The organism is Streptomyces sp. L500, from assembly GCF_054551825.1.
The window spans coordinates 1-113,545 of sequence record NZ_JBTOLC010000008.1; the positions used below are offsets into that span (position 1 = coordinate 1).

The window sequence follows — 113,545 nt, forward strand, 5'->3', positions numbered from 1 at the left end:
GATCCTCTCCAGCCACTGCTGGTCGGGCTTGCGGCCCGCGATGTCCATGGGGAGCGTGATGTTCTCCAGGGCCGTCAGCGTCGGCAGCAGGTTGAACGCCTGGAAGATGAAGCCGATCCGGTCCCGGCGCAGCCGCGTGAGCTTCTTGTCGTTCAGGCCCGTGATCTCGGAGTCGTCGATGAATATCTGTCCCGACGTCACCGTGTCGAGGCCGGCCAGGCAGTGCATCAGCGTGGACTTGCCGGAGCCCGAGGGGCCCATGATGGCCGTGAACCGGCCACGGTCGATGTCCACGTCCACGTGGTCGAGGGCGACGACCCGGGTCTCCCCGGACCCGTACGCCTTGACGACCTGCCGGGCCCTCGCCGCGACGGCCGCTCGACCTCCGGTGCCCCCGGCCTTGGGAATGGATACAGCGGTTGTCACGGTGCGGTTCTCCTATGAGCTCATGCGGGGGCCCCGGCACGGGGCGCTGTAACGGGTTCAAGGGTGCTGGCCGAGGCGGGCCGGCGGCGATGGTGCCAATCCGTCTTTCGGTGGTGGGGACAACCCCACCCCGGCACTGTGGCCGCCCCTAGAAATCTAGGCACCGGCCGGGCCCCGCTCCTCCTCCTGCGGTACGAACCGGGGGGAGGAGAACGTACGGCGGACCCCCTAGGGGTTGGCGGGGCCGACCCTGACGGAAGCCGGAGATCCGCTACGCACCGAGGCGGAACTGTCCACTCCGGAAGGTCACTTGCGGAGGAAGGGCCGGCGAAGAATCTGTGAAGCCAGTCCCCGGACAAGACAACTGCGGCCACTGGGAATTAGTGTTCGGGTCTATGGCCGAGGGGGGAGACGGGCAACCCCCTTCACACGGCCGCCGGTCTCCCGAGGAAGCAGCCTCCGTGAAGATACTTCGTACCCGCGCTGCGAGCGTCTCCCGCCAGGGACTGTGCACTGCTCTGCTCGTCGCCAGCCTCACGACCGCCGCGGTGGGCGCCAGCCCCGCCAGCGGCGCGTTCGGCGGCGACCCGTCCCCCGGGCCCGACAATCCGCAGCGGAAGCCGCACGGCGTCCCCAACCTCACCCTCCCCGACCTCGTCCCGCGCCCCGGCGCCTCCGGCAAGCCCGGCTCCCCCGCCGGCCGCGGTGACACCCCCGACGGCAGCACGGGCATCCCGGTGACCGCCCTCGCCGCCTACAAGAACGCCGAGAAGCTCGCCGCCGAGCGCTACCCGGGCTGCCACATCCCCTGGCAGCTCGTCGCCGGCATCGGAAAGGTGGAGTCCGAGCACGCCGCCTCCTACGGGCTGCGCTCGGACGGCACGACGGACAGACAGATCCTGGGGCCCCGGCTGACGGGCGGCCAGTTCGCGGAGATCAAGGACACCGACGGCGGCCGCTGGGACGGCGACGCCCAGTACGACCGCGCCGTGGGACCGACCCAGTTCATCCCCTCCACCTGGGAGAGCTACGGCGTCGACGGCAACGGCGACGGCAAGGCCGACCCCAACAACATCTTCGACGCGGCCGCGGGCACCGCCCGCTACCTCTGCGCCGGGAGCAAGGACCTGCGCGACCCCGCCGACCTCGACCGGGCCATCCTCAGCTACAACAACTCCCGCGAGTACGTGAACGCCGTGCTCGCCTGGATGCGCACGTACCAGAGCGGCCAGGTCGGCACCACGCCCGACACCGGCACCGGCACCGGGACGCCCCCCAGGCCGACCCCGCCGTGGAGCGGCCCGAAGCCCACGCCGCTGCCCTCGACCGGCAACAACGGCGGCAGCGGTGGCAACGGCGGTACGAACGGCACCAAGCCCAGCCGGCCCGGCACGCCGTCGACGCCCTCGACCCCGGACAAGCCCAAGCCCAAACCCGACACCCCGAGCAAGCCCGACAACCCGGACAAGCCCGGTGGCGGCGGCGACAAGCCCACCCCGCCCAAGCCGCCCGCCGTCTCCCGCCTCGACCGCGTCGGCGACGAGCAGCTGACGGCCACCGCGGGCGAGACCTTCGCCGACCAGCCCACCGTCCGCGCCCTGACCGCCGACGGAAAGGCCGCCCCGGCGGGCACCCGCGTCACGTTCGAGATCGTCGGACTGAGGACCGAAGCCCGCTTCGAGGACAAGAGCCGCACCGCCACCGTCACCGTCGACAAGGACGGCAAGGCCGTCGCCCCGAAGCTCACCGCGGGCAGGATCGCCGGCGACTTCACCGTGCGCGCCACCGTCGACGGCAAGGGCGGCGCGAAGATCACCACCGACTTCGCCGGCACCGTCAAGGCCGCACCCGCCCCGCGCGCCACCTCCCTGGAGCGCGACGGCAAGGACGACCTGACGGCCGCTCCGAAGAGCTCCTTCAAGGAGCAGGTGACGCTCAAGGCCGTCGACAAGGACAAGGGCAAGGCCGCCGCCGGCGCGATGGTCACCGCCACCATCCTGCAGAGCGACAAGAAGACCCCCGCCACCACCGGCCCGTACTTCCTGAACGGCGGCGACACACCGCAGCGCCGGGTCACCCTCGTCAAGACGGACGAGAACGGCTACGTCACCCTGCCGAAGCTGTTCACGGACGAGCACGCCGGAACGTACATCCTCCACCTGACCACGACCGACGGCGCCATCCTCGACCTGGAACTGACCGTCACGGCCCCCGCGACCGCGACACAGAGCCCGGCCCCGGCCACGCCCTCGGCGACCCCCGCCAAGAAGCAGTAGCGCGAGCACACGCACGACGGCCCCGCCCCCCGTCCAACGGGAGGCGGGGCCGTCCGCCGTTCGCTACTCGTTCGCCCCCACGTCCTCGGCCACCGGCTTGCCCGTCAGGGCCGCCAGACTGTGCCGGACGTGCGCCATGTGCGACTTGAGCTCCTCACGCCGCTCCTCGTGCTCCCGCAGCACCCGCTCGGTGTCCCGCGCGATGCGCTCCTCACGCACCCGCGCCTGCGCGATCACCGCCGCCGCCTGCGCCTCCGCGTCCTCCTGGCCGTGCCGCGCGGCCTCCTCCGTGTCCGCGTACCGGCGCCGCGCGTCACCCAGCGCCGTCCGCGCGTACTCCTCCAGCGCCGCCACCCGGGCGTCCATCGCGGCCTCCCGCTCGGCGATCTCCCGCCCCGCCGCGTCCCACCGCTCGGCGTGCTCCTTCTCCTGCTCCGCCAGGATGTGAGCGCAGCGCTGCCGCATCTCCTTCAGCGCCGCCAGCGACTCCTCACGCCGCTGCGTCGTCTCCTGACGCACCGTGGACCGCAGATCGTCCGCCACCGTCTGCGCGGCGAGCTGCGCCTGCCGCGCCCACTCCTCCGCCTCCCCGCGCACCGCCACCGCGTACTCGTGCGCCGATTCCCGCACCGAACGCGCGTGGGACTCCGCCGCCTCCTGAAGACCCAGCGCCTCGGCCTCGGAACGCTCCCGCAGCCCCGCCGCCTCCAGCTCCGCCGTCGTCACCAGACCCTGCGCACGCGGACCGAGCGTCTCGTACGTCTGCGGCGGAAGCTTCGCGACGACCTGGGCGAGGCGCCGCACCTCGTCCTCCATCTCCCGCGCCAGGACCGTCAGCCGAGCCGCCCGCTCCCAGGCGGAATCCCGCTGGCGAGCGCACTCCGCCACCGCGCGGTCGACCTGCTCGGGCCGGTAACCACGGCCTCGTACGACAGCGAAACCGTCAGGAGACACCGGTGAACTCATCCTTGTAGCCCCTTATATCCGGAAATCCGGTATGCGACAGGTCGGCGTCCATCATTCCCGGACAACCGGAGCGCCCATGACGCGACACTCCGCGACGCCCGGCGCCCGGTCCCGAACCGGGGACCGGGCACACCACGCCCTCCGGGCACGCCTCACCGACCGCTGGACCGGCCGCTAGAAGAGACCGTCCCACATCTGCTCCAGCAGCACCGCCCACCAGTTCTCCGGCGTGGCAAGAGCGGCCGGGTCCAACGCGGCCAGCTGCTCCTGAAAGTCCACGGTCCAGCGCCCGGCCTGCTCCGGCGTCAACCCGTAACGCCACCGCCACATCTTCCCGAGCAGCGCCAAAGAGCGAACGAACTGGGGAAGGCTCGTGTTGACGAACTGCGGCGGCACGGACTGACCGTCCGGCCCCGCCTCAAGGGGCACCGCCACGATGTGCGCCGTACCGTACTGCACACACAGCTGACGGCCGTAGTCCCCGCCCATCACCAGGTACGAACCCGCGTCCGCCGCCGGCCGCACCCCGCGCTCGGCCGCGAGCTCCGCCAGCGTCGGCACGGGCCGGCCCGGCTGCGCCTGCGCCCAGAAGAACGGCCCGAAATCCACCGGCAGCCCCGCCCAGACCAGCGTCTGCGCCACGACCTCCGGCACGCCCTGCCGCGACACGGCCCGCTGGTCGAACCGGAACACACCCTGCGGACCGAACGCCTCCGCCAGCTCCCGCCCGATCACGTCCGGCCCGACCGGCGGCGCCGGCTGGACCCGGCCCGGATGCGGCGCCGGCACCGGATTCGGCGCGGGCCGCGCCGGACCGTCCGCCACCTGGTGCAGCTCACCCTGATGCGCCACCAGATGACGCATGCCCTGCTGGCGGGTGGCGTGGTCACGCCCGTACGGCGCGGTGTGACTGATCCGCACCTGCGGCCACGTCTCCCGGACCATCCGCGCGCAGTACCCGCCCGGCAGATCACAGGACTCCAGCTCCGTGTGGAGCTCCAGCACCTGCTGCGGCGGCACGTTCATCGCCCGCAGCTCGTGCAGGATCTGCCACTCGGGGTGCGGCGTGCCCGGCGCGCTGCGCCGGATGATCTGCTGCTCGGACCCGTCCTGCGCACGGTAGCGGAGCACGGCCATGTAGCCGGGCCCGACGGTGGGCAGCCCGGTGGGGGCGGCGGCCTGCGGGTAGCCGTAGGCGGGGGCGGGCGCCTGGGGCGCGCCGGGTGCCTGCGGCGGCGTGCCGGGTGCCTGCGGCGGCGTGCCGGGTGCCTGCGGCGGCGTGCCGGGGAGGCCGGGGGTGCCGGGGCCGGCGAGCATCGTCGCCGCCGCGTGCACACCGCCACCGGGCGGCTGCGGCGGCGCGGCGGGGGCGCCGGGAGCACCCGGCATCCCGGGCGTGCCCGGGCTCGCCAGCATGGTCGCCGCGTGAGCGACCCCACCGGGACCCTGCGGGGCCCCGGGCTGCACGGGCGCGCCGGGCGGCGCGGGGGGCACGGGCCCGCCGGGGCTCGCCAGCATCGTGGCGGCGGCGTGGGCGTCCCGGCCGGGGGCCTGGGGGGCGGCGGGGGCACCGGGGCCCTGCGGGGCACCGGCCGGGCCGGAGGCAGGGGCGGCAGGGGCCGACGTGCCGGGGGCCTGGGGGGCAGCGGCGGGACCAGCCGCCGGAGCGCCAGGGACCGGCGGCACACCGGGCTGACCAGGGACGCCCGGAACCGGCGCGCCCGGGGCCTGCCCCGGCGCACCCGGCGCCGGGACGGGCGGGACACCCGGCTGAGCCGGGGCACCCTGAACCGGCGGCACGCCAGGCTGACCCGGCATGCCCGGAACCGGCGGCACGCCGGGCTGACCGGGGACACCGGGCGCCTGCGCACCCGGAACCGGCGGCACGCCGGGCTGACCCGGCGCGCCCGGCGCGTCCAGGCCGTCGATCGCCGGGGCGATCGCCGTGCGCGGCAGGGCGCTGCCCTGCGGCAGGAGCTCGGTCTTGGCCTCCGGGCGCGTGCTCGGCGGCGGGGTGTCGTCGAGGTCCGAGCCCGAAAGGGCGGGAGCCAGCACCGTCGCGGGCAGGCCGACGGACAGGTCGTCGTCATCGTCGTCCGGACGGACGTCCGCCCCCGCCCACGGCTCGGCCTCCGCCGAAGCCGACGCCTTGACCAGCCCGACCCCGGGCACGGGCTCAGGCGCGGACACGGGCTCAGGCGCGGACACGGGCTCAGGCGCAGACACAGGTTCCGGCACAGGTTCCGGCTCGGGCTCGCGCTCCGGCTCAGCCTCCGCCTCCGCCTGCGAAGGCACAGGCACCGGCCCCGGCACAGGCACCGACACCTGCGACGACGATCCCGACCCCGACTCCGACCCGGACCCCGACCTCCGGTCCGGAATCCCCATCGCGTCCGCCGCGTCCTGAAGCCACTGCGGCGGACTCAGCAGGAACGACGTCGCCTCCAGGTCGAGCCGCCGCGGCGCGGCGTCACCCGACCCCGCCGCGGGCGGCTCCTCCACCGTCCCGTACTCCTCCTCGTACCGCCGGATCACCTCGCCCACCGGCAGCGCGGGCCACAACGTCGTCTCACCGCTGTCCCGCGCGATGACCAGCCGCACCCGGCCGCCGTCGCCCCGAGGACCGTCCTCACGATCCTCGGCCCAGCAGACAAAGCCCAGATCGAACTCCCGGACCTGCACCTCCCGCTGGAGATAAGCCGGCACATCACCGTTGACCCAGCGCTCCGCGCGCTCCTGCGCCTGCGCGAACGTCACCATTGCGCCGATCGTCCCTCCACCGGGACGGCGTGCGCGAAGCCACCGTCCACCATCAGGTTCGCCACCGTCTCCAGCTCCGGCGGACCACCCGCCAGCCGCGACAGGAACACGTCGAAGTCCTCACCACAAGGCAGCAGCAACCGCTCCACCCTGTCCCGCACCGTCCAGCCGTCACGGTCGCGCGCGTCGTCGTACGGGCAGAACCACACCGAACCGGTCGCCTCGCCCCGGACCTTCACCGCCAGCACACCGCCCTGCACGAAGGCGACGCCCAGATAGTCCTTGGTGAAGTGATCGCGCAGACATTTGTTGACGTACACGAGGTCGTTGACCGCCGCCTCGTCCCGAACCGTGAAGAACGGCTGGTCCAGCAACAGCCCCAGCTCCGCGTCGAGCGCCGCGCCCACCGGCGCGCAGCCGCCCGCCGCCTTCAGGAACGCCCGGTACGCACCGGGCAGCCGGTAGCCGAGATCCTCCTCGACCCCCTGGACCTGCTCCTCCGTCACCGCCAGATCCCGCTGCGGCAGCGCGAAATGCACCGGACGCGTCTCCTGCAGCGGACGCGTCCCCCGCTTCTCCTGGTCGACGGCGGCCGTCGCCAGCCCACCGTGGTGCCGCAGCAACGCCTTGACCTCCACGGGAACCAGCTCCAGCCGACGCGTCCCCACGACGTGGTGCCACGTCCAGCCGTGCGGCGTCACCACCGGCGACAGACTCGCCCACAGCTCATGCCCCTCGGCGTGCTGTGCGGCGTTGGCCGACACGTAGTCGGTCAGCCGCAGCTCGTCGACGCCGAAACCCTCCGGCGGCTCGGCGATCTCCGCGGCCGCCCGCGCGTACGGCGAGAAGTCCGGGAAACCGTCGTCGTCGACGCGCACACCCTTGGGGTGACGGCTGCGACGCACCGGATCCGGGAAGTGCACGACCTGCCCGGCATAGGCCGCGTTCGGTGGCGCGGCCTGCTGCCCGAGCCGACCTGTCGTCATGGCGGAAGCCCCCTGCTGAACTGTCTCCCCCACCGGACCCCGAAGAGCCCCGCGGGACTGCTGAACACCCCGGCCATGCGGCGAACGCCGGGAACACTCGTGCCCGACAGCCTATGCGCTGCCGCAAGAACCACCCCCGCCCGCCGATCCGCACCCGTATGCGAATGCGTACGAACCCCGCGCACCGACGACCGGGACGCGACGACTCGTGACCTCACGGTGACCATTCGACACACCAGACCCGTACAACCCCGACCTGCCTTCCACACCCGCCGCCCCGTTTGGCAGTCTGATCCCCGCAACAGGGGGATTGCACGGGAGGGAAGAACCGCCATGCACACGACTCAGGAACGGCACACCGACGCCAGCGCCCCGGGCGACCCCCGGCTCACCTGGAGCTCCACCGAGGACGCCGAGCGCCCGCCCGCCCTGCTCCACCGCCGCGACGGCTTCCTGCCCGCCGTGGCCGCCGCCCTGTCCGTCCGCGGCGAAACACTCACCTGCACCGCGGCCAAATCCGACCAACCGCCCAGACTCCACCCCCTCGTCCAGGACTTCCTCGACACCCTCACCCACGAACGCCGCGAACGCTTCACCGGCCGCTGCCCCGAAGCCGTACTCCTCACCCGCTACCTCACCGCCCACGAAGCCGGCCGCAGCAAACGCGCCGCCCGCAAACCCCTCACCCACGGCGAAGCACGCCGCGCCCTCAAACAGGCCAAGGTGACCGCCCGCCACATCCGCGAGGACGGCGACCCCCGCCACGGCTGCTACGCCCCGCCCTGCCGCTCCTGCACCGAACTCCTGGCCCACTTCGGCGTACGGGCCGTCGACCCCGCCGCCCCCACCAACGGCAGGAGCTGACCCCCCACCATGCGCGCATTCGACCGCACCGCCACCGACCGCTTCCCCGTCGCCGTCGACGCCGCCCTCCGCGAATCGGGCTGGCAACCGGGCCGCTGGGACATCAAGGCCGCCGAGAACTGGGCCGACGCACTGCGCGCCCACGTCTCCCCCGCCGGACACCGGCACACCGTCTTCCCCGCCGCCGTCGAAGCCTGGGCGGAATTCGGCGGACTGCACATCACCGGCACCGGACCGGGCCGCCACATCGCCCCCACCCCCTTCCACATCGACCCCCTCCACGGCCTCCACCTCGCCCGCACCGTCGCCGACCTCGGCCGCGCCCTCGGCACCGAGGTCTGCCCCCTCGGCCAGGAACTCGACGGCCAGGCCCTCCTCGCCATCGACGCCCACGGCCGCGTCTACAGCCTCGACCACACCGGGGACTGGTACCTCGGTTCCGACATCGACCACGCGATCCGAACGCTCGTGACGGGCGTCAGGCCCTCACGACTGTCGGCGGCCGCACCGCTGTAGCGGGGCCCGGGCCCACCGGCCCGGGCGGGGCAAGCCCCCGCACCCGGAACCCCCTACGCCGCCGCCGTGTCCGGAATGACCGCCGACACCCGGAATCCCCCCGCGTCCGTCGGCCCCGACACGAACACCCCGCCCAGCGCCGTCACCCGCTCCCGCATGCCCACCAGGCCATTGCCACCACTCGGCAGCCCCGCGTCCGTACCCTCACCGTCCGACGGCCCGTTCTCCACCTGCAGCGCCACCTCCGCGTCCCGGTGCGCCAGCCGCACGACCGCCTTCGCACCCGGCGCGTGCTTGTGGACGTTCGTCAGCGCCTCCTGCACCACCCGGTAAGCCGTCCGCTCCACACCGGGCGCGTACGAACGCTCCGCACCCACCACCGACAGCTCCACGGCCATCCCCGCCTCCCGGGACTGACCCACCAGGTCCTCCAGCCCCTCCAGCGTCGGCCCGCCGTCCACCACGGCCACCACCGGAACACCCGGACCACCCGACGCCGCCACCGCACCCGACGCCGCCCGCACCCGCGCCGACGCGGCCACCGCCACCTCCGCCAGCCGCTGCGACTCCGCCGCCCCCGGCCGCTCGGCAGCCGGCGCACCGTCCTGCGACGTCCGCAGCACGCCCAGCATCTCCCGCAGCTCCGTCAGCGCCTGCCGCCCCATGTCACCCACCAGCCCCGCGTTCCGCGAAGCCTTCTCCGGATCCTTCAGAGCCACGGCCTGCAACGCGGCAGCGTGCACCACCATCAACGAGACCCGGTGCGCCACCACGTCGTGCATCTCCCGGGCGATCCGCGTCCGCTCCTCGTTACGGGCCCACACGGCCCGCTCCTCCGCCCGCTCGGCCAGCAGCGACAGCTCCCGCTCCAGACCGTCCGCCCGCTCCCGCAGACTCTCCACCAGCCGGCGTCTCGCCCCCACGTACAACCCCAGCAGCACCGGAGGCGCGGTCAGCCCCAGCGCCAGCAGCACGGAGATCGCGAGCATCGACCACCAGCCGGGGTGGTACCCGTCCTGAGCCATGTCCTGATGGAACCGGGCCACCGCCACGACCAGCGTCCCCAGCAACGACGCCGCCGACAGCACCACGATGATCCGCCGCGGCACCTCGGAGGCCGCCAGCGAATACAGACCGACGATGCCGAGCAGGAAACCCAGCTCCGCCGGAGTCGTCGCTATGGAGAGCAGCACCACGGCGACCGGCCAGCGCCGCCGCACCACCAGAGCGGCCCCCACGGGCACGCCTATGAGCCCCCCGAGCACGGCGGGCATCCCCACCTCGTGCGCGAAGGAGACGCCCTCCAGCAGACACTCCAGAGCCGACACCAGAGCCAGCGCCACATCGAGCACCATGCTCCGCCGCCGAGCCCACCACCACGGCCCGGAGGGCGCGCCCCGCGCGCCCTCTTCCACGATTGCCCCCGTTGCGGTCATACCACCCAGACTACGGGCGGGCGCCATCGGTTTTCCCGTGCGCGCGGGAGCCACGTGGGTGCACGGAGCGGATCCGAACGGGGGCGAAAGCTGCACGTTTCGCCCGAACTGTTGAATCGATCGCGGATTCGATGCGTCTGGTGGGGCCGGGCGCGGAGGCTGGCGTCATGGTTCCACCGAAGACGGACATGCAGACCCGCGCCCGCGAGCTACGGCTGGCCGGGAAGACGTACGACGAGATCGTCGCCGAGCTGGGTGTGGCTAAGAGCTCGGTGTCGCTGTGGGTGCGGGATCTTCCCAAGCCGCAGAAGACGGCGAAGCAGCTACACGAGATGCGGGAGGCCCGCTGGGCCCCGCACAGACGGGCTCAGGCGATCAAGCGGATCGAGACGAAGCTGGAGGCCGCGCACGAGATCGGCCGGATGTCGGAGCGGGAACTCTTCCTGGTCGGAGTCGGGCTCTACTGGTCCGAGGGCGCCAAGAGCAAGCCCCATCGGCTCAGCGAGCGTGCCACCTTCATCAACAGCGACCCCGGGATGATCCGCGTGTATCTGGCGTGGCTGGCGCTGCTCGGCGTGGAACCGGAGAGGATCCAGTACCGCGTGATGATCCACGAGAACGCCGATGTCGCTCGGTCCGAGCACTTCTGGGCGGATCTGGTCGGCATCGATACCGCGGCGCTCAAGAAGACGACCTTGAAGAAACACAACCCGAGGACAGTCCGCAAGAATGTGGGCGAGGACTACCACGGCTGCCTTGTCATCGACGTTCTGAGAAGCGCCGATCTGTACCGTCGCATCGAGGGCTGGTGGTACGGCATAGTAGTGGGGGCCGAGACGGCGATCTAGGAATCGTCCGTTTTGGCCTGCTTTCCGCCGTAGTGTAATTGGCAGCACGGGAGCTTTTGGTGCTCTTCGGTCCGGGTTCGAGTCCTGGCGGCGGAGCTTAAAGTTCGAATCCCTCGGGTCCTGACCTCCCAGGTCAGGACCCGCGCGCGTTTCGACCTTCTAACGCCCCGGTATCCTGCGGATGTCCACCCCCCTCGAAGCCGAAGGGCACACCCGTGAGCGCCAACCGCCCGGCAGCCGTCGTCGTCCTCGCAGCGGGTGAGGGCACCCGCATGAAGTCCGCGACCCCCAAGGTCCTCCACGCGATCTGCGGCCGCTCCCTCGTCGGGCACGTCGTCGCCGCCTCCCGTGAGCTCGACCCCGAGCACCTCGTCGTCATCGTCGGCCACGCCCGTGAGCAGGTCTCCGCACACCTGGCCGAGATCGACCCCGAGGTCCGTACCGCCGTCCAGTACGAGCAGAACGGCACCGGCCACGCCGTGCGCATGGGCCTGGAGGAGCTGTCGAACAGCGGTATCGCCCTCGACGGCACCGTGGTCGTCGTCTGCGGCGACACCCCGCTGCTGACCGGTGAGACCCTGAAGCGCCTGGCGGACACCCACGCCGCCGACGGCAACGCCGTGACCGTGCTCTCCGCCGAGGTGCCGGACTCGACCGGCTACGGCCGCATCGTGCGGGACGAGGCGACCGGCGCCGTGACCGCGATCGTCGAGCACAAGGACGCCACCGACGCGCAGCGCGCCATCCGTGAGATCAACTCCGGGGTGTTCGCGTTCGACGCCCAGCTGCTGACGGACGCGCTCGGCAAGGTGCGGACGGACAACAGCCAGGGCGAGGAGTACCTGACCGACGTCCTGGGGATCCTGCGCGAGGCCGGGCACCGGGTCGGTGCCGCCGTCGCGGGTGATCACCGGGAGATCCTGGGCATCAACAACCGCGTCCAGCTCGCGGAGGCCCGCAAGCTGCTCAACGAGCGGCTGCTGCACGACGCGATGATGAGCGGTGTGACGGTCGTGGACCCGGCGACGACCTGGGTCGACGTCACGGTGACGTTCGAGCCGGACTCGCTGGTGCAGCCGGGCACCCAGCTGCTGGGTGCCACGCATGTGGCCTCCGGTGCCGAGGTCGGCCCGAACACGCGGCTGACGGACACGACGGTGGGCGCGGGCGCCCGGGTGGACAACACCGTGGCGGACTCCGCCGTCATCGGCGAGGGCGCGCTCGTGGGCCCGTACGCGTACCTGCGGCCGGGGACGCGGCTGGGCCGGAAGTCCAAGGCGGGTGCCTACGTCGAGATGAAGAACGCCGAGATCGGCGAGGGGACGAAGGTCCCGCACCTGTCGTATGTGGGCGATGCGACGATCGGCGAGTACACCAACATCGGCGCGGCGAGCGTCTTTGTGAACTACGACGGTGTGGCCAAGCACCACACCACGATCGGCTCGCACTGCCGGACCGGATCGGACAACATGTTTGTGGCTCCGGTCACGATCGGGGACGGCGCGTACACCGCCGCCGGCTCGGTCATCACCAAGGATGTGCCCCCGGGCTCGCTGGCCGTCGCCCGTGGCCAGCAGCGGAATATCGAGGGCTGGGTGGCCCGCAAGCGTCCCGGGAGCGCGGCCGCGCAGGCCGCTTCCGCGGGCCTGCCGGACACCGGCGACGAGCAGTGACCGTGACACCGGCACGCCGCGCGGGGCGTACCGTGATAAGCGCACACAAAGCGACATCCAAGGAGACTGTGCTGTGACCGGGATCAAGACGACCGGCGAGAAGAAGCTGATGCTCTTCTCCGGCCGCGCCCACCCCGAGCTTGCCGAGGAGGTCGCGCACCAGCTGGGCGTCGGCCTGGTCCCGACCAAGGCCTTCGACTTCGCCAATGGCGAGATCTATGTCCGCTTCCAGGAGTCGGCGCGTGGCGCCGACTGCTTCCTGATGCAGAGCCACACGGCTCCCATCAACAAGTGGGTCATGGAGCAGCTGATCATGATCGACGCGCTGAAGCGCGCGTCGGCCCGCAGCATCACGGTGATCCTGCCGTTCTACGGCTATGCCCGTCAGGACAAGAAGCACCGCGGTCGTGAGCCGATCTCGGCCCGTCTGATCGCGGACCTGATGAAGACGGCCGGTGCCGACCGTCTGCTGACGGTCGACCTCCACACCGACCAGATCCAGGGCTTCTTCGACGGTCCGGTGGACCACCTGTTCGCGCTGCCGATCCTGGCGGACTACGTGGGCGCCAAGGTGGATCGCGACAAGCTGACGGTCGTCTCCCCGGACGCCGGCCGTGTGCGGGTCGCCGACCGCTGGTGCGACCGTCTGGGCGCGCCGCTGGCGATCGTCCACAAGCGTCGTGACAAGGACGTCGCCAACCAGGTGACGGTTCACGAGGTCGTGGGTGACGTCAAGGGCCGCGTGTGTGTGCTCGTCGACGACATGATCGACACGGGTGGCACGATCTGCGCCGCTGCCGACGCGCTGTTCGCGCACGGTGCCGAGGACGTCATCGTGACGGCGACGCACGGTGTGCTGTCGGGTCCGGCCGCGGATCGTCTGAAGAACTCGAAGGTGAGCGAGTTCGTGTTCACGAACACGCTGCCGACGCCGAACGAGCTGGAGCTCGACAAGATCACGGTGCTGTCGATCGCGCCGACGATCGCGCGCGCCGTGCGCGAGGTCTTCGAGGACGGTTCGGTGACGAGCCTCTTCGACGAGCTGGGCTGAGTCGGGCCGAGTGCTGTAACGATCATGCAGTCGCGTCGGTGACGCGGTGATCGATTTCTGAGCGGCCTCCCCCGCCGGGTAGACTCCTGGAGTTGCTCGGCGAGGGAGGCCGCACTGCTGTTCGCAGTGTGCGGCGGTCCGTTATCGACGCGCTCTTCGTAGCAGGCCTGTCGTGGGCCGGGTGACCGTCCACAACAGCTGTTACTCGAGGAGTGCACCATGGCTGAGATCAAGCTCGCCGCCACCGTCCGCACCGACTTCGGCAAGGGCGCCGCCCGCCGTATCCGTCGCGCCGACCAGGTTCCCGCCGTCGTCTACGGCCACGGTGCCGAGCCGGTTCACGTGTCCCTGCCGGGTCACGACCTGATGATGGCCCTGAAGAACCCGGGCGTCGTCCTCTCCCTGGACATCGAGGGCCGCAACGAGGTCGTCGTTCCCAAGCAGGTCCAGCGCGACCCGCTGAAGGGCTTCCTGGAGCACGTCGACCTGCTGGTCGTCAAGGCCTGAATCCCGGCCTGAGTCACGCCCCTCGCGGGTTTTCTTTCCGACCGCCGTCCCGTTCCCTCGCCGGAGCTGGGCGGCGGTTGGCGTATGAAGGAGGTATGCGCATGACGGACGACTCCAGCCCCTGGCTGATCGTGGGCCTCGGCAATCCCGGCCCGGAGTACGCGGGCAACCGCCACAACGTGGGGTTCATGGTCGCGGATCTGCTGGCGGAGCGGATGGGCGGCAAGTTCAAGGCGCACAAGGCGCGGGCGCAGGTCGTCGAGGGCCGGGTCGGTCCGCCGGGGCCGGGGAGCCGCCGGGTGGTGATCGCCAAGCCGATGTCGTTCATGAATTTGTCGGGTGGTCCGACGACGGCGCTGCGCGACTTCTACAAGGTGCCGGTGGAGCGGATCGTCGCGGTGCATGACGAGCTGGACATCGATTTCGGGCAGCTGCGGCTGAAGCTCGGTGGGGGTGACAACGGCCACAACGGTCTGAAGTCCATCACCAAGGCGATGGGGCCGGACTACTGCCGGGTGCGGTTCGGGATCGGCCGGCCGCCGGGGCGGATGCAGGTGGCGGATTTCGTGCTGAAGGACTTCTCGTCCACCGAGCGCAAGGAGCTGGCCTTCGAGGTCGACCGTGCGGCGGACGCGGTGGAGACGCTGATCGTGGACGGTCTGGAGCGGGCGCAGAGCACGTACAACTCGTGACCGGGTGCGCCGGGCGGGCCGGGATCGCGACGATCCCGGCCCGTCCGGCGTTTCCGTACGGGGTCAGCCGTAGGGGGTCAGCCCGTGTTGCGGAGGCCCGCGGCGACGCCGTTGACGGTCAGGAGCAGGGCTCGTGCCAGGAGCGGGTCCGCGTCCTGGCCCTGTTCGGCGGCGCGTCGCTGGCGGTCGAGCAGGGTCACCTGGAGGTAGGAGATCGGGTCCAGGTAGGCGTCGCGGATGTGGAAGGTCTGGCGCAGCACGGGGCTGGCGGCGAGGAGCTCGTCCTCGCCGGTGATGCGCAGGACTTCCCGCACGGTCAGCTCGTGCTCCGCCCGGATGGTGTCGAAGACGTGCTTGAGCTCGTCGGGGACGAGGGTGTCGACGTAGTGCTTGGCGATGCGCAGGTCCGTCTTGGCGAGGGTCATCTCGACGTTGGACAGGAAGTTCTGGAAGAAGTGCCAGTGGGTGTGCATTTCGTCCAGGACGGTGTCCAGGCCGGCTTCGCGGGCGGCCTTGAGGCCGGAGCCGACGCCGAACCAGCCGGGGACGATCTGGCGGGACTGGGTCCAGCCGAAGACCCAGGGGATGGCGCGGAGGCCGTCGAGTCCGGCGCCGGAGTCGGGGCGGCGGGAGGGTCGCGAGCCGAGGTGGAGTTCGGCGAGCTGGTCCACGGGTGTGGAGGCGAAGAAGTACGCCGGCAGGTCCTTGTCCTCGACCAGGCGCCGGTAGGCGGCGTGGGCGGCGTCGGAGACGGTGTCCATGGCCGCGTCCCAGCGGGCGAGGGCCTCGTCGGACTGGCGGGGGGCGGTGTGGAGGGCGGAGGCCTGGAGGGTGGCGGCGACCGTCAGTTCCAGGTTCTCGCGGGCGAGGGCCGGGATCAGGTACTTGTCGGAGATGACCTCGCCCTGTTCGGTGACCTTGATCTCGCCTTCGAGGGTGCCCCAGGGCTGGGCGAGGATCGCGTCGTGGGTGGGGCCGCCGCCGCGGCCGACGGTGCCGCCGCGGCCGTGGAAGAGGCGGAGGCGGACGCCGTAGCGGTGGGCGACGTCGCGGAGGCGCCGCTGGGCGCGGTGGATCTCCCACTGGCTGGTGGTGATGCCGCCGAACTTGGAGGAGTCGGAGTAGCCGAGCATGACTTCCTGGACGTCGCCGCGCAGCGAGACCAGGCGTCGGTAGGAGGGGTCGGCGAGCATTTCGTCGAGGAGGCGGTCGGCTTCCTTGAGCTCGTCGGTGGTCTCCAGGAGGGGGACGATGCCGATCTTCGCCCAGCCGGCGTGGAGGTCGACGAGGCCGGCTTCGCGGGCGAGGACGGCGGCGGCGAAGACGTCGTCGGCGCCCTGGCACATGGAGATGATGTAGGACTCGACGACCTCGGGGCCGAACTTCTCCAGGGCTTCGCGGATGGTGCCGAAGACGCCGAGGGTCTTGGCGCCCGCCGCGTCCAGGGGTGCCGGGCTGGGGGCCAGGGGGCGGCGTGAGCGGAGTTCCTTGGCGAGGAGCTTGCGGCGGTAGTCGCGGGGCATGTCGGCGTAGCGCCAGGATTCCTCGCCGAGGCGGTCGAAGAGCTGGCCGAGGGCGTGGTGGTGGGCGTCGGCGTGTTCGCGGACGTCCATGGTGGCGAGGTGGAGGCCGAATGCCGCGAGGGTGCGGAGGGCTCGTTCCAGGCGGCCGTCGGCGATGAGGCCGCCGCGGTGGACGCGGAGGGAGTCCTGGATGAGCTGGAGGTCGGTGAGGAGGTCGGCGGCGCCGAGGTAGTCGCGGCCTTCCTGGTGGGGGGTGCCCTTGGCGAGGCGCTCCCGGGTGTTGACGAGCTTCTGGCGGACGCAGGTGGCCTTGAGGCGGTAGGGCTCCTCGGCGTTCAGCCGCTTGTAGCGGGGGCTGATCTCGGGGAGTGCTTCGAGGTCGCGCTGGAGGGAGGTGAGGAGTTCCTCGGTGGCGCCGCTGTTGCGGATGGAGTTGGAGAGGGCGCCGCGGAGGGCGTCGACGAGTTCGAGGGCGTCGGTGATGCCGTGTTCGTGCTGCAGTATCAGCACGTCCCAGGTGACCTGGGGGGTGACGTTGGGGTTGCCGTCGCGGTCGCCGCCGATCCAGGTGCCGAAGGTCAGCGGGCGGGTGCCGGCGGGGAGGCCGACGCCGACGCGGTCGAGTTCGGCGGCGAGGTCCTCGAGGACGTCGCCGACGGCGTCGGCGTGGAGTTCGTCGAGGTAGTAGATGGCGTTGCGGGCCTCGTCGGTGGGCTCGGGGCGGGCGACGCGCAGTTCGTCGGTCTGCCAGAGCAGGTCGATGTTCTCGGCGAGGCGGAGGTCGGTGCGGCGCTTGTCGCCGGTGCCGGTGGCGGGGGTGTCGAGGAGTTCGGCGATGCGGCGGAGCTTGTTGAGGACGCTGCGGCGGGCGGCTTCGGTGGGGTGGGCGGTGAAGACGGGGCGCACGCCGAGGTTCTCGACGGTCTGGCGGAGGTGCTCGGGGTCGGCTTCCTTGAGCTGGTCGGCGGTGCGGGCGAGGATCGAGCCCTCGGCGTCGCGCCGGGCGCGCAGTTCGCGGCCGCGGTGGACCTGCTCGGTGACGTTGGCCAGGTGGAAGTAGGTGGAGAAGGCGCGGACGAGCTTGGCGGCGGTCTCCGGGTCGGTGCGGGCCAGGAGTGCGGCGGCGGCCTCGCCGTCCGTGCGGGTCAGTGCCCGTACGCGTTCGACGAGGTCGAGGAGCTCTTCACCCTCCTGGCGGACCAGGGTCTCGCCGAGGAGATCACCGAGGCGGCGGATGTCGGCGCGCAGGGCGGCATTGGTCTGGTCGGCACTGCTCACAGGTGCTGCTCCTTGCAGAGTTTCCGGCACTTCTGGAGGGGTGGCGGACCGCGCTGTCCGACGGCAACAGCATAGGTCGCCGCCCGACGCGCGGTTGCCCGTGGCCCTCTTGCTCACGCGCCCGGCCCTGCCATACTTACGAAGCCGTAGGTTACGGAACCGTAGGAACCGTGACCAAGATCCGACCCCCATGAGGGAACCCATGACTGCAAGCCCCGACGTGCTCGAAGACGCGCCGAAGGCCCAGGAGACCCCGCTCCCCTCCGCCACGCTGGGCGGGGAGCAACGCCGGTCGATCGAGCAGCTCACCCTGCTGCTGTTCATCGTCGTTCCGTTCGTCGCCCTGCTCGCCGCCGTCCCGCTGGCCTGGGGCTGGGGGGTGAGCTGGCTGGACCTGGGCCTGCTCGTGGCCATGTACTACATCGGCTGCCACGGCATCACGATCGGCTACCACCGGTATTTCACCCATGGTGCGTTCAAGGCCAAGCGGCCGCTGCGGATCGCGCTGGCGGTCATGGGCTCGCTGGCGGTCGAGGGCCCGGTGGTCCGCTGGGTCGCGGACCACCGCAAGCACCACAAGTTCTCCGACGCGGAGGGTGACCCGCATTCGCCCTGGCGTTACGGCGAGTCCGTGCCGGCCCTGCTGAAGGGGCTGTGGTGGGCCCATGTGGGCTGGATGTTCGACCAGGAGCAGACGCCGCAGCAGAAGTACGCGCCGGATCTGATCAAGGACCCCGCCGTTCGTGCGGTCTCGCGGCAGTTCGTGCTGTGGACGGTGGTCTCGCTGCTGGTGCCCCCGCTGGTGGGCGGGCTGGTGACGTGGTCGTGGTTCGGCGCGGCGACGGCGTTCTTCTGGGGTTCGCTGGTGCGGGTGGCGCTGCTGCACCATGTGACGTGGTCGATCAATTCGATCTGTCACGCGGTCGGCAAGCGTCCGTTCAAGTCGCGGGACCGTTCGGGGAACGTGTGGTGGCTGGCCGTGCTGTCGTGCGGCGAGTCCTGGCACAACCTCCACCACGCCGATCCGACGTCGGCGCGGCACGGTGTGCTGAGGGGGCAGCTGGACTCCAGCGCCCGTATCATCCGCTGGTTCGAGCGGGCGGGCTGGGCGTACGACGTGCGCTGGCCGAACGCCGCCCGGATCGAGTCCCGGCGGGCGGCCGGGGAGAAACGGGATAAGGAGGATGCCGCGCACGCGGCATGATTGACAGCGTGGCGATCGACAGCAACACCAGTGACAAGGACCTGCCCGCTGCCTCCGGGAGCCGGCGCGGCCGGCCCCGCCGTGTGCGGATGACCGGTGCGGAGCGTCGTGAGCAGCTGCTGGACATCGGTCGCACGCTCTTCGCCGAGCGGGGCTTCGAGGGGACGTCGGTGGAGGAGATCGCGGCGAAGGCCGGGGTCTCCAAGCCGGTGGTCTACGAGCACTTCGGCGGCAAGGAGGGGCTGTACGCGGTGGTCGTGGACCGTGAGATGCGGCGGCTCCTCGACATGGTCACGGGCGCGCTGACGGCGGGCCACCCGAGGGAGCTGCTGGAGCAGGCGGCGTTCGCCCTCCTGGACTACATCGAGAAGTCCACGGACGGCTTCCGGATCCTGGTGCGGGATTCGCCGGTGGCGCAGTCGACGGGTACGTTCGCCTCGCTGATCAGCGATATCGCCACGCAGGTCGAGGACATCCTGGGCCTGGAGTTCAAGGCGCGCGGTTTCGACCCGAAGCTGGCGCCGCTGTACGCGCAGGCGCTGGTGGGCATGGTGGCCCTCACGGGCCAGTGGTGGCTGGACGTCCGCAAGCCGCGGAAGGCGGAGGTGGCGGCGCACCTCGTGAACCTGGCCTGGCACGGGCTGGACGGGCTGGAGCCGAAGCCGCGCCTGGTCGGCCACCGCAAGTCCTGACCCGCCCGGGCCGGGTGGCCCCCGGGGGGACGGCGGGGGTGGTTCGGCACCGCCGGGCTCCCCGGTGGGGGTTGCTCGCCGTCGCGGCGGGGTGGGGTGCCCCTGTCCCGCCCTTTCACCGTTTCCCGGGGCTCCGCCCCGGCCCCCGGGCGGGGGTCTGGGGGCTTGCCCCCAGGAAACAGGAAGGGGCGGGGGCGGGGCTCAGGCCTGCGCCCCCAGCCGCGCCACCACGAAGATCCGCCGGAAGGGGAACACCGTTCCCGCCGGGCCCGCCGGGTAGGCGTCCCGCAGGAGCGCCCCGTACTCCGCGAGGAACGCCTCCGTCGCCGCCGGATCGCCGGCGAGGGCGGTCAGGACCGGCCGAAGCCCCGTGCCGCGGATCCAGTCGAGGACGGGGTCCTCGCCCTGGAGGACGTGGAGGTACGTCGTCTCCCACGCGTCCACCCCGCAGCCGAGCGCCGTCAGCTCCTCCAGGTACGCGGCGGGCGGGTGTACGGCGAGGGTGCGGCGGCCCGCCGCGCCCAGGCGGTCGCGCCAGCGCGGGGACGCGCACAGCTCGCGCAGCAGCGCGTGGCTGGGGGCGTCGCTGTTCCCCGGCACCTGGAAGGCGAACGTGCCGCCGGGCGCGAGGCCGGCCAGCCAGGCCGGGAAGGCCCGTACGTGTTCCGGCACCCACTGGAGCGCGGCGTTGGAGACGATCAGGTCGTAGTGGCCGTGCGGCGGCGTCCAGTCCGTCAGGTCGGCGGGGGCGAAGTCGAGGCTGCCGCCGCCGGGTGTCGGGCCGGCGTGGGCGGCGGCCTCGGCGAGCATGGGGGCGGAGTTGTCGTAGCCGGTGATGTGCGCGTCCGGCCAGCGGTCGGCGAGCAGCGCTGTGACGTTGCCGGCGCCGCAGCCGAGGTCGGCGATGCGGGCGGGGTGGCCCGGCGGGTCGGGCGCCCGGGCGAGCAGTTCGTGGAAGGGCCGGGTCCGGTGTCCGGCGTGGCGGAGGTACTGGCCGGGGTCCCAGTCGGGGATGTGGCGCACCATGCGACCTATCTTGACATCAAGAGACTTCATGTCGACAGACCTACTACACTGATCCCATGGAGGACGAGGTCGATCGGCTGGTCGCGGCGTGGCGCCGAGAGCGCCCCGATCTCGACGTGGAACCACTCGAAGTGCTCAGTCGCGTCTCCAGGCTCGCCCGGCACCTGGACCGGGCACGCAGGATCGCCTTCGCCGAGCACGAGCTCGAGCCCTGGGAGTTCGACGTCCTGACCGCCCTGCGCCGCGCCGGAGACCCGTATCAGCTCTCCCCCGGGCAGCTGCTGACCCAGACCCTGGTCACCTCGGGCACCATGACCAACCGCATCGACCGGCTCGCGAAGAAGGGCCTGGTCCAGCGGGAGCCGGACCCCAGCGACCGGCGCGGGGTGCTCGTCCGGCTCACCGCCGAGGGGCGGGACCGCGCGGATCAGGCGCTCGCCGGGCTGCTCGCCCAGGAGCGCGCGATCCTCGGCGAGCTGTCCACCGCTCAGCGCGCGGAACTCGCGGGCCTGCTACGCCAGTTGACCGCCCCGTTCGACAACGTCCCCGGCTAGGTCCACCGGGCCCACCCCGGCCCGCCGGGCCAGCGCGACGGCGGCCAGGGTGGAGTGCACCCCGAGCTTGCCGAGCACGTTCTGCATATGGGTGCGGACGGTGTGCGGGGAGAGGTAGAGCCGCTCGGCAACGGCCTTGCGGCCCAGCCCGGCCACCATGCAGCGCAGCACCTCGCGCTCGCGCGGAGTCAACGACTCCACCAGCCGCTCGCTCTCGGTGCGGTGCTTGCGCGCGGCCGTCAGCTCGCGCAGTACGCCCGTCAGCAGGGCGGGCGGCAGATGCGTCTCGTCCCGCAGCACGCCCCGTATCACCGACAGCAGGCGTGAGAGCGAGCAGTCCTTGGCCACCCAGCCGCCGGCCCCCGCCTGGAGCGCGGCGGCCGCGCGCCGCGGGTCGTCGCGCTCGGCCAGGACGACCGTCCGCACCCCCGGATGGCCCGAGCGGACCCTCGCCACCAGCGAGATGCCGTCCACCGCGCCCTCGCCCGGCCCCGAGCCGTCCTGGCCCGGGCCCCGCGACTGCGCGGGTACGTGCGCGACGTCCGGGCCCACCGTGCCGAGGTCGGCATCGATCAGCAGCACGTCGAACCGCCGCCCTTCGCCCGCCGCGCGCTCCAGCGCGCGCAGCGCCGCCGGCCCGCTGCCGGCCGCCGAGACGTCCACGTCCTGCTCCGCCGCGAGGGCGGCGGCGAGCGACTCGGCGAAGATGCGGTGGTCGTCGACCACCAATACCCGAATACGTGCCACAACCACCCCCATGTCCCGGTAGGCGGAGGCAGTGCGGGTACGGCGCCCGAACCCGGGGCCGCCACGCGCGCACGGCCGCCGCCGTGCCCTGACAACCACCCCGCCCCGGGCGTCGTACCTGCCTGTCTCGCCCCCTGATCAGCGCCGGCCCCCACCGGCACTGTGCATCAGCGTACGGCCGGGGTCGGGCGACGGAAGCCGATTGGCAAAACTGCTTGACCCGGGTGTTTATCGTGAGCTTTATGTTCAGTATTGAGGCGGTGAACGACTCGGAACGACGTGATGTGGTCCTCGCGCGACTCCGCGCGACCAATACCGAACGTTCGTCCGTCATGCGGGCGTTGCGGGGAACATCCGTCGAGCGCGACGTCCCCGTGGAGGTCTACGCGACCGGCCCGGAGGGTGCCCTGGTCGGCGGGCTCGTCGGGCACGTCCAGTGGGGCTGGCTCCACCTCGACCTCCTCTGGGTGGACGAGCGCCACCGCGGCGCGGGGGTCGGCGGCGCGCTGACGGCACGCGCGGAGAACGTGGCGCGCGAGACCCACGGGGCCGTGGGCAGCCAGGTGGAGACCTGGGACTTCCAGGCGCCGGGCTTCTACCGGAAGGTGGGCTACGCGGAGGTGGCGGCGGTCGAGGACTATCCGCCGGGGATGACGAACCACCTGCTGATCAAGCGGTTCCCGCCCGCGCCCGGGGCCTAGAGCTCGCGACGGGCGCCCTCGCTCGCCGTCGTCGGGAAGACGCGCGGCGCGGCGTGCCCGGCGGTCGCGAAGGCGGTCGTCACGGCGCGTTCGACCGCGTCGGCCGCCGGCTCGTCCGTGAGGACGACGGCCGAGCCGCCGAAGCCGCCGCCCGTCATCCGCGCGCCCAGCGCGCCCGCCCCGGTCGCCGCGGTGACCACCAGGTCCAACTCGGGGCAGGAGACGGCGAAGTCGTCCCGCAGGGAGGCGTGCCCGGCCGTCAGGAGGGGGCCCGCGGCGCGGGGGTCGCCCGCGTCGAGCAGCGCGGCCACGGCCCGTACGCGCTCGTTCTCGGAGACGACGTGCCGCACCAGCGCGCCCGCCCCGGGCACGGCCCGCAACTCCCGCACCGCCGCGTCGAGTTCCCCGTACGGGACGTCACGCAGGGCGCGCACCCCCAGTGCGCGCGCCGCCGCCTCGCATCCCGCGCGCCGCCGGGCGTATTCGCCCTCCCCCAGGTCGTGTTTGACACGCGTGTCGACGACCAACAGGCGCATGCCGTGCGCCGTCAGGTCGAAGGGGAGGTGCCGGCGGGTGAGATCGCGGGTGTCCAGATGGAGCGCGTGGCCGGCCTCGCAGCACGCCGCGGCGGTCTGGTCCATGATCCCGCAGGGGACGCCGGCGAAGGCGTTCTCGGCCCGGCGCGCCAGCCGGGCCAGCTCCGGGCGGGCGAGCCCGAGCCCGTACAGCCCGTCGAGGGCGAGCGCGGTGGCGATCTCCAGGGCGGCGGAGGACGAGAGGCCCGCTCCCACCGGCACCTCGCTCTCCACATGCAGGTCCGCACCCGCCACCGCGTGCCCCGCCTCGCGCAGCGCCCACAGGACGCCCGCCGGGTACGCGGCCCAGCCCCGCACCGTCCCCGGCCGCAGCTCGTCCGGTGTCACGGTCACGACGCCGCCCGGCATGTCCGCCGAGTGCAGCCGCAGCCGTCCGTCGGCGCGGGCGCGGGCCGCCACCCGGGTGCGCAGGGGCAGGGCGAGCGGCATCACGAAGCCGTCGTTGACGTCCGTGTACTCGCCGATGAGGTTGACCCGGCCGGGCGCCGCCCAGACGCCCTCGCAGCCGGTGCCGTACACGGCCCGGAAGGCTGCGGCGGCAGCGGCGGCGGTCACGGGCGCTCCCGGGCCGCGCCGTGCCGTGCGAAGTCCCAGGCGTCCTCGACGATCGCGGCCAGGTCGGGGCGGCGCGGCCGCCAGCCGAGCAGCCGGTGCGCCCGTTCGGCGGAGGCGACGAGCACGGCGGGGTCGCCCGGCCGGCGGGGGCCGGCGGTCTCCGGGACGGGGTGCCCGGTGACCTTGCGGACGGTCTCGACGACCTCGCGGACGGAGAAGCCGCGCCCGTTGCCGAGGTTGCAGATCAGGTGCTCGCCGGGGCGGGCGGCGCCGAGGGCCAGGAGGTGGGCGTCGGCGAGGTCGGCGACGTGGATGTAGTCGCGGACGCACGTGCCGTCGGGGGTCGGGTAGTCCTCGCCGTGGACGGAGACCGCCTCGCGCTCCCCCAGGGCGACCTGGAGGACGAGCGGGATCAGGTGTGACTCGGGCGCGTGCCGCTCGCCGTGCCGCCCGTAGGCGCCCGCCACGTTGAAGTAGCGCAGGGAGACGGCGGCCAGGCCGTGGGCCGCGCACTCCCCGGCGATCATGTGGTCGACGGCGAGTTTGGTGGCGCCGTAGGGGTTGGTGGGGGCGGTGGGGGCGTCCTCGGTGACCGGGACGGCGGCGGGTTCGCCGTAGGTGGCGGCGGTGGAGGAGAAGACGAGGGTACGCACGTCCGCGTCCCGCATGGCGGTGAGCAGTTCGAGGGTGCCGCCGACGTTGTTGCGCCAGTACCGGTCGGGGTGGGTCACCGACTCCCCCACCTGCGAGAACGCGGCGAAGTGGAGGACGGCGTCATGGCCGGCGACCAGCTCGTGGGCCGTCTCGTGCACCCGGCCCTCGATGAAGCGGGCCCCTTCGGGGACGGCGTCGCGGTGGCCGGTGGAGAGGTCGTCCAGGACGGTCACCCGGTGGCCGGCGGCCAGCAGATGCGCGGCCACGACGCTGCCGACATAGCCGGCACCGCCCGTGACCAGGTACGTTCCATCGCCTTCGGGGCTCATGCGCTCGCCACCTCGCGTAGTCGGCCGGCCGCGGCCTCCGGCCGCACGTCGTTGATGAACACGTTCATGCCCGCCTCCGAACCCGCGACGAACTTCAGCTTTCCGGGGGCCCGGCGGCTGGTGAAGAGCTCGAGGTGGAGCGCGAATTCACTCCTGTGGGGGTGCCGGAAGGGCGCCTGGTGCCAGCCGGAGACATAGGGCGTCGGCGGCTGCCCGGGGCCGAAGATCCGGTCGAAGCGCCGCAGGAGCTCCAGATAGACCCGGGGGAACTCCGCGCGGGCCGCGTCGCCGAGGGACGGCAGGTCGGGCACCCGGCGGCGGGGGTGGAGCCGGATCTCGTAGGGCCAGCGGGCGGCGTACGGGACGAAGGCCAGCCAGTGTTCGCCGTCGAGGACGATCCGGCGGCCGTCGGCGAGTTCGTCGGCCACGACGTCGTCGAAGAGGTTCCGGCCGCCCGTGCGCTCGCGGTGGGCGGCGGCGGAGTCGAGCATCCGCCCGGTGCGCGGGGTGACGAAGGGGTAGCCGTAGATCTGGCCGTGGGGGTGGCCGAGGGTGACGCCGATCTCGTGGCCGCGGTTCTCGAAGCAGTAGACCTGTTCGACGGCGGGGTGCAGGGCGAGTTCGGCGGTGCGGTCGGTCCAGGCGGCGAGGACGAGCGCGGCGCGGTCCTCGTCGAGGGCGGCGAAGGAGGCGTCGTGGTCGTCGGTGAAGCAGACGACCTCGCAGCGGCCGCTGTCGCCGGAGAGGGCGGGGAAGCGGTTCTCGAAGACGGCCACCTCGTAGGCGGGGGCGGGGATTTCGGTGGGGCGGCCGTCGCGCGAGGGGCACAGCGGGCAGGAGTCGGCGGCGGGGTGGAGGGGGCGGTCCTGGCGCTGGGCGGCGATGGCGACGCCGTCGCCGACGAGCGGGTCGCGGCGGATCTCGCCTGCCGCGTCCGGGGGTTGGAGCGGGCGCCGGTCGGTGGTGTCGCGCACGGCGTCGTCGCGGGAGTCGAAGTAGAGCAGTTCGCGGCCGTCGGCGAGCCGGGTCGCCGTTTTCTTCATCCGACGTCTCCTCACACACCTTCACACATAACCGCACACAAGGAATCATGACCCGACAGCACGGTCAACAGCGCCCCGGCGACCGAGAGGTGAAGCATGCGCTATTCGGCCGAGAGTCTGCGGCTCCCCGTCAACTGGCTCGACTACGTCATCCTCGCGAGCTACTTCGCCGTGGTCCTGGGCATCGGCGTCGCGGCGCGCCGTTCGGTCCGCACCAGCCTGGACTTCTTCCTCTCCGGCCGGTCCCTGCCCGCCTGGATCACCGGGCTCGCGTTCGTCGCCGCCAACCTCGGTGCCACCGAGATCCTGGGCATGGCCGCCAACGGCGCCCAGTACGGCGTGTACACCGTGCACTGGTACTGGATCGGGGCGATACCGGCCATGGTCTTCCTGGGCCTGGTGATGATGCCGTTCTACTACGGGTCGAGGGTCGGCTCGGTGCCCGAGTTCCTGCTGCGGCGCTTCGGGCCCGCCTCGCATCTGCTCTCCTCGGTGATCTTCGCGGTGTCGTCGGTGCTGATCGCGGGCGTCAACCTCTACGCGCTGGCGCTGGTGCTGCGGGCGCTGCTGGGCTGGCCGCAGGGCGTGGCGATCGTCGTCGCGGGTCTCTTCGTCCTGGCGTACATCACGCTCGGCGGGCTGTCCTCCGCGATCTACAACGAGGTCCTCCAGTTCTTCGTCATCCTGGCGGCGCTGGTGCCGCTGACGGCCGTGGGCCTCGCGCGCGTCGGCGGGCCGGGCGGGCTGTGGGACGCGCTCTCCGCCGAGCGGGGCGAGGACTTCCTCAGCGCCTGGGGCGGTACGGGCATCGGCCACGCCAATCCGCTGGGCGCCAACTGGCTGACCATCGTGCTGGGGCTGGGCTTCGTGATGAGCTTCGGGTACTGGACGACGAACTTCGCCGAGGTGCAGCGGGCGCTGTCCGCGAAGGACCTGGGCGCGGCGCGCCGGACGCCGCTGATCGCGGCGTTCCCCAAGCTGCTGGTCCCGCTGGTGGTGGTCGTGCCGGGGCTGATCGCCCTGGTGCTGGAGCCGTCCCTGGGCCGGGCCGGCGGCGGGCTGAGCTACAACGACGCCATCCCCGTGCTGATGCGCGACCTGCTGCCCAACGGCATGCTGGGCGTCGCGGTGACGGGCCTGCTCGCGGCGTTCATGGCGGGCATGGCCGCCAACGTGTCGTCCTTCAACACGGTCTTCACCAGCGACATCTGGCGGGCCTACGTACGGCCGGGCCGCCCCGACGCGTACTACCTGGCGACCGGCCGCGTGGTGACGGCGCTCGGCGTGTTCGCGGGGATGGGCACGGCGTTCATCGCCTCGTCCTTCTCCAACATCATGAACTATCTGCAGACACTGTTCTCGTTCTTCAACGTGCCGCTCTTCGCGGTCTTCGTCATCGGGATGTTCTGGAGGCGGGCCACGGCCGCTGCGGGCTTCTGGGGGCTGCTGTCGGGCACGGCGGCGGCGATGGTCAACTACTTCTGGCTGTACCGGCGGGGCGTCATCGGCATCCCCACGGACCAGGGCGCCAACTTCGTCTCGTCCATCGTGGCGTTCGCCGTCGCGGCCGTCGTGATGCTCGTGGTCTCGCTCGTCACCGAGCCGAGGCCCGCCGGGGCGCTGACGGGGCTGGTGTACGGGACGGCCGCCGCGCCCGTCGAGGGCGGGACGGCCTGGTACCGCAGGCCCGCGCCGCTCGGCTGGGGCGCGGTGCTCCTGGCCGCCCTCTGCTACGTCCCCTTCTCGCTGTAGGACCCCTCTGTCTGTAGAACCCCTCTGTGCGGAACCCCTCTCGATCGAGGAGAACGCTGTGAAGAGCGCCTTCGACATACGGCGGGTCATCGGCGGCCTGTTCACCGGCTACGGGCTGCTGCTCACCGCCGCCGGGCTGGCCGCCTCCGACGCGGACCTGCGCAAGGCCCAGGGGGTGAACGTCAACCTCTGGGCCGGTCTCGGCATGCTCGCGTTCGGCGGTCTCTTCCTCTGGCTCAGCCGCCGCCCTGCTGACCCGGCACCCCCCGGGGAGGGCCCGGGGGACGGGGAGGGCTGACCGGCGCGGGGGCGCTCGCGGCGCCGCCCGTGGCGCGGTCCAGCAGGCCCGTACGGGCGGCCAGGGCGGCCGCCTCCAGCCGCGAGCCCACCCCGAGCTTCATCAGGACGCGCTGGACGTGGGTGCGGGCGGTGCTGGGCGCTATCCCCATGCCCGCGGCGATCAGCCGGGTGTCCTCGCCCTCGGCGACCCGCACCAGGACCTCGACCTCGCGCGGGGTGAGCAGCTGGAGCAGCCGGGCGCCCTCGTCGTCGGGCTGGGTGGCGGGGTTGAGGAGCTCGGTGAAGGCGCCCTGGAGCAGCTGGGGCTCCACGGCGGCCTCGCCCGCGCGGGCCTTCATCATGGCCCGCTCGACGCCTTCGATGCGTTCGTTGTGGCGGACGTAGCCGGAGGCGCCGGCGGCGAAGGCGGCCGCGATGCCCAGGGGGCTCGGCACGGGGCCGAGCACGACGACGGCGACCTGGGGGCGCTCCCGTTTGATCCGGACGACCGGGTCGAAGGCGCCCGGCTCGGCCGGGGACGCCGTGCCCAGCAGGCACACCTCGGGGGCGCGGCTGATCACCAGGTCGGCCGCGCCGGCGCTGGGCGCGGCCGCGGCCAGTACGCGGTGCCCGCGCAACTTCAGTGCCGAGGCGAGGGCCTCGGCCAGCAGACGATGGTCGTCGACGACCATGAGCCGCACGCCCATTGAGCTTCCCCCCTGTCGCCCGCTGCCGCCCACTGCCGCTCGCGCACGTCTCCCCGGCACCCTCTTGCCCGGGAAGCTACACGCTTGTTCGACGTTCCGCGCCCCTTACCGGTGAGAAGTCCCCCGGAATGCCGAAATCCCTGCCAATCACGTGTACTTCGCGACTGAAACGGATCGTTCAGGCATGCACACGCGGTGGGCAGGGATACGGCTGGAGTGCTCGTCAAGCGATCAGTATCAACTACCGCCGAAAATCATCACCAGATACTGCTTCCCGAAACTCACGGAGCTGGGCTTGTTGGCGAAACTGCCGCCCAAGTAGAGGCGTCCCTGGGACCAGAGGGTCGGCTGGATGGTCGGCGAGAGCATGCGCTCGCTCTGCGCCGACGCGGCCGGATTCTTCAGCAGGACATCGGTCTTGAACGACTTCGGATCGATCCGGACCACCTGGCCGCCGGCCTTGTAGGTCGGGTCCTGGTAACCGATGGGGTAGCCGTCCTTGTCGACGCCCAGCGGGGTCAGCGTGGATCCCGGGAGGCCCTCGGCCTTGCCCCGGGACTGGCCGGTGGCCAGGTCGAAGCCGACGATCTCGTTGACGCGGCCGACCTGCTGGGCGTTGCCGCTGGAGTGCTCCTCGGAGGGCAGGAAGAGGGTGTCCTTGGTGACGGCGAGCTTGGTGCAGCCCTCGACGTTCGTCGAGGGGCACTTCGGCGTGAATCCGCCGTTGCCCGTGGAGATCTTGGAGCGCAGCTTGCCGTCGGTGGCGCTGTCGTCGATCGCCAGGAAGTCGGAGGCGCCGCTGCCCTTGTCCCCTCCGGCGTCGACCGCGATGACCAGCGGGTCGGTGGACGCGATGTGCACCCACTGGAGGCCGGCGGGGGCCTTGTAGACGGACTTGGGCGCGCCCGAGGCCGGGTCGAGGGTCTGCACCTGCATCTGGGGGCGCGCGTAGTCGCCACAGCGGCGGACCGCGACGAGCTTGGAGCCGCCGCCGTAGCCGTCGTCCCGGCAGTCGTCGCCCGGCTTGGGCTTCCACAGCTCCTTGCCGCCGTCCAGCGACCAGGCGGCGCCGCCCGCCGTGCCGCCCGCGGCGACGGTGCCGCCGCCGATGGTGACCTCGCTGAAACGGAGGTCCTGGTCGCCGCTCTTGGCGGACTTCTGCCAGAGCTTCTTCCCGTTGTTCAGGTCGAGGGCGACGACCTGGGTGCACTGGGCGGCGGGGGACTTGTCGGCCTTGACGACCAGCGCGGTCTTGCCGTCGGCCGTCGTCTGCTGGGACGGCCAGCAGATCTCGCCGTCGAGCGGGACCTCCCACTGCTTGCCGCCGGAGAGGCCATAGCCGACGATCTTGTAGACGTCGGCCTTGGCGAAGACCTTGTCCGTCGCCCACATGCCCTTGACGCTGATGAGGTCGTCGGCCTTGGGCTGGTCGACGGTGAAGAGCAGCTTGCCGTCGACGGTCTTGGGGGCCTTGCCGCCGCCCTGGGCCTGGCCGCCCTGGGTGCCGGCGCCGGAATTGGCCTCGGTCTTCTTGCCGTCGTCACCGCCGCCGCCCTTGGTGGCGAACCAGATGCCGCCGCCGGCGACGACCAGGACCGCGGCCACCGCGCCGGCGATGATCGCCATCCGCTTCTTGGGGCCGTTGCCGCCCGGGGCGCCGGTGGGCGCGCCGGCGGGGAACTGGGCGGTGGGCCCGTATCCGCCGTACTGCGGCTGCGGCTGACCGGGAACGCCAGGGGCGCCGGGCGCACCGGGGGCGCCGGGGTAGCCGTAACCGCCGGGGGCGGCGGGCGGCGGGGCCTGCGGGGCCGCGCCCGGGGCGGGCGGGACCGCGGGGGCACCCGGCGGGGGGTTCTGGGGGGCGCCCGGCGGCAGGACCGCGGGCGTGCTCAGCATGGTGGGCGGCGGGGCCTGGGGCGGGGTCTGCGGGGCCGCGCCCGGCTGGGGCGGCTGCGGCGGCTGCTGGGGCGCGCCGGCGGGCGGGGGCACGGGCGGGCTGACCATGGTGGGCGGCGGGGCCTGCGGGGCGGCGCCCGGGGGCGGGCCCTGCGGCGGCTGCGGGGCGCCGAAGCCGCCCCGGGGGTCCTGGGGTGCGCCGAAGCCGCCGCCTGGCGGTCCCTGCGGTGGCTGGGGGGGCTGCGGCGGCTGTGACATCAGCTTTCCTCTTTACGCGCGACCGGGGCTTCCTGCACCGCATGAATCCCGCCAGTGTGCGGCAGGCGAGCGGGTGTTCTTTGTACCACCCGGCGCGGACACCCCAAGGGCCGATCTCGGATGTATCCACCACCTGAGACCGGCCCGTGACGAGACTGTTGCGCCTGACGGCGCCTTACGGCCTCAGGCGTCCTCGGCGAGTTCGAGCCAGCGCATCTCCAGCTCGTCGCGCTCGTCGGCCAGTTCCCGCAGCTCGGCGTCGAGCTTGGCCACGGCTTCGAAGTCCGTCGCCTGCTCGGCGATCCTCGCGTGGAGCTTGGCCTCCTGATCGCTGATGCGGTCCAGGCGGCGCTCGATCTTCTGGAGCTCCTTCTTCGCCGCGCGGGCGTCGGCGGCGGGCTTGGCCTTGACGGCGGCGGGCGCGGCAGGGGCGGCCGGCGCGGCGGCCTCGATGACGCGCTGACGGCGCTCCAGGTACTCGTCGAGGCCGCGCGGCAGCATCCGCAGCGCCCGGTCGCCGAGCAGCGCGTAGACGCGGTCCGTGGTGCGCTCGACGAAGTACCGGTCGTGGCTGATGACGACCATCGAGCCGGGCCAGCCGTCGAGGAGGTCCTCGAGCTGGGTGAGGGTCTCGATGTCGAGGTCGTTGGTGGGCTCGTCGAGGAAGAGGACGTTGGGCTCGTCCATCAGCAGCCGCAGGATCTGCAGGCGGCGGCGCTCACCGCCGGAGAGGTCGCCGACGGGCGTCCACTGCTTCTCCTTGGTGAAGCCGAACTTCTCGCAGAGCTGTCCGGCGGTCATCTCCCGGCCCTTGCCGAGGTCGACGCGGTCGCGGATCTGCTGGACGGCCTCCAGGACGCGCTTCGCCGGGTCGAGTTCGGCGACCTCCTGGGAGAGGTAGGCGAGCTTCACGGTCTTGCCGACGACGACCTTGCCGGCCGCCGGCTGCTTCTCGCCCTCGGTGCGGGCGGCCTCGGCGAGGGTGCGCAGCAGCGAGGTCTTGCCGGCGCCGTTGACGCCGACGAGGCCGACGCGGTCGCCGGGGCCCAGCTGCCAGGTGAGGTGCTCGATGAGCGACTTGGAGCCGGCCTGGACGGTGACGTCCTCGAGGTCGAAGACGGTCCTGCCCAGCCGGGAGCTGGCGAACTTCATCAGCTCGGACGTGTCGCGCGGCGGCGGCACGTCGGCGATGAGCTCGTTGGCGGCCTCGATGCGGAAGCGGGGCTTGCTGGTGCGGGCGGGGGCGCCGCGGCGCAGCCAGGCGAGCTCCTTGCGCATCAGGTTCTGCCGCTTGGTCTCCTCGGTGGCGGCGATCCGCTCCCGCTCGGCGCGGGCGAAGACGTAGTCGCTGTAACCGCCCTCGTACTCGTGGACGGTGCCGCGCTGGACGTCCCACATGCGGGTGCAGACCTGGTCGAGGAACCAGCGGTCGTGGGTGACGCACACCAGGGCCGAGCGGCGGGCCTGGAGGTGGCCGGCCAGCCAGGAGATGCCCTCGACGTCGAGGTGGTTGGTGGGCTCGTCCAGGACGATGAGGTCCTGCTCGGAGATGAGCAGCTTGGCCAGCGCGATACGGCGGCGCTCGCCGCCGGAGAGCGGGCCGATGACGGTGTCGAGGCCCTGCGGGAAGGCGGGCAGGTCGAGGCCGCCGAACAGGCCGGTGAGCACGTCGCGGATCTTGGCGTTGCCGGCCCACTCGTGGTCGGCCATGTCACCGAGGACCTCGTGCCGCACGGTCGCGGCCGGGTCGAGGGAGTCGTGCTGGGTGAGGACGCCCATGCGCACGTGGCCGGCGTGGGTGACGCGGCCCTTGTCGGCGTCCTCCAGCTTGGCGAGGATGCGGATGAGCGTGGTCTTGCCGTCGCCGTTGCGGCCGACGACGCCGATCCGGTCGCCCTCGTTCACCCCGAGGGAGATGCCGTCGAGCAGCGCACGCGTGCCGTACACCTTGTCGACGGCTTCCAGATTGACCAGGTTGGCTGCCATGCCGCTGCCGCTCCTTGTTCGATGGGACTGCCTCCAGGATCCCACGGTCGGCCGGAGCCCCCGACCGGGCCCGGGACGGCGCCGCGGACGGCACTCGGCCCGGTCCGCCGCGCGGAAAGATCGCTGGTAGATTCCACCCGGTCCGCGCCGGTATCCGGCGTTTCCGTCCGGCCAGAAAGACACAGAGTGAGCCTTATATCGGAGGCCGTTCCTCAGGCCGGTTCGGCTCCACGCCCTCGGACGACGGCCTCGCGGACACGGCTGGAATCGCTCACCGGTCTGCGGTGGTTCGCGGCGCTGCTCATCTTCTGTTACCACTTTTCCTACGAGCAGTACGGCGCCGGTACCGCGAAACACCTGCGCGCGCTGAAGGACGTCACCTTCGCCGGCCCTTCGGCGGTCTCCTTCTTCTTCATCCTCTCGGGCTTCGTGCTCGCCTGGTCGGCGCGGCCCGGCGACCCGGCCCCCGGTTTCTGGCGGCGGCGTTTCGCCCGCGTCTACCCCAGCCACCTGGTGACCTTCGGCATCGCGGCGCTGATGCTGGTCTGGATGGGGAAGAGGCTGGAGACCGGCCCGGCGCTGAGCAATCTCACCCTGACCCAGTCCTGGGTACCCAACGACGAGGACCGTTGGTTCGCCTACAACGGCGTCTCCTGGTCGCTCTGCTGCGAGTTCTTCTTCTACCTGTGCTTCCCGCTGCTGATCTCCTTGATGCGCAGGCTCCCGCTCGCGGGCCTGTGGGCCGTGGTCGGTCTCGGGAACCTCTTCGTCCTGCTGCACCCCTTCACCACGGGCTTCTTCCTGCGGACGGCGGGCTGGGACCCGAAGTTCACGATGTACATGTTCCCGCCCGTGCGGCTGGCCGAATTCGTCATCGGTATCGCGCTCGCCCTGCTGGTGAGGAAGGGCGCCTGGCGCGGCCCGGGCCTGGTGGCGAGTGTCGCGCTGTCCGTGGGAGCAGTCTTCGCCCTGGCGCACCTCGTGCCGGAGAGATTCCACTGGGTCGCCGTCACGGTGGTGCCCTTCACCCTCACCGTCGCGGCGGCGGCGCGCGCGGACGTACGGGGCGAGGAATCCCCGTTCCGGAACCGGGTCGTGGTGTACCTCGGCGAGGTTTCCTTCGCCTTCTATCTCCTGCACGAAATGGTCATTTTCAGCACGAGCCATTTCCTGCGGCTGCACCACATGACGATCCCGCTGGCCGTGCACGCCGCCGTGGTCATGGCGGTCTCACTGGGCGGTGCCGTCCTCCTGCACGAGTACGTGGAGAAGCCGTGCGTGAAGTGGCTGGGCCCCCGGGCGGAACGGATCCGTCGCTCAGCCCGATGAGTCGCTCAGGCCGATGAGCGGGCGGTCCCGCACACCGTCGCCCCCGGCGCCGGGCCGGAGGTGACGCGGACCGCGCGGCACGTCCCGGAGGACCGCAGTGCCTCGGCCACCTTCTCGGCCTCCGCCTCCCCGGCGGTCAGGAACGCCGTCGTCGGGCCGGAGCCGGAGACCATGGCGGCCAGGGCGCCGGCCTCCTCGCCCGCCGCCAGCGTCGCGGCGAGCGACGGGCGCAGGGAGACGGCGGCCGGCTGGAGGTCGTTGCTCACGGCGGCCGCCAGCGCCGTCGCGTCGCCGGTGCGCAGGGCGGCCAGCAGGGCGGCCGACGGCTCCGGGTCGGGGACGGGCGTGGTGCCGCGCAGCCGGTCGCACTCGGCGTAGACGGCCGGGGTGGACAGGCCGCCGTCGGCGACGGCGAACACCCAGGAGAAGGTGCCGCCCGTCTCCAGCGGGGTCAGCAGCTCGCCCCGGCCCCGGCCGAGGGCCGCGCCGCCGACGAGGCTGAAGGGCACGTCGCTGCCGAGCTCCGCGCAGATCTCCAGGAGCTCCTCGCGGGAGGCTCCGGTGCCCCACAGGGCGTCGCAGGCGAGGAGGGCGCCCGCGCCGTCCGCGCTGCCGCCGGCCATGCCGCCCGCGACGGGGATGTCCTTGTCGATGTGGATGTGGACGTTCGCCTCGCGCCCGTGGCGGGCCGCGAGGGCGAGGGCCGCGCGGGCGGCCAGGTTGGTGCGGTCCAGGGGGACCTGGGCGGCGTCCGGGCCGGAGCAGGTGACGCGCAGCTCGTCGGCGGGGCGGACGGTGACCTCGTCGTACAGGCCGACGGCCAGGAAGACGTTGGCCAGGTCGTGGAAGCCGTCGGGGCGCAGAGGGCCTACGGCGAGCTGGACGTTGACCTTCGCGGGGACGCGGACCGTCACGGACGCGGTGGTCACTGCGCGGCGCCCTTCTTCTCGGCGATGGCGGCGAACTCGTGGACGGTCAGCGCCTCGCCGCGGGCCTGCGGGGAGATCCCGGCGGCGACCAGCGCGGCCTCGGCCGCGGCGGCCGAGCCCGCCCAGCCCGCCAGCGCCGCGCGCAGCGTCTTGCGGCGCTGGGCGAAGGCCGCGTCGACGACGGCGAACACCTCGGCCTTGGTGGCCGTCGTGTCGATGGGCTCGGTGCGCCGGACCAGCGAGACGAGGCCGGAGTCGACGTTCGGCGCGGGCCAGAAGACGTTGCGGCCGATGGCGCCGGCCCGCTTGACCTCGGCGTACCAGTTGGCCTTGACCGAGGGGACGCCGTAGACCTTGTTGCCCGGCTTGGCGGCGAGCCGGTCGGCGACCTCGGCCTGGACCATGACGAGGGTGCGCTCGATGCTGGGGAACCGGTCCAGCATGTGCAGCAGCACGGGCACGGCGACGTTGTAGGGCAGGTTGGCCACGAGGGCGGTGGGCGCCGGGCCGGGCAGCTCCTGCACGTGCATGGCGTCGCTGTGGACGAGCGCGAAGCGGTCGGCGCGCTCGGGCAGCCGCTTGGCGATCGTCCCCGGCAGCGCGGCGGCCAGCACGTCGTCGATCTCGACCGCCGTGACGCGGTCGGCCGCCTCCAGCAGGGCGAGGGTCAGCGACCCGAGGCCGGGCCCGACCTCGACGACGACGTCGTCGGGCCGCACCTCGGCGGTCCGGACGATGCGCCGGACCGTATTGGCGTCGATCACGAAGTTCTGGCCGCGCTGCTTGGTGGGGCGCACCCCGAGGGCGGCGGCCAGTTCGCGGATGTCGGCCGGGCCGAGCAGGGCGCCGGACTCGCCGGACTCGTCTGTGCTGGGGCTGGAGCTCACCCGTGAAGTTTACGGCCGCACACGGGCCAGGGACTCGCCCCCCGGCTGACGTACAGCTTCTTGGCCCGCATGGTCTGCTCCTCGGCCGGGGCGTCCTGGGGGCGGCCGTCGCCGCCGAGGGACTGCCAGGTGTGGGTGTCGAACTGGTACAGGCCGCCGTAGGTGCCGGACGGGTCGACGGCGTCGGGCCGCCCGCCCGCCTCGCACTGCGCGAGCCCGCTCCAGTTGAGCCCCTCCGCGCCCTGCACGGTCGTGGGCCGGGCCTTGGTGCCGACCTTGACGATCTCGGTGCGGGGCTGCCGGACGACCTCGGAGCGGATCTTCTTGGGCTTCTGCTTGACGCCGTTGACGGTCCGCAGGGAGTACGTGACGCGCTCGACGCCCTTCTCGCCGCGCTGGGCGACGACCTCGGTGCCCTTGTAGAGCGAGGGGTCCTCGCGGCGCTCGGTGGAGAAGCCGATGGGCTCCTCCCTGACCTCCTCGTCGGCGGAGATCCGCATGACGGAGATCGTCTGGCCCTCGCGGGGGAAGCTCTCGGGGTCGACGGAGGTGGTGTCCTCGCCGCGCAGCCCGATACCGGCCTGTTCGATGGCCTCGCGGACGGTCGCGGCGTTGGTGCGGACGGTGCGTTCGCGGCCGTCGGCCATGAAGGTGACGGTGCGCTCGGTGCGGACGTCCAGGTCCAGGCCCTTGCGCCCGATGGTCGCGGAGCGGGACGCGGACAGGTAGGCGCCCTCGGCCCGGACGCCGAGCTGGCGCAGGGCGCCGTCGACGGTGCGGGCGGTGGTCCACACCTGACGGCGCTCCCCGTCGAGGGTGAGGGAGACGGGCCGTCCGTAGCGGACGATGACGCGGTCGCCGGAGGCCAGGTCGTGGTGGCGGCCGGGGGCGACGATGTCGTGCTCGCCGACGGCCATGCCCTCGTCGGCCAGCAGCTCCTCGACGTCGCCGGCGAAGGTGTGGAGGGTGCGGGGCCTGCCGTCGACGCTGAGCTGGACGGCCTTGTCCCCGGCGATGAAGGCCGACGTGCCGCCGGCCAGGAACGCCACGACGAGCGCCTGCGGCAGCAGCCGCCGCAGCGGCTCGGCACCCCGCTCGCGGGGCGCCGAACGGCTCCCGGCCCGCTCGCCCGCCCCGGCCCCGGGCCGGGGGGCGGCGCCCCGCCCCGAGCGCTTGCGACCGCCGGCCGCGGCCGCCGCCGCCCGCCGCGAGGCGGCCCGACCACCGGGGGCGGGCACGACGGCGGCGCCGGGGCCGCCGCCGTGCTCCGGCCCGGGGTCGGCATCGGACCCGAGGCCGGTCACGGGCGGCCCCGTCACGGGAAGACTGTCGGCCACGGCGACCCCGGCGGGGGCGGGGGGACCATGGACCCCATGGACGTCATGGGCGCCGTAGGGCCCGGGGCCGTTGGAGGGCCCGGGGCCGTCGGCCGCTCCGGAGGCGCCGGGGCCGCCGTGGGGCGCGACCGCCTGCCGGGGTAGCTGCGCCTGCCCGAAGGGCTCGTACGGGTCGTACGGCTCGTACGGGGTGTGGCCCTCGTGGCCGCCATGGGTGCCGTGGCCCCCGTACGCCGCCGGCCCGAACCGCTCGGGCGAGCCCGGCAGACCATGGGCAGCCTGCTCCCCGTGCGGCCGGTACGGCTCGTACGCCCCGAGCGGGTCGAGGTCCCCGTACGGCTCGTACAGCGGCGGCGGCGCGTACGGCTCGGGCGGCGGCCCGTACGGCTCGCGGGGCGCGTACGGGTCGTACGACGGGGTGCCCGTCGCGGCGCGGGGTGCAGCGTGGGGGCTGCCCGGTGCATGACTCACGACACTCCACAGGTCCGGCTAGGCCCGGGACTGTAGCGGAGCCACCGTCACCCACCAAAGTCGTATCGTCACACGGTGTCGCGCATATCGGTGTCAGTATCCGAAGACGCGTGCGGTATTGGCCGCTACGGCCGTGGCCAGGGCGTCCTCGGCGATGTCCTTCACTTCGGCCATCGCGCGCAATGTGACCGGAATGAGGTAGGGCGCGTTGGGCCGTCCGCGATACGGGGCCGGGGTCAGGAAGGGCGCGTCGGTCTCGACGAGGATCAGGTCGAGGGGCGCGACGGCCAGGGCGTCGCGCAGGTGCTGGGCGTTCTTGAAGGTGACGTTGCCGGCGAAGGACATGTAGTAGCCCGCCTCGGCGCAGACCTTCGCCATGGCGGCGTCGCCGGAGTAGCAGTGGAAGACCACCCGCTCGGGAGCCCCCTCCTCGGCGAGGACGCGCAGCACGTCCTCGTGGGCCTCGCGGTCGTGGATGACCAGGGCCTTGCCCTGCCGCTTGGCGATGTCGATGTGGCGCCGGAAGGAGTACTCCTGGGCGGCCATTCCCTCGGGTCCGGTACGGAAGTAGTCCAGGCCCGTCTCCCCCACGCCGCGTACCTGGGGCAGGGCGGCGAGCCGGTCGATCTCCGCCAGCGCGGCGTCCAGGGCGGGCATGCCGCCGGGTTCGCGGGCGCCCTGGCGGGACCAGCCGTCGGGGTCGCCGAGGACGATGCGGGGCGCCTCGTTGGGGTGGAGGGCCACCGTGGCCCAGACGGCCTCGTGGGCGGCGGCGGTCTCCGCGGCCCAGCGCGACCCGGCCAGGTCGCAGCCCACCTGGATCACCGTGGTGACCCCGACGGAAGCGGCCTTGGCCAGCGCCTCGGCCACGCTTTCACTGGGGGCACCTCCCAGCGGTAGCTGGGGGAGCATGTCGAGGTGGGTGTGGGAGTCGGCTACGGGCACGGCCAACGGTGCCGGGAGCGGCGGGGGGACGTCCTTGGTGTCGTTCTTCCGCTCGCCGCTGACCGGGCCGTTGTTCGATGCCATGGCGTGATTCTAGAGATCGCGCGATCCTGGGGACCGCGCGCGGCCGGGCTCACTTCCGGTGGAAGGGCCGCAGCAGGTCGGAGAGGTGCCAGTGGTGCCCCTCGCGGGGCTCGTGGGTGCCGCCGTCGTGCAGCGGTCCGGCAGCCGCCTGGAGGGTCGCCGGGACGGACGTGCGCTCGTGGAGGTGCAGGGCGTCGGCGACCACGGACACCTGCCCGGACCGCATGATGCGCACCGTGTGCGCACCGCAGTTGACGCAGGTCGGACGGGTGAGCGGCGACGGCACGCGCCGGTCGTCCGCGTAGTAGGTGACGAAGGGCAGGCCCTTCGCGTCCACGTGGTGCCTTATCTCGTACGACTGCTCCCAGCCGCTCCCGCATCGCATGCATACGAAGGAGTACGACTCGTGGGCCGGCTCGAACGCGGCGGCGGTCTGTTCCGTCGCCGTGCGGGTCGCGCGCTGGGCTCCGTTCGAAGCTCCTGCGGTCTCGCTCATGGCAGCTCCTCTTGTCCGCTGGACAAGTCTCTCCGGGACCGGACGTCCCACCACCAGGGAACGCCCATACCGGCGACGGCGCAGCAGCCTGACCCACGAATTGGGACAAACTTGGCGGCTCCATGCCCGAAAGCGTTGGCTGCCATGCCAGGGCTTTGCTTTTCAGGTTAGCCCTTTACCTTACTGTCAATCCCGCTGTGCGGCATTTTTTGCCGCTACGACCGCATCGAACACGTCCCGCTTGGGTAGGCCTGTCTCCGCCGCCACGGCCGCGATCGCCTCCTTGCGGCGTTCGCCCGCCTCCTCCCGGACGCGTACGCGCCGGACGAGCTCGGCGGCGTCCACCTCCTCGGGCCTGTCGGGGGCCCCTTCGACGACGATCGTGATCTCGCCCCGGACGCCCTCGGCCGCCCAGGCCGCCAGCTCGGCCAAGGGGCCGCGCCTGACCTCCTCGTAGGTCTTCGTCAGCTCCCGGCACACGGCGGCGCGGCGGTCCGCGCCGAAGACCTCGGCCATCGCGGCGAGCGTTTCGTCGAGGCGGTGCGGGGCCTCGAAGTAGACGAGCGTGCGGCGCTCGCCGGCCACCTCGCGCAGCCGGCTCAGCCGCTCGCCCGTCTTGCGGGGCGGGAAGCCCTCGAAGCAGAAGCGGTCCACGGGCAGGCCCGAGACCGCCAGCGCGGTGAGCACCGCGGAGGGGCCCGGCACGGCCGTGACCTTGACGCCCTTCTCCACGGCGGCCGCGACGAGCCGGTAGCCGGGGTCGGAGACGGACGGCATCCCCGCGTCGGTGACCAGCAGCACCCGGGCCCCGCCCACGAGGGCCTCGACCAGGTCGGGGGTCCGGGCGGACTCGTTGACCTCGTTGTAGGAGACCACCCGGCCGGTGGTCCGCACCCCCAGCGCCTGGGTCAGCCGGCGCAGCCGGCGGGTGTCCTCGGCGGCGATCACCTCGGCGGCGCCCAGCTCGGCGGCCAGCCGCGGGGGCGCGTCGGTGACGTCGCCGATGGGGGTTCCTGCGAGTACGAGAGTTCCAGTCACGCTCCCATCCTCGCAGCTCGCCGGGGCCCGGGCCTCAGCCCCGGACGGCCCGCACGATCTTGATCTCCCGCTCCGGGAGCACCGCCAGGAACCGCGGCAGCGGAATCCCGCCCCGGTCGCGGCTGATCTGCAGCAGCGTGCCGTCCGCCCGCGCCGGGCCCGGCCGGAGCGACGCCCCGTTCGGGCGGGCCGAGTTGCGCCACCGGTGCCGGGCGCCGTCGCAGACGGCCTTGCTGCCGCCGATGCCCTCGGTGTGGGCGTGCTGCAGGACGTTGCTGGCGACGTAGACGGTGCCGGTGTGCTCGACGACCCTGCAGCGGTAGGTGCCCGTCATGGTGAGGGTGCCGTCGGGGGCGAGGGTGGCGGTGGGGTCGATGGTCATGGCGCCCGTGGACCGGGGGGCGGGCGCGGCGGCCACGGGGGCGGCCACGGCCAGGCCGGCGAGGATTCCCGCCGCGATGCCGTTGTGGATGATGCGGATGCGCATGGGCCAGGGATACCGGAACCATTCGCTCCGGTGTCCGCACCTCACCCGCGCGGCGGCGCGTCACGAGGGCCCGTACGAGCCGTTCGGGTTCGCACGGGTCGCACGAGCCGTCATCCCGCGTGCAGCATCAGTCCGATGCCGACGACCATCAGCCCCGCCGCCGCGATCCTCGGCGCCCCGAACCGCTCCTTCATCACGACCGTGCCGATCGCCGCGCCCACGATGATCGACGACTCGCGCAGCGCCGCGACCGGGGCGAGGGCCGCCCGGGTCTGCGCCCACAGCACCAGCCCGTAGGCGAAGACGGACAGCAGTCCGCCGAGCAGCCCGCGTACGGCGAAGGGGCGGATCTGGGCGAGCAGGGCGCCGCGCCGGGCGGCCACCGCCCAGGCGGGGATCACCAGCCCCTCCAGGATCATCAGCCAGGAGATGTAGCCGAGCGAGGAGCCCGCGGCCCGTACGCCCAGGCCGTCGACGACCGTGTACGAGGCGATGGCGAGCCCGGTGGCGACGGCCGCCCCGATCGCCGCCCACCGGGGCCGGGTGCCCGAGCCCCGGATGCCCCACAGGGCGAGGCCGGTCAGCCCGGCCGAGGCGACGGCGACGCCGGCGAGCTGGCGGCCGCCCGCGACCTCGTGGGCGAAGAGCGCCGCGAGGCCGGTGACCGCCAGCGGGGCGGTGCCCCGGGCGATCGGGTACATCTGGCCGAAGTCGCCGAGGGCGAACGACCGCATGAGCAGGACCTGGTAGACGGTGTGGAGGGCGGCCGAGGCGAGCAGGTACGGCCAGGCCCCGGCGGCGGGCGTCGGTACGAACGGCAGCAGCACCGCCCCGCACAGCGCCCCGCCGCCGCCCACGAGGGTGAAGGCGAGGAGCTGGTCCCTGATGCCGTGGGCGATCGCGTTCCAACTGGCGTGGGTGACGGCGGCGATGAGGACGGCGACGGCGACGAGCGGCGTCACGTGCCACCACCCCCGGCCCGGCGGTCGGATATGCGGGACGGAATGCTCATGACGCCCGACGCTAGCGGCGCCACCGGGGGCGGGCGATGTCGTTTCCGTCACCCGAAGCGTGTGACGTCACCCCGCGCGCAGCACGGCCGCGACGACCGGGCCGGCCGAGTCGCCGCCGTGGCCGCCCTGCGGGACGACGGCGGCCGCCGCCACGTCGTTGCGGTACGCGGCGAACCAGCCGTTGGGCGCGGTCTGCCCGTCGACCTCCGCCGAGCCCGTCTTGGCGCCGATCTCGCCGCCGAGGCCGGCCATCGCCTTGGCGCCCGTGCCGGAGACGGCGGTGAGCCGCATCATCGAGCGCAGGTCGCGGGCGGCGCCGGGGGCCAGGGGGCGGGCGGCGCGGGCGAGTTGCCGGCCGTCCAGGGACGGGTCGACGAAGTACGGCTGGTGGAACGATCCCTCGCGGACGGTCGCCGCTATGGACGCCATGTTGAGGGGGCTCATCTGCACCCGGCCCTGGCCGATGAGGGCCGCGGCCCGGCCCGCGCCGCCGTCGGTGGGCACGCGGCCGTCGAACGTCGGGACGCCCGTCTTCCAGTCCAGGCCGATCCCGAAGACGTCGCGGGCCTCGTCGGCGAGGGCGCTGTCGGAGAGCTGCCCGGCGAAGGAGATGAAGGCGGTGTTGCAGGAGGCGGCGAAGTCCTGGGCGAAGGTGGCCCGGGGGTTCTCGCTGTTCTCGACGTTGTGGAAGGTCATGCCGTAGGTGGCGTTCTTCGGGCACGGCAGGGACTTGGCGGGCGCGGCCTTGCCCTGTTCCAGCAGCAGCGCGGACGTCACGATCTTCATCGTGGAGCCGGGCGCCGTCGTACCGCCCAGGGCGGCGTTGAAGCCGCCCTTCTTGGAGTTGGCGACGGCGAGGATCTCGCCGGTGCTCGCCTTCACGGCCACGACGGAGGCGTCGTCGTACCTGTTCACCGCGGCCTCGGCGGCGCGCTGGACGCCCGCGTCGATGGTGGTGCGCAGCTTGCCGGGCTTGCCCTCGGAGACGACGTGGAGGTTCTTGGGCGCCGTGCCCGCGGGCCCTTCGAGCCGGACGGCGACGGCGGGCTCGCCGCCCGCCTTCTCGCCGTACTTCTTGCGGAGGTCGGGCAGGACGGACGCCAGCGACGGGTGGTCCTTGGGGTCGAGCTCGGCGCCGCCCCGGTCGACGGCGACGACCTTCGGCTCCTCGGTGGCGCCGGTGCGCAGCGTCCGGCCGGCGGTGAGCTCGGGGTGGACGACGGCGGGCCGCCAGCCGACCTTGGCCCGGCCGCCGTCGGCGGTGGCGCGGACGACGTCGAGCGAGGAGTCGTAGGCCCAGGTGGTGCGCTGCTTGCCGTGGACGACCTCGGCGCTGACGGAGAAGGGCACCTTCGTGCCGACGGCCGTACCCTGCTTGAACGTCACCTTCTCGACGTGCGCGGAGTCGCGGTAGGCGGTCAGGGCGGTGGCCGCCGCCTGGACGTCGTCGGTGAGGCCGGCGGCCTTGCCGGTGTTCCCGGCCGCCCACGCGGCGAGGAAGTCGCGCGCGGTCTTCTCGGTCTCGCCGGATGTCGGCGGCCCGGTCCGGGCCGGTGCGGCTTCGGCCCGCAGGCCGCCCGCCCCGTCTCCGGTGACGGCGTCGACGAGGTTGTAGGCCCCCAGCCCGGCCGCGCCCACCACCGTCACGGTGGCGACACCTATCGCGATCTTCGCGCCAGTGCGCATGTTCCCCTGCCCCCTCCTGGTTTTAATCACCTGATTAAAACCTCGGACGGAACTCTACGGGATGGGGGTGACGCACGGTGCGAAACGACCGGAAACAGCCGCTTGGATCCGACGAACCGTCAAACGGCTTTCGGTCAGATCCAGGTGTCGAACCACATCCGGTTGCGCCAGGCGTCCATGGGGATGGCCTGGCCGGTGTAGATCGGGAAGAAGTAGACGAAGTTCCAGACGATGAGCAGGACGAGCACGCCCGCCCCGACGGCGCCCAGCGCGCGGCGCCGTTCGGGGGCTCCGGGCGGGCCGAGGATCGCGCCGACCATCATGGCCACCGCGAGGCAGAGGAAGGGCACGAAGACGACCGCGTAGAAGACGAAGATCGTTCGTTCCTGCCACATGAACCAGGGGAGATATCCGGCCATGACCCCGCACAGCACCGCGCCCGCCCGCCAGTCGCGGCGCAGCGCCCACCGGTAGAGCAGATAGACGACCGCGAAGCAGCCCGCCCACCACAGCAGCGGGGTGCCCAGCGCGAGGACCTCGCGGGCGCACTTGTCGGTCGTGTCGATGGGGCAGCCGCTGTTGCCGGGCCTGGGGGACTCGTAGAAGTACGAGACCGGGCGGGACTGGACCAGCCAGCTCCAGGGGTTGGACTGGTAGGTGTGCGGCGAGGAGAGGGTGGTGTTGAAGTCCCACACCTGCCGCTCGTAGTGCCACAGGCTGCGCAGCGGGTTGAGGACGCCGGCGAGGAAGCCGTCCGGGCTCTGGCCGCCCTCGGTCTCGGCCCAGTGCCGGGCGTAGCCGCTGTGCTGCCAGCCGGCGGTCCTGCTGTACGTGCCGCTGTGGGTGAACCAGCCCGTCCAGGAGGCGACGTACACGCCGACCGCGACCGGCACGGTCGAGACGAACGCCCAGGGCACGTCGCGCCGCAGCGTGGACAGCCAGGGCCGCCGGGCACCGGCGAGGCGGCGGGAGCCGACGTCCCACAGCACGATCATCAGGCCGAACGCGGCGAGGTAGATGCCACCGTTCCATTTGGTGGCGAAGGCCAGCCCGAGGAACACCCCGGCGGCCAGCCGCCAGGGCCGCCACCCCAGCCGCAGCCGGTCGCCGACCCCGGCGTCGGGCAGGGGGGTGCCGTCCTCCCGCTCCGGCAGGGCGGCGGCGAGCCGGGCCCGCGCCTTGTCGCGGTCGACGAGCACACAGCCGAAGGCTGCCAGCACGAAGAACATCAGCACGGTGTCGAGCAGCGCCGTGCGGCTCATGACGAAGTGCAGCCCGTCGACGGCGAGCAGCGCCCCGGCGAGGCACCCCAGGAACGTCGACCGGAACAGCCGCCGCCCGATCCGGCACAGCATCAGCACCGACAGGGTGCCGAGCACGGCGACCATGAACCGCCAGCCGAAGGGGTTCAGGCCGAACATCCACTCGCCGAGCGCGATGACCCACTTGCCGACCGGCGGGTGGACGACGTACCCGGCGGCGTCGGGGACGGCGGCGTGCCCGGCGACGATCTGGTCGTTGACGTCCTTGACGCTGTTCCAGTCGACCTCGTAGCCCCGCTTCAGCAGTGCCCAGGCGTCCTTGGCGTAGTACGTCTCGTCGAATATGACGGCGTTCGGGGAGCCCAGATTCCAGAACCGGAGCAGCCCCGCGAACAGCGCCACGACCAGCGGCCCGGCCCACCCCATGGACCGCGCGAGCATCCGCGCCGCCCCCGGCCCGGCTCCCATCGCCTCCCACACCCGCGTCCCGGGCTCGGGAAACGCGGGCACGAGCCGCTCCCGCACATCCGGCCGCACCACACCCCCCCGATACCCGAACCGGCGGAGTCTGCGCTGCCAAGGAAGCGGCTGCTCGTCCGTCGTCCGGCCCTGCCGGGGATGCGTCGCGGTGTCACTGGTCACCGCGCCATCGTAGGGAACGGACCTGTGAGGACGCGGAGGGCGCGTCGCGGACGGCCCCGCCGGAGCCCGCTAGGGCGCCGCGTGCGCCTCGCGCTGGTGGACGCCCATGCGGGTGGCGGCGTCCCGCATCCCACCGGTGTCCCCCCGCCTCTCCGCCTCGCGCCGGTCGGCTTTGAGGTACGCGCACTGGGCGCACGGCAACGCGTCCCTCAGCTCGTGACATGCCCGGCCGAGGTCCCGCATGTGCATGACCGCCGACCGCAGCCCGTCCCCAGGTCCCTCCGCGAGCACCCGCCGTGCCGCGCCGACCACCGCCCGCGTCCCTTCCCCGTCCGGCGCTGTCGGCGGCGTACGGCCGGCGTACGCCTCCGCGACCGGCAGCAGCTCCTCGAGGAACCCGCGCAGGCACGCGGTGGTCTCCTGCACGTCCTCGTGCCGGGGCAGGGCGGTGGGGTGCGCGATCGCGCGGCGGATGGCGCCGGCGACGTACCGCGACATCTCCGTCACGATGTCCTCGGTTTTCAGGCCGCTGTTGATCGTGTCCACGGTCAGGGCTCCCTCGCAGAGATCGTCCAGTGCGTAGAGGTAACACCGCTGGCGGACCTCGCCGGTACTGTGGAAGCGAGGCGTGAACGTGAAAGCCATGAAAGTCGGCAGGAGTTGAGGCATGGCGAGCAACCCACGCACCCCGAACAAAGCCCTGGCCGCCCTGCTCGACCAGGCAAGGTGGTCACGCGGCCAGTTCGCGACAGCGGTGAACCGGACCGGCGCCGAGGCCGGACTGAGCCTGCGCTACGACCAGTCGGCCGTATCGCACTGGCTGTCCGGGACGACACCCCGGCGGGACGTTCGGCCCGTCGTCCTCGAAGCCCTCGCCCGCCGTCTGAAGCGACCGGTCACGCATGCCGAAGCCGGGCTGCCCGCCCCGGACGGGGACGACGGCACGGGCACCCTCGAAGAGCTGATCGACGTCGGCCGGGCCGACATGGACCCGTCCCGCCGGGGCGTGGTCACGGCAGGCGTCTACTCGGCCGCGCTCGCGGTCCCGCTCTTCCCCGACCTCACGGGGCCCATCGCCGAACCCACGGGCGACACCGGCCGTACCGTACGCATCGGCGCGGGCGAGGTCGCCACGGTCCGCACCATGACCGAGAAGATCGCCGACATCCTCGACGAGCTCGGCGGTGGCCACGCCCGCCCCATGGCGGCCGCCTTCCTGGTCAACACCGTCGCCCCGTACCTGAAGGCCTCGGCCCCGGAGAGCGTCCGCAAGGACATGCTGTCGGCCGCGTCCGACCTCGTCTATCTGACCGGCTGGATGGCGATGTACGAGCGTGAGCACGGCCTCGGGCAGCGCTACTACACGAAGGCCCTCAAGCTCGCCGGCGCGGCGGAGGACCACATCACGTACTGCCGCACCCTGCGCGGCATGAGCCTCCAGGCTTCGAATCTCGGCCACGGCGCCAAGGCCCTGGAGCTCGCCGACGCCGCCGCCGAGGCCTCACCGAAGGCCGGCCCGCGCCTGCGGGCCTTCCTCGCGGGGCAGCAGGCGCACGCCGCGTCGATGACGGGCGACCGTCACACCGCGTTCGCGCGGCTGCGCGATACGGAGACCGCACTGTCGAAGGCGGACTCCCGGCGGGAGGCCATCGGCGGGTACGACGCGAGCGCGTACCACTTCCACGTGTCGCACGTGCTCTACGAGTTCAAGGACCTGGAGGGATCGGTCCGCGCCATGCGGGAGTGCCTCAAGGTCCAGCCCCGGCAGGAACGACAGGGCAGGGTGCACTCCAACGCGCTCATGGCGCAGCGCCAGTTCGAACTCGGCCACCTGGAGGCGGCCTGCGCCACGTGGCACGCCTTCCTCGACGACTACGTCCAGCTCTCGACCGCCCGCGGCGACGAGCACTTCACCACGATGCGGCGCCGGATCCGCCCGTACGAGCGGACGCGCGCGGTGCGGGAGCTCACGGAACGGGCCCGCGAGATCGCCCGCGCCAAGGCGTAGGTCCGTAAGGCAGCGGAACCCCACACCGGGTCGGTCTACGGGTCGAGGTACGCGCTGGTTCGCCCGCCCCTCACGGCCATAGGCCCATCTGGGCGGCCGGGAGGGTGGAGTGGCGGGGCAGGGTGGGCGGGAGGGGGGTCGTGGAGGCGCGGTGGTAGAGGGTCATGCGGTAGATGCCCGACAGGGTGGACGAGGCGATGCCCACCAGGAGCCATAGGACGATCACTCCGCCCGCCACCGCGAGCATGATCGCGACGTCGTCCGTCTCGACCGCGAGGATCAGCGCCGCCACGCCCGCGAAGGCCACGAGAATCGTGGTCAGGAGCACCCGCGTGAATCCGGCGAGCTGGGCGCCCAGTTCCCGGCGGCCGAGGGCCAGCGAGCGGCGCAGGGTCGTGAGCAGGCCGGTGCCCTCGGCGACGAGGACGGGGAGCGCGAAGTAGGTCAGGAGCGACCAGGACAGCCCGGCCATGTCGAAGAGCCAGGAGACCCCGACCGTCGATTCGGCGATCCGCAGCAGCACCCCGATCGTGTTGCCGAGCACGCTCCAGCAGGCGAGTACCGGCATGCGGCGCAGCATCGCGCCCAGGGAGGCGCGGATCGGGGGACGGCCGTCCTGCAGCAGGGCGTGCACGGAGTGGAGCAGTGCGGCGGTGAAGTAGGTGCCCACGCAGGACAGCAGGGCCAGCAGGGCCAGCAGGGCGAACACGACGGCCGTCTGAGGTGTCGTCGGCGCCTCGTCGTTCAGCGCCCGGTCGCGGACGCCGCTCAGGGGCAGCAGCCACGCGGCCGTCACGACCGCCGCCAGCGCGGCGACGTTCATCGCCGGGAAGCACAGCAGCGCGGGCCGCCGCTTCAGCACCCCGAAGGCCGTTCTGACGATTCCGCGTTTCATGCCGCCCCTTTTCAGCCAATCGAAGGCCGCATCCTTCCACGACGGGGAGCCGGGATTGCAAGCTGAGCTTGTTCTATTACTATGCAAACAAGTGGAGGTGCCAAGCCATGCCCATGCTCACCGCACGCCGCGTACTCGTCGCCGTCCTCCCCTATCCCGTCGCCTGCGCCGCCGTCACCGTCTCCTACCGCTCGCTCCGCGACCGGCTGCCGGATCCCATGGCCACGCACATCGGCCCCGGCGACAAAGCCGACGGGTTCGACGATCCGGGGGCGTTCCTCGGCGTTTCGCTCAGCGTGTTCCTCGGCCTCGGCGTGCTCTTCGCCTTCCTGACGTGGCTGACGCGGTCGGCGCCCGGGCAGCAGCGCGCGGTCGCCGCGGCCGGGGGCGGCATGGCCGTGGCCCTCGGGTGGATCGTCGTCGCCATCGTCCGTGCCAACGCCGAGGTCGGCGCGGGCGGTGACGCCGCCTCGGTCACGCTCCCCGGCCGGCTGGCGGCCGTCGGCTTCGCCGCCGCGCTCGTGTACGGCGTGCTCGGCTGGCTGGCCGCCGGCCGGGGCGAGACCCCCGCCCCCGCCACCGGACCCGCGCCCGCCGAAGCCGCGCGGCTGCCCCTCGCCGAGAGCGAGAGCGCCGGCTGGACCCGGGTCGTCGGCTCGCGCGCACAGGTCGGCGGCGGGGCGATCATGCTGGTCAGCGCGGTGCTCGTCGGGTTCGTCGCGGGCTGGCCCGCCGCGTTGATCTGCGCCGCCTTCGGCGTGCCGCTGGTCCTCCTCTGCCGGGTGCGCGTCAGCGCCGACCGGCGCGGCATCACCGTCACGCCCGCCGCGCTGCCCTGGCCGCGCCTGAACGTCCCCCTGGAGCGGATCGAGGAGGCCGGCCACCGGTCCGTCGACGCCCTGCGCGACCTCGGCGGCTGGGGCTACCGGGCCCACCCCGGCATCAGCGGTATCGTGCTGCGCTCCGGCGACGCGATCAGCGCCCGCCTCACCAACGGCAGCGAGTTCGTCGTCACCGTCGACGACGCGGCCACCGCCGCCGCGCTGCTCAATACCCTGGCCGACAGGGAGCGTTCCATCGGAGGACGGGCCTGACATGTTGTTCCGCGTCGATCCCTCCTCCCCCGTCCCCCTCGGCGAGCAGATCGCCGGCGGACTGCGCGGCGCCATCGCCGACGGCTCCGTGCGCCCCGGCGAGCGACTGCCCTCCGCGCGGGAGGTCGCCGCGTCCCTCGGCGTCAACATGCACACCGTGCTGCGCGGCTACCAGCAGCTCCGCGACGAGGGGCTCATCGAGCTGCGCCGGGGGCGCGGGGCCGTGGTGACGGGCGGCCCGGCCCCCGGGCGGGCCCGGCTCACCGCGCGGGCGCGGGAGCTCGTCGCCGAGTCACGGGCGCTCGGGCTCTCCGACGACGACATCCTGAACCTGGTCAGGGCGTCCCTCGGCTGAGTCCGCTGAGTCCTCCCCTGAGTCCCCGGCCGAGTCGCGGCGCAGCGCCCGCCTCAGCCCCACGTTCCCGATCAGGATGCCGCCGTCCACCGGCAGCGTCACCCCCGTGATCCACGACGCGTCCGGCGAGGCCAGGAAGGCCACCGCCGCCGCGATGTCCTCCGGCCGCCCGACCCGCCCCAGCGGGTAGTGCTCGGCCGCCCGGTCCAGCGATGCCTCCCGGCCCGCCCAGCCGGGCGTGCGGATCGTGCCCGGCGCCACGAGGTTGACCCGGACGCCCCGGGCCGCGCAGTGGCCGGCCAGCGTCCGGGTCAGGCCGGCCAGGCCCGCCTTGGCGGCGCTGTAGGCGTGGTTGCCGAAGTCCTGCTCGCCGTTGACCGAGCCGACGCTGATGACGGAGGCGCGCCCGCCCGCCGCCGACAGCAGCGGCATCGCCGCCCGCACGCACCGGAAGGCGCCGGTGAGGGTGATGTCGAGATCGCGGGCCCACGCCTCGTCCGGGAAGTCCTCGACCAGCGGCGGGTCCGGGTGGAAGGAGTAGGCGTTGTTGACCAGCACGTCCAGGCGCCCGTAGCGGTCGGCGGCGAAGGCCACCGCTGCCTCGACGGCCGCCCTGTCGCCGATGTCGCAGGCGAGCGCGTCGGCGGTGAGCCCGTCCGCCCGCAGGGCCGCCGCGGCCCGCGCCGCGCGCTCGCCGTCCAGGTCGGTGACGAGCACGCGCGCGCCCTCCGAGGCGAAGCGGCGCGCCGTGGCCTCGCCGATGCCCCGGCCCGCGCCCGTGATCAGTACCGCGTAGCCCTCGAACCTTCCGGTCATGCGGCCAGCATTACCCCGCCAGCGACCGCGCAACCGCCCGGACCAGCGCCTGGGCGCGCGGGTCCGCCGTGACGTTCTTCTGCATGCCGTTGGTGACGTACCCGAAGGCGACGCCCGACTCGGGGTCGGCGAAGGCCAGGGAGCCGCCCCGGCCGGGGTGGCCGAAGGAGCCGGGGGCCAGCAGCGGGGACGCCGGGCCGTGGAGCATGTAGCCCAGGCCGAAGCGGGTGTTGACGACGAGGACGCGGTCCGGGCCCGCCGACTCCTCGGTGCGCGCCAGGGTCAGCGTCGCCGGGGCGAAGAGCCGGCGGCCGCCGTCGACCGGGCCGATCAGCGAGGCGTAGAAGCGGGCCAGCGCGTCGGCCGTGGCGATGCCGCCGGAGGCGGGCAGTCCGGCGGCGCGGTAGGCCGGGTCGTTCTCGTCGGCGGCGGGGGTGATCGCGCCGAAGGCGCGGCGGGTCAGCGAGTCCGGGTCGCGGTAGGCGTCGGCGACGGACGCCTTGGGGCGGACGCGCAGCCCGGCGGCGGCGGGCGCGGCGGGCGCCTCGATGTCGGCGATCCGGCCGACGCGGTGCCGCTCGGCGTCCGGCAGGCCCAGCCACAGGTCCAGGCCCAGCGGCCCGGATATCTCCTCGGCCACCCACGCCCCCAGGGACCGTCCGGTCACGCGCGGCACCAGCTCGCCGAGCAGCCAGCTGTAGGTCTGGGCGTGGTAGCCGTGGTCCGTGCCGGGCTCCCAGGCGGGGGCCTGCGCGGCGAGGGCGCGCGGGCCGCTGACACCGTCGACGGCCTCGGCGGGCGTGAGCGGGGTGTCCAGCACGGGCAGCCCCGCGCGGTGCGCGAGCAGGTGGCGGACGAGGACCCGTTCCTTGCCGGCCGCCTTGAACTCGGGCCAGTACGTGCCCACGGGCGCGTCCAGGTCCACCTGGCCGCGCTGGTGGAGCAGGAGGAGGACGGCGGCGGCGACGCCCTTGGTGGCGGAGCGGACGATCTGGGCGGTGCCGTGCCGCCAGGGCTCCTCGCCGCCGTCGGCGTCGCGCGAGCCGGCCCACAGGTCGGCGACCTTCCGGCCGTCCCGGTAGACCGTCACGGCCGCGCCGCGCTCACCGCGCCGGGCGAAGTTCTCCGCGAAGGCGTCCCGGACCGGCTCGAAGCCGTCCGCCACCGCGCCCTGGACGTCCACCACTGTCTTCCGCTCCCACTGTGCCGATCACTACAAATCCATCCACCATGGTGCAACGTGCCCGGAAGTGGTCGTGGACGGGGGTCACCCTCCCATGGGTCACCTCCCCATGACCACCGAGCGCGGGTCGAAGCCGAACGGCAGCTCCAGGCGGTGGGCCCGCATGGTGTCCTCGTCGCACAGCAGCTCCCCGGTGGGCCCGTCGGCGGCGATGACGCCGCCGCTGAGGATCACCGAGCGCTCGCACAGCTCCAGCGCGTACGGCAGGTCGTGGGTGACCATGAGCACGGTCACGTCCAGCGAGCGGAGGATGTCGGCGAGCTCGCGCCGGGAGGCCGGGTCGAGGTTGGAGGAGGGCTCGTCGAGGACGAGGATCTCCGGCTCCATGGCCAGGACCGTGGCCACCGCCACCCGGCGCCGCTGCCCGAAGGACAGGTGGTGCGGGGGCCGGTCGGCGAAGTCCGCCATGCCGACCCGGTCCAGGGCGGCGTGGACGCGTTCCTCCAGCGCCGCCCCGCGCAGCCCGGCGGCGGCCGGGCCGAAGGCCACGTCCTCGCGGACGGTCGGCATGAACAGCTGGTCGTCCGGGTCCTGGAAGACGATGCCGACCCGGCGCCGCACCTCGGCCAGGTTCGGCTTCGTCACCGGCAGCCCGGCCACCCGCACCGAGCCCACGCCGCTGTCACCACCGCCGCCGAGGATGCCGTTGAGGTGGAGGACGAGGGTGGTCTTCCCGGCGCCGTTGGGGCCGAGGAGGGCCACCCGCTCCCCGCGCCGGACGGTCAGGTCGACGCCGAAGAGGGCCTGGTGGCCGTCGGGGTAGGCGAAGGCCAGTCCGGAGACCTCGAGGGAAGGGGTCTCGAGGGAAGGGGTCTCGAGGGAAAGGGTCATGTCAGGGTCCATCCCGTCAGGCAGACCGCCAGCGCGGCCAGTGGCAGCGCGGCCGCGTGCGTCCACTGCGCACGGGTCGCGGTCACGTCGTCGATCACGGGCATCACGCCCGTGTACCCCCGGCTGACCATCGCCAGGTGGACGCGCTCACCGCGCTCGTACGAGCGGATGAACAGCGCCCCCGCGGACTTGGCCAGCACCCCCCAGTGGCGCACCCCGCGCGCGGTGAAGCCGCGCGACTCCCGGGCGATGCGCATGCGCCGCATCTCGTCCGTGACCACATCGCCGTAGCGGATCATGAAGGACGCGATCTGGACGAGCAGCGGCGGCATCCGCAGCCGCTCCAGCCCCAGCAGCAGCGCCCGCAGCTCGGTCGTCGCGGCGAGGAGCACGGAGGCGGCGACGCCCAGGGTCCCCTTGGCGAGGATGTTCCAGGCGCCCCACAGCCCGGGCCCGCTGAGCGACAGCCCCAGCACGTCCACCTTCTCGCCGGGGACGACGAACGGCATCAGCAGCGCGAAGGCCACGAACGGCACCTCGATCAGCAGCCGCCGCAGCAGGAAGCCGTACGGCACCCGGGCCGCGCCCGCGACGGCCGCGAGCAGCAGCGCGTACAGCCCGAAGGCCCACACCGCCTCGCGCGGTGTGGCGACGACGACGAGGACGAAGCAGAAGACGGCGGCGAGCTTGCAGTGCGGCGGCAGCTCGTGGACCGGCGAGCGGGCGTGCCGGTAGAGCTTGTGCGCGTGTCCGGCGCCCATGTCAGACGGTCCCGGAGACGGGAGCAGCGGATTCCGCCCGGTTCCGGCGGCGGCGGACGACCACGAAGACGCCCGTGCCCACCGCGAGGGTGGCCCCGACGCCGATCACACCGGCCAGCCCGCCGGAGAGCCGGGCGTCGCCGACGTCCTTGACCTGGTAGTCCGCGAGCGGGGAGTCCTTGGCCGCGTGCTGCTCGGCCCTCGCGTCGATGCCCTTGTCGTGGGCGACCTTCTCCAGCCCGTCCGGGCTGGTGGAGGCGTAGTAGCTGACGAACCCGGCGAGCGCCAGGGCCAGCACGAGACCCACGCCGGCGATCTTGCGGACCGGGCGGGGGGCGGCCTTCGACACCTCGACGGGGACGACCGTCCCGTCCGCCCTGCGGATCTCCAGCGGCTTGGCCAGCCCCCGCGCCCCGTAGACCAGGTCGGGGCGGACGGCCACGACCGCGCCCACGGTCAGCGCCGTGATGACGGCCTCGCCGACGCCGATGAGGACGTGCACGCCGACCATGGCCGTGGCGACCTTGCCGATGGGCACGTCGGTGGTGCCGCCCAGCGCGTAGATCAGGGTGAACGCGCCGGCCGCCGCCGGGACGGACACCAGCGCGGCCACGAAGGCGGCGGCCGTCACGGAGGACCGGCGCCGGGGCAGGGCCTTCGCCAGCAGCCGGAAGAGGGCGTAGGCGACGACCGTCGTGACCACCGCCATATCGGTGATGTTGACGCCCAGGGCCGTGAGCCCGCCGTCGGCGAACAGCACGCCCTGCATCAGCAGCACCACGGATATACAGAGGACCCCTGTGTAGGGGCCGACGAGTATCGCCGCGAGCGCTCCGCCCAGCAGATGGCCGCTGGTGCCCGCCGCGACGGGGAAGTTCAGCATCTGCACGGCGAAGATGAACGCCGCCACCAGCCCCGCGAGCGGCGCGGCGCGCTCGTCCAGCTCGCGTCGCGCGCCGCGCAGGCAGACCGCGACGGCGGACGCGGCGACGGCCCCGGTCGCCAGGGACACCGGGGCGTTGATGAACCCGTCGGGTACGTGCATGACGGTTCTCCGTCTCTCCGTCTCTCCGGCCACCTGGGGCGGCCGTGATGTCCGGCCGTCGGTCCGGCCGTGAACCGCTCGATGATAGGGGCGTCCTGCGAATCAGTGGCAAGAGCGTGTGCGGCGCGACTGCGCGCCCCTCGCCGGGGCCCGCGCCCCACCGTCCGACGCGGGCCGGATCACCTCCGGGGCCAGTCGAGTGATTCGCCCTCCCTCAAGGCATATGTCCCGTTCAACGGTTCACTCGTCATGACGGCCATCTCTGCTCAGCCCCTGGCTGCGGAGCCACCGAAGGAGGTCCCATGCGATCGCAGGAGATATCCGTGCGCCGGTACCGGCGGCCGTTCCTCGCGTCCACCGTCACCGCCGCCGCCCTGCTGCTGGCAGCGGGTCCGGGCACCACCGCCCGGGCCGTGCCACCGACCGGCACGGATCACGCGCGGCCCCGGGCGGCCGGACTGCCCGGCGACTACGACGAGACCGCCTGCGAGGGGCCGTCACCGGACGAGGGGGACATCTACTCGCGGCCGCCCGTGCCCGGCCCCGAGTCCGACCCGCCCGGCGGCAAACCCGCGCGCCCCGCCCCCTCCGCCCCGGCCAGACCCCCGGAGCGCGCACCGCACGGCTCCGCGGCCGGGGCCGCGCCCGCGCACCACGGCCGCGCCCTGTCCAAGCGCGTGTCCAAGCGCGTGCCCACGAGGTGGCCCAGGAACCTGCCCGGCCGCGACGAGGCCACGCGCATGCTGGCCGACCTGGACGTCAGGCCCCTGCGGGGCGAGGGCTACGACCGCCGCTACTTCGGCGCGACCTGCTGGGCGCGGCACGGCCTGGACCAGTGCACGACCCGCGAGGTCGCCCTGAAGCTGTACTCCGTCGTGCCGGCCACGCTCCAGGGCAAGTGCCGGGTCGTCGGCGGCCAGTGGCACAGCGAGTACGACAACAGGACGCTGGCCGACCCTGTGCACGTCGACGTCGACCACGTCGTGTCGCTGCGCAACGCCTGGGGCGCGGGGGCGCGCGAGTGGCCGGCGGAGAAGCGGCTGGAGTTCGCCAACGACCTGACGGCCTCCCCGGAGCTGATCGTGGTGTCCACATGGGGCAACCGCCGCAAGGGCGACAAGTCCCCGGACCAGTGGCTGCCGCAGGACCCGCTCGGGCAGTGCCTCTACAGCCAGGCGTGGATCGGGGTGAAGGACTACTACGGGCTGAGCGTCACCCGGGCCGAGAAGGACAAGCTGCGGCAGGTCCTGGACGCCTGCCCCGACCGGGCCCCTACGGACGGCCCGGGCCGCCCGAGCCGCCCGAACCGTCCGGACCACCAGCCGCAGGGGGACCACCCTGACCGGCAGCCCCAGGGGGACCGTCAGGACCGCCCTGGCCGGCAACCCCAGGGAGACCGCCAGAACCGGCCTGACCGGCCCGACCACCAGAAGGACCACGGCGGGCAGGACCGCCAGGACCGTCCCGACCACCAGAAGGACCACGACCGGCAGGTCCGGCCCGACAGGAACGATCGCCACGACCGGGACGACCGGGACAGTCGGGACGACCGCTGACACGAAGTCCGGTATGTCGCCTACCGGCGCGACGTGGCTGGTCGCGCCCACGCGGCGGTAGCCGCATACCGCCACCGCCCCGCGCCCCTACGGGGCGCTGCCCGGCCGCTTAAAGAGCCGCCCGGCTGCCGGTGCTGACCGGCGCGGTCGCCTGCGCCGCCCGCCGGGCGGCGTCGGCGACCTGGTCGGCGGTCAGCACATAGCCCGTCTCCGCGTCCGTCGTGGAGCGGGCGAAGACCACCCCGTACACCTTCCCGGTGGGGGTCAGCAGCGGTCCGCCCGAGTTGCCGGGGCGGATCGTGGAGCGGACGGAGAAAACCTCGCGCGTGGTGATGCCGTCGCCGTAGATGTCCTGGCCCTTGGCCCGGACCTCGTTGGCGACGATCGCCGCGCGCAGGTCGAGCCCGCCGTTCTCGGGGAAGCCCGCGACGACGGCCGCGTCGCCGCGCTTGGCGGTCTTGTCGAAGGGCAGCACGGGCGCGTCCAGGCCGGGGACGTCCAGGACGGCGACGTCCGTGTCCGGGTCGAAGAGGACGACCTTCGCGTTGTACGCCCGCCCGACGCCGCCGACCTTCACGGTCGGGTCGCTGACGCCGGCGACCACGTGGGCGTTGGTCATCACGTGCTCGTGGGAGAAGACGAAACCGCTGCCCTCCTGGCCGCGCCGCCCGTCGCCGCCGACGTTCGCCACGCCCTCGACCTTGACGACGCTGCGCCGGGCGGCCCGGCTCGCGTCCGCGGTCACCATGTCCCCGCTGGGCTTGGGGACGCTGGTGGCGGGCTCACTCTCGAAGGGGTTGAACACCTGCGGGAACCCGGCCCCGGCCAGCGCGTCCGTCGTCCGGCTGAACCAGGTGGGCGCCTGCTCGGGCATCGCCCTGTGCACCGCGCCCAGCAGCTTCGACTCCTTGATCTCCCGGGTGAGGGAGGCGGAGTTCGCCGAGACGAGCACGCTCGCGGCCACCCAGCCGACCAGCAGCACGGCCAGTGAGGCGGCGGCCGCGCCGGCTATGCCGTCGAGGCCGCGCACCGGCGCCCACGTCAGCCGGGACCGCAGCCGCCAGGCGAACCGGCCGGCGACGGCGTGACCGATCACGGCCGGGATCAGCACGACCAGGACGGCGGCGACGGCCGCCAGGGACGTTCCGGGCTCGAAGGGCTCCAGGGCGTAGGGCAGCGCCCACACGCCCAGCACCGCGCCGCCGAGGAACCCGGCGAACAGCACGACGCTCGCCACCAGGCCCCTGCGGTAGCCGGACACGGCGTAGCAGAGGACGAGCAGCAACAGCAGCACATCGATCAGGTTCAACGCGAAGCCCTTTCCTTCACACGCGTCCCCCGACCGCGCCCACCTGCGTGGACTTAGGAAAACGCAGGCACAGCGGGTGGCGGTTCCCATTCCGCCCGAATTCATGGCGTACCCCACGCAGCCGCCCACCGGGGCCGGCGGAAGGGGGACCGGGGTCCCTTTCTCCGCCGCGACGGCGCCCGGCCCGAAAACAAGCGGCCCGGCGGTGCCGGACCCCGCCGAAGCGGGACCGTACCACCGGGCCGCGAGGCACCGGGAATGCCGCGTCAGACGCGGACGGGCTCCCGCTCCCCGTCCGGGTCGGGCGAACCGGCCTCGGCGGAAGGCGCGAGCGTCTTCTGCAGGGCCTCACCCTCCACGTCCACGTTCGGCAGCACCTTCGCCAGCCACCCCGGCAGCCACCAGGCCGTCCGGCCCAGCAGGGCGAGGACCGCCGGCACGATCGCCATCCGGACCACGAACGCGTCGAAGAACACCGCGATCGCCAGGCCGAAGCCGATCATCTTGATCATCTGCTCGGACGAGCCGATGAAGCCCGCGAAGACGCTGATCATGATGATGGCCGCCGCCGTGACGACCCGCGCGCCGTGGCGGAAGCCGGTCACGATGGCCTCGCCCGGGCGCTCGCCGTGGACGAAGGCCTCGCGCATCCGGGTCACGAGGAAGACCTCGTAGTCCATGGCCAGACCGAAGACGACACCCACCATGAAGATCGGCATCATGCTCATGATCGGGCCGGTCTCCTCGACCCCGAAGAGCGAGCCGAGCCAGCCCCACTGGAAGACCGCGACGACGGCGCCGAGCGCGGCGACCACCGACAGCAGGAAGCCCAGCGCGGCCTTCAGCGGCACCAGGACGGACCGGAAGACGACCATCAGCAGCAGGAAGGCCAGACCGACGACGAGCCCCAGGTACGGCAGCAGCGCGTCGTTGAGCTTCTGCGAGACGTCGATGTTCATCGCCGTCCCGCCGGTGACGAGGACCTTCGCGCCCGTGTCGGAGGCCAGCGCGTCGCGCTCGCCGCGGATCGCGTGGACCAGGTCCTCGGTCTGCTTGCTGGTGGGCTTGGACTTGGGGATGACCAGCAGGGTGGCTGTGTCACCGGCCTTGTTGAACTGCGCGGGCGTCACCATGGCGACGTCGTCGAGCTTCGCCAGGGTGTCGTGCGTCTTCTGCGCCGCGGCCTTGGGGTCCTTGGCGTCCTTCAGGTCCACGACGTTCAGCAGCGGGCCGTTGAAGCCGGGGCCGAAGCCCTCGCTCAGCAGGTCGTAGGCCTTGCGCTGGGTGGTGCTCTTGGAGGCGGCGCCGTCGTCGGGCAGGCCGAGCTCCAGGGAGGCGGCGGGCACGGCGATCGCGCCGAGGCCGATCACACCGGCCGCGAGCACCAGCAGCGGGCGGCGCAGCACGACGCGGGCCCAGCGGGTGCCCATGTTCGGCTTGTCGCCGGCGGCCGCGGCGGGGCCGCCCTTGCGGATCTTGCGGGGCAGCACCTGCTTGCCCGCGAAGCCCAGCAGCGCGGGGATGAGCGACAGGGCGATGAGGACGGCGATGGTGACCGTGCCGGCCGCCGCCATGCCCATCTTCGTCAGCATCGGGATGTTGACGACCGCGAGGCCGGCCAGCGCGATGACGACGGTGAGGCCCGCGAAGACCACCGCGGAACCGGCGGTGCCGACGGCGCGGCCCGCCGCCTCCTCGCGCTCGCGGCCCTCGGCGAGCTCCGCGCGGTAGCGGGAGACGATGAAGAGGGCGTAGTCGATGCCGACCGCGAGGCCGATCATCATGGCGAGCGTCGAGGTGTTGGCGGAGAGGTCCAGGACGGGCGCCAGGGCGGCGATCGAGGAGACGCCGATGCCCACGCCGATGATGGCGGTGAGCAGCGGGAGCCCGGCCGCGACCAGCGAGCCGAAGGTGATCACGAGGACGACCGCCGACACGGCGATGCCGATGATCTCCGAGCCGCCCTCGGGCATCTGCTGGAGGACGCTGCCGCCGACCTCGACGGTCAGCCCGGCGTCGCGGCCGTGCTGGGCGGCGTCCTTGAGCTCGGTGCGGGTGTCCTCGGTCAGGTCCGTGGACTTGACCTTGTACGCGGCGGAGGCGTACCCGATGGCCTGGTCCTTGTTGACGGCCTGGCCCTGGAACGGGTCGACCGCCATGGCCACCTGGGGGCCGCGCTTGATCTCGGCGACGACCTTCTCGACGGCCGCCTTGTTCTTGGGATCGGTGAGCTTCTGGCCCGCCGGGGCCTTGAAGACGACGCGGGCGGAGGCGTTCTGCTCGGTATTACCGGGGAATCGTTTCTCCAGGAGGTCGAAGGCCTGCTGGGCCTCCGTGCCCGGTATGGAGAAGTCGTTGTTGGTGGACTTGGACGCCGTGGCGGCGCCCGCCCCGGCCAGGACCAGCAGCAGCACCCATATGAGGGCGAAGTACCAGCGCCGTCGGAAGGACAGCCTTCCGAGTCTGTAGAGGAACGTGGCCACGAGTGTGGTGCTCCCGTCGGATCGGTGGTGCAGGGAACTGGAAGTGGGAACCAGCCCGACGGGAGCGGTACGTCAGGTGGGGCCTCAGTGTGGGTGTACGTGGGGGGTGGTCATACGCCGAGAGCGGGGATGATCACGGCGTCGACGTAGTGGGTGAGGAACTCGGCGTCGGGTGCCCGGTCCTCGATGAGCGGACGGGCCAGGAAGCCGCCGATCATCATGTGCGCGACGAACGGGATGGCGGGGTTGTCCGCCGCCAGTTCGCCACGCCCGACCGCGCGCCGGAGCATCTCGTCCATCCATCCCATCTCGGGCTCGACGAGCACCTCGCGCAGCGCCCGGTGGAGTTCCGGGTTGGTGTGCACGGCGTGCCCGAGCCCGCGGAGCAGGGCGGTGTCCTTCTCCATCTGCTCGGTGTCGGCCTGGCACACCATGGCGTGGAGGTCACCGCGCACCGTGCCGGTGTCGATGCCCTCCAGGCTGCCCGGCTTGTTGTGCCGCAGGGCCTTGGCGACCAGCTCCGGCTTGCCCTTCCACTGGCGGTAGAGGGTCGCCTTGCTGGAGTGCGTCCGGGCGGCGACGGCGTCCATCGTCAGGGCGTCGTAGCCGACCTCGCGCAGGATCGCGAGCACCGCCTCGTAGAGCTCGGCCTCGCGTTCGGGGGTCAGCCGGGTGCGGCGGACCGCCGGCTTGGGTGGTTCCGTGGCCATACCGCATCTTCCTTCCCCCCGTCGCCGTACGAAACGGTTTCGTACCGTACGAGCGTAAGCCCGGCCGTCATCGAAACGACATCGTTTCGATGGTGTTCTCCGTCACGAACCGAGTTGCCGGGGGATCTCGCGGCCGAAACCATTGACGCGTGAGCGATGCCTACATCCGCTTCCCGCACGTCCACGGCGACCTTCTCTGCTTCGTGGCGGAGGACGACCTCTGGCTGGCCCCGCTCGGGCCGCCCGGGGCCGCCGCCGGGCGGGCCTGGCGGCTGACCGTGGACCGCACCCGGGCCGGACACCCCCGCTTCTCCCCCGACGGGCGTCAGATCGCCTTCACCAACTGGCGCAGTCTGGATCCGGAGATCCACCTCGTGGACATCGAGGGCGGGCCCGCCCGCCGGCTGAGCTACTGGGGCAGCACCGACACCCGGGTCTGCGGCTGGGCGCCCTCGGACCGCAACGGCGGCCACGACATCCTCGCCGTCTCCTCGCACGGCCAGCCGTTCTCGTACTTCTCCTGGGCCTACCGGCTGCCCACCGCCGGCGGCCCCGGGCTGCGGCTGCCCTGGGGGCCGGTGTCCGACATCGCGATGGGCGAGGTCGACGGCGAGCACCGCACCCTGCTGCTGGCCGGCAAGCCGCCGCACGAGCCCGCGTCCTGGAAGCGCTACCGGGGCGGGGCGACGGGCCGGCTGTGGCTCCACGGCACCCGGCTGGTGCCGGACCTGGGCGGCCACCTGGACTCGGTGATGTTCGTCGACGGCCGGATCGCCTTCCTCTCCGACCACGAGGGCATCGGAAACCTCTACTCCTGCCGGCCCGACGGTTCGGATGTGCGCAGACACACCGACCACGCCGACTTCTACGCCCGGCACGCCGCCACCGACGGCTCCCGCGTCGTCTACCAGTGCGCGGGCGAGGTGTGGCTGGTGGAGGACTTCTCCCCGGGCGCCGTCCCGCGCAGGCTGGACCTGCGCCTGGGCGGGCCGCGCGCCGGGCGGCGCCCGTACCAGGTGCACGCGGCCCAGAACGTCGGCTCGCTGGCCGTGGACACCACCGGCCGGGCCAGCGCCGTCGGGGTGCGCGGCAGCCTGTACTGGCTCACCCACCGCGACGGCCCGGCCCGCGCCATCGCCGACACCCCGGGCGTACGGACGCGGCTGCCCGAGATGCTCGGCTCCACCGGCCGGATCGCCTATGTGACGGACGCCGAGGGCGAGGACGCCATCGAGATCGCCCAACTGCCGCGCGCCTCCGGGCCCTCCGAGCCGCGCCGGCTGGCCGGCGGGCGGCTGGGCCGGGTGCAGGAGCTGCTGTCCTCGCCCGACGGCGAGCGGCTGGCCGTCGCCGCGCACGACGGGCGGCTGCTGCTCGTGGACGCCTCGGCCGAGGGGACGGGCGAGGTCACGGAGCTGATCAAGTCCGCCAACGGGCCCGTGCGCGACCTGGCCTTCTCCCCCGACTCCGGCTGGCTGACCTGGTCCCACCCGGGGGTCGGGCGCTCCCTGCGGCAGATCAAGATCTCCCGGCTGGCCGACCGGCTGATCGTCGACGTCACCAACGGCCGCTTCGAGGACGAACAGCCCGTCTTCACCCGCGACGGCCGCTACCTGGCCTTCCTCTCCTGGCGCGGCTTCGACCCGGTGTACGACGTCCACACCGGCGACCTCTCCTTCCCCCTGGGCTGCCGCCCCTACCTCGTCCCGCTGTCCTCCGCCACGCCCTCGCCGTTCGCGCTGTCCACGGAGGGCCGGCCGGCGGGCGGCGGGCTCGACCTGGACGACACCGGGGACCACGAGGGCGCGCTGGTCGTGGAGGTGGAGGGGCTGGAGAGCCGGGTGACGCCGTTCCCGGTGGCCGCCTCGAAGTACTCCTCGCTCCACCCCGTCGCCGGCGGCGGCCTGGTGTGGCTGCGCTGGCCCATCTCCGGCGCCCTCGGCGAGACCTTCGCCAGCCCCACCGACGTCTCCGGCAAGCCCACGCTGGAACACTTCGACCTGGTCAAGGCCAAGCGCACCGAACTCACCTCCTCCCTCGACTGGTACGCGGTCAGCGGCGACGGCACCCGGCTCGTCGTCAACGACGACGGCGACCTGCGCGCCGTCCCCGCCACCGACACCCCCGACCCCGACTCGACCGTCTACATCGACATGCGGCGCATCCTCCACGAGGCCGACCCCGCCGCCGAGTGGCGGCAGGCCTACGCCGAGGCGGGCCGGATCGTCCGCGCCTACTTCTGGGAACCGGGCATGTGCGGCATCGACTGGGACGCGGTGCTGGAGCAGTACCGGCCGCTGCTCGAACGCGTCGCCTCCCCCGACGAGTTCGCCGACCTGCTCCGCGAGGTCCTCGGCGAGCTGGGCACCTCCCACGCCTATGTCACCCCCGCCCGCCGCAACGAGGGACCGCCCCACTACCAGCGCGCCATCGGCCTGCTCGGCACCAACCTCACCCACCGGAAGGACGGCTCCTGGACCGTGCGCCGCGTCCTGCCCGGCGACTCCTCCGACTCCAAGGCCCGTTCCCCGCTGGCCGGTTCGGGCATCCGCGAGGGCTGGGCGCTCACCCACGTCGACGGCCGCCCCGTCGACCCGGTCACCGGCCCGTACCCGCTGCTCGCGGCGGCGGGCGGCACGACCGTCGAGCTCACCTTCCGCCCGCCCGAACCGGACGGCCACCCGCGCCGCGTCGCGATCGTCCCCCTCATCGACGAACGGCCGCTGCGCTACCAGGACTGGGTGACCAAGCGCCGCGCGGTCGTCCACGAGCTCAGCGGCGGCAAGTGCGGCTACCTCCACATCCCCGACATGGGCGGCTCCGGCTGGGCCCAGTTCAACCGCGACGTGCGGATGGAGATGTCCCGGCCCGCCCTGATCGTGGACGTGCGCGGCAACGCGGGCGGCAACATCAGCGAGCTGGTGGTGGAGAAGCTCACCCGCACCATCATCGGCTGGGACCTCACCCGCGACGCCCAGCCCGTCTCGTACGCCTCCAACGCGCCGCGCGGACCGGTCGTGGCCATCGCCGACGAGATGACCTCCTCCGACGGCGACATGATCACCGCCGCGTTCAAGCTCCAGGGCATCGGTCCGGTCGTCGGCCTGCGCACCTGGGGCGGCGTCGTCGGCATGACCGGCCGCCACCGGCTCGGCGAGGGCACGTCCATCACCGTGCCGATGAACGCCGCCTGGTTCGGCGCCTACGGCTGGGGGGTGGAGAATCACGGCGTCGAGCCCGACATCGAGGTCGACCGGACCCCGCTCGACTGGGCCGAGGGCCGCCACAAGCAACTGGACGACGCGGTACGGGTGGCGCTGGACCTGCTGGAACAGCACGGCGCGACGAACCCGCCCGACTACTCCGACGTCCCCGACCTGCGCCGCCCGAAGCTCCCGCCGCGCGGGTGAGCACGCACGAGTGAGGGGCGCGCCCTGCTGCTGGGCGCGCCCCTCACTGCTGCGGTGCCGTCAGATGTCGTCCTGGATGTCGTCCAGGGACTCCTGCCGGCCCTGCTGCTGACGCTGCTGCTGCTGTTGCTGCTGCTGGCCCTTGACCTTGTCCTGCGTCTGCTGGCCGCGCTGCTGGGCCTGCTGCTTGGCCTGCTTGGCCTTCTCCTTGGCCTGCTGGGCCTTGCCCTGCATCTCGTCCTTGATGCCCATGCGTACTCACTCCTAAGGGGTGATCGGGGAAGTGGGCCGCGACCAGCCTCACACGGCCCCGCGCCCCCCGCATGTCGATCAGTGACGCTGCGTGCGCGCCTCCGTATCGGCCTCCGTGCGCGCCTTGGCGTCCGCCTCCCCGCCCGCGCCGACCAGCCCGAACCGTGCCCCGGCCAAGCGGGGTTCGGCGCGCCGCATCTCGCGCGGGCCGCCCAGGGCGACCAGTGCCGGGAGCGCGCCGCGCAGCGGCTGCAGCGCGCGCAGCCAGCCCTGCCCGTAGACGTGCGCGGAGCGCCGCTCTATGCCCGTCACCAGCCGGTCGACCGCCGGGCCCAGCGGGTACGTGCGATTGGCCGGCCACGGCAGCCGCCGCCGCAGCTCCCGCATCACCTCGAACTCGTCGGCCCCGCGCACCATGTCGGTGTCGGTCCAGCTCAGATAGGCCACGCCGACGCGTACGCCCTTGTGGGCGACCTCGGCACGCAGTCCGTGCGCGTACGCCTCGACGCCCGCCTTGGACGCGCAGTACGCGGTCATCATGGGCGCCGGGGTGATCGCGGCGAGGGAGGCGATCTGCAGCAGATAGCCACGGCTCTCGGTGAGGACGGGCAGGAAGGCGCGGCCGGTGACGGCGCTGCCGATGAGGTTGACCTCGATCACCCGCCGCCAGTCGACCGGGTCGGAGCCGGCCAGCGGGCCGCCGGCGGCGACACCGGCGTTGGCGACGACGACGTCCACCTTGCCGAAGCGCGCCTTGACCTCCGTGGCCACGCCCGCCATCGCCTCGTGGTCGGTGACGTCGGCGTGCCAGTGGGCGGCGTCGCCGCGCAGCGTCCGGGCGACCCGGCGCAGCTCGTCGGGCTCCAGCCCCACCAGCGCCACGCTCGCGCCCCGCGCGGACAGCTTCCGTGCCAGCGACTCCCCCACGCCGCGCGCGGCGCCGGTGACGACGGCGACCTGACCGTCGAGGCTCGTCCGGGGCCTCATCGCGCGGCTCCCACGACCGCGGCCCGGGGCGCTCTCAGCAGCTGGTACTCGGCGAGGTCCACCCGCCGGGTGACCTTGCGGAACTCCGCCGTCGTGCCCGGCCAGACCGTGGTGTTGCGGCCCTGTGCGTCGAGGTACCAGCTGTCGCAGCCGGTGTTCCAGACCGTGCGCTCCATCCGGCGCTGGACACCGCGGTTCCAGGCGCGGACGGCGGAGGGGCGGGCGTCCAGGGCGGCCCGGCCGCCGATGGTGTCGAGCTGGCGCAGGAAGTCGGCCATGTAGTTCAGCTGGGCCTCGATGATGAGGATCATCGAGTTGTTGCCCAGGCCGGTGTTGGGGCCTATGACGAAGAGGAAGTTGGGGAACCCGGCGGCGCTGGCGCCGCGCAGGGCCGCCATGCCGTCCTTCGCCCACTCCTCCGCGAGCGTCGTGCCGTTGGCGCCGGTGACGCGGTCGGCTATCGGCATGTCGGTGGTGTGGAAGCCGGTGCCGAAGACGACGACGTCGGCCTCCGTCTCCGTGCCGTCGGCGGCCACGAGCGTCGCGCCGCGCACTTCGGCGAGGCCGGAGGCGACGACGTCGACGTTGGGGCGGGCGAGCGCGGGGTAGTAGTCGTCGGACAGCAGGATGCGTTTGCAGCCGATGCGGTAGTCGGGCAGCAGCTTGGCGCGCAGGGCGGGGTCCTTGACGGCCCTGCGCAGATGGGCTGCGGTGACGCGCTCCATGAGCCCGAGCCGGTCGGGCCACTTGGTGAACAGGCCGACCTGCATCTCCCGTACGCCCCACAGCGAGCCGCGCCGCAGCAGGCCCGTGGCCGGGACCTTCGCGTGCAGCCAGCGCTCGGCGGCGGTGATCCGGCGGTCGAAGCGCGGCAGCACCCAGGGCGGGGTGCGCTGGAAGAGGGTGAGCCGGGCGGCCTCGGGCTGGATGGCGGGCACGATCTGCGCGGCCGAGGCCCCGGTGCCGATCACGGCCACGCGCTTGCCGCGCAGCTCGGCGTCGTGGTCCCAGCGGGCGGAGTGGAAGACGGGCCCGGGGAAGTCCGCCAGCCCGGGGACGTCCGGGATCCGGGGGTCGGAGAGCGGGCCGGTGGCGGAGACGACGACGTCGGCGGTCCAGTCGTCCTTGGTGGTGCTGATCTCCCAGAGCAGCCGCTCGGCGTCCCAGCGCATCGCCAGCACCTCGGAGCCGAAGCGCAGGTGCGGGCGGAGCCCGAAGGTGTCCGTGATGCGCTCCAGATAGGCCCGTATGTGCGGCTGGCCCGAGAAGCTGCGCGGCCAGTCGGGGTTGGGGGCGAAGGAGAAGGAGTAGAGGTGCGAGGGGACGTCGCAGGCGCAACCGGGATAGGTGTTGTCCCGCCAGGTGCCGCCGACGGAGTCGGCGCGCTCCAGGACGACGAAGTCCGTCACGCCCTCGCGGCGCAGCCGCACGGCCGCGCCCAGCCCGCCGAACCCCGACCCGATCACCGCCACGCGCACGTGGCGTCCGCGCTGTCCGACCTCTTCGTGCTCGACCATGCCGTCGCCTCCCGGTCCCGGTTCCACAGAAGCACCCGCCGCCCGACCGTGCCAGCGCTCACTGGCACGGTCGGAGCGTAGGGCAGGGACGGGGCGCGGCGATAGGGGCCGGGGGCAAGGAAGTTACCGGCGGTCGCGCGTACGCTTCCCGCGTGGCGAACGACGGGAAGCGCGAGTACCGGACGGCGGAGCTGGCCGCGGAGGCCGGCATCACGGTGCGCACCCTGCGCTTCTACCGCGAACGCGGCCTCCTCCCGGCGCCGCGCCGCGAGGGCCGCATCGCCTGGTACGGCGAACACCACCTGGCCCGGCTGCGCACGGTGGCCGCGCTGCTGGACCGGGGGCACACGCTCGGCGGCATCGCCGAGCTGATCGCCGCCTTCGAGGGCGGCCGCGACGTGGGCGAACTCCTGGGCACGCCCTGGTCGGAGGAGACCACGGTCCGGCTGACCCCGGAGGAGCTCGCCGACCACTTCGCGGGCGAGGTCACCCCGGAGAACCTGGCCGCCGCCCTCGACATCGGCTATCTCGCCGTGGACGGCGAGGAGATCGTCCACATCAGCAGCCGCCTCCTGGACGCCGCGACGGCCCTCGTCCGCGCGGGCATCCCCCTCTCCACCGTCCTCACGACGGCCCGCGAGGTCCGCGCCCACGCGGACGCGCTGGCGGGGATGTTCACCCGCCTGGCGCGGGAGCACGGGGTCGCGGACGAGGCCGAGTTGACGCGCCTGCGCCCGCTGGCGCGGACGGTGGTGGACGCGGAGTTCTCACTGGCGATGGACCGGCGGTTGCGCGAGCCGGGTACCCGGTAGGCCCCGAACGGTCACGACTTCGGGAAGGGCGGGAGCTCCGCGTGCCGGACCGTGTAGCCGCCCTTGGTGACCGGGGCGTAGGGGGCCGAGGCCATGCACGTGCCGACGTCGGAGGAGACCGGCTCCTTCGCGCCCTTGTCGCCGTCGCGCAGGACGTTCACCGCCGCCCAGGAGAAGCCGACCCGGTCCTTGGACTTGTGGCCCGCCTTCTCCTTGCCGCCGTCCAGGACGCTGAAGCCGAGGCGCTTGCCCACCCACTCCTGCGGGCCGCCCTGGCTGACCTTGGTCATCACCGCCGTGAGGGACGCGACGCCCGGACCGGTGACGAGGCAGTCGACCTTGCCCTCGGCGGTGAAGGTCTTGCCCAGCGCGGCGACGTAGTGGGAGACGTTCACCGTCCCCTCCGCGTCCGTCGGCAGACCGCTGGGCAGCCCGGCCAGCGGCCGGCTGTAGGGCTTGGCGTGGGCGTCGAAGGCGAAGGAGCGGACGTCCTTGTCCGGCCAGTACGGGAGCTCGAAGCTCGCCGCCCCGGTCACGCTCGCGCGCTGCGGCGCGGCGTCGGACGCCGCCGCCGCGTTCCCGGCGGCGCCGCCGAGGGTGACCGTGGCGGCCAACGCGACGCCCAGCGCGGCGACTTTGCGCGAGCGAGCGGAAAGGAGGGCGGACGATGCGAGTGCCATGGCGTTTCTCCCGAGGAGGACGGTGAAGCTGCGGTTGCTGCCGAACTCATCGTTCAGCAGCGCCCGCCGCGGCCCATCCGTCCCCGGGCGGAACCCGCCCGGGTCCCCTCCGCCACGAGGCGATCCGCCATCCGCCCGGAGGACTACCGCGCCTCGTAGGCGGCCGTCACCGGCGCGTGGTCCGACCAGCGCAGGTCGTGGCTCGCGGCCCGCTCGACGACCGCCTTCACCGCCCGCTCGGCCAGGCCCGGCGTCGCGACCTGGTAGTCGATGCGCCAGCCGGAGTCGTTGTCGAAGGCGCGGCCGCGGTACGACCACCACGAGTACGGGCCCTCCACGCCGGGGTGGAGGGCGCGGACGACGTCCACGTACTCCTCGAAGACCTTGCCGAGCCACTCGCGCTCCTCGGGGAGGAAGCCGGCGCTCTTGCGGTTGGCCTTCCAGTTCTTGAGGTCGGCCTCGGTGTGGGCGATGTTCCAGTCGCCGCAGACCAGCACCTCGCGGCCGTCCGCCGCCGCGCGGGCCTTGAGGCCCACGAGGTGGGGCAGGAACTCCGCCATGAAGCGTTCCTTCTCGTCCTGCCGCTCCGTGCCCACCTCGCCCGAGGGCAGGTAGAGGCTGGCCACGGTCACACCGGGAAGATCGATCTCCACGTACCGGCCGCTGCCGTCGAACTCCGCCGAGCCGAAGCCGACGCGCGTCGCGTCCGGCTCGCGCCGCGAGTAGAGGGAGACGCCCGCGCGGCCCTTGGCCGCGGCCGGGGCGTGGACGACATGCCAGCCCTCGGGGTCGCGGACCTCGTCCGGGAGCTGGTGGGGCTCGGCGCGGACCTCCTGGAGGCACACGACGTCGGCTTCGGTCTGCGCGAGCCACTCGACGAAGCCCTTCTTGGCGGCGGCGCGCAGTCCGTTCACATTTGCGGTGGTAACGGTGAGCATCCGGGCACGATACCGACTCCCGAAACCCGGTGCCGCCGGGCGTCGGCGCGCACGTACCATCGCCGCATGGAGATCGTGCCGGTCGCCTACGACCACCCGGACGCCGTAAAGCTCAATGACCAGGTGCAATTGGAGTACGTCGAGCGGTACGGGGGCGGGGACGACACCCCGCTGGACCCGGCGCACTTCGCCCCGCCGCGTGGCCTGTATCTCATCGCGTACGACGCGGACGGCGAGCCGGTCGCCACGGGCGGCTGGCGCGCGATGGAGCGCGACTCCGAGGGCGGCGTGGGGTACGCGGACGGGGACGCCGAGCTGAAGCGGATGTTCGTCATACCCCGGGCCCGGGGGCTGGGCCTGGCACGGCGCATCCTCGCCCTCCTGGAGACCGACGCCCGCGAGGCGGGCCGCGCCCGCATGGTCCTGGAAACGGGCGACAAGCAGCCGGAGGCCGTGGAGCTCTACGTCTCCAGCGGCTACGAGCCGGTTCCGGCCGAGCTGAAGTTCGGTTACTACCGCGAGTACGACAGCAGCCGCTGCTTCACCAAGCCGCTCGGCTGACCGCCGTGGGGGTTTCCCGCGCCTTCGGCGCGGGTTTCGCCCACCGGCCCACCCGATCGCCCGGAACCGCTACGACCCCCCGTGCCCGGTGGCGATGGCGGCTTCCACCTCCGCGCGGACGCGTTCCGCCGGGTAGCGGCGGACCTCGCCGAAGGGGGTGAGGGCCCGGTCGACCGGGCCCGGGTCGTCCTCGCGGACCTCGGCCATCAGGACCGTGCTGCCCGGCGGCACCTCCGCCGCCAGCATCTCCAGGGCCGCGTTCGACGCCGTGGCCGCGCGGGCGTCGTGGGCGCCGCCGATCAGGCCACCCGCGCCGAAGCCGACCAGGACGCCGAGCGGGCCGCCGAGGATGCCCAGCAGTCCGCCGAGCAGCCCGCCCATGGCGAAGGCGGTGGCCGTGCCGGTGTTGTCGACGGCGTCGGGGAAGTCGAGGGCGCCCTCCGCGTCCCGGGCGATCACGGCGCCCTCGCGCAGGGTGATCTCCCCGTCGGAGTGGACGCGGCGCAGGGCGTCCAGCGCCTTGTGCCCCTTGGCGGGGCCGGTGACGTTCAGGAAGAGGACGTTGTCGTTCACGGCATCCACTCTTCAGCCTGCCGCCGCACCCCGCACGTCAGTCGCCGTCGTCCGGCGGAGCGGACGCGGACGTGGACGCGTCCACGTCCGCGTCCACCTCCCGTATCGCGTCGCTCAGGTCGAGCACCGCCTCCGCTCCCCCGCCCGGCGGGTTGGTGAAGGAGAGCCGGGCGCCCAGCACCCGCGCCTGGCCGACCGCGATCGTCAGCCCCAGGCCGAGCCCGGCCCGCGAGCCCGTGCGGAAGCGCTGCGGGCCGTGGGAGAGGAGCTGCTCGGGAAAGCCGGGGCCCCCGTCGCATATGCGTATGACGCCGTCGTCGACCTCGGCGACGACCTGCCCCGAGCCGTGCCGGAAGGCGTTCGTGACGAGGTTCGCCAGGATCCGCTCGACGCGGCGCGCGTCGGTCTCGACCAGCCGGTCGCGGACCACCCGCACCTCGACCTTCTCCCCCGAGGCCGCCGCCCGCACCGCCCGCCGGGTGAGCTCGCCCAGCGCCCGTACGTCCGTCTCGGCGTGCTCGGCGTCCGCGTCGAGGCGGGCGACCTCCAGAACGTCCTCCATCAGGGTGCGCACCCGGTGCGAGCGTTCCCGGACGAGCTCGGCGGGCCGGCCCGGCGGCAGCAGCTCCGCCGCAGCGACCAGGCCCGCGACGGGCGTGCGCAGCTCGTGGGCGATGTTGGCGGTGACCTCGCGCTCGGCCTGGAGGCGGGCGGCGAGCGCGTCGGCCATGGTGTTGACCGCGTGGATCAGCCGGGCGAGCTCGTCCTTGCCGCCCCGGGGCCGCAGCCGGGCGGTGAGGTCGCCGTCGGCGATCCGCTCGGCCGTCCGCGCGGAGGCGTTGAGCCGGCGCCCCGCGACCGTCGCCAGGGCCACCCCGACGACCCCGGCGAGGGCGGTGCCGATGCCGCCCGCCAGCCACAGGACCTCGTCGAGCTCCTCCAGATTGCGGATCTGCCGGGTGTAGGGGTGTTTGAGGACGACGACGTCGTCGCCCACGCGCGTCGCGGCCCACAGCGTCGGCTCGGGCCCGGAGCGGTCCAGGTAGGTGGCGCGGCGGCCCCGGTCGACGGCACGCCGCAGCGGCTCGGGCAGCCGGTGGGGGTTGAGGATCACCCGGGGGCGGTCGAAGCCCGCCGCGTGGTCCTCGGCGGCGGACACGACGCGCTGGTCGAGGGACTCGCGCGCGGTCTCCAGCTGGTTGAGGGCGGTGCGGTGGTGCACGACGAGGCCGATGAGGACGGAGACGACCGCGGCGGTGGCCGTGATGGCCACACCGATCTTCGTACGCAGACCCATCGACTGAAGTCTCCTCGGCTGGGGGCAGGCTCCGCGCGCTCAGCGCGGTGGCTGCTGGGGGACGAAGAGCCGCAGGTCGCGCAGCTCGTTGTGCTGCCCGGACGGGAGCCCGTCGACGACGACCACGGCCCGCCCGTAGTAGGCGGAACGATCCTTCCGCACCAGGCCGGTGAAGGTGACCTTCGCCGGGTAGCTCCTGGTCCGGCAGGCCGGCAGGCACCAGCCCCCCGACGCCTCCCCGGTCGCCTCGGCGGCCGGGCCGCCCCAGGACAGCCACCGCAGCCCGGTGAGCCGTACGGACTCCCCGGCCTCGAAGGACGCCGGACGGCGCAGCGAGGGTTTACCGGGGCCCTCGACCACGTAGACCGGGCCGGTGAGGGGGCTGGTGGAGGGCCGGGCGGGGCCCGCGTCCCGGAGCCCGCCGGGTTCGGAGCAGGCGCAGAGCAGGACGCCCAGCAGCCCGGCGGCGAGAGCGGTGGCACCGGGCGTCGCACGAAGGGCACGAAGGGGTCGCACAGGTCGTCGTCGCATCGGTCGTCGCACAGGTCGCACTGACTTCCTCACGCCGTCGGGACAGGACCGGACTGGACGAGCGGGACGCGCAGGACGGACCGGACGGCCACCACACCCCCGGACGCCCCCGCCATTAGCAGGTCCCCCGAGGCCCGCGGGGCCATTCGTGCCAAATGTAACCGGTGTGGCTGGTTCGACGCCCGTGCCCTTGACCGATTCCCGACGGGGACTCATAGGATCTCCGCGCTCAAGTGGTCCAGTCCAGCCAGTCGTCAGCCGACGGCCGGGAGCCGGCCCGTAGCCGGTCGCCGGCCGGCAGGCCGCGGCGCCACGGTGGAGGTCACTCATGCCCATCGCCCGTCGTACGATCCTCGGCGCGCTCGCCGGGACCGCCGCACTCGGCACGGTGGGGGTGCCCTCCGCCGGGGCGGCCCCGGCCGGGGCCGCCGCCTCCGCGCTGGCCCGGCTGCTGCCGCGCCACCACGACCAGGTCACCTTCCGCACCGTGCCCCGCCGGAACGGCCACGACGCCTTCCGGGTGTCCGGCACGGCGGGCCGGATCACCGTCGAGGGCACCACGGCGGCCGTCCAGCTGACCGGTTTCCACCACTACCTCCGGCGCGTCGCGAACGCCCACGTCTCCTGGCGCGGCGAGCAGACCAACCTCCTCCCGGCCCGGCTCCCCGCCGTCGGCGAACCGGTCGCCGCCACGGCCAACGTCGCCCATCGCTTCGTGTTCAACGACACCAACGACGGCTACACCGGCCCGTACCACGACTGGGACTACTGGGAGCGCGAGCTCGACGTCCTCGCCCTGCACGGCTTCAACGAGGTCCTCGTCTACGCCGGCGCCGACGCCGTGTACCACCGCACGTTCATCGAACACGGTTACAGCGACGCGGAAGTCCGCGCGTGGGTTCCCGGCCCCGCCCACCAGCCGTGGTGGCTGATGCAGAACATGGCCTCCTTCGGCGGGCCCGTCTCCCCGGAGCTCCTCGACCGCCGCACCGCCCTGGCGCGGAAGATCGTGCGCCGGCTGCGCGAGCTGGGCATGACCCCGGTGCTGCCCGGCTACTTCGGCACCGTCCCGCCCGGCTACGCCGAGCGCAACAAGGGCGCCCGGACCATTCCGCAGGGCGGCTGGTGCGGCTTCGACCGCCCCGACTGGCTCGACCCCCGCACCCCCCACTTCGCCGCCGTCGCCCGCACCTTCTACCGGGTGCAGCAGGAGCTGTACGGGGCGACGGCCATGTACAAGATGGACCTGCTGCACGAGGGCGGCTCCCCCGGCGACGTCCCCGTCGGCGCGGCCGCCAAGGCGGTGGAGAAGGCGCTGCGCGCGGCCCACCCGGACGCCGTCTGGGCCATCCTCGGCTGGCAGCACAATCCGCGACGGGAGATCGTCGACGCCGTCGACCGCTCCAGGATGCTCGTCCTCGACGGCATCCCCGACCGCTTCCCGAAGATCACCGACCGGGAGCGGGACTGGGGCGGCACGCCCTACGCCTTCGGCACCATCTGGAACTTCGGCGGCCACACGGCGCTGGGCGCCAACGCCCCCGAGTGGGTCTCGCTCTACGAGCGGTGGCGCACCAAGCCGGGCAGCGCCCTGCGCGGCATCGCCGTGATGCCGGAGGCCGCCGACACCGACCCGGCCGCCCTCGCCCTCTTCTCCGACCTGGCCTGGACCTCCGGGCCGGTCGATCTTGGGACGTGGTTCGGGCAGTGGGCCGTCACCCGCTACGGGGCCGCCGACTCGGGCGCCGCCCGCGCCTGGGACGCCCTGCGCCGCACCGCCTACGGCACCGGACGCGCCGACAGCTGGAGCGAGCAGGCCGACGGCCTCTTCGGCGCCCGCCCCGACCTGGCGGTCGACCACGCCGCGAGCTGGTCGCCGCGGCAGCTGCGCTACGACGCCGCCGAGTTCGAGGCGGCCCTGCCGGCCCTGCTGTCCGTGGCCCCGCCCCTGCGCGCGAGCTCCGCGTACCGGGCCGACCTCGTGGACGTCGCCCGCCAGTGCGTCGCCAACCGCGGCCGGCTGCTGCTGCCGCGCGTCAAGGCCGCCTACGACGAGGGCGACCGCGAGCGCTTCGGCGACCTCACCCGGCAGTGGCTGGACTGGATGGACCTGCTGGAGCGGATCGTCGCCACGGACGACCGCCATCTGCTGGGCCGCTGGCTGTCCGCCGCCCGCGCCTGGGGCTCCTCCGACGCCGAGCGCGACCGCCTCCAGGCCGACGCCCTCACCCTGCTCACCGTCTGGGGACCCCGCCACGCGGCGGACGCCGGCAAGCTCCACGACTACGCCAACCGCGAGTGGGCGGGCCTGGTCGGCGGCCTCTACCGGTTGCGCTGGCAGACGTACTTCACGGAGCTGGAAACGGCCCTGGACGAGGACCGCGCCCCGAACCCCGTCGACTGGTTCGCCCTGGAGGACCGCTGGACCCACAACCCGACGGAGACCCGCACCCGCCCGACGGGCGACATCGTCCGCATCGCGCGAACGGTGGCGTCACGGCTGTAAACGGCTGAGGACCCCCCACCGGCGCAAGCCGACAGGGGGTCCCCGGAAAACGCGAAGCGCTACCGCTTCTTGGGCGTGCTGACGGTCCCCTCCCCGCCCGCGAGCTTCCACTCCCGGTGCAGGATGTCGACCGGAATCCGCCGCTCGAACAGCGGCGTACCGAAGATCTTCAGCTGCGCCTGCAGCGCACCCGTCAGGTCGACACCGCCGTACGCGGCCCACTTGCCGCTGGCGGAGGCCGACCCGTTGGACGAGGCGGTGGCAGTGCCCTCCGCCTCGGCCCGCAGGTACGGCGCGAGGTTGGCGCTGACGCCGACCGCGCCGTAGAGGCCCACGGACGCCTCGGTGCCGAGCGTCGCCTTGACCTTGCCCGCGGCGGACGCCGTGGCCGTGACCGGCGTGGCGTTCATCTGCGAGCTGCTGATGGGCGTCCAGCCCTTGCCCCAGGAGTAGGAGCCGCCGACCTTGAAGTCGCCCTTCAGCTCCTGCTTGACGTCGACGGAGATCTTTCCTTCGGCGTCGACCTGGAGGTAGCAGGTGAGGTCGAGGTTGACGACGACCGGCACCGGGCCGACCTGGATCACCGGGTCGGCGTGGAGCTTCGCGAAGGGCAGCTTGATGGGCTTGTCGGCGGTGGTGGCCACCGCCTGGCCCTTGAGCTCCCACGCGGAGGACCAGTCGCCGGACAGGGCCAGCGACGCGGTGCCCGGGCCGCCGGTGGAGCCGACGCCCTTGCCGTTGTAGGAGAAGTCGACCTCGGGCGCGAGCTGGACATAGCCCGCGGCGGACGCCTCGGCCTTGACCGGGGAGCCCGGAGGCGTGGGGATGGACGCGCCGACGTCCAGCCGCAGGTTGCCCAGCGGCACCTTGGCGCCCTGCGGGCCCACGTGGATGCCGTCCGGCTTCGTCCAGGACGCCTTCACGCCCGGCAGGAGCGGAACGACCTTCACGGACGACGGGTCGACGGGCACCGAGCCCTTGGCCTCGGAGTCGCCGAGCAGCGCGTCGAGGGTGGCCGGGGCCGTGTTGACCTCGGTGCCCTTGTCGGTCGTGCCCAGCACCTTGGTCACCTTGGCCAGCAGGCCGGAGGGCGCGCCGGGCGCGGGGGCGCTGGCGATGACGTCGCCGACGGCCACGCTGTTCGCCTCGGCCCCGCCCGGCTGAGCGCCCTGGGCACCCGGGGCCGACTGCGGCGGCTGCCCGGACTTCGAGGGCTGCGGCGCGATGCCCTTCGGCTTCTTCGCCGCGCCGCTGCCCGTGGGTCCCGCGATCACGGCCCGGCCGCTGCGCTGGTCGAACGAGGCGACCTTCAGCGCCGACTTGGCCGCCTTGGGCGCCGGGGCGCCGTCCGACCCGCCACCGGGGTGGGCCACCGCGCTCGGCGCGCCCGCCCCGGCGGGGGCGGCGGCGACGGCGAGCTGCGGCGCGAGGGCGTTCGACGTCGCGGCGACCGGCTCGGCGTCCGAGCCCTTGGCCGCCGAGGTGGAGCTACCCGCCGAACAACCCGTGGAAAATATGGACACAGCGGTCAGAGAAGTTAAAACAGCGGCGTATCTAACAGACTTACGCAAATTCAAGTCCTCGGGAGCGTGAGGTGGGGGCGACCCGGCGGAATACGCGGCCGGGCCGCATCACACGGCATCAGGAAGGGCTGCGATCGCCACCCGCACCGGGATTACCGGCAAGTAGCGATCCGCAAGATCGTGCCATGCGCCACACACCCAGAAGAACCGTTTCCCTACCGCTGGAAACATGATCTGGGTCACACTTTTCTCAACAAGGTTTAATAAGTCGTCCGTTCAATCATCGACGGACCAACTTGAGGCGCCCATCCACCCTTTGACCAGGGCGGCGTACCCGTCCGGCCACAGCCCGGCCCCCAGCGCGCACTCCGTCAGGAATCCCGCCTCCCCCAGCGCCTCGCGCACCGCCGCCGAGATCCGGTCGACGTCGCCGCGCTCGGCGGGCGGCAGCGGCGCCCCCACCTGCGCCCGGGCCTCGGCGGCCGCGCCCAGCAGCCGGGCGGCCTCGTCGTGCCGGCCCGCCAGCGCCCGCGCCCCGGCGAGCCCCTCCAGCGCGAGGGCCACCGCGCGGGGGTCGCCCGTCGCGCGGGCCACCTCGAAGCCCTCCAGCTGCAGCGCGAGCGCCTCGCGCGCCTCGCCCCGCTGCTCGGCGACGAAGCCGAGCTCGGCCAGGATCAGGGCGTTCGCGCCCTCCAGGCCCACCCTGCGGTGCCACTGCAGGACGTTGCGCATGTGCGCCTCGGCGATGTCGAGCTCCCCCTCCCGGCGCGCCCCCAGGCCGAGCCCCACCTCCGCGTTGACCTCGCCGATCCGGAAGCCCTGCTCGGCGGCGAGCCGCCCGGACCGCTCGTGGAAGTCCCGCGCCCGGTCGTGGTCGCCGGTCAGCAGCGCGATCCTGCCGAGCCCGGACAGCAGGTCCGCCGCCTCCGTCCACATGCCCAGCCGCTCGGCCATCCGCAGCCCGTCGCGCAGCAGCCGGGTGGCCCGCTCGTAGTCGCCGAAGACCTCGGCCCGGGTGGTGAGGGCGGGGACGGCCCTCAGCTGGCCCCAGCGGTCACCGAGTTCCCGGAACAGCGTCGCGCTGCGCTCCCCGTCGCGCTCGACGCCCGCGAGGTCGCCGCGCAGCAGCCGCAGCACGGCCCGGTCGCTGAGCGCCGCCGCCATGCCCCAGCGGTCGCCCAGGGCCCGGTAGCCGCGCAGGGCGTGGTTGACGAGTTCCTCGCTGGCGGCCAGGTCCCCGATGCCGCACAGCGCGTGGCCCAGGAACCACTCGGCCTCGGCCCGGCCCCGGGGGTCCGCCAGCCCGTCGTAGCCGGCGAGGGCCTCGCGCACCCGCCCGTCCCGGCCGGTGACCCCGCCGTCGAGGACGGTGAGGCCCGTGTGCCAGGCACGGGCCCGTACGGAGGCGGGCGAGGGCTCCCGCCCGGCGACGGCCGTGAGCGCCCGCTCCAGGGAGCGCCGCGCCTCGGCGTGCCGGCCGCGCAGGATCCAGTACCAGGTCAGGGCGTTGGCCAGGCGGAGGGCGAGCTCGCCGTCGCCGCCCGTCTCCAGGGCGGTGCGCAGATTGGCGGTCTCCGCGTCGAGGCGCTCCAGCCAGCGCTGCTGGCCGTCGCCGCGCAGCCGGGGCTCGGCGCGCTCGGCCAGCTCGGTGTAGTGGCGCTGGTGGCGGCGGCGGACGGCGTCGTACTCGCCGGCCTCGTGCAGCCGCTCCACGCAGTAGGCGGCCACCGACTCCAGCAGCCGGTAGCGGGGGCCGTCCGGCCCGGCCACCACGATGACCAGGGACCGGTCCACCAGGCGGGCCAGGACCTCCAGGACCTCCTCGGAGGTCACGCACCCGCCCGCGCACACCGCCTCGGCGGCTTCGAGGCCGCATCCTTCGGCGTGCGCGCCGAGGCGGCGCAGCACGGCCCGCTCCGGTCCCGTGAGCAGCTCCCAGCTCCAGTCGATCATGGCGCGGAGTGTCTGCTGGCGGGGCGGGGCGCCGCGGTGGCCCGCGGTCAGCAGCCGGAAGCGGTCGTCGAGGCGGGTGAGGAGGGTGTGGACGCCGAGGCTGCGGACGCGGATGGCGGCGAGTTCGAGGGCGAGCGGGATGCCGTCGAGCCGGCGGCAGATCGCCGCGACGGCCGCGGCGTTGTCCTCGTCGAGGACGAAGCCCGGGACGGCCGCGGCGGTCCGCGTCACGAACAGCCGTACCGCGCCGCACCGTTCCAGCCGTTCGGGAGCGGTGCCGGCGCCGGGGTGGGGCAGCGGGAGCGGCGGGACCGCCCACACGGCCTCCCCGGCCAGGGCGAGGGGCTCCTGGCTGGTGGCCAGGACGTGGAGGCCCGGGGCGCCGCGCAGCAGCGTCTCGACGAGGTGGGCGGCCTGTTCGACGACGTGCTCGCAGTTGTCCAGGACGAGCAGGAGCTGCTTGGTGCGCAGCGCGTCGGTCAGCCGGTCGAGGGGGGTGACGGCGTTGCCGCCGGTGAGGATGCCGGGGGCGCCGTCCTCCCGGATGCCCAGCACGGTCAGGACGGCGTCGGTGAGGGCGTCGGCGGTGAGGGGGTCGGCGGCGGCCGGGCGGCCGTGGTGGGCCTCCAGGGCGGCGAGTTCGACGAGCCAGACCCCGTCGGGGTAGGCGGGGGCGAGCCGGTCGGCGGTCTCCAGGGCGAGCCGGGTCTTGCCGACCCCGCCGGAGCCGGTGAGGGTCACCAGCCGGGAGGCGGCCAGCCGGGACCGTATCTCCTCGGTGGCCCCCTCGCGGCCGATCAGCTCGGTGATGGGGGCGGGCAGGTTGGTGCGGGGGCGGGCGGCGGGGGCGGCCGCCGGGTCGAGGGCCGGGTCCTGGGCGAGGATGGCCCGGTGGAGGGCGGCCAGTTCCGGGGAGGGGTCGAGTCCGAGGTCCTCCGCCAGCCGGGTGCGCAGCTCGCCGTAGCCGGCCAGGGCCTCGCTCTGCCGTCCCGACTGGTAGAGGGCCCGTAACTGGACGGCGCGCAGGCCCTCGCGCAGCGGGTGGGCGGCGACCAGGTCGGCCAGTTCGCCGGCCAGCGCGTGGTGTTCGCCCAGGGCGAGCCGGGCCCGGGCCTGCTCCTCCAGGGCCAGCAGGCGTTCCTCCTCCAGGCGGGCGACGGCGGCCCGGGCGAACTCCTCGTCGGCGAAGTCCGCGTAGGCGTCGCCCCGCCACAGGGTCAGGGCCTCGCCCAGCAGGGCGGCCCGTTCGCGCGGCCCGGTGGCGGCGCGGGCGCGCTCGGTGAGCTCGGTGAACCGGCGGGCGTCCACCGCCTCGGTGTCCAGCGCGTACCCCGGGGGCCGCGAGGCGATCAGGGCGCGCGCGCCCGGCTCGGCGTCCTCCAGCGCCCTGCGCAGCTGCGAGACCTTCGCCTGCAGCGCTCCGGTGGGGTTGCGGGGCAGGGCGTCGCCCCACAGGTCCTCGATGAGGCGGTCGGCGGACACCGCCCGGCCCTCGTGGCTGATCAGGTCGGCCAGCAGCGCGCGCACCTTCAGCTCGGGGACCCGGACCGGCCGGCCGTCGGCGGTCCACACTTCCAGCGACCCCAGCACTCCAAAACGCATTCCTTCACGATAGGTGAGGCCACCTGCGGTTTTTAAAGGGATTTGACTGCGGGTCACCTCACTTTCACGCAGATTCCGTCCTTCCGGCGACCGGCTCTCGACCCCGTCTCGAGCGGCCGCCGAGCGGACTCCGGTGCTCCGCGCCGCGCCCGCCCCGAAGGCCCTTCCAGCGCCTGCGGCGGGACCGGAAGCGGACCGGAAGCCGGCCCGAAGGACCGGGCCGCACGGTGGCCCCATGTCCTCGAACGCCGCATCCGCATCCACTCTGCGGGCCGGACCACGGCAGTGGTTCGGCCTGGCCATCCTTCTGCTGCCCACCGCGCTGATGACCGTGGACCTGGGCGTGCTGTGGCTGGCGACGCCCTATCTGACCGCCGACATCCAGCCGTCCAGCAGCGAACTGCTGTGGATCACCGACATCTACGGGTTCCTCACGGCCGGAACCATGGTGATCATGGGCAACCTGGGGGACCGGATCGGTCGCCGCAGACTGCTGATGATCGGCGCGGTCGGCTTCGTCGTCGCCTCCCTGGTCGCCGCCTACGCCACCACTCCCGCGATGATGATCGTGGCCCGCGCGGTGCTGGGCGTCGCCGGCGCCGCGGTGCTGCCCTCCACCCTGTCGCTGATCAACCACATGTTCGCCGACCCGCGTCAGCGGGCCACGGCCATCGCCATGTGGGTCACCGCCCTGTCCGTGGGCCTGGCCATCGGCCCGGTGATCGGCGGCGTGCTGCTGGCCGCCTGGTGGTGGGGCTCGGTCTTCCTCATCGGCGTGCCGGTCATGGTGCTGGCGCTGGTGACGGCACCGGTGCTGCTGCCCGAGTACCGCGCCCCCGAGCCGGGCCGGCTGGACCTGGCCAGCGTGGTGCTGTTCCTGCTGGGCATCCTGCCGCTCGTCTACGCGGTCAAGAAGTTCGCCGAGTACGGCTTGGGCGCCCAGGTCGGGGTGTCCCTGCTGATCGGCGTGGTCTTCACCGTGCTGTTCGTCCGCCGGCAGCGCGGCCTGGAGACCCCCCTGCTGGACCTGCGGCTGTTCTCCGGCCGGGCCTTCACCGGCGCCCTGCTGACGCTGCTGCTGGGCATGACGGCCCTGAACGGCGTCGAGGTGCTCGTCCCCCAGTACCTGCAGTTCATCGCGGGCAGGTCGCCGCTGGAGGCGGGCCTGTGGCTGCTGCCGGGCGCCGCCGGACTGGTCCTCGGCTCCCAGCTGACCCCCGTCCTGGCCCGCCGGGTGCGCCCCGCCTATGTGCTGATCGTGGGCACGCTGATCGCCGCCGTCGGCTGCTGGATGACCGCCCAGGTCGCCGGCGACGACTCCGGGGTCGTCCTCGCGTCGGTGTCGCTGTCCGTCGTCATGTTCGGCGTCGCGCCGATCAGCGTGCTGGGCACGGCGCTCGCCGTCGGCTCGGCCCCGCCCGAGAAGGCCGGCTCGGCCGCCGCGACCGGCCAGACCGCCTATGAGATCGGCCTCGCCATGGGCATCGCCGTCACCGGCAGCATCGCCGTGGCCGTCTACCGCGGCGACGTGGCGGACCGGGCCCCGGCGGGCGTGCCCGACGCGGCGGCGGACGCCGCCCGCGACACCATCGGCGGTGCCGCGGCGGCTGCCGAGGGCCTGCCGGACACCCTGGCGAGGGGCCTGCTGAAGGCGGCCCACTCCGCCTTCACCCACGGCTTCCACACCGCTGCCCTGGTCAGCGGCGGCTTCGCCCTGCTGACCGCCGTCATCGTCTTCGCCCTGCTGCGTCACATCCCCCCGATCTCCGCCGCCGAACCCGAGGCGGAGAGCGCGCCGGCCGACGCCGGCTCGCCGACCGCGGCCACCCCCACGCACTGAGGCCGCCCCCGCACTAGCGCTCCCCCCACGTACCGAGCCCGGCCGGACGCGTTCCGGCCACCGGGCCCTGCGTCGAACCGAGAGAGGTGCACGCCATGAACGCACAACCGGGAACCACCGAAGGACGGGCCGTCGTGCTCGGCGGGAGCATCGCGGGCCTCTTCGCCGCCCGTGTCCTGTCCGAGTCGTACGCGGAGGTGCTGGTCGTCGACCGCGACCGGCTGACCGGCGTGAAGGAGCCCCGGCGCGGCGTGCCCCAGGGCCGCCACGTCCACGGGCTGCTCTCCCGCGGCCAGCAGATCCTGGAGGGCCTCTTCCCGGGGCTGACCGACGAGCTGGCCGAGGACGGCGCGGCCCGGGGCGACGTCGGCCACGACGTGCGCTGGTACATGAACGGCGAGCGGCTGCGGCCCAACCGGTCCGGGCTCGTCGCCCTCACCTCCCGCAGGCCGTTCCTGGAGCGGCACGTCCGCGAGCGGGTGCGGGCCCTGCCCGCCGTCACCTTCCTGGAGGAGTGCGACATCCTGCGCCTGCAGGCGTCGCCCGACCGCGGCCGCGTCACCGGCGTGTGGGTGCTCCGGCAGGAGCCCGGCAGCACGGAGGAGCTGCTGGAGGCCGACCTGATCGTCGACACCACCGGCCGCGGCTCGCGCACCCCGGCCTGGCTGGAGGAGCTCGGCTACCCCCGCGTCGAGGAGGCCAAGCACCGCATCGGCCTCGGCTACACCACCCGCCACTACCGGATCGGCCCCGACTTCTACGGGGACGACATGGCCGTCAACTACGTCGCGTCGCCCTCGCTGCCGCGCGGACTGATCGTCAGCAAGGTCGACGGCGACCGCAGCGTCGTCACCGCCTACGGCATCCTCGGCGACCAGCCGCCCACCGACCACGAGGGCTTCCTCGCCTTCGTCGAGTCCCTGGACGTGCCCGGCGTCCACGCCGCGCTCGTGGCCGCCGAGCCGCTCGACGAGCTGGTCGCCTACCGCTTCCCGGCCAACCTCCGCCGCCACTACGAGCGCCTGCCGCGCTTCCCCGAGGGCCTGCTGGTCATGGGCGACGCCGTGTGCAGCTTCAACCCCTCCTACGCCCAGGGCATGACCGTCTCGGCCCTGTCCGCCCTGGCGCTGCGCGACCACCTGACGGAGTCCGGCGGACTGCCCGACCCCCTCGGCTACTTCAAGCGCCTGGCCGTCGACGCCATCGACGGCCCCTGGGCCATGTCGATCGGCGGGGACCTCGCCTTCCCCGGCGTCGAGGGCGAGCGCACCCCGGAGATCCTGGCGGGCCACGCCCACCTGGCCCGCGTCCAGGCCGCCGCCGTCCACGACGAGGAGGTCTCCGAGGCGCTCACCCGCGTCATCGGCCTCGTCGACGGGCCGGACGCCCTGCTGGCACCCGCCCTCATGGCGGCGCTCGACCGCCACGACGGGCAAGCCGGCCGCTAGCCGCGTCCTCCCCTTTGTCGCACCGTCCTTCCCACCAGACAGGCAGAACCATGCGGATCACCGTGAACGACCTGGTATTCGACGCCGATGTGAGCGGCCCCGAGGACGGCCGGCCGGTCCTGCTCCTCCACGGCTTCCCACAGAGCCGGAAGTCCTGGCTGGACGTCGTACCGCTGCTCAACGCCGCCGGGCTGCGCACCATCGCCTTCGACCAGCGCGGCTACTCGGCCGACGCCCGCCCCGCCGACGTGGCCGACTACACGCTGCCGAAGATCGCCGGGGACGCCCTCGGCGTCCTCGACGCGCTGGGCCTGGAGTCGGCCCACGTCGTCGGCCACGACTGGGGCGCCATCGTCGCCTGGCACCTGGCCGCCCGCCACCCCGGCCGCGTCCGCACCCTGACCGCCGTGGCCTTCCCCCACCTCGACGCCTACCAGCACGCCTTCCGCAACGACCCGGAGCAGAAGAAGAGTTCGGAGTACGTGGACTTCCTCACCGCGCCGGGCCGCGCGGAGGCGATGCTGGCGGACGGCGCGGTGGAACTGCGCAAGTGGTACCACGTGGTCGACACGGTGCTCACCGACGAGCAGATCGACCGGTACATGGCCCTCCACACCCGGCCGGGCACCCTCGACGCGGCCCTCAACTGGTACCGCGTGGGCACCCTCTTCGACGACAGCACCCCCATGGGCGACGTCCCCGTGCCCACCACGTTCATCTGGAGCGAGGCCGACCCGTCCGTCAGCACCCTCGCCGCCGAGCGGACCGCCGACCACGTCACCGGCCCCTACCGGCTGGTGACGCTGCGGGACGCCTCGCACTGGCAGCCCGAGGAAGTACCGGAGACGGTCGCCGACGAGATCGTCCGCCTGGTGCAGGAGCACGACGCCGCCTGACCCGGCCCCCACGCACCACCCCCCGTACCGAACGAACGACGGAAGAGAGAAGGACACATGAGTGGGCTCAGCGGCAAGACGGCACTGGTGACCGGAGCCAGCCGGGGCATCGGGCGCGCCGTCGCCGAACGCCTGGCGGCGGACGGGGCGCTCGTCGCCGTCCACTACGGCTCGAACGAGGCCGCCGCCAAGGAGACCGTGGCCGCCATCGAGGAGGCCGGCGGCCGGGCGTTCCCGCTCGGCGCGGTCCTCGGCGAGCCCGGCGACGCCGAGGCCCTGTGGGCGGCCTTCGACGAGCGCGTCGGGGAGTTCTCCGACCGGCCGGGCCTGGACATCCTGGTCAACAACGCGGGGATCCTCGTCGAGGGCGGCATCGCCGACGTCGACGAGGAGGGCTACGACCGGGTCTTCGCGGTGAACGCCAAGGCGCCGTTCTTCATCACCAAGCTCGGCCTGGAGCGGCTGCGGGACGGCGGCCGGATCGTCAACATCTCCTCCGGCGTCACCCGTGTCGCCTACCCGCCCATGACGGCCTACGCGGCGGCCAAGGGCGCCCTGAACACCCTCACGCTCACCCTGGCCCAGGCGCTCGGCTCCCGGAACATCACCGTCAACGCGGTGACCCCGGGCATCATCGAGACCGACCTCGCCCCCTACCTGGCCGACCCGGAGACCCGGAAGGTCATCGCCGGCTTCTCGGTCTTCGACCGCGTCGGCCAGACCGGCGACGTCTCCGGGATCGTCGCCTTCCTCTCCTCCGCCGAGGCGGGCTGGATCACCGGCCAGATCATCGACGCCACCGGCGGCTGCGGGATCGGCATGTGAGCCGTCCCTCACCGGACCCCACCCCCGTAGGGGCGCCCGTCTTCACGGGCGCCCCTACGGGCCGTGCGTCAGGGCTTGCGGATCGCCATGGAGTGGGTGAAGTGGTTCCTCGGGTCCCACTTGGCCTTGACCGCCTGCAGCCGGCTGTAGTTGTCCTTGAAGTACAGCTGGTGCCACGGCACGCCCGAGTCGTTGATCGCCGGGTCGGCCATGTCGGCGTCCACGTAGTTGATGAACGCGCCGTCGTCCACCCCGCCCGGCCGCGGCACACCGCCCGTCGCCGCGTAGACGTCGCGGTAGAACTCCCGGATCCAGGCGAGGTGCTTGGCGTCCTCCGACGCCTCGTTCCAGAGGCTCACGTAGAGCAGCTTGACGATCGAGTCCCGCTGCGCGACGGCGGTGTCGCCCGCGGCCACCTGGTTGATGCGGCCGCCGTAGCTGGACAGGACGACCAGGCCGCCCGGGTTGTCGTAGTCGGTGCGCGTCAGGTGCTTGTAGAACGCCTTGACCTGCGCGTCGGGGAACGCCTTGCGCAGATAGGCCGACTTGGCCTTCCAGCGGGCCGTCGTCCCGCCCACCCAGCCGGCCCACTGCGTCACGGCGTACAGCCACGGCACCCGCTTGCGGTCGCCGACCCGGTACGTCAGCCCGGTGCCCTCGTTGACCGCGGCCAGGAAGGCGTCGAGCAGCTTGTCCGCGTCCGGGACAGAGGCGTCGATCTGGGTGTTCATCGCGAACGACCCGGCCGAGCGGTGCTGCGGCGTCAGATGGCTGAACAGCGCCGCGTACGGGGTGCCCGGCGCCGAGTTCTTCTCGTGCCACTGGCTGAAGTTCTTCAGCAGGCGGGTGAACGCCGCCTCCGTCATCCCCTCCCACGACCAGGAGACCTCGGAGACCAGCAGCTCGGCGGGCGGCTTGGGCAGCAGGGCCGAGGGCTCGGTGCCGGTCGCGCCGGGCGAGCGGAACCAGTAGCAGGTGATGACACCGAAGTTGCCGCCACCGGCCCCCGTATGGGCCCACCACAGATCGCGGTTGGGATCGTCCGGCTCCCGGGTGGCCACCACCTTCCTCGCCTTGCCGGCCGCGTCCACCACGACGACCTCGACCGCGTACAGGTGGTCGACGATCAGCCCGTGCAGCCGCCCCAGCGGACCGTAGCCGCCACCCGCCACATGCCCGCCCGTGCCCACCGTGGGGCAGGTGCCACCGGGCAGGGTCACGCCCCAGCCCTTGAACAGCGCCCGGTAGACGGTGCCCAGCGTCGCCCCCGGCTCCACGGCGAACGCCCGCCGGTCCCGGTCGAACGTCACCCCCGACATGCCCGACATGTCGATGACCACGCGCACTTCGGGCCGGGTCACGAAGTCCTCGTAGCAGTGCCCGCCGCTGCGCACGGCCACCGGCTGGCCCTTGTCCACCGCCTCCTGCACCACCTGGACCACCTGGTCGGCGGACCCCACCACCCGCACGGCGTCGGGGGTCCCCACCCAGCGCAGATTGACCCCCGAGACCAGGCTCGGATAGCGCGGATCCGCCTTCGTCACACTGAGCGCCGCGCTCTCCGCGACACCGCCGCCGGGTATGCGCACGGCCTCGGCGACCGTCTGGCCCCACACGGGCCCCACCACCGCCGCCCCACCCGTCACGGCCGCGCCCTGGACGAATCGCCTACGGGACACACCTGTCATGGCCGTATACCTCCATCAGTTCCCTGGGAAAGTGGAAAACACACGATCTGCTGGGAATGTAGGGGATGCACCGGCATCGGGTGATCTATGCCGAGTCACCGGAAGGTCCGCCTTCGGTTACTTTGACCGGGATGCACGAAGACGCCGAAGTCAGGGCACGCGCTCGGGGATTGGGGGGCGATGAATGTGACCCGCGTCTCCCGCGAGGTCCTCGCCACGGGGATGCGACGGCATCCTCCGGACAACGCAGAAAATCCCGCCCGATCTGACGATCGGACGGGATTTCCGCTGGCTCCCATTCCGGTTCGGGAACCTTCTGTTGTGGACCTGAGGGGATTTGAACCCCTGACCCCCTCGATGCGAACGAGGTGCGCTACCGGACTGCGCCACAGGCCCTTGCAACGAGTGAAACTCTAGCACCCCCACCGCGCTGTTCGGAAATCCGCTCCCCTCGCCTCCGCTGGTCAGCGAGGGGGCGGCCCGCCGGCGTCACTCGTTGGCGGCGCGGGGGCGGTCGTCGTCGGCGTACTGGTCGAACAGCGGGGTGTGCCCGCGCTCGCGCCGGGGGCGGCGGGGACGGGCCGGGCGGCGGTCCTCGACGGGCGGACGGCGGTCCTCAGCCGGCTCGGCGGTGCTGGAGCGCGCCGAGCTCCAGGTGTCCGCCGGGCCGGCGCCGGTCGCCCGGGGGGCCACCGGCGCGGAGACGTACGTGGGCAGCGGGACGGGCACGGGCTCCCAGCCCTCGCCCGGGTCCCGGTCGCGCTGCTGGTCGACCCACTCGGCGTGGTCCGTCTGCTCGACCAGGGCGCGCCGGCCCGCGCTGCGCGCGGCGGCCGCGCCGCCCGCCGCCGGGGGCGCCGCGTGGTGGACAACGGTGTCAGTGTCGGCGGAGCCGTCCTCGGGGGGCGCGGGGTGGGAGCGCGCACGGCCCTCGCGGAGGCGCTGGGCTGCCAGTTCGGCGCGGCGCTGGTCCATGGTGAAGGCGAAGCGACGGCGCTCGTGGACGCGCAGGTAGCAGATGTACGCGCTCAGCAGCACGGCCGGGACGCCCGGCACCCACAGCAGCTCCAGACCGCCGACGCCCGCGACGACCGCGCCCAGGGTGAAGGCGAGGAAGAGCAGCACCGTGGTCCGGCGACGGCGGGCCAGCACCTTGGAGCGCCGGGCCCGCTCGGCCGCCGTCAGCGCGCCGGCCGGGGCGGCCCCGGCCGAAGGCGACGGAGACGGTGACGGAGACGGCGCCGAAGGGGCCGACGGTGCCGCGGGCGCCGCCGGGGGCGCCTGCGCGGCGTCCGGCCGCCCGGACGCGGGCGCGCCGAAGGACCGGACGTCGACCATTTCGGTCGCCGCGTCCGGTTCGGACGCCCGGGGCTCCGGCTCCCCGGCTTCCCCGGGGGCCGCCGCCTCGGCGGGGGCACGCCCCTCCAGGTCCTTGGCGTAACGGCGCTCCATGCCCGCCCGTCCGGACAGCAACCGGATGGCCGTGCTGAAGCGTTCCGTCGGACGGGCTTCATTGAGCTCGTCCTGCCTACGGAGCCACATCGGCACCAAGTAGGCGGCCCAGGCCCCGACGATGACTGCGTAGATCAGGCCGCTGCTGCTCACCCTTCACACGGTAGAGGGGTGTGCGCAGATGATTCCGCCAATTGGCGCGGTGTGTCGCACGATCCGGCTGATATCTCGAACTTTTTTTGTGATTGTTGAGATCGGAACCCTACGAATACCGTCAATTGACCGGTCAATTCGAACGTTTATTTTATTTCCGGGGAGAGTCCGGTGCCCGCGCCCGTCCCGCCCCTCGGCCGGGAGCGGTGCCAGCGGATGAGCAGCCCCTCGGGGACCTCCTCGGCTGTCAGCGCGTAGACCAGGTGGTCGCGCCAGGCGCCGTCGATGTGGAGATAGCGGGGGCGCAGGCCCTCCTCGCGGAATCCCAGTTTCTCCACCACCCGGCGGCTGGGCAGATTCTCCGGCCGGATGCACACCTCCACGCGGTGCAGCCCGACCGCGCGGAAGCAGTGGTCGACCACCAGCGCCACGGCCGTGGGCATCACGCCCCGGCCGGCGACGGCCTCGTCCACCCAGTAGCCGATGTGGGCCGAGCACATCGAGCCCCAGGTGATCCCGGCCACGGTCAGCTGGCCGACGAGCTGGCCCCGGTACTCGATCACGAACGGCAGCATCCGCCCGGCGTGCGCCTCGGCCTTCAGATGGCGGACCATCTGCCGGTAGGTGGGGCGCTGGGCGACGGGCCCGCCGGGGGGCGGCGGGGGCACGGTGGCCTCCCAGGGGCGCAGCCAGTCGCGGTTGCGCCGGTTGACCTCGCGCCAGGCGCGCTGGTCGCGCAGCTTTATGGGGCGCAGGGCGACATCGCCGTCCGCCAGCTCGACCGGCCAGATGTTCATAGGGCGGCCGCGGGGTCTCTCGGGTGGTCACCGCCGGGGTGGTCACCGCCGTGGAGCTGGTCCACCGCGTGCCGGAGGAGCCGCTCCAGGACGGCCAGCCCGTCGCGTACGCCGCCCGTCGACCCGGGGAGGTTGACGATCAGCGTCCGTCCGGCCACTCCGGCCAGGCCCCGGGAGAGCGCGGCCGTGGGCACTTTGGCCAGGCCCTCGGCCCGGATGGCCTCGGGGATGCCGGGGACCTCGTAGTCCAGGACGCGGCGGGTGGCCTCGGGGGTGCGGTCGGTGGGGGAGATCCCGGTGCCGCCGGTGGTGACGACGGCGTCGTACCCGGCGGCGACCGCCTCGCGCAGCGCGGCCTCGACCGGGTCGCCGTCCGGCACCACGCGGGGCCCGTCCACGGCGAACCCCATGGCCGCCAGCCCGGCCGCGAGGACGGGCCCTCCCCGGTCCTCGTACACGCCCGCCGAGGCCCGGTTGGAGGCGGTGACCACGAGGGCCCGGTAGGGCGCCGTCACGCGCCGGCCTCCTGCCGGACGTACGGGCCCGACTTCCCGCCCGTCTTCTCCTCCACCCGGATGTCGGTGATCACCGCGGCCTTGTCGACGGCCTTGACCATGTCGACGACCGTCAGGGCGGCCGTGGTCACGGCGGTGAGCGCCTCCATCTCCACCCCCGTCCGGTCCGTCGTCCGCACCGTGGCGAGGATCTCGACGGCCTCGTCGGTGACGGTCAGGTCGACCGTGACCCCGGAGAGGGCGAGCGGGTGGCAGAGGGGGATCAGCTCGGGCGTCCGCTTGGCGCCCATGATCCCGGCGATCCTGGCGGTGGCGAGGGCGTCGCCCTTGGGCAGCCCCTCGCCGCGCAGCAGTGCCACGACGCGCGGGGAGACCAGCACCCGGCCACTGGCCCGGGCGGCGCGCGCGGTGACCTCCTTGGCCGAGACGTCGACCATGCGGGCCGCGCCCGTCGCGTCGAGATGGGTGAGGTGCTCCTGGCCGCTGCTCATCGTTCTCCCGGTCCGGTCCCTGTGGGCAGCCACCGTACCCGGCGAGGCCGCCGATCAGTCGAGAAGGACGACCTCCACCTCGGCGCCCGCGTCCACGGACGTGGTGTCCTCGGGGACGACGATCAGGGCGTTGGCGTCGGCGAGGGCCTTGACCAGGTGGGAGCCCGCCCCACCGACCGGCGTGACCTCGCCGTCCGCGTACCGGCCGCGCAGGAACTGCCGCTTCCCCGCCGGGGAGGACTTCACCCCGTCCGCGCACACCGCCCGTACCGTCTCGCGGTCGGCGGGCGGGAGCCCCATCAGGGCGCGCAGCGCGGGCCGGACGAAGAGCTCGAAGGAGACGTACGAGCTGACGGGGTTGCCCGGCAGCGCGAAGAGGGGGACGCGGTCGGGGCCGACGCGGCCGAAGCCCTGGGGCTTGCCGGGCTGCATGGCCAGCCGCCGGAAGGAGACCTTCCCCTCCGTGCCGGTCAGCCCGGTCAGGGCCTCCTTGACCACGTCGTACGCGCCGACGCTGACGCCGCCGCTGGTGACGACGGCGTCGGCGCGCACGAGCTGGTCCTCCAGGGTGGCGCGGAAGACCACGGGGTCGTCGTCGACGGCGCCGACGCGGTAGGCGAGGGCGCCGGCGTCCCGGGCGCAGGCGGTGAGCATGAAGCTGTTGGAGTCGTGGATGCGGCCCTCGCCCAGGGGCTCGCCGGGCGGCACGAGCTCGCTGCCGGTGGAGAGCACGACGACGCGGGGGCGGGGCCGGACGGTCACGGTGGCGCGGCCGATGGCGGCCAGCAGCCCGAGCTGGGCGGGGCCGAGGACGGTACCGGCCCGGGCGGCGATCTCCCCGGCGGCGACGTCGCTGCCGCGGTCGCGGATGTGAGCGCGGGCGGCCACGGGGCGGTGGACGCGGACCTCGCCGAAGCCGTCGCCGTCCTCGGGGGCGTCCGCCCCGGCGGGGGCCATCGTCGTGGCCGGGCCCTCGCCGCTCTCGCCGTCGGTCCACTCGACGGGGACGACGGCCTCGGCGCCGGGCGGCAGCGGGGCGCCCGTCATGATCCGCACGGCCTCGCCGGGGCCCACGGGGGGCAGCTCGGCGCTGCCCGCCGCGATGTCGCCGACGACGGTGAGCACGGCGGGGAACTCCTCGCTCGCGCCCGCGACGTCGGCGGTCCGGACGGCGTAGCCGTCCATGGAACTGTTGTCGAAGGGGGGCAGGGCGGCGGGGACGACGACGTCCTCCACCAGCACACAGCCCTGCGCGTCCAGGAGTTGCAGCTCGATGGGCTCCAACGGGCGGATCTTCCCGAGGATGTCGTCGAGGTGCTCGTCCACGGACCAGACGCGGTCCCCTCCGGCGGCCGACCCGTCGTCCGTCACACTGCTCAAGTCGCTACATCTCCTCGGTGACATAACTCCGGAGCCAGGCCCGGAAGTCCGGTCCCAGATCCTCGCGCTCGCATGCCAGTCTGACAATGGCACGCAGATAGTCACCTCGGTCGCCGGTGTCGTAGCGGCGGCCCTTGAAGACGACGCCGTGCACGGGCCCGCCGAGGCCGGGCTCGGCGGCCAGGGCCTGGAGGGCGTCGGTGAGCTGGATCTCGCCGCCGCGGCCGGGCTCGGTCTCGCGCAGCACGTCGAAGACGGCGGGGTCGAGGACGTAGCGGCCGATCACCGCGTAGTTGCTGGGCGCCTCGGCGAGGGCGGGCTTCTCGATCAGGCCGGTGACCTCGACGACGTCCTCGACGTCGGTGGGCTTGACGGCCGCGCAGCCGTACATCCCGATCTGCGCGGGGTCGACCTCCATCAGCGCGATCACACTGCCGCCGTGCCGGCGCTGGATGTCGACCATGCGCGAGAGCAGCGGGTCGCGCGCGTCGATCAGGTCGTCGCCGAGCAGTACGGCGAAGGGCTCGTCGCCCACGTGCGGGGCGGCGCACAGCACGGCGTGGCCCAGGCCCCGGGGGTCGCCCTGGCGCACGTAGTGCATGGTGGCGAGATCGCTGGACTCCTGGACCTTCGCGAGGCGGGAGGCGTCGCCCTTGCGCCGCAGCGCCTCCTCGAGCTCGTAATTGCGGTCGAAGTGGTCCTCGAGGGGCCGCTTGTTACGGCCTGTGATCATCAGGACGTCCGACAAACCCGCGTGAACCGCTTCCTCCACCACGTACTGGATCGCCGGCTTGTCGACGACCGGCAGCATCTCCTTGGGGGTGGCCTTGGTGGCCGGGAGAAAACGGGTTCCGAGCCCGGCGGCAGGGATGACAGCCTTGCTGATCCGAGGGCGCGATTGAGTCATGGGCCGAACACTAACCGTTGGGACTGAGCGGAAGATGTGACTCCGCCGAGTATGACCCCAGACAGGAGAATGCCGAAACCATGTGTGCGTCAGCAGAGGTCCCCCGACCCGACAAGGCGGCGTTGCGGCGCGCCCTCCTGGCGGTGAGAGCCGGGCTGACCAGGGACGACGTCCGTGCGCACGAGGCCGGTCTGGGCCGGCGCGCCCTGGAGCTGCCGGAGCTGGCGGAGGCGCGGACGGTGGCGGCGTACGTGTCCGTCGGCACGGAGCCGGGCACCCGCGCGCTGCTGGACACGCTGCGTGACCGCGGGGTGCGGGTGCTGCTGCCGGTGCTGCTGCCGGACAACGATCTCGACTGGGGGCTCTACCGGGGCCCGGAGCACCTCGTGCGGGCGGGGCGCGGCCTGCTGGAGCCCGACGGGGAGCGGCTCGGCCCCGCGGCCGTCACCGGCGCCGACGCCGTGCTGCTGCCCGGGCTCGCCGTGGACGGGCGCGGGCTGCGGCTGGGGCGGGGCGGCGGCTCGTACGACCGGGTGCTGGCCCGGCTGGACCGCGCGGGGGCCGATCCCGCGCGGGTCGTGCTCCTCTACGACAACGAGGTGGTCGCGCGGGTCCCGGAGGAACCGCACGACCACCCCGTGCACGCGGTGATCACCCCTGCCGGGGTCCGCCGCTTCGGCTGAGCGCCCCGTCAGGGGCGCGAGGAACTGCGCGACCAGCCCCAGTCCACCCGCGGCCGCGAGACCGCGCTTCCGGCGGAGCGCCCGGCGCCCGGCACCGCCGGACCTGGCTCCCCGCCGGGAGGGCTCACGGCTTGAGCGTCAGCACCGCGTCCTTGCTCTTCTCGACGGCGTCCTTGCCGAAGGCCCACGGCAGGAGCTCGCCCTTGGCCCACTTGTCCGTCTGGTCGTAGTAGTGGGCGTTGTAGGCGTGGCCGGAGGCGCCGGTGAGGTTGATCCAGCGCGACTTGTCGAGGTCGCCGAGGTTGACGACCATCCGCATGGACGGCACCCAGACGACCCCGTAGCCGCCCGCCGCGTTCCAGCCGGCGGCGTTGACCGCCGCCTCGCCGCCCGCGAGGTTCCAGGGGCCCCGGTTGAGCATCCACCGGACGATGCCGGGGCCCTCCTTGCCGAGGGTCTGGTTCTTCAGGTTCAGCTGGTGCAGCCGGCCCCAGCTCCACTGGGTGACGTCCTTGCCGAGCTTGGACGTCAGCTCCCAGCGGGCGTCGATCATGGCCTTGGCCAGCAGCTGATCGCGGTTGGCGGCACCCGGGTTGGCGCGCGTCCCGTTGGTCTTCCACCACGCGTTGTCGGGCTTGTCGAGGATGTTGCGGACGACCTCGAACCAGCGGTCGCCACCGTCGGGCTGCGCGTTGTCGGGGTCGCGCTCGCCGCACTCGAGGACGAGGCGGGTGTTGCCGTCCAGGTCCTCCTGCGGGCCGGAGTCGTTCGCCGGGCGCACCCGCAGGCACTGGCCCTTGAGCCGCAGCTCCTTGGGGAGCTTGTTGCCGAAGGCGAGCTTGAGGGTGTTGCGCCACACCGCGTTGAAGTACGCGGCGGCCGCCGAGTCGGGCTCCTGGGTGTAGTCCCAGTCCTTCAGCAGCTTCTGCGCCTCGCGGACGTACTTCGTCTCGCGCTCGTTGGCACCCTTGACGTCGATCTTGAGCAGGTAGGGCGTCAGCAGCTTGCCGATCTCGCTGCTGTTGTCCATCTGCATCTTCTGCATGTCCTCCGTCGAGATCTTCCCGCCGTCCTTGATCTTCGACTGGATCATGTCGTTTATCCGCTGGCTGCGGGCGCCGTAGCCCCAGTCCTGCGTCAGGAGGTACGGGTAGCTCTTGTCGGCGACGGCCTGGTTGGCGGTGACGATGTAGCCGCGCTTGGGGTTGTAGTCGTACGGCAGCGCGGACTGCGGCACATAGTCGGTCCACTGGTAGGCCGGGTCCCAGCCGGGGGCGGGCAGCCGGCCGTCGGGCGTGGCGGGCTGCGCGCCGGGCTTGGCACCGTCCTTGGCGTCGATCTTGCCGTCGCCGTTGACGTCGGTCTTCGGCTCACCGGTGGCGCCGCCCTGCGCGGGGGTGCCGTTGACGCCACCCGTGCCGTTCCGGCCGGTGGTGCCGGCCTGGCCCGTCTCGCCGCCCTTGGCCGCGTCGACGCCCGCCTTGCCGCGGACCGGGATGCGGCCCGGGGCCTGGTAGCCGATGTTGCCCTTGGTGTCGGCGTAGATCAGGTTCTGCGAGGGGACGTCGAAGTCGGCCGCGGCCTTGCGGAAGGCGGCCCAGTCGCCCGCCTGGTCCAGCGCGAAGAGGGCGTCCATCGTCTTGCCCGGGTCCAGCGCGGTCCAGCGCAGCGCGACGGCGTAGCCCTCGGCGCGGTCCGGCGCCGGGTCCTGCACGGGCGCCTTCTCGCCGACCTTGACGAGCTCGTCGTTGCGGTCGGAGACGATCGGTCCGTTGTTGGTCTCGCGGACGGTGATCTCACGGCTCTTCTCGCCCGCGACCTTGATGGTCTCCTTGCGGGTGACGAAGGGCTTCTGCTTGCCGTCGTAGAGGTAGCTGTCGGCGGTGACCTTCTCCAGGTAGAGGTCGGAGACGTCGGCGCCGAGGTTGGTCATGCCCCAGGCGATGTCCTTGTTGTGGCCGATGACCACGCCGGGCATGCCCGCGAAGGTGTAGCCGGCCACGTCGAACGGGCACTGCTCGCCGGTGGTGTTGCAGTGGAGGCCCATCTGGTACCAGAGGGAGGGCATCTGCGGCGCGAGGTGGGGGTCGTTGGCCAGCAGCGGCTTTCCGGTCGTCGTGTACTGGCCGGAGACCACCCACGAGTTGGAGCCGATGCCGTTGCCGCTGGGGCCGAGCAGTGCCGGGATCTTCTCCAGGGAGCTCGACAGCGAGGCCAGGCTGCCGCGCAGGCCGTTCGCCGCGCCCGCGCCCCCGGCGGTCGCCGGGTTCTGCGCGCCGGCGGCCTGGGTGCCGCCGGTGACGGCGCCCTTGGGGTCGAAGGTCTTGGTGCCGTCGACCGCGCCGCCCTCGACGATCGGCTTGTTCCGGTCGTACGGGTACGCCGGGTACAGCTCGTCGATCTGCTGGGGGGTCAGCCGCGAGGACGCGAGGGAGCGGTCGATCTCGTCCTTCATGTTGCCGCGCAGGTCCCAGGCCATGGCCTTGAGCCAGGCGACGGAGTCGACCGGGGTCCAGGGCTCGGGCTTGTAGTCGTTCTGGAACTCGAGGGCGGCGTACTCGACGGACAGCGACTTGCCCTTGTGGTCCTTCAGGTAGGCGTTGACTCCGTCGGAGTAGGCCTGGAGCCACTTCTTGGTGGTCGCCGACAGCTTGGTGTCGTACTCCTGCTGCGCGACCTTGCGCCAGCCCATGGTGCGCAGGAAGGCGTCGGTCTCCACCTGGCCGGATCCGAACATCTCGGAGAGCCGTCCGGCCGTCAGATGACGGCGGACGTCCATCTCCCAGAAGCGGTCCTGCGCCTGGACGAAGCCCTGGGCGCGGAAGAGGTCCTCGGCCGAGTCGGCGTAGACCTGGGGAATGCCGTGGTCGTCGCGGACGACCTTCACCTGACCGGACAGGCCCTTGAGCTGAAGGGTTCCGTCGGTCTCGGGGAAGGAGGCGCGAACGGTGCTGACGCTCCAGTACGCGCCGAAGGAGACGCCCGCCACGAGCAGCAGCACGGTGGTGATCACGAGCAGGCGGGCGCGTCGCCCCTTCTTCTTTTTGCCGGGGCCGTTCTTGTTGGCGGGCATCGCTGTCCTTAGAGGGGCAGATGGTCCTGGGAATGCTGGAAGCAACCATAGGCGCAGGGCGCGGGAGACCCGGACGCGGTGCCGTGCCGACGGCATCCGGCCAGGCGCGGCCGTGCCGAAGAGGCGTTAAGAACCCGTAAAATATTAGATGAGGAAATTAACTTCCTCTGGACGCATCCCCCATTGCCCCCGCCCTCGCCGGGCCCCCAGGACAGGAGGAACGTTTCGGCCGCATCGTGAACACCCCGACGCCGTATGACGACGCCCGTGGAACACCTCGTGAAGGGACCGGCCCCTGACTGTCCACCACCTCAACGAACTCCTGCTGATCTGCTCGCTCGTGCTGCTCGTCGCGGTGGCGGCGGTCCGGATCTCCTCGCGCAGCGGGCTGCCCAGCCTGCTCCTCTACCTCGGCATGGGCGTCGCCATCGGCCAGGACGGCATCGGCGTCTCCTTCAATGACGTCGGCCTCACCCAGGTCATCGGCTACGCCGCGCTGGTCGTGATCCTCGCCGAGGGCGGTCTCGGCACGAAGTGGCACGAGATCAAGCCGGCGCTGCCCGCCGCGGCCGTGCTCTCCACCTTCGGCGTCGCGGTGAGCGTCGGTGTGACGGCCGCCGCCGCCCACTACCTGGCCGGCGTCGAATGGCGCCAGGCACTGATCATCGGCGCCGTGGTGTCCTCCACGGACGCGGCCGCCGTCTTCTCCGTCCTGCGGAACGTTCCGCTGCCCGGCCGGCTCACGGGTGTCCTGGAGGCCGAGTCCGGCTTCAACGACGCCCCCGTCGTCATCCTCGTCGTGGCCTTCTCGGCCGCCGGACCGGTCGACCACTGGTATCTGCTGCTGGGCAAGATCGCCCTGGAGCTGGTCATCGGCGCCGCCGCCGGCCTGCTGATAGGCATGGCGGGCGCCTACGGCCTGCGACACGTGGCACTGCCCGCCTCCGGCCTCTACCCGATCGCCGTCATGGCCATCGCCGTCACCGCCTACGCGGCCGGCGCGCTCGCCCACGGCTCGGGCTTCCTGGCCGTCTATCTCGCCGCCCTGATCCTCGGCAACGCCAAGCTGCCGCACTCGCCGGCCACCCGCGGCTTCGCCGAGGGGCTGGGCTGGATCGCCCAGATCGGCATGTTCGTCCTGCTCGGCCTGCTGGTCACCCCCCACGAGCTGGGCGGCGACATCGTGCCCGCGCTGGTGGTGGGCCTGGTGCTCACGATGGTGGCCCGCCCGCTGTCCGTGTTCCTGAGCACGGCGCCCTTCGGGACGCCCTGGCAGGAGAAGGCGCTGCTGTCCTGGGCGGGGCTGCGCGGCGCGGTGCCCATCGTGCTGGCGACCATCCCCATGGTCGCCGGGGTCCCCGACAGCCGCCGGATCTTCAACATCGTCTTCGTGCTGGTGATCGTCTACACGCTGGTGCAGGGCCCGACCCTGCCCTGGCTGGCCCGGCACCTGAAGCTGGGCGACGGCGAGGAGGCCCGGGACCTGGGCATCGAGTCGGCGCCCCTGGAGCGGCTGCGCGGGCATCTGCTGTCGGTCTCCGTGCCCGACGGTTCGCGGATGCATGGCGTGGAGGTGAGCGAGCTGCGGCTGCCCGCCGGGGCCGCCGTCACCCTGGTCGTCCGCGACGGCGCGAGCTTCGTGCCGGGCCCCGCGACCGTCCTGCGCCACGGCGACGAGCTGCTGGTGGTGGCCACCGACCCGGTGCGCGACGCGACCGAGCGACGACTGCGCGCGGTCGGCGAGGGCGGCAAGCTGGCCGGCTGGCTGGGCGCGGCCCCCACACCCCCGGAAAGTGCGGGGGCAAAGCGGCGAGCAAAGAAGGGTCTGGTGAAGAAGAGGTTGGTTAAGTAAGATATTCGACTATTCGCGTGCGTACCGGGAGTCCCCGGGAGTCCCTGATGGGCCTCACACGTCACGCGTGCAGACCCGAAAACATCGAACCAACTCTGCCTGACGCAGAGCTGGCGCGACCGCACGGCGGCCGTGGCCGCATGAGGCGGCCGGATCGGTATCTACCACGGTCCTGCGCGAGAGGACAGCTCTCGGCGCGCTCCGTGCGACGTTTTTCCCGTTCGTCCGGAGCGTGCTACCAGGCGGCGGAAAGGCCGGACCGTGGCAGCCACGGTCAATGACACCGACGGGGCCCGCGCCGGGTACGGCAGCCTGCTGCGCACGCGCGGCGCGCTGTCGTTCCTGCTCCCCGGGTTCCTGGCGCGCCAGCCGTTCGCGATGCTGACGATCGGCATCCTGCTGCTGGTCAACGACACCACCGGCTCCTACGGCACCGCGGGCACCGTCTCGGCGACGGCGGGCGTGGCCATGGCCCTGTTCGCCCCGCTGAGCGGCAAGCTCGCGGACCGCTTCGGACAGGCCGCCGTGCTCATGCCCGGCGTCGTCGTCCACGCCGCCGCGATCTCCCTGCTGACGGCGCTCGCGCTCTCGCACGCGCCCCTGTGGGCGCTGCTCGCGGCGGCCGTGCCGGCGGGCGCGTCGACCCCGCAGATCGGCCCGATGGTCCGGGCCCGCTGGGCGGCCAAGCTGGACGGCTCGCCGCTGATGCCGACGGCCGCGGCCTTCGAGTCGGTCACCGACGAGTTCACGTTCGTGATCGGCCCGGTGCTGGCCACCGCGCTGTGCACCGGTGTCCACCCGGCGGCCGGCCTGATCGCCGAGGCGGCCCTGACGCTGATCGGCGGCCTGGTCTTCGCCGCCCAGCGGCGTACGCAGCCCGTCCCGGCGGGCCGCACGGCCGCCGACGGCGGCACCGAGAGCGTCTCCGCGCTCTCCGTACCGGGTGTCCGGGTGCTGGCGATCACCATGCTCGGCATCGGCACGGTCTTCGGCGGCATGCAGGTCTCGATGACCGCCTTCACCAAGGAGCTCGGCGAGCCCGGCCTCAACGGTCTGATGTACGGCACGTTCGCGGCCGGAAACATGATCGCGGGCATCGTCTGCGGCGCCGTCGCCTGGAAGTCCAGCGCCCAGCGCCGGCTGCTGACCGCCTACCCGCTGCTGGTCCTGGCCACCACCCCGCTGTGGGCCGCGCACGCGCTGCCGCTGCTGGGCGCCGCGGGCCTGCTCGTGGGCCTGTGCATCGCGCCCTCGCTGATCACCGGCTACACGCTGGTCGAGAAGCTGGTCCCGGCGAGCGCCCGGACGGAGGCATTCACCTGGCTGACCGGCGCGGTCGGCCTGGGCCAGGCGGCCGGCGCCACCGTGGGCGGCCGGCTGATCGACGCCCACGGCGCGAGCACCGGTTTCCTGGTGCCGCTGGGCGGCACGGCGCTGGCGCTGGTGGTCCTGCTGGGGCTGCGCAAGGCGCTGACGCCGAAGGGCGAGTCGGTCGTCGCGGCACGTGGGGTCGGTCACCGTGAGCCCGTTTCGGTGGACTGACGAGCCGGAATACTGCACTATTGAGCGTCGTTAGCACTCATTGAGTGAGAGTGCCAGGAGGAACAAGTGCCGACTTACCAGTACCAGTGCACCGCGTGCGGCGAGGGCCTCGAAGCGGTGCAGAAGTTCACCGATGACGCCCTGACCGTGTGCCCGCAGTGCGACGGACGCCTCAAGAAGGTGTTCTCGGCGGTCGGCATCGTCTTCAAGGGCTCGGGCTTCTACCGGAACGACAGCCGTGGCGCGTCGTCCAGCAGCACCCCGGCGTCGAAGCCGACGTCTTCTTCCTCCACGTCGTCGTCCTCGTCTTCGTCCTCGTCGTCCTCCACGACGTCGAGCTCGTCGAGCACGACCAGCAGCAGCTCGGCCGCCTGACGCGCGCGCCCGTACACAGCTTCTCCACGGAGCCCGTCGCCCCTCTCCCGGGGACGGCGGGCTCCGTGGCGTGCGGGGACGGGGCGGTTAGGGTGAGCGCATGGCCGAGACCAGCAGCGCAGCGACGACCGCGAACACTGCGGGAACGACGAACACGGCGGAGATAGGGGTCATCGGGGGATCGGGGTTCTACTCCTTCCTCGACGACGTGACCGAGATCACGGTGGAGACGCCCTACGGGGCGCCGAGCGACTCGCTGTTCCTCGGCGAGCTGGCGGGCCGGAAGGTGGCCTTCCTGCCCCGTCACGGCCGCGAGCACCGCACTCCCCCGCACCGCATCAACTACCGGGCCAACCTCTGGGCCCTGCGCTCGGTGGGCGTCCGGCAGGTCCTGGGCCCGTGCGCGACGGGCGGCCTGCGGCCGGACTACGGGCCGGGCACCCTGCTCGTGCCGGACCAGCTCGTGGACCGTACGAAGTCCCGCGCCCAGACGTTCTTCGACGGGGAGCCGCTGCCCGACGGCTCGGTGCCCAACGTGGTCCACATGACCTTCGCCGACCCCTACTGCCCCGCCGGGCGCTCGGTGGCCCTCGGGGCGGCGCGCGGGCGCGGCTGGGAGCCGGTGGACGGCGGGACGATGGTCGTGATCGAGGGGCCGCGCTTCTCCACCCGGGCCGAATCGCGCTGGCACGCGGCGCAGGGCTGGTCGGTGGTCGGCATGACCGGTCACCCGGAGGCGGTCCTCGCCCGTGAGCTGGGGCTCTGCTACACGTCGATGGCGCTGGTCACGGACCTGGACGCGGGCGCGGAGGCCGGTGAGGGCGTCTCCCACGAGGAGGTGCTGCGGGTCTTCGGCGAGAACGTGGACCGGCTGCGCGAGGTGCTGTTCGACGCGGTGGGCGCGCTGCCGAAGACGGCGGACCGGGACTGCCTGTGCACGCGGGCGCACGATGGATGGGACCTGGGGATCGAGCTGCCGTAGGGGGGAGGGGGCGAGGGCGGGGGCTCTCCGGGGGGGGTGACGAAGTTGTCCACAACCGGCGAGTAGTCCACAGCCCTCAGCGGGATCGGCGCGGAACGGGGATCGTAGGGACCGTCAGTCGGCGCCCCTTCCTCCCTCCCCCGTCAGGCGGTGTTCCCATGTCCGCAGCACCCGCTCCTCGCCCCTTGGCCCCTGTTTCCCGCTCCCTCCCCGCGCCCTGGACCCCGCCGGGGCGCAGGGTGCCGATGTTCGCGCCGGTGCGTGTGGGGCGGCGCGGACGGCGCCGACGCACCCGGGCGCGGGTTTGCGGATTGGACAGACCAGCCAGACTCTCTCGTATGTTATGGAATCGGCCATTCCGGCATAGGTACGTACAGAGAGAGGTTGTTCGGTGAGCTCCGGGAACGATAAGAAAACAGGAGTCCTCGGGGGTTTCAAGGCCTTCCTGATGCGGGGCAACGTGATCGACCTCGCGGTCGCCGTCGTCATCGGAGCGGCGTTCACCAACATCGTGAACTCTGTGGTGAAGGGCGTCATCAACCCCGTCGTGGGTGCCTTCGGCACCAAGGACCTCGAACGCTACGCGTCCTGCATCAAGGGCCCCTGCACCCGTAACGCCGCGGGCGAGGTCACCAAGGGCGTCTACATCCAGTGGGGCTCGGTACTCAGCGCCACGCTGACGTTCCTGATCACGGCGGCGGTGGTCTACTTCCTGATGCTGCTGCCCATGAAGCGCTGGCAGGACCGCCAGGCCGCCAGGACCCCGGCGGAGACCAAGCCGGACGAGCCCACCGAGATCGAGCTGCTGGCCCAGATCCGCGACACCTTGATCGAACAGCGCCGAGGCCCGGGCACGGACTCGGTCCCGGCCCAACGCTAGTAGCGGGTCAGGCCCGCTGGGCGGCGACCCGGACCCCTCGGATCAGATGTGGTGGGGCGGCTTCTCGTCCAGGAAGCGGGCCAGGTCGGCGGCGCTGCCGCCGGTGGCCGGGCGGTCGCCCCAGCCGCGGTCGGTGTCGTCGGAGGACTGCCGGTCCAGCGGGTCGTCGAAGATCAGCGCGGCGGCCGGGGACACGGGGTCACGGCGGGGCGCGGGCTCAGGGGCGGTGCTCATGCGTCCAGGGTACGGGCGCCCCCCGGCCGGAAGGCCGCGAGCCGACGAGACCACCGGCCACCCGGGACCCGGCACTCGGCACTTGCCGTTCGGCGCGCGGCGGGCCCGTACGGCGGTGACAATCGTCCCATGAGCGACGAGGAGCCGCACGGGGAGCCGCCGCCGCCCGCCCGCCACTCCGGCGTCCTGCGCCGGATGACCGCGCGCGGGCGGGACGAGGAGCACCGGGCCGCGACACCCCTCGAGCTCTTCTTCGACCTGTGCTTCGTCGTCGCGGTCGCCCAGGCCGGCAGACAACTGGTCCACGCGCTCGCCGAAGGGCACCCAGGACACGGCATTCCTGGCTATCTCATGCTTTTCTTCGCAGTGTGGTGGGCCTGGGTCAACTTCAGCTGGTTCTCCTCCGCCTACGACACGGACGACGTCGTGTACCGCGTCGTCACGCTCGTCCAGATCGCGGGCGTGCTGATCCTGGCGGCGGGCATCCCCCGCGCCTTCGACGAGGCGAACTACACGGCCGTCTGGCTCGGCTACGCCGTGATGCGGCTCGCGCTCGTCTCGCAATGGCTGCGGGCCGCGCACTCCTCCGCCGGGGCGGAGCGGCGCACGGCGCTCAAGTACGCCGTCGGCGTCTGCCTGTGCCAGGTCGGCTGGCTGGGGCTGCTCCTGCTGCCGGACCGGGCCAAGCCCTGGGTGTTCCTGGTGATGGCGATCGCCGAGATGGCTGTGCCCGCGATCGCGGAGAGGCGACAGCAGACCGCCTGGCATCCGCACCACATCGCCGAGCGCTACGGCCTGTTCACGATCATCGTGCTGGGTGAGACGGTGTCGGCCGCCACGGTCGCCGTCCAGTCCGCGCTGGACGAGCACGAGGCGGTGGGGGAACTGCTGCCGATCGCGAGCGGCGGCCTGCTGTTGATCTTCGCGGCCTACTGGATCTACTTCGCCGTGCCCATCCACCTCCACCTGGCGTCCAACCGCCAGGCGTTCCTGTGGGGCTATGGCCACTATCTGGTCCTCGGCTCGGCGGCGGCCATCGGCGCGGGCATCGAGGTGGCGGTCGAGGAGTCGGTGGGCAAGGCGCACATCTCCACGTTCGCGGCGTCGGCCTGTGTCACCGTTCCCGCCGCCCTGTTCATGTTCTGCGTCTGGCTCATCCACTCCCGTCACTACAAGCGCGGCACGGCCCAGCAGCTGGTCCTGCCGGTGTCGGCGCTGGCCGTTCTCGCCTGCACGTTCGCGGGCGGGGCGGCGGTGCTGCTGGCGGGCCTGGTCGGGGTGGCGACAGTGGCCGTAGGGGTGACGCTCTTCACGCGCAACCCGCCAGACCCCGAGCTGTCACCTCAACACAGCTGACTCCTCCATATTCTGACGGTCCGTGATACGGATGCCGTATGACTGACGCTCGTCTCACGCCCACACCCGGACCCCAGGACGCCCTCACCGATGTCCACGGCCTCCACGTGGGTCACGCCCACCGCAGGGGTGACGGCGCCCTCACCGGCACCACGGTCGTCCTCACCGCGCCCGGCCTCGGTGGCGCCGTCGCCGCCGTGGACGTCCGCGGCGGCGGGCCGGGCACCCGGGAGACCGACGCCCTGGACCCCCGCAATCTCGTCCAGCGCGTCGAGGCCGTCGTCCTGACCGGCGGCAGCGCCTTCGGCCTGGACGCGGCGTCCGGTGTCATGGCGTATCTGGAGGACGCGGGCCGGGGCTTCCGGGTGGGGCCGGATCCGGCGCAGGTCGTCCCGGTGGTCCCGGCGGCCGCCCTGTTCGACCTCGGCCGGGGCGGCGACTGGCGGGCCCGTCCGGACGCCGCGCTGGGCCGGGAGGCCGCCGAGGCGGCGGCCCGTACGGCACCGGGGGCGCCCGTCGCCCTGGGCACGGTCGGCGCGGGCACCGGCGCGGTGGCGGGCGGGCTCAAGGGCGGCATCGGCACCGCCGGCGTGGTCCTCTCCTCCGGGGTGACGGTCGCCGCGATCGCCGCTGTCAACGCGGCGGGTTCCGTGGCCGACCCGGCGACGGGCGTGCTCTACGGGCGGCTGTACGAGGGCCGGCCCGTCGCCTATCCCTCCCCCGAGCGCCACCGGGCGGCCCAGGAGGCCCTGGCGGCGGCGCGGCAGGAGTCGGCCCGGCGCTGGGCGGGTTCCGTACGTCCCCCGCTCAACACCACCATCGCCGTCGTCGCCACCGACGCCGCCCTGACCCGCGCCCAGGCCCAGAAGCTCGCGGGCACCGCCCACGACGGCCTGGCCCGCGCGGTCCGCCCGGTCCATCTGCTGACCGACGGCGACACGGTCTTCGCCCTGGCCACGGGCGCCCGCCCGCTGCCGGTGGAGGAGCACCTGCCCGGCAGCGCGGATTTCTCGGCGGGTGCGGTCAACGAGATCCTCGCCGCCGGTGCGGATGTCCTGACCCGCAGCGTGGTCAGGGCCGTCCTCTCGGCGGAGGGCGTAGACGGCCCAGGCGGCGTCTTCCCCGCCTACCGCGACCTGTACGGCCCGGACGCCTGACCGCCGTCGGGGCTTCCCACGCCTGACGGCGCGGGTTTCGCCCACCCACCCGCCCGATTACCCGGAACGGGACCCACGAGGTAGTAACGGAAGGGGGCGGGGTGGGGTGGATGGGCCCTGGTAGGGGCGTAAAGAGCTCTTCGCCGCTGGAGCCAAGGACGGGGCAACCGTCACCAAAGTGGCAGGCACCGCGAAGAGCTCAGCCCCGTAAGGGCCCGTCCACCCCACCCCGCCCCCGGCCTACACGGCGGCCCGCTCCTTGTGCGACGCGACCGCCTCGCCACCCTGCGCGGGCAGCGCCGACCCGGCCGCAGGAGCCACGGCCTTGCGCGGCAGCGCGAACATCAGGGCAAGCACCACGCCCAGGACCGCCGCCACCCACCACATGCCGTGCCGGAACGCCGCCCCGAACGCCTCACCCGCGCGCCCGCGAGCCACCTCGCCCTCGTCGAGGGCGTTGAAGAAGACGACCGACACCAGGCCCAGCCCCACCGCGTTGCCCAGCTGCTGCGTGGTGTTTATCAGGCCGGACGCCGAGCCCGAGTGCTCACGCGGCACCCCGGCGATGACGGTCTCGGTGAGCGGGGCGACGATCAGGCCCATGCCGAGGCCCATGACGGTCAGCGGGAGGGCCATCTGCCAGGGGTGGATGCCCGTCCCGAAGTGCTCGGCCTCCCAGATGTAGAGCAGGACGCCCGCCATCATCGACAGCGCGCCGGCCTGCAGCACCTTCCGCCCGAAGCGGGGGACGAGCTTCTGCACGGAGAGGCCCGCCGCCACCGACACGGCGATGGAGAAGGGGATGCCGGTCAGGCCCGCCCGCAGCGGGCTCCAGCCGAGCCCGATCTGCATGTAGAGGGTCCAGATCAGGAAGAAGACACCGCAGGCGACACCGAAGGCGACCTCGACGCCGATGCCCGCCGCGAAGCTCTTGACCTTGAACAGCGACAGCTCGACCAGCGGCGAGCCGTCCTTCCGCGACTTGTGGCGCTCGTAGACGACGAAGAGGACGAAGACGACCGCGCTCCCGGCCATGCAGAGGAAGCCCCACAGCGGCCAGCCCAGCTCGCGGCCCTGCGTCAGCGGGTAGAGCAGCATCAGCAGCCCGCCGGTGGCGAGGACGACGCCCACCAGGTCCAGCTTGAGCGCCTGGGGCGCGCGGGACTCGGAGATGTAGCGGCGGCCCATGATCAGGCCGGCGATGCCCACGGGCAGGTTGACCAGGAAGATCGGCCGCCACTCCAGGCCGAAGAGGTTCCACTGGGTGAGCAGCGCGCCGAGGATGGGCCCGGAGACCGCGCCCAGGCCGACGACGGCGCCGAACATGCCGAAGACCTTGCCGCGCTCGTGGGCGGGGAAGGTGGCGTGGACGATCGCCAGCACCTGCGGCACCATCAGCGCGGCCGTGGCGCCCTGGAGGACGCGCGCGGCGACGAGGAGGTGCGGGTCGCCCGCGACGCCGCAGAGCATCGAGGCGAGGGTGAAGCCGCCCATGCCGAGGAGGAACACACGACGGCGCCCGTATATGTCGCCGAGGCGGCCACCGGTGATCAGTCCGGCGGCGAAGGCGAGGGCGTAGCCCTCGGTGATCCACTGGAGGATGCTGAAGGAGGCGCCGATGTCCTTCTGGATGCTCGGCATGGCGATGTTGACGATGGTGACGTCCACCAGGTCCATGAAGGAGGCGGTCATCACCACGGCGAGCGCCAGCCAGCGGCGGCGGTCCGCGGTCGCGTCGGGGTCGGCCCCGGCGGGGGCGGTCGCGTCGGGGGAGGCCCCGGCGGCGGGCGGGTCGGTGGTGGCGGTGCTGGTCACAGGGGTCTTGCCTTTCCTCTTCCTGCGCGCCGGATCGTTTCCCTCACCCGGTGCGCCCACCACGCTAGGGGGCGTATAGGTCAGGTCATGTCCTAGATGCCTGCCACCCTGGTGAGATGACGGACACCCCGGCACGGCTGCTGAATCTGCTCTCTCTCCTCCAGACACCTCGCGAATGGCCCGGCAGCGAGCTCGCCGAGCGGCTCGGCGTCAGCTCCCGCACCATCCGGCGGGACATCGAGCGGCTCCGCGACCTCGGCTACCCCGTACAGGCAACGATGGGGGCCGAGGGTGGGTACCGGCTGGCGGCCGGAGCCGCCCTGCCGCCGCTCGTCCTGGACGACGAGGAGGCGGTCGCCATCGCGGTGGGGCTGCGCGCGGGCGCGGGCCATGCCGTGGAGGGCATCGAGGAGGCGTCGGTGCGGGCCCTGGCCAAGCTGGAGCAGGTGCTGCCGGCCCGGCTGCGGCACCGGGTCTCGGCCCTGCAGGCCGCGACCGTGCCGCTCACCGGTGGCGACGGCGCGACCGTCGACCCCCACACGCTGACCGTGATCGCCTCCGCCGCCACCGGTCACGAGCGGCTCCGTTTCGCGTACCGCAAGGGTGACGGCACGGAGACGAAGCGCCTGGTGGAGCCGCACCGGCTGATCAGCACGGGCCGCCGCTGGTATCTGGTGGCGCATGACGTCGAGCGCGACGACTGGCGGACGTTCCGGGTGGACCGGGTGAGCGAGCCCTTCGCGACGGGGGCCCGCTTCGCCCCGCGCGAGCTGCCGGTGCCCGACGCGGCGGAGTACCTGAAGCGGTCGATGGCCGGGCTCCAGCCGACGTACCGGCTCGTGGTCACGTTCCACGCCCCGGCCGAGTCGGTGGCCGCCCGGCTGCCGAACTGGCTCGGGGTGCCGGAGCCCGTCGACGCGACGACGTGCCGGCTGGACGTCACCGCGTCGGACTCCGTGGAGTGGGTGGCGCTACGGCTGGCGATAGTGGACTGCGAGTTCGAGGCGCACGAGCCGCGCGAGCTCGTGGACCACCTGCGCGAGCTGGGCGCCCGCATCGGCAGGGCGGCGACGGCCAGGTCCTGAGCCCCCGCGCACACGGCGAACGCGTGGGCGAGGCGAACGCGTGGACGAACATAAAAGGGCCCCGGCGCAAGGGGGGGAGATGCGCCGGGACCCGGCCTGCTGGCTTATAACCAGATTAGACCCGTTTAGGCCGCCGCGTCGAACCCTGTGGCGTGTGCCATTTTCTTCAGTTCCAGCAGCGCGTGCTTCTCGATCTGCCGGATGCGCTCACGCGTCAGCCCGTGCTGCTTGCCGACCTCCGTCAGGGTGCGCTCGCGCCCGTCCTCGATGCCGTACCGCGCCTTGATGATCGACGCGGTGCGCTGGTCGAGGCGGCCGATGAGATCCTCCAGCTCCTCGCTGCGCAGCAGCGCGATGACCGACTGTTCCGGCGAGACGGCGGAGGTGTCCTCCAGCAGATCGCCGAACTGGGTCTCGCCCTCGTCGTCCACGGACATGTTCAGGCTCACCGGGTCACGGGCCCAGTCGAGCACGTCGCCGACGCGCTCGGGCGTGGTGCCCAGCTCCTCGGCGATCTCCGCGTGCTCCGGATCGCGCCCGTTCTCGCGGTTGAACTCGCGCTGCACCCGGCGGATGCGGCCCAGCTCCTCCACGAGGTGGACGGGGAGCCGGATCGTACGGGACTGGTCGGCGATCGACCGGGTGATGGCCTGGCGGATCCACCACGTCGCGTACGTGGAGAACTTGAATCCCTTGGTGTAGTCGAACTTCTCCACCGCGCGCACCAGGCCGGCGTTGCCCTCCTGGATCAGGTCGAGAAGGGGGAGGCCACTGCGCGGGTAGCGCCGGGCGACGGCGACGACGAGGCGGAGGTTGGACTTGATGAAGACGTCCTTCGCGCGGGCGCCCGCGGCGGCTATCGCCGCCAGCTCCTCGCGCGACGCCTCGCCCGCACGGTCCCCGCCGGCCTCCAGGCCGTCCAGGATCTGCTGGGCGTAGACGCCCGCCTCGATGGTCTGCGACAGCTCGACTTCCTCGGCGGCGTCGAGCAGGGGTGTACGCGCGATCTCGTCGAGGTACATGCCGACCAGGTCGCGATCGGCGATCTCCCCGCCTGTGGCGCGAACACTGCTTGCCTCGCCAGTCCGCTGTGCGGTGGTCTGACGACGGGCGACGGCACGGGTTGCCATGCGTACTCCCTTGCGATGAGACGTGTCGCGGGATGGGCCAGGTGCCCCGGGGGCACTCCGTCCGAAGTAAAGAACGGCCGGAATCCGGACAGAATTCCCCAGAGGCGTCTTCTTTTTATGGATCATGCAGTACCCTGTCCGGCCGCACGGCGGGTACGCGTGGTGACGCGGGTCGGGGAAGCGCAGGTCAGCCCCGGTGGGGCGGCCCGTCCCACGGACCTCGTGCGCCCCCGCGGCCACGACGTCCTTGAGACGGCCGTCACATCGCGGCCACCCCGCTCCTACCCCGCTTCCTCACCCCCAAGGACGCCGGTCATAGGTCACCGGTTGCCCGGGAAGGCCCGGAAGGCCGGTTTCCTGGCGGCTTCGGCCGGGCCCGTGACGGCGTGATCGAGTTGCCCCGGCGATGGGGCGGGTGTGCCCTGGTGGACAGAGCGAGAGGAGCCCGCCATGACGCACTCGATCCTGCCCGGCCGGCACCACGCCCACGAGGGACCCGGCCCCGTCCCCCGCACCGGCCATGTCCGCCATGAGCGCACCGCGCCCACCGCCACCTGGGCGGTACCCGTCATCGGCGGCTTCGTCCTCGGCCTCTACACGGTCTTCCTCGCCCACGACAACGGCTTCGGCGAGCTCCAGGGCTGGATGCTGGGGCTGGTCGCGGCCGTGGTCTCGGCGGGCCTGGGCTATCTGGTGATCCGCAACCGCGGCAAGATGATCACCGAGGCGCGCGCCGCCGCGTTCGGGGCGCTCTTCGGCGTCTCCATGGGTTTCCTGCGCAGTCTCACCCAGGTCTCGGTGCTGGAGTCCTCCTGGATCGGCCTGATCTTCGGCGTGTGCATGGGCCTCGCCTCGTACTACGTCTTCTACTGGCACGAGCACTGAACGGACGGACGGAGTACCCGCGACCTACGCCCGGGGAGCCATGGGGCGTAGGTCCGGCGACCGTTCCGCCGGGGCCGCCCCCGCTCCTACGGTGAGGCCATGACCGCCATCACTGAGGACGGCACACTCGACGAAGCACTGCAGCGCGTCCACTCCACCGGCCCCGAACTGTCCCAGGGCTGGCTCTCCAACCACGCCCCCATGGCCGTGGAGGCCCTCGCCCGCCACGGCCAGGCCCGCACGGTGCACCGCTGGCTGGACGCCTACCGCCACCGGACGGACGAACTGCCGTCCGCCGCCCTGACGATCACCGACGACAACTGGCGCGAGGCACTCGGCGACCCCCGCCACCTCGGCTCCTGGATCACCCACTTCACCCGGCTGACGACCGAACTCCCCTGGACGGACGTGCTCACCGCATGGTGGCCGCGGCTGCTCCCCGGCATCATCGCCGGCGCCACCCACCCCGTGATCCGCGTCGGCCACGCCGTCCGCACGCTCCTCACGGACGGCGAGACCGCGCCCCGCACGGCCGAACTCGCCCACGCCCTGGGCTACTGGGCCGCACGCCACCAACCGCTGCCCGTCACCGTCACCCTCTCCGGCGGCGCGGGCCCCCACCGCGCGCTGGACGCCGTACCGTCGCTGGCCGTCCAGGAGGGCGGCGTCCTCGACCGCCTCGCGCGGCTCCCCGCCGCCGAGGGCTGGCCCGCCGCCGCGAGCGGCCTGCGGCGGCCCGCCGGCCCGGACGACGCGCGCGACCTGCTGACGGAGCTCGTCCGCGCCACGGTCGCCCGCTATCCGCGCTACGCCCACGGCGACGCGGTCATGCTCGTCCACGCGGCGACCGCGCCCAACGCCGTCCTCCGCGTCCTTCCGGCGCTCCCCCGCTCCTTGTGGGTGCCCAGCCTGACGGCGGCGTGGGAGGCGAGCGCGGTCATCACGGCCGCGTACGCACCGGCGCGGCCGGTGTTCCCGGCGGCGCCGGGGGCCGCCACGATGGAGGAGTCCTTCGCGCTGGCGGCGGCGCACGGGGACGCGCACGTCATCAAACTCGCCGACACGGCGTGGGACGTGGGCGGCCCGGCCGCCCTGGCCGCGACGGCCCGCGCATGCGAGCTGATCGAACCGGGGGCCGGCTGAGCGACCGGAACTCCGAGGGGGCTCCCCCTAGTCCTCAGCCCAGTACGGCGGCTCCTCGTCCGGCCACGGCACCTCGTCCTCGCCCACAGCCTGCGCGGGCACCCGCGCAGGCTGTGGGGCCGGAGCAGAAACCGGCACAGGCGCCGGGGCAGGCGCAGGCGCCGGGGCCGGGGCGGCCGCCTCCGGGACCCCGCCGTGCTCCCCCAGCACCCCCAGAATCCCCTCCCCGTACTTCGTCAGCTTGCTCTCGCCCACGCCGCTCACCCCGGACAGCGCGTCCAGCGACCCGGGCCGCGCCGTCGCGATCTCCCGCAACGTCGCGTCGTGGAAGATCACATACGCCGGAACGCCCTGCTCCCGGGCCGTCGCCGCGCGCCACGCCCGCAGCGCCTCGAAGAGCGGCACGGCCTCCGCCGGCAGGTCGACGGGAGCGGCGCGCTTGCCGGACTTGGCGGCGCCCGTCGACGACCGCGCCGGCTTCGGCTCGCGCCGCAGCGACACCGTGCGGCGCGAGCCCAGCACGTCACCGCTGGCCTCGGTCAGGACGAGCGTGCCGTAGTCGCCCTCGACCGCGAGCAGCCCCTGCGCCAGCAACTGCCGTACCACGCCTCGCCATTCGGCGACGGAGAGCTCCGTGCCGATGCCGAAGACGGACAGCGTGTCGTGGTCGAACTGGATGACCTTCGCGCTCTTCTTCCCGAGCAGGATGTCGATGATGTGGCCCGCGCCGAACTTCTGCCGCCGCTCCCGGGCCAGCCGGAGGATCGCCGAGAGGAACTTCTGGGCGGCGATCGTGCCGTCCCAGGTCTCCGGCGGGGTCAGGCACGTGTCGCAGTTGCCGCACGCTTCGGCGCTCGTCTGGCCGAAGTAGTCGAGCAGCCGCGCCCGGCGGCACTCGACGGTCTCGCACAGGGCGAGCATCGCGTCGAGGTGGGCGGCCAGCCGGCGGCGGTGCGCCTCGTCGCCCTCGGAGCCGTCTATCAGCTTGCGCTGCTGGACAACGTCCTGGAGGCCGTAGGCCAGCCAGGCCGTGGACGGCTGGCCGTCGCGCCCGGCGCGGCCCGTCTCCTGGTAGTAGCCCTCGACGGACTTCGGCAGGTCGAGGTGGGCGACGAAGCGCACGTCCGGCTTGTCGATGCCCATGCCGAACGCGATCGTGGCGACCATGACGATGCCGTCCTCGCGCAGGAAGCGCGACTGGTTGGCCGCGCGCGTCCGCGCGTCGAGGCCCGCGTGGTACGGCAGGGCCTCGACGCCGTGCTGCGCGAGGAACGCGGCGGTGTCCTCGACGCCCTTGCGGGAGAGGCAGTAGACGACGCCCGCGTCGCCCGGGTGCTCGGTGCGCAGCAGCTCCAGGAGCTGCTTCTTCGGGTCGTTCTTGGGCGCGATGCGGTACTGGATGTTGGGCCGGTCGAAGCTGGCGACGAAGTGCCGGGCTTCCTGGAGCTTCAGCCGGGTGGCGATCTCCGCGCGCGTCGCCTCCGTGGCCGTCGCGGTCAGGGCGACGCGCGGCACGTCCGGCCAGCGCTCGTGCAGCTGCGACAGGGCCAGGTAGTCGGGGCGGAAGTCGTGGCCCCACTGGGCGACGCAGTGCGCCTCGTCGATGGCGAAGAGGGAGATCTTGCCCCGGTCGAGCAGCCGCAGCGTGGACTCCACGCGCAGCCGCTCGGGCGCCAGATAGAGCAGGTCCAGCTCGCCCGCGGCGAACTCGGCCTCCACCAGGCGGCGTTCGTCCAGGCCCTGGGTGGAGTTGAGGAAGCCGGCCCGCACCCCGAGCGCGCGCAGCGCGTCGACCTGGTCCTGCATGAGGGCGATCAGGGGGGAGATCACCACGCCGACCCCGGGTCTGACGAGCGCGGGGATCTGGTAGCAGAGCGACTTGCCGCCGCCCGTGGGCATCAGCACGAGCGCGTCGCCGCCGCCGACCAGATGATCGATGATCTCTTCCTGGTCGCCGCGGAACGCGTCGTAACCGAAGACGCGCCGCAGGCAGCTCAGGGCCTCGCCGTCGAGGCTTCCGAGCTCTGCTGTGGTCTGTGTGGGGTCGGCCATTGCAGAAGTCTACGAGGCCCCGCCGACAGAACCCGGTGGATCAAGGAACTCCACACGAACGGGTGATCGAGTGATCGAGCGGATGATCAGGCGGAGGTCATCAGGCGGAGGCCACAACGATCACGCGACCTCTATCCCGTACTCCTGCACCAGCGCCTCCAGCCCGCCCGGGTACCCCTTCCCCCCGAGCACGAAGTCCCAGTCGCCGTTCGTCCGCCGCCGGAACGAGCCCAGCACCAGCGCGGTCTCGCCGGGCCGACCGTCCGAGACCTCCAGCTGCCCGAGCTCGGCCCCCGTCGCGTCGGCGAGGCGGATGCGGGCGTCGGTGAACTGGGAGAGGTCCGCCTCCGGGTTGACCTCCGGGTCTATGGCCGCGACCAGCACCAGCCGGTCGGCGGCGGCCGGCAGCTCCTCGAAGGCGACGCGCAGCGCGGCCTTGTCGGCGAGGGTGGGCTCCAGCGCCCGGACGGAGCCGTCGGGGGTGCGGGGGTTGTTGTAGAAGACGAAGTGATCGTCGCTGAGCACCCGCCCGCCGTCGCAGACCAGCGCGCACACGTCGAGGGCGACCCGCCCCGACCAGGACATGCCCAGCACGTTGTGGGTCTCCGGCCGGTCCTCGGAAGCCGCCCCGCCGCCCCGGGCCGGGCGCGGCGACCCGCCGCCGAGCCGGCCGCGCAGCCCGTGCTGGGCCAGCAGGTCCACGAGCTCCTCGCCGGAGACGAGCGTGAGCGGCTTGCCGTTGGCGAAGGCGTACGAGCCCGGGCCGAAACCGGAGGTCGTCACCAGGACGCCCTTGTTGGCGCCCGCGCCCTGCACCGTGCCGTACAGATCGCGCACGGCGGTCGGCGGGACGGTCTTCCGGTACCGCTTGACCTGCACGATGATCCGGCCGCCGCTGATCGGGTCGGGGTCCAGGGCCTCGACGTCCACGCCGCCGTCGTTGGAGCGGGTGGTCATCACCGCCCGCATGCCGCGCGCCCGGAACAGCTCGGCGACGAGCTCCTCGAACTCGATGGGGTCCATCTCGAAGAGGTCCGGGTCGTCTCCGCCGCCGTGGGAGACCACGCCGCGCCCGACGTCGCCCGGCACCCGTCCCGGGCGGACGGCGGCGAGCTGGTCGGGCCGGGCGGACAGCTGCCCGCCGAGGCCGTCGACGAGGCAGTCGACCGCGCTGACCTGCTCCAGCCGCAGGCCCGAGAAGACCGACCGACTCACCGTCAGCGAGGCCAGGACGATCTGCGCGCGGTGCCCGGTGGCCGGGTCGTGGTCGTCGA

General features: G+C 73.0%; 94 protein-coding genes, 2 tRNA genes and 1 pseudogene (1 of these 97 cut by a window edge). 39 read left to right on the forward strand and 58 right to left on the reverse strand.

Going from position 1 to position 113,545, the window contains the following annotated elements; translation table 11 throughout:
- Window positions 1-426: ABC transporter ATP-binding protein (locus tag ACX9I7_RS10635; protein ID WP_459387143.1), on the reverse strand; the 426-nt coding region annotated here is incomplete at its 3' end.
- Window positions 427-887: 461 nt separating this feature from the next.
- On the opposite strand from ACX9I7_RS10635, the gene ACX9I7_RS10640 reads away from it, so the two are divergent.
- Window positions 888-2,702, forward strand: a complete 1,815-nt coding sequence (locus ACX9I7_RS10640) for a lytic transglycosylase domain-containing protein (RefSeq protein WP_459387144.1) — start codon at window positions 888-890, stop codon at window positions 2,700-2,702.
- 63 nt (window positions 2,703-2,765) lie between these two features.
- Here ACX9I7_RS10640 and ACX9I7_RS10645 read toward each other — a convergent pair whose 3' ends face one another.
- The 3 genes from ACX9I7_RS10645 to ACX9I7_RS10655 form a co-directional block, all read right to left on the reverse strand.
- The gene (locus ACX9I7_RS10645) at window positions 2,766-3,656 is read right to left on the reverse strand and encodes a coiled-coil domain-containing protein (RefSeq protein ID WP_387568626.1); all 891 of its coding nucleotides are present in this window, start codon (window positions 3,654-3,656) and stop codon (window positions 2,766-2,768) included.
- A 186-nt stretch (window positions 3,657-3,842) separates the two neighbouring features.
- The gene (locus tag ACX9I7_RS10650) at window positions 3,843-6,428 is read right to left on the reverse strand and encodes an SUKH-4 family immunity protein (protein WP_459387145.1); all 2,586 of its coding nucleotides are present in this window, start codon (window positions 6,426-6,428) and stop codon (window positions 3,843-3,845) included.
- Window positions 6,422-7,414, reverse strand: a complete 993-nt coding sequence (locus tag ACX9I7_RS10655) for an SMI1/KNR4 family protein (protein ID WP_358630087.1) — start codon at window positions 7,412-7,414, stop codon at window positions 6,422-6,424. The genes ACX9I7_RS10650 and ACX9I7_RS10655 overlap by 7 nt, the downstream gene beginning before the upstream one ends.
- 333 nt (window positions 7,415-7,747) lie before the next feature.
- On the opposite strand from ACX9I7_RS10655, the gene ACX9I7_RS10660 reads away from it, so the two are divergent.
- Window positions 7,748-8,278: a YwqJ-related putative deaminase gene (locus ACX9I7_RS10660; RefSeq protein ID WP_189454440.1), complete on the forward strand. Its 531-nt coding sequence runs from the start codon at window positions 7,748-7,750 to the stop codon at window positions 8,276-8,278.
- A gap of 9 nt (window positions 8,279-8,287) precedes the next feature.
- Entirely contained in the window at window positions 8,288-8,794 is a 507-nt protein-coding gene (locus ACX9I7_RS10665) for an SUKH-3 domain-containing protein (protein WP_387568633.1), read from the forward strand.
- 53 nt (window positions 8,795-8,847) lie between these two features.
- On the opposite strand, the gene ACX9I7_RS10670 is transcribed toward ACX9I7_RS10665, so the two are convergent.
- Window positions 8,848-10,230, reverse strand: a complete 1,383-nt coding sequence (locus ACX9I7_RS10670; protein WP_459387146.1) for a sensor histidine kinase — start codon at window positions 10,228-10,230, stop codon at window positions 8,848-8,850.
- 167 nt (window positions 10,231-10,397) lie between these two features.
- On the opposite strand from ACX9I7_RS10670, the gene ACX9I7_RS10675 reads away from it, so the two are divergent.
- From ACX9I7_RS10675 to pth, 6 genes and pseudogenes are all read left to right on the forward strand, one after another.
- Window positions 10,398-11,078 (forward strand): hypothetical protein, encoded by a 681-nt coding sequence (locus tag ACX9I7_RS10675; protein ID WP_459387147.1) that lies wholly within the window; start codon window positions 10,398-10,400, stop codon window positions 11,076-11,078.
- 23 nt (window positions 11,079-11,101) lie between these two features.
- A tRNA-Gln gene (locus ACX9I7_RS10680) sits at window positions 11,102-11,174 on the forward strand.
- A 119-nt stretch (window positions 11,175-11,293) separates the two neighbouring features.
- Window positions 11,294-12,751, forward strand: a complete 1,458-nt coding sequence (gene glmU / locus ACX9I7_RS10685; RefSeq protein ID WP_459387148.1) for a bifunctional UDP-N-acetylglucosamine diphosphorylase/glucosamine-1-phosphate N-acetyltransferase GlmU — start codon at window positions 11,294-11,296, stop codon at window positions 12,749-12,751.
- 73 nt (window positions 12,752-12,824) lie between these two features.
- Entirely contained in the window at window positions 12,825-13,802 is a 978-nt protein-coding gene (locus tag ACX9I7_RS10690) for a ribose-phosphate diphosphokinase (protein WP_229356662.1), read from the forward strand.
- A 219-nt stretch (window positions 13,803-14,021) separates the two neighbouring features.
- Window positions 14,022-14,303: pseudogene (locus tag ACX9I7_RS10695) on the forward strand (50S ribosomal protein L25); the annotation flags it as partial.
- 107 nt (window positions 14,304-14,410) lie between these two features.
- Window positions 14,411-15,001 carry an aminoacyl-tRNA hydrolase gene (gene pth / locus ACX9I7_RS10700; RefSeq protein WP_126914516.1) on the forward strand — a complete coding sequence of 197 codons (591 nt, stop codon included), beginning with the start codon at window positions 14,411-14,413 and terminating at the stop codon, window positions 14,999-15,001.
- Between the two features lie 77 nt (window positions 15,002-15,078).
- On the opposite strand, the gene ppc is transcribed toward pth, so the two are convergent.
- Window positions 15,079-17,802: a phosphoenolpyruvate carboxylase gene (gene ppc, locus ACX9I7_RS10705; protein WP_387568643.1), complete on the reverse strand. Its 2,724-nt coding sequence runs from the start codon at window positions 17,800-17,802 to the stop codon at window positions 15,079-15,081.
- A 202-nt stretch (window positions 17,803-18,004) separates the two neighbouring features.
- On the opposite strand from ppc, the gene ACX9I7_RS10710 reads away from it, so the two are divergent.
- Both ACX9I7_RS10710 and ACX9I7_RS10715 read left to right on the forward strand, forming a co-directional pair.
- Window positions 18,005-19,006, forward strand: a complete 1,002-nt coding sequence (locus ACX9I7_RS10710; protein ID WP_387568645.1) for an acyl-CoA desaturase — start codon at window positions 18,005-18,007, stop codon at window positions 19,004-19,006.
- A complete protein-coding gene (locus ACX9I7_RS10715; RefSeq protein ID WP_126914518.1) occupies window positions 19,003-19,698 on the forward strand; it encodes a TetR/AcrR family transcriptional regulator in 696 nt (231 codons plus the stop codon). Before ACX9I7_RS10710 ends, ACX9I7_RS10715 begins: the two co-directional genes overlap by 4 nt.
- 201 nt (window positions 19,699-19,899) lie before the next feature.
- Here the strand turns inward: ACX9I7_RS10715 and ACX9I7_RS10720 are convergent, their stop codons facing one another.
- Window positions 19,900-20,724 (reverse strand): trans-aconitate 2-methyltransferase, encoded by an 825-nt coding sequence (locus tag ACX9I7_RS10720; protein ID WP_459387149.1) that lies wholly within the window; start codon window positions 20,722-20,724, stop codon window positions 19,900-19,902.
- A gap of 56 nt (window positions 20,725-20,780) precedes the next feature.
- On the opposite strand from ACX9I7_RS10720, the gene ACX9I7_RS10725 reads away from it, so the two are divergent.
- Complete coding sequence (locus tag ACX9I7_RS10725) at window positions 20,781-21,278, forward strand: MarR family winged helix-turn-helix transcriptional regulator (protein ID WP_386732024.1); 498 nt, start codon at window positions 20,781-20,783, stop codon at window positions 21,276-21,278.
- Here ACX9I7_RS10725 and ACX9I7_RS10730 read toward each other — a convergent pair.
- Window positions 21,237-22,025: a helix-turn-helix transcriptional regulator gene (locus ACX9I7_RS10730; RefSeq protein WP_229354716.1), complete on the reverse strand. Its 789-nt coding sequence runs from the start codon at window positions 22,023-22,025 to the stop codon at window positions 21,237-21,239. The two genes, ACX9I7_RS10725 and ACX9I7_RS10730, sit on opposite strands and share 42 nt — an antisense overlap.
- A gap of 242 nt (window positions 22,026-22,267) precedes the next feature.
- Here ACX9I7_RS10730 and ACX9I7_RS10735 point away from each other — a divergent pair, with 242 nt between their 5' ends.
- Window positions 22,268-22,726, forward strand: a complete 459-nt coding sequence (locus ACX9I7_RS10735; protein WP_387568653.1) for a GNAT family N-acetyltransferase — start codon at window positions 22,268-22,270, stop codon at window positions 22,724-22,726.
- Here the strand turns inward: ACX9I7_RS10735 and galK are convergent.
- The 3 genes from galK to galT are packed head-to-tail and all read right to left on the reverse strand — an operon-like array spanning window position 22,723 to window position 25,903.
- The gene (gene galK / locus ACX9I7_RS10740; RefSeq protein ID WP_459387150.1) at window positions 22,723-23,877 is read right to left on the reverse strand and encodes a galactokinase; all 1,155 of its coding nucleotides are present in this window, start codon (window positions 23,875-23,877) and stop codon (window positions 22,723-22,725) included. The two genes, ACX9I7_RS10735 and galK, sit on opposite strands and share 4 nt — an antisense overlap.
- A complete protein-coding gene (galE, locus tag ACX9I7_RS10745) occupies window positions 23,874-24,860 on the reverse strand; it encodes a UDP-glucose 4-epimerase GalE (RefSeq protein WP_459387151.1) in 987 nt (328 codons plus the stop codon). The genes galK and galE overlap by 4 nt, the downstream gene beginning before the upstream one ends.
- A complete protein-coding gene (gene galT, locus ACX9I7_RS10750) occupies window positions 24,857-25,903 on the reverse strand; it encodes a galactose-1-phosphate uridylyltransferase (RefSeq protein WP_387568662.1) in 1,047 nt (348 codons plus the stop codon). Before galT ends, galE begins: the two co-directional genes overlap by 4 nt.
- Before the next feature lie 96 nt (window positions 25,904-25,999).
- On the opposite strand from galT, the gene ACX9I7_RS10755 reads away from it, so the two are divergent.
- Both ACX9I7_RS10755 and ACX9I7_RS10760 read left to right on the forward strand, forming a co-directional pair.
- Window positions 26,000-27,655 carry a sodium:solute symporter family protein gene (locus ACX9I7_RS10755; RefSeq protein ID WP_358634662.1) on the forward strand — a complete coding sequence of 552 codons (1,656 nt, stop codon included), beginning with the start codon at window positions 26,000-26,002 and terminating at the stop codon, window positions 27,653-27,655.
- Between the two features lie 43 nt (window positions 27,656-27,698).
- Window positions 27,699-27,953: a hypothetical protein gene (locus ACX9I7_RS10760; protein WP_387569368.1), complete on the forward strand. Its 255-nt coding sequence runs from the start codon at window positions 27,699-27,701 to the stop codon at window positions 27,951-27,953.
- On the opposite strand, the gene ACX9I7_RS10765 is transcribed toward ACX9I7_RS10760, so the two are convergent.
- The 3 genes from ACX9I7_RS10765 to ACX9I7_RS10775 form a co-directional block, all read right to left on the reverse strand.
- Window positions 27,892-28,641 carry a response regulator transcription factor gene (locus tag ACX9I7_RS10765; protein ID WP_189454469.1) on the reverse strand — a complete coding sequence of 250 codons (750 nt, stop codon included), beginning with the start codon at window positions 28,639-28,641 and terminating at the stop codon, window positions 27,892-27,894. The two genes, ACX9I7_RS10760 and ACX9I7_RS10765, sit on opposite strands and share 62 nt — an antisense overlap.
- A 237-nt stretch (window positions 28,642-28,878) precedes the next feature.
- Window positions 28,879-30,795, reverse strand: coding sequence for an outer membrane protein assembly factor BamB family protein (locus tag ACX9I7_RS10770; RefSeq protein ID WP_459387152.1), 1,917 nt, complete (start codon window positions 30,793-30,795; stop codon window positions 28,879-28,881).
- 183 nt (window positions 30,796-30,978) lie between these two features.
- A complete protein-coding gene (locus ACX9I7_RS10775; protein WP_459387153.1) occupies window positions 30,979-32,781 on the reverse strand; it encodes an ABC-F family ATP-binding cassette domain-containing protein in 1,803 nt (600 codons plus the stop codon).
- 186 nt (window positions 32,782-32,967) lie between these two features.
- Between ACX9I7_RS10775 and ACX9I7_RS10780 the strand changes: the two genes are divergently transcribed.
- Window positions 32,968-34,110, forward strand: coding sequence for an acyltransferase family protein (locus tag ACX9I7_RS10780; protein WP_459387154.1), 1,143 nt, complete (start codon window positions 32,968-32,970; stop codon window positions 34,108-34,110).
- Between the two features lie 5 nt (window positions 34,111-34,115).
- Here ACX9I7_RS10780 and ACX9I7_RS10785 read toward each other — a convergent pair whose 3' ends face one another.
- The 11 genes from ACX9I7_RS10785 to ACX9I7_RS10835 all read right to left on the reverse strand — a co-directional run bounded on the left by ACX9I7_RS10785 (window position 34,116) and on the right by ACX9I7_RS10835 (window position 45,933).
- Complete coding sequence (locus ACX9I7_RS10785) at window positions 34,116-35,039, reverse strand: 4-(cytidine 5'-diphospho)-2-C-methyl-D-erythritol kinase (RefSeq protein WP_459387155.1); 924 nt, start codon at window positions 35,037-35,039, stop codon at window positions 34,116-34,118.
- Window positions 35,036-35,926 carry a 16S rRNA (adenine(1518)-N(6)/adenine(1519)-N(6))-dimethyltransferase RsmA gene (gene rsmA / locus ACX9I7_RS10790; protein WP_387568676.1) on the reverse strand — a complete coding sequence of 297 codons (891 nt, stop codon included), beginning with the start codon at window positions 35,924-35,926 and terminating at the stop codon, window positions 35,036-35,038. Before rsmA ends, ACX9I7_RS10785 begins: the two co-directional genes overlap by 4 nt.
- The gene (locus ACX9I7_RS10795) at window positions 35,923-37,530 is read right to left on the reverse strand and encodes a ubiquitin-like domain-containing protein (protein WP_459387235.1); all 1,608 of its coding nucleotides are present in this window, start codon (window positions 37,528-37,530) and stop codon (window positions 35,923-35,925) included. The genes rsmA and ACX9I7_RS10795 overlap by 4 nt, the downstream gene beginning before the upstream one ends.
- Before the next feature lie 297 nt (window positions 37,531-37,827).
- The gene (locus ACX9I7_RS10800) at window positions 37,828-38,763 is read right to left on the reverse strand and encodes a TatD family hydrolase (protein ID WP_459387156.1); all 936 of its coding nucleotides are present in this window, start codon (window positions 38,761-38,763) and stop codon (window positions 37,828-37,830) included.
- A 49-nt stretch (window positions 38,764-38,812) separates the two neighbouring features.
- Entirely contained in the window at window positions 38,813-39,259 is a 447-nt protein-coding gene (locus ACX9I7_RS10805) for a hypothetical protein (protein ID WP_189454479.1), read from the reverse strand.
- Window positions 39,260-39,445: 186 nt separating this feature from the next.
- Entirely contained in the window at window positions 39,446-40,297 is an 852-nt protein-coding gene (gene rsmI, locus ACX9I7_RS10810; protein WP_459387157.1) for a 16S rRNA (cytidine(1402)-2'-O)-methyltransferase, read from the reverse strand.
- Window positions 40,298-40,331: 34 nt separating this feature from the next.
- Window positions 40,332-40,784, reverse strand: coding sequence for a DUF6299 family protein (locus tag ACX9I7_RS10815; RefSeq protein WP_387568685.1), 453 nt, complete (start codon window positions 40,782-40,784; stop codon window positions 40,332-40,334).
- Between the two features lie 110 nt (window positions 40,785-40,894).
- Complete coding sequence (locus ACX9I7_RS10820) at window positions 40,895-41,746, reverse strand: EamA family transporter (protein WP_459387158.1); 852 nt, start codon at window positions 41,744-41,746, stop codon at window positions 40,895-40,897.
- 117 nt (window positions 41,747-41,863) lie between these two features.
- Window positions 41,864-43,483, reverse strand: coding sequence for a penicillin-binding transpeptidase domain-containing protein (locus ACX9I7_RS10825; protein ID WP_459387159.1), 1,620 nt, complete (start codon window positions 43,481-43,483; stop codon window positions 41,864-41,866).
- Window positions 43,484-43,617: 134 nt separating this feature from the next.
- Entirely contained in the window at window positions 43,618-45,387 is a 1,770-nt protein-coding gene (locus tag ACX9I7_RS10830) for a dolichyl-phosphate-mannose--protein mannosyltransferase (protein WP_387568694.1), read from the reverse strand.
- A 69-nt stretch (window positions 45,388-45,456) separates the two neighbouring features.
- Window positions 45,457-45,933, reverse strand: a complete 477-nt coding sequence (locus ACX9I7_RS10835) for a DUF6415 family natural product biosynthesis protein (RefSeq protein WP_459387160.1) — start codon at window positions 45,931-45,933, stop codon at window positions 45,457-45,459.
- Between the two features lie 121 nt (window positions 45,934-46,054).
- Here ACX9I7_RS10835 and ACX9I7_RS10840 point away from each other — a divergent pair, with 121 nt between their 5' ends.
- The gene (locus tag ACX9I7_RS10840) at window positions 46,055-47,395 is read left to right on the forward strand and encodes a hypothetical protein (protein ID WP_459387161.1); all 1,341 of its coding nucleotides are present in this window, start codon (window positions 46,055-46,057) and stop codon (window positions 47,393-47,395) included.
- Between the two features lie 70 nt (window positions 47,396-47,465).
- On the opposite strand, the gene ACX9I7_RS10845 is transcribed toward ACX9I7_RS10840, so the two are convergent.
- Window positions 47,466-48,290, reverse strand: coding sequence for a DUF6159 family protein (locus ACX9I7_RS10845; RefSeq protein ID WP_459387162.1), 825 nt, complete (start codon window positions 48,288-48,290; stop codon window positions 47,466-47,468).
- A gap of 107 nt (window positions 48,291-48,397) precedes the next feature.
- On the opposite strand from ACX9I7_RS10845, the gene ACX9I7_RS10850 reads away from it, so the two are divergent.
- The gene (locus tag ACX9I7_RS10850) at window positions 48,398-49,384 is read left to right on the forward strand and encodes a hypothetical protein (RefSeq protein WP_459387163.1); all 987 of its coding nucleotides are present in this window, start codon (window positions 48,398-48,400) and stop codon (window positions 49,382-49,384) included.
- A 1-nt stretch (window position 49,385) separates the two neighbouring features.
- Window positions 49,386-49,739, forward strand: coding sequence for a GntR family transcriptional regulator (locus tag ACX9I7_RS10855; protein ID WP_387568707.1), 354 nt, complete (start codon window positions 49,386-49,388; stop codon window positions 49,737-49,739).
- On the opposite strand, the gene ACX9I7_RS10860 is transcribed toward ACX9I7_RS10855, so the two are convergent.
- The 5 genes from ACX9I7_RS10860 to ACX9I7_RS10880 all read right to left on the reverse strand — a co-directional run bounded on the left by ACX9I7_RS10860 (window position 49,677) and on the right by ACX9I7_RS10880 (window position 54,435).
- A complete protein-coding gene (locus tag ACX9I7_RS10860; RefSeq protein ID WP_459387164.1) occupies window positions 49,677-50,555 on the reverse strand; it encodes an SDR family NAD(P)-dependent oxidoreductase in 879 nt (292 codons plus the stop codon). The two genes, ACX9I7_RS10855 and ACX9I7_RS10860, sit on opposite strands and share 63 nt — an antisense overlap.
- 10 nt (window positions 50,556-50,565) lie before the next feature.
- Complete coding sequence (locus ACX9I7_RS10865; RefSeq protein ID WP_387568712.1) at window positions 50,566-51,741, reverse strand: serine hydrolase domain-containing protein; 1,176 nt, start codon at window positions 51,739-51,741, stop codon at window positions 50,566-50,568.
- 96 nt (window positions 51,742-51,837) lie between these two features.
- On the reverse strand, window positions 51,838-52,629 hold the full coding sequence (locus tag ACX9I7_RS10870) for an energy-coupling factor ABC transporter ATP-binding protein (protein WP_459387165.1): 792 nt from the start codon (window positions 52,627-52,629) through the stop codon (window positions 51,838-51,840).
- Window positions 52,626-53,390 (reverse strand): cobalt ECF transporter T component CbiQ, encoded by a 765-nt coding sequence (gene cbiQ / locus ACX9I7_RS10875; RefSeq protein ID WP_358625728.1) that lies wholly within the window; start codon window positions 53,388-53,390, stop codon window positions 52,626-52,628. The genes ACX9I7_RS10870 and cbiQ overlap by 4 nt, the downstream gene beginning before the upstream one ends.
- A 1-nt stretch (window position 53,391) precedes the next feature.
- Window positions 53,392-54,435: an energy-coupling factor ABC transporter permease gene (locus ACX9I7_RS10880; protein ID WP_387568718.1), complete on the reverse strand. Its 1,044-nt coding sequence runs from the start codon at window positions 54,433-54,435 to the stop codon at window positions 53,392-53,394.
- A 302-nt stretch (window positions 54,436-54,737) separates the two neighbouring features.
- Between ACX9I7_RS10880 and ACX9I7_RS10885 the strand changes: the two genes are divergently transcribed.
- Window positions 54,738-55,991 (forward strand): GmrSD restriction endonuclease domain-containing protein, encoded by a 1,254-nt coding sequence (locus tag ACX9I7_RS10885; RefSeq protein ID WP_459387166.1) that lies wholly within the window; start codon window positions 54,738-54,740, stop codon window positions 55,989-55,991.
- A 109-nt stretch (window positions 55,992-56,100) separates the two neighbouring features.
- Here the strand turns inward: ACX9I7_RS10885 and ACX9I7_RS10890 are convergent, their stop codons facing one another.
- The 3 genes from ACX9I7_RS10890 to ACX9I7_RS10900 all read right to left on the reverse strand — a co-directional run bounded on the left by ACX9I7_RS10890 (window position 56,101) and on the right by ACX9I7_RS10900 (window position 60,493).
- On the reverse strand, window positions 56,101-57,300 hold the full coding sequence (locus tag ACX9I7_RS10890) for a MarP family serine protease (RefSeq protein WP_387568724.1): 1,200 nt from the start codon (window positions 57,298-57,300) through the stop codon (window positions 56,101-56,103).
- Between the two features lie 266 nt (window positions 57,301-57,566).
- The gene (locus tag ACX9I7_RS10895; RefSeq protein ID WP_459387167.1) at window positions 57,567-59,783 is read right to left on the reverse strand and encodes an MMPL family transporter; all 2,217 of its coding nucleotides are present in this window, start codon (window positions 59,781-59,783) and stop codon (window positions 57,567-57,569) included.
- Between the two features lie 110 nt (window positions 59,784-59,893).
- Window positions 59,894-60,493, reverse strand: coding sequence for a TetR/AcrR family transcriptional regulator (locus tag ACX9I7_RS10900; protein WP_387568729.1), 600 nt, complete (start codon window positions 60,491-60,493; stop codon window positions 59,894-59,896).
- A gap of 149 nt (window positions 60,494-60,642) precedes the next feature.
- Here ACX9I7_RS10900 and ACX9I7_RS10905 point away from each other — a divergent pair, with 149 nt between their 5' ends.
- The gene (locus ACX9I7_RS10905) at window positions 60,643-63,903 is read left to right on the forward strand and encodes a S41 family peptidase (protein WP_459387168.1); all 3,261 of its coding nucleotides are present in this window, start codon (window positions 60,643-60,645) and stop codon (window positions 63,901-63,903) included.
- 60 nt (window positions 63,904-63,963) lie between these two features.
- Here ACX9I7_RS10905 and ACX9I7_RS10910 read toward each other — a convergent pair whose 3' ends face one another.
- The 3 genes from ACX9I7_RS10910 to ACX9I7_RS10920 form a co-directional block, all read right to left on the reverse strand.
- Window positions 63,964-64,155 (reverse strand): hypothetical protein, encoded by a 192-nt coding sequence (locus ACX9I7_RS10910; protein ID WP_387568734.1) that lies wholly within the window; start codon window positions 64,153-64,155, stop codon window positions 63,964-63,966.
- A gap of 78 nt (window positions 64,156-64,233) precedes the next feature.
- Window positions 64,234-65,142, reverse strand: a complete 909-nt coding sequence (locus ACX9I7_RS10915; protein WP_459387169.1) for an SDR family oxidoreductase — start codon at window positions 65,140-65,142, stop codon at window positions 64,234-64,236.
- Window positions 65,139-66,659 carry a flavin-containing monooxygenase gene (locus tag ACX9I7_RS10920; protein ID WP_387568740.1) on the reverse strand — a complete coding sequence of 507 codons (1,521 nt, stop codon included), beginning with the start codon at window positions 66,657-66,659 and terminating at the stop codon, window positions 65,139-65,141. The genes ACX9I7_RS10915 and ACX9I7_RS10920 overlap by 4 nt, the downstream gene beginning before the upstream one ends.
- 152 nt (window positions 66,660-66,811) lie before the next feature.
- On the opposite strand from ACX9I7_RS10920, the gene ACX9I7_RS10925 reads away from it, so the two are divergent.
- A complete protein-coding gene (locus tag ACX9I7_RS10925) occupies window positions 66,812-67,471 on the forward strand; it encodes a MerR family transcriptional regulator (RefSeq protein ID WP_387568743.1) in 660 nt (219 codons plus the stop codon).
- Window positions 67,472-67,482: 11 nt separating this feature from the next.
- On the opposite strand, the gene ACX9I7_RS10930 is transcribed toward ACX9I7_RS10925, so the two are convergent.
- Window positions 67,483-68,151 (reverse strand): hypothetical protein, encoded by a 669-nt coding sequence (locus ACX9I7_RS10930; RefSeq protein ID WP_459387170.1) that lies wholly within the window; start codon window positions 68,149-68,151, stop codon window positions 67,483-67,485.
- A gap of 143 nt (window positions 68,152-68,294) precedes the next feature.
- Complete coding sequence (locus tag ACX9I7_RS10935; RefSeq protein WP_459387171.1) at window positions 68,295-69,089, reverse strand: exodeoxyribonuclease III; 795 nt, start codon at window positions 69,087-69,089, stop codon at window positions 68,295-68,297.
- Window positions 69,090-69,155: 66 nt separating this feature from the next.
- Between ACX9I7_RS10935 and ACX9I7_RS10940 the strand changes: the two genes are divergently transcribed.
- On the forward strand, window positions 69,156-69,650 hold the full coding sequence (locus ACX9I7_RS10940) for a GNAT family N-acetyltransferase (protein ID WP_459387172.1): 495 nt from the start codon (window positions 69,156-69,158) through the stop codon (window positions 69,648-69,650).
- Window positions 69,651-69,719: 69 nt separating this feature from the next.
- Here ACX9I7_RS10940 and ACX9I7_RS10945 read toward each other — a convergent pair whose 3' ends face one another.
- From ACX9I7_RS10945 to ACX9I7_RS10955, 3 genes are read right to left on the reverse strand one after another with little or no spacing between them, the layout of a single operon-like run.
- On the reverse strand, window positions 69,720-70,223 hold the full coding sequence (locus ACX9I7_RS10945; RefSeq protein WP_387568754.1) for a DUF1269 domain-containing protein: 504 nt from the start codon (window positions 70,221-70,223) through the stop codon (window positions 69,720-69,722).
- Window positions 70,224-70,260: 37 nt separating this feature from the next.
- Entirely contained in the window at window positions 70,261-71,520 is a 1,260-nt protein-coding gene (locus tag ACX9I7_RS10950; RefSeq protein ID WP_459387173.1) for an ATP-binding protein, read from the reverse strand.
- Window positions 71,521-71,559: 39 nt separating this feature from the next.
- Window positions 71,560-72,036, reverse strand: a complete 477-nt coding sequence (locus tag ACX9I7_RS10955) for a hypothetical protein (RefSeq protein ID WP_387568760.1) — start codon at window positions 72,034-72,036, stop codon at window positions 71,560-71,562.
- 343 nt (window positions 72,037-72,379) lie between these two features.
- On the opposite strand from ACX9I7_RS10955, the gene ACX9I7_RS10960 reads away from it, so the two are divergent.
- Window positions 72,380-74,557, forward strand: a complete 2,178-nt coding sequence (locus ACX9I7_RS10960; protein WP_459387174.1) for an alpha-N-acetylglucosaminidase — start codon at window positions 72,380-72,382, stop codon at window positions 74,555-74,557.
- Window positions 74,558-74,616: 59 nt separating this feature from the next.
- On the opposite strand, the gene ACX9I7_RS10965 is transcribed toward ACX9I7_RS10960, so the two are convergent.
- Window positions 74,617-76,080: a hypothetical protein gene (locus ACX9I7_RS10965; RefSeq protein ID WP_459387175.1), complete on the reverse strand. Its 1,464-nt coding sequence runs from the start codon at window positions 76,078-76,080 to the stop codon at window positions 74,617-74,619.
- Between the two features lie 276 nt (window positions 76,081-76,356).
- Window positions 76,357-79,635 carry a BTAD domain-containing putative transcriptional regulator gene (locus ACX9I7_RS10970; protein ID WP_459387176.1) on the reverse strand — a complete coding sequence of 1,093 codons (3,279 nt, stop codon included), beginning with the start codon at window positions 79,633-79,635 and terminating at the stop codon, window positions 76,357-76,359.
- A gap of 235 nt (window positions 79,636-79,870) precedes the next feature.
- On the opposite strand from ACX9I7_RS10970, the gene ACX9I7_RS10975 reads away from it, so the two are divergent.
- From ACX9I7_RS10975 to ACX9I7_RS10990, 4 genes are all read left to right on the forward strand, one after another.
- Window positions 79,871-81,475: an MFS transporter gene (locus tag ACX9I7_RS10975; protein ID WP_387568771.1), complete on the forward strand. Its 1,605-nt coding sequence runs from the start codon at window positions 79,871-79,873 to the stop codon at window positions 81,473-81,475.
- A gap of 95 nt (window positions 81,476-81,570) precedes the next feature.
- On the forward strand, window positions 81,571-82,923 hold the full coding sequence (locus ACX9I7_RS10980) for an FAD-dependent oxidoreductase (RefSeq protein WP_459387177.1): 1,353 nt from the start codon (window positions 81,571-81,573) through the stop codon (window positions 82,921-82,923).
- A gap of 62 nt (window positions 82,924-82,985) precedes the next feature.
- On the forward strand, window positions 82,986-83,819 hold the full coding sequence (locus ACX9I7_RS10985) for an alpha/beta fold hydrolase (protein WP_459387178.1): 834 nt from the start codon (window positions 82,986-82,988) through the stop codon (window positions 83,817-83,819).
- A 57-nt stretch (window positions 83,820-83,876) separates the two neighbouring features.
- Window positions 83,877-84,644 carry an SDR family oxidoreductase gene (locus tag ACX9I7_RS10990; protein WP_387568779.1) on the forward strand — a complete coding sequence of 256 codons (768 nt, stop codon included), beginning with the start codon at window positions 83,877-83,879 and terminating at the stop codon, window positions 84,642-84,644.
- A gap of 68 nt (window positions 84,645-84,712) precedes the next feature.
- Here the strand turns inward: ACX9I7_RS10990 and ACX9I7_RS10995 are convergent, their stop codons facing one another.
- The 8 genes from ACX9I7_RS10995 to galU all read right to left on the reverse strand — a co-directional run bounded on the left by ACX9I7_RS10995 (window position 84,713) and on the right by galU (window position 92,027).
- Window positions 84,713-86,332 (reverse strand): FAD-binding oxidoreductase, encoded by a 1,620-nt coding sequence (locus tag ACX9I7_RS10995; protein WP_459387179.1) that lies wholly within the window; start codon window positions 86,330-86,332, stop codon window positions 84,713-84,715.
- 322 nt (window positions 86,333-86,654) lie between these two features.
- Window positions 86,655-86,728 (reverse strand) — tRNA-Ala (locus ACX9I7_RS11000).
- Between the two features lie 93 nt (window positions 86,729-86,821).
- On the reverse strand, window positions 86,822-87,937 hold the full coding sequence (sepX, locus tag ACX9I7_RS11005; RefSeq protein WP_459387180.1) for a divisome protein SepX/GlpR: 1,116 nt from the start codon (window positions 87,935-87,937) through the stop codon (window positions 86,822-86,824).
- A gap of 146 nt (window positions 87,938-88,083) precedes the next feature.
- Complete coding sequence (locus tag ACX9I7_RS11010) at window positions 88,084-88,734, reverse strand: GNAT family N-acetyltransferase (RefSeq protein ID WP_459387181.1); 651 nt, start codon at window positions 88,732-88,734, stop codon at window positions 88,084-88,086.
- Window positions 88,731-89,249 carry a MogA/MoaB family molybdenum cofactor biosynthesis protein gene (locus ACX9I7_RS11015; protein WP_387568789.1) on the reverse strand — a complete coding sequence of 173 codons (519 nt, stop codon included), beginning with the start codon at window positions 89,247-89,249 and terminating at the stop codon, window positions 88,731-88,733. The genes ACX9I7_RS11010 and ACX9I7_RS11015 overlap by 4 nt, the downstream gene beginning before the upstream one ends.
- Window positions 89,246-89,740, reverse strand: a complete 495-nt coding sequence (gene moaC / locus ACX9I7_RS11020) for a cyclic pyranopterin monophosphate synthase MoaC (protein ID WP_189454558.1) — start codon at window positions 89,738-89,740, stop codon at window positions 89,246-89,248. The genes ACX9I7_RS11015 and moaC overlap by 4 nt, the downstream gene beginning before the upstream one ends.
- Before the next feature lie 54 nt (window positions 89,741-89,794).
- Entirely contained in the window at window positions 89,795-91,144 is a 1,350-nt protein-coding gene (gene glp / locus ACX9I7_RS11025) for a molybdotransferase-like divisome protein Glp (RefSeq protein ID WP_459387182.1), read from the reverse strand.
- A complete protein-coding gene (gene galU, locus ACX9I7_RS11030; protein WP_189454562.1) occupies window positions 91,125-92,027 on the reverse strand; it encodes a UTP--glucose-1-phosphate uridylyltransferase GalU in 903 nt (300 codons plus the stop codon). Before galU ends, glp begins: the two co-directional genes overlap by 20 nt.
- Before the next feature lie 80 nt (window positions 92,028-92,107).
- Between galU and ACX9I7_RS11035 the strand changes: the two genes are divergently transcribed.
- Complete coding sequence (locus ACX9I7_RS11035; RefSeq protein WP_387568795.1) at window positions 92,108-92,710, forward strand: 5-formyltetrahydrofolate cyclo-ligase; 603 nt, start codon at window positions 92,108-92,110, stop codon at window positions 92,708-92,710.
- A 124-nt stretch (window positions 92,711-92,834) separates the two neighbouring features.
- Here the strand turns inward: ACX9I7_RS11035 and ACX9I7_RS11040 are convergent, their stop codons facing one another.
- Window positions 92,835-95,783: a penicillin acylase family protein gene (locus tag ACX9I7_RS11040; protein ID WP_459387183.1), complete on the reverse strand. Its 2,949-nt coding sequence runs from the start codon at window positions 95,781-95,783 to the stop codon at window positions 92,835-92,837.
- A gap of 340 nt (window positions 95,784-96,123) precedes the next feature.
- Here ACX9I7_RS11040 and ACX9I7_RS11045 point away from each other — a divergent pair, with 340 nt between their 5' ends.
- From ACX9I7_RS11045 to ACX9I7_RS11065, 5 genes are all read left to right on the forward strand, one after another.
- The gene (locus ACX9I7_RS11045) at window positions 96,124-97,635 is read left to right on the forward strand and encodes a potassium/proton antiporter (RefSeq protein ID WP_387568800.1); all 1,512 of its coding nucleotides are present in this window, start codon (window positions 96,124-96,126) and stop codon (window positions 97,633-97,635) included.
- Between the two features lie 261 nt (window positions 97,636-97,896).
- Window positions 97,897-99,177, forward strand: coding sequence for an MFS transporter (locus ACX9I7_RS11050; RefSeq protein ID WP_387568803.1), 1,281 nt, complete (start codon window positions 97,897-97,899; stop codon window positions 99,175-99,177).
- Window positions 99,178-99,243: 66 nt separating this feature from the next.
- The gene (locus ACX9I7_RS11055; RefSeq protein WP_459387184.1) at window positions 99,244-99,552 is read left to right on the forward strand and encodes an FmdB family zinc ribbon protein; all 309 of its coding nucleotides are present in this window, start codon (window positions 99,244-99,246) and stop codon (window positions 99,550-99,552) included.
- A gap of 100 nt (window positions 99,553-99,652) precedes the next feature.
- Window positions 99,653-100,534: an S-methyl-5'-thioadenosine phosphorylase gene (locus tag ACX9I7_RS11060; RefSeq protein WP_387568808.1), complete on the forward strand. Its 882-nt coding sequence runs from the start codon at window positions 99,653-99,655 to the stop codon at window positions 100,532-100,534.
- Between the two features lie 448 nt (window positions 100,535-100,982).
- Window positions 100,983-101,414 carry an MscL family protein gene (locus ACX9I7_RS11065; protein ID WP_189454574.1) on the forward strand — a complete coding sequence of 144 codons (432 nt, stop codon included), beginning with the start codon at window positions 100,983-100,985 and terminating at the stop codon, window positions 101,412-101,414.
- A 42-nt stretch (window positions 101,415-101,456) separates the two neighbouring features.
- Here the strand turns inward: ACX9I7_RS11065 and ACX9I7_RS11070 are convergent, their stop codons facing one another.
- Window positions 101,457-101,648, reverse strand: a complete 192-nt coding sequence (locus ACX9I7_RS11070) for a hypothetical protein (RefSeq protein ID WP_358625798.1) — start codon at window positions 101,646-101,648, stop codon at window positions 101,457-101,459.
- 129 nt (window positions 101,649-101,777) lie between these two features.
- On the opposite strand from ACX9I7_RS11070, the gene ACX9I7_RS11075 reads away from it, so the two are divergent.
- Together ACX9I7_RS11075 and ACX9I7_RS11080 are read left to right on the forward strand one after the other, a co-directional pair.
- Window positions 101,778-103,004, forward strand: a complete 1,227-nt coding sequence (locus tag ACX9I7_RS11075) for a low temperature requirement protein A (protein ID WP_459387185.1) — start codon at window positions 101,778-101,780, stop codon at window positions 103,002-103,004.
- Window positions 103,005-103,042: 38 nt separating this feature from the next.
- The gene (locus ACX9I7_RS11080) at window positions 103,043-104,161 is read left to right on the forward strand and encodes a P1 family peptidase (protein WP_459387186.1); all 1,119 of its coding nucleotides are present in this window, start codon (window positions 103,043-103,045) and stop codon (window positions 104,159-104,161) included.
- Window positions 104,162-104,401: 240 nt separating this feature from the next.
- On the opposite strand, the gene ACX9I7_RS11085 is transcribed toward ACX9I7_RS11080, so the two are convergent.
- Window positions 104,402-105,976: an MFS transporter gene (locus ACX9I7_RS11085; protein ID WP_459387187.1), complete on the reverse strand. Its 1,575-nt coding sequence runs from the start codon at window positions 105,974-105,976 to the stop codon at window positions 104,402-104,404.
- A gap of 116 nt (window positions 105,977-106,092) precedes the next feature.
- Here ACX9I7_RS11085 and ACX9I7_RS11090 point away from each other — a divergent pair, with 116 nt between their 5' ends.
- Window positions 106,093-107,061 (forward strand): helix-turn-helix transcriptional regulator, encoded by a 969-nt coding sequence (locus ACX9I7_RS11090; protein ID WP_387568817.1) that lies wholly within the window; start codon window positions 106,093-106,095, stop codon window positions 107,059-107,061.
- A gap of 125 nt (window positions 107,062-107,186) precedes the next feature.
- On the opposite strand, the gene ACX9I7_RS11095 is transcribed toward ACX9I7_RS11090, so the two are convergent.
- The gene (locus ACX9I7_RS11095) at window positions 107,187-108,191 is read right to left on the reverse strand and encodes a sigma-70 family RNA polymerase sigma factor (RefSeq protein WP_126914583.1); all 1,005 of its coding nucleotides are present in this window, start codon (window positions 108,189-108,191) and stop codon (window positions 107,187-107,189) included.
- Between the two features lie 450 nt (window positions 108,192-108,641).
- On the opposite strand from ACX9I7_RS11095, the gene ACX9I7_RS11100 reads away from it, so the two are divergent.
- Together ACX9I7_RS11100 and ACX9I7_RS11105 are read left to right on the forward strand one after the other, a co-directional pair.
- Window positions 108,642-109,076 carry a hypothetical protein gene (locus tag ACX9I7_RS11100; RefSeq protein WP_387568819.1) on the forward strand — a complete coding sequence of 145 codons (435 nt, stop codon included), beginning with the start codon at window positions 108,642-108,644 and terminating at the stop codon, window positions 109,074-109,076.
- A 99-nt stretch (window positions 109,077-109,175) separates the two neighbouring features.
- Window positions 109,176-110,219, forward strand: coding sequence for a questin oxidase family protein (locus ACX9I7_RS11105; RefSeq protein WP_459387188.1), 1,044 nt, complete (start codon window positions 109,176-109,178; stop codon window positions 110,217-110,219).
- A 27-nt stretch (window positions 110,220-110,246) separates the two neighbouring features.
- On the opposite strand, the gene recQ is transcribed toward ACX9I7_RS11105, so the two are convergent.
- Together recQ and ACX9I7_RS11115 are read right to left on the reverse strand one after the other, a co-directional pair.
- Window positions 110,247-112,271, reverse strand: coding sequence for a DNA helicase RecQ (recQ, locus tag ACX9I7_RS11110; protein ID WP_459387189.1), 2,025 nt, complete (start codon window positions 112,269-112,271; stop codon window positions 110,247-110,249).
- A 120-nt stretch (window positions 112,272-112,391) separates the two neighbouring features.
- A protein-coding gene (locus ACX9I7_RS11115; protein ID WP_459387190.1) for a restriction endonuclease crosses the window boundary here: on the reverse strand, window positions 112,392-113,545 show its 3' portion. It continues 895 nt past the right edge of the window; only the last 1,154 of its 2,049 coding nucleotides appear in the window; its start codon lies beyond the right edge, outside the window; it ends in the stop codon at window positions 112,392-112,394.

Excerpts from the sequence above, each read along its gene's own strand:
- ACX9I7_RS10880 (WP_387568718.1), bottom strand. The coding sequence starts at position 54,435 with ATGCACGTACCCGACGGGTTCATCAACGCCCCGGTGTCCCTGGCGACC.
- galE (WP_459387151.1), bottom strand. The coding sequence starts at position 24,860 with ATGAGCCCCGAAGGCGATGGAACGTACCTGGTCACGGGCGGTGCCGGC.
- ACX9I7_RS10990 (WP_387568779.1), top strand. The coding sequence starts at position 83,877 with ATGAGTGGGCTCAGCGGCAAGACGGCACTGGTGACCGGAGCCAGCCGG.
- ACX9I7_RS10930 (WP_459387170.1), bottom strand. The coding sequence starts at position 68,151 with ATGGCACTCGCATCGTCCGCCCTCCTTTCCGCTCGCTCGCGCAAAGTC.
- ACX9I7_RS10805 (WP_189454479.1), bottom strand. The coding sequence starts at position 39,259 with ATGAGCGAGACCGCAGGAGCTTCGAACGGAGCCCAGCGCGCGACCCGC.
- ACX9I7_RS10815 (WP_387568685.1), bottom strand. The coding sequence starts at position 40,784 with ATGCGCATCCGCATCATCCACAACGGCATCGCGGCGGGAATCCTCGCC.
- ACX9I7_RS10870 (WP_459387165.1), bottom strand. The coding sequence starts at position 52,629 with ATGACCCTTTCCCTCGAGACCCCTTCCCTCGAGACCCCTTCCCTCGAG.
- ACX9I7_RS11065 (WP_189454574.1), top strand. The coding sequence starts at position 100,983 with ATGCGGGGCAACGTGATCGACCTCGCGGTCGCCGTCGTCATCGGAGCG.
- ACX9I7_RS10775 (WP_459387153.1), bottom strand. The coding sequence starts at position 32,781 with ATGGCAGCCAACCTGGTCAATCTGGAAGCCGTCGACAAGGTGTACGGC.
- ACX9I7_RS10970 (WP_459387176.1), bottom strand. The coding sequence starts at position 79,635 with ATGCGTTTTGGAGTGCTGGGGTCGCTGGAAGTGTGGACCGCCGACGGC.
- ACX9I7_RS11070 (WP_358625798.1), bottom strand. The coding sequence starts at position 101,648 with ATGAGCACCGCCCCTGAGCCCGCGCCCCGCCGTGACCCCGTGTCCCCG.
- ACX9I7_RS10755 (WP_358634662.1), top strand. The coding sequence starts at position 26,000 with ATGCGCTATTCGGCCGAGAGTCTGCGGCTCCCCGTCAACTGGCTCGAC.
- ACX9I7_RS10975 (WP_387568771.1), top strand. The coding sequence starts at position 79,871 with ATGTCCTCGAACGCCGCATCCGCATCCACTCTGCGGGCCGGACCACGG.
- glp (WP_459387182.1), bottom strand. The coding sequence starts at position 91,144 with ATGTCACCGAGGAGATGTAGCGACTTGAGCAGTGTGACGGACGACGGG.
- ACX9I7_RS11075 (WP_459387185.1), top strand. The coding sequence starts at position 101,778 with ATGAGCGACGAGGAGCCGCACGGGGAGCCGCCGCCGCCCGCCCGCCAC.
- recQ (WP_459387189.1), bottom strand. The coding sequence starts at position 112,271 with ATGGCCGACCCCACACAGACCACAGCAGAGCTCGGAAGCCTCGACGGC.
- ACX9I7_RS10655 (WP_358630087.1), bottom strand. The coding sequence starts at position 7,414 with ATGACGACAGGTCGGCTCGGGCAGCAGGCCGCGCCACCGAACGCGGCC.
- ACX9I7_RS10915 (WP_459387169.1), bottom strand. The coding sequence starts at position 65,142 with ATGAGGCCCCGGACGAGCCTCGACGGTCAGGTCGCCGTCGTCACCGGC.
- ACX9I7_RS10845 (WP_459387162.1), bottom strand. The coding sequence starts at position 48,290 with ATGAAACGCGGAATCGTCAGAACGGCCTTCGGGGTGCTGAAGCGGCGG.
- ACX9I7_RS10950 (WP_459387173.1), bottom strand. The coding sequence starts at position 71,520 with ATGGGTCTGCGTACGAAGATCGGTGTGGCCATCACGGCCACCGCCGCG.
- ACX9I7_RS10710 (WP_387568645.1), top strand. The coding sequence starts at position 18,005 with ATGACTGCAAGCCCCGACGTGCTCGAAGACGCGCCGAAGGCCCAGGAG.
- ACX9I7_RS10995 (WP_459387179.1), bottom strand. The coding sequence starts at position 86,332 with ATGACAGGTGTGTCCCGTAGGCGATTCGTCCAGGGCGCGGCCGTGACG.
- galU (WP_189454562.1), bottom strand. The coding sequence starts at position 92,027 with ATGACTCAATCGCGCCCTCGGATCAGCAAGGCTGTCATCCCTGCCGCC.
- ACX9I7_RS10860 (WP_459387164.1), bottom strand. The coding sequence starts at position 50,555 with ATGACCGGAAGGTTCGAGGGCTACGCGGTACTGATCACGGGCGCGGGC.
- ACX9I7_RS10735 (WP_387568653.1), top strand. The coding sequence starts at position 22,268 with ATGTTCAGTATTGAGGCGGTGAACGACTCGGAACGACGTGATGTGGTC.
- ACX9I7_RS10850 (WP_459387163.1), top strand. The coding sequence starts at position 48,398 with ATGCCCATGCTCACCGCACGCCGCGTACTCGTCGCCGTCCTCCCCTAT.
- cbiQ (WP_358625728.1), bottom strand. The coding sequence starts at position 53,390 with ATGGGCGCCGGACACGCGCACAAGCTCTACCGGCACGCCCGCTCGCCG.
- ACX9I7_RS10675 (WP_459387147.1), top strand. The coding sequence starts at position 10,398 with ATGGTTCCACCGAAGACGGACATGCAGACCCGCGCCCGCGAGCTACGG.
- ACX9I7_RS10650 (WP_459387145.1), bottom strand. The coding sequence starts at position 6,428 with ATGGTGACGTTCGCGCAGGCGCAGGAGCGCGCGGAGCGCTGGGTCAAC.
- ACX9I7_RS10765 (WP_189454469.1), bottom strand. The coding sequence starts at position 28,641 with ATGGGCGTGCGGCTCATGGTCGTCGACGACCATCGTCTGCTGGCCGAG.
- ACX9I7_RS10665 (WP_387568633.1), top strand. The coding sequence starts at position 8,288 with ATGCGCGCATTCGACCGCACCGCCACCGACCGCTTCCCCGTCGCCGTC.
- ACX9I7_RS10770 (WP_459387152.1), bottom strand. The coding sequence starts at position 30,795 with ATGTCACAGCCGCCGCAGCCCCCCCAGCCACCGCAGGGACCGCCAGGC.
- ACX9I7_RS11080 (WP_459387186.1), top strand. The coding sequence starts at position 103,043 with ATGACTGACGCTCGTCTCACGCCCACACCCGGACCCCAGGACGCCCTC.
- ACX9I7_RS10670 (WP_459387146.1), bottom strand. The coding sequence starts at position 10,230 with ATGACCGCAACGGGGGCAATCGTGGAAGAGGGCGCGCGGGGCGCGCCC.
- pth (WP_126914516.1), top strand. The coding sequence starts at position 14,411 with ATGACGGACGACTCCAGCCCCTGGCTGATCGTGGGCCTCGGCAATCCC.
- ACX9I7_RS10840 (WP_459387161.1), top strand. The coding sequence starts at position 46,055 with ATGGCGAGCAACCCACGCACCCCGAACAAAGCCCTGGCCGCCCTGCTC.
- ACX9I7_RS10715 (WP_126914518.1), top strand. The coding sequence starts at position 19,003 with ATGATTGACAGCGTGGCGATCGACAGCAACACCAGTGACAAGGACCTG.
- ACX9I7_RS10900 (WP_387568729.1), bottom strand. The coding sequence starts at position 60,493 with ATGGCCACGGAACCACCCAAGCCGGCGGTCCGCCGCACCCGGCTGACC.
- ACX9I7_RS11095 (WP_126914583.1), bottom strand. The coding sequence starts at position 108,191 with ATGGCAACCCGTGCCGTCGCCCGTCGTCAGACCACCGCACAGCGGACT.
- ACX9I7_RS10660 (WP_189454440.1), top strand. The coding sequence starts at position 7,748 with ATGCACACGACTCAGGAACGGCACACCGACGCCAGCGCCCCGGGCGAC.
- ACX9I7_RS10980 (WP_459387177.1), top strand. The coding sequence starts at position 81,571 with ATGAACGCACAACCGGGAACCACCGAAGGACGGGCCGTCGTGCTCGGC.
- ACX9I7_RS10940 (WP_459387172.1), top strand. The coding sequence starts at position 69,156 with ATGGAGATCGTGCCGGTCGCCTACGACCACCCGGACGCCGTAAAGCTC.
- moaC (WP_189454558.1), bottom strand. The coding sequence starts at position 89,740 with ATGAGCAGCGGCCAGGAGCACCTCACCCATCTCGACGCGACGGGCGCG.
- ACX9I7_RS10825 (WP_459387159.1), bottom strand. The coding sequence starts at position 43,483 with ATGCGCACTGGCGCGAAGATCGCGATAGGTGTCGCCACCGTGACGGTG.
- ACX9I7_RS10800 (WP_459387156.1), bottom strand. The coding sequence starts at position 38,763 with ATGGCATCGAACAACGGCCCGGTCAGCGGCGAGCGGAAGAACGACACC.
- ACX9I7_RS10920 (WP_387568740.1), bottom strand. The coding sequence starts at position 66,659 with ATGGTCGAGCACGAAGAGGTCGGACAGCGCGGACGCCACGTGCGCGTG.
- ACX9I7_RS11060 (WP_387568808.1), top strand. The coding sequence starts at position 99,653 with ATGGCCGAGACCAGCAGCGCAGCGACGACCGCGAACACTGCGGGAACG.
- ACX9I7_RS11105 (WP_459387188.1), top strand. The coding sequence starts at position 109,176 with ATGACCGCCATCACTGAGGACGGCACACTCGACGAAGCACTGCAGCGC.
- ACX9I7_RS10855 (WP_387568707.1), top strand. The coding sequence starts at position 49,386 with ATGTTGTTCCGCGTCGATCCCTCCTCCCCCGTCCCCCTCGGCGAGCAG.
- ACX9I7_RS10960 (WP_459387174.1), top strand. The coding sequence starts at position 72,380 with ATGCCCATCGCCCGTCGTACGATCCTCGGCGCGCTCGCCGGGACCGCC.
- ACX9I7_RS11035 (WP_387568795.1), top strand. The coding sequence starts at position 92,108 with ATGTGTGCGTCAGCAGAGGTCCCCCGACCCGACAAGGCGGCGTTGCGG.
- ACX9I7_RS10910 (WP_387568734.1), bottom strand. The coding sequence starts at position 64,155 with ATGGGCATCAAGGACGAGATGCAGGGCAAGGCCCAGCAGGCCAAGGAG.
- ACX9I7_RS10885 (WP_459387166.1), top strand. The coding sequence starts at position 54,738 with ATGCGATCGCAGGAGATATCCGTGCGCCGGTACCGGCGGCCGTTCCTC.
- ACX9I7_RS11090 (WP_387568817.1), top strand. The coding sequence starts at position 106,093 with ATGACGGACACCCCGGCACGGCTGCTGAATCTGCTCTCTCTCCTCCAG.
- ACX9I7_RS10725 (WP_386732024.1), top strand. The coding sequence starts at position 20,781 with ATGGAGGACGAGGTCGATCGGCTGGTCGCGGCGTGGCGCCGAGAGCGC.
- ACX9I7_RS11010 (WP_459387181.1), bottom strand. The coding sequence starts at position 88,734 with ATGAACATCTGGCCGGTCGAGCTGGCGGACGGCGATGTCGCCCTGCGC.
- galT (WP_387568662.1), bottom strand. The coding sequence starts at position 25,903 with ATGAAGAAAACGGCGACCCGGCTCGCCGACGGCCGCGAACTGCTCTAC.
- ACX9I7_RS11040 (WP_459387183.1), bottom strand. The coding sequence starts at position 95,783 with ATGCCCGCCAACAAGAACGGCCCCGGCAAAAAGAAGAAGGGGCGACGC.
- ACX9I7_RS10720 (WP_459387149.1), bottom strand. The coding sequence starts at position 20,724 with ATGGTGCGCCACATCCCCGACTGGGACCCCGGCCAGTACCTCCGCCAC.
- ACX9I7_RS11100 (WP_387568819.1), top strand. The coding sequence starts at position 108,642 with ATGACGCACTCGATCCTGCCCGGCCGGCACCACGCCCACGAGGGACCC.
- ACX9I7_RS10935 (WP_459387171.1), bottom strand. The coding sequence starts at position 69,089 with ATGCTCACCGTTACCACCGCAAATGTGAACGGACTGCGCGCCGCCGCC.